This window comes from Sphingomonas sp. PP-F2F-G114-C0414 (assembly GCF_003688595.1).
Lineage (GTDB): Bacteria > Pseudomonadota > Alphaproteobacteria > Sphingomonadales > Sphingomonadaceae > Sphingomonas.
The window spans coordinates 402338-514589 of sequence record NZ_RCWT01000011.1 but is presented as its reverse complement, the minus strand read 5'-3'; the positions used below and the strand labels follow the sequence as shown (position 1 = coordinate 514589).

Sequence of the window (112252 nt, the reverse complement as noted above, 5' to 3'; positions counted from 1 at the left end):
TGGCGTGGCCAGCCTCGACCGCGATCGCCTGGACCGGCGTGCGGGTGTCGTCGACCTTCACCATGAACCGACCGCCAGGCGCGGCATCGCCCATCGCGACGCCCTCGCGGCTGATCGAAAAGCCGTCGGTGCCGGCCTCGATCACGATCGGATCGCCGCGCTTGATCACCGGCGGAAGCTTGGCGACGGGGACGAACGACGCGGCGATCGCGGCGGGCGCGCTCGCCGGCCGGATCACTGGCACGAAGATCCGCCACGCCGGCCCGGCGCACGAGACGACGACCGCGTCATGCTGTTCGGAGCGCCACGACAGCGACACCGTCGGGCAGGTCGCAAGCCGCAATCGCGCGTCGACCGGCGTGCGCGCGCCGCCCTCGGCGCCGGTCGGGCGGCCAGTGAAGGCCGCGACCGAGGCGTCGAGGGTGGTGGTGTCCTGGAAGCTCGCGGCGACCAGCAGGAGGGGAAGAATCATGGCATGGTCCTCATCGGGGCGATCTTCTGCATGGGAGCGGTCTTCTGCGGCTCGCCGACGAAGGCGAGCGAGACGATGGCGGCCCGGCGGCCGGGTTTGGTCGTGGTGACGATCGTCACGCGCGACGGCGCGACCGCCGACAGCGCGGCGGCGACGGTGCGGGCGCGGTCGGCGGCGAGGATCGCGGCGCTGCCGGTGGTGGGGTCGACATCGGCGGGGGTGCCGTCGGTCGAGCCGGTGACGGTCAGCATCATGCGCGGATCGCGCCCGGCCTCGCGCGCCCAGGCGACGAGCGCGCCGGGGCTGGTCGGCATGATCGCCGAGCCGGGCGCGAAATCGAGCATGCCCGCGGCGGCGACCGGCATCGGCGTCGGTTCGGCGACGGGCGCGCCGAAACCCTTGCGGATGCCCTTGGCCAGATCGCGCGCGCCGAGATGCTGGCTCGCCTGGACGAGCACGAGGAAACCGACGAGCAGGAGCGCGAGATCGGCGAGCGTCATCAGCCACAGCGGTTTGCCGGGCGGCGTCTCGGGATAGTCGCTCGTGGTCATGCTGCCGAAACCGCCGGGACCAAGGTCGGCAGCGGGGTCGATGCGACATAGCCGCGCGGCGTCTCGCGCTCGGCGAGCGCCACCAGCGGCGCTTCGATCCGCGCACGTTCGAATGCTTCGGTACGGCCTTGCGCGCGGAGGCGGTTGGCGATCGGCATGAACACCAGATTGGCGAGCAGCGCCCCATAGAGCGTCGCGAGCAGCGCGACCGCCATCGCGCCGCCGATCGCGTCGGGGTTGTTCATCGTCGCGAACATCTGCGCGAGGCCGATCAGCGTGCCGACCATGCCCATCGCCGGCGCGGCCTCGGCAGCGCCCGCCCAGGCATCGGCGGCGGCGACGTGGCGCTCGATCCGCGCGCGACGACGATGCTGGACGAGAGTCGCGACGCTGTTGGCCGTCCCGCCGTCGACGATCGCGGCGATCCCGGCGGCGACGTCAGTGTCGGTGATGACCGAGCGATCGAGCGCCATCACGCCGTGGCGCTTGGCGATCCGCGACAGCGCGGTGATCTGCTGCAGCAACGGATCGGCGTCGAACCGGGCGCGACCGAGGATGGTGACCGCGGCGAGCGCGCGGCCGAGGTCGCGGGCGGGCGTGCGCAGGACGACGGCGAGCGCGGTGCCGCCACCGACGATGGCGAGCGCGACGGGATCGAACAGGAGGTCGGGGGTGATCATACGCGCGATCTCTGCAAGGTGTGGGCCAGTTTTGGGGGCGTTGTGGGAGGGCGTGGTGGCTGCGCTCCTTGTGAACGGGGAGCTGGGCGCGTTGGTCGCGAGCTGCGGTGCTCGCCAAGCGGCCCACCCACCCCCGGCCCCTCCCTTCATGAGGGAGGGGGGAAGTAAGCTGTGGGTTGTTGGGTGAGGCCCGATCCTTCCCCTAGGCCACCACCCCGGCGAAGGCGGGGCCCAATTGGGAAACGTCGCTAACTCAAGGGGGGGGCTTCGTTGCTGCGACCTTGCCAATTGGGCCCCGGCCTTCGCCGGGGTGGTGAAACTGACTGGCTGGCGTATCCGCTAGGGATGGGGAGGGGGGCGTGGTGGCTCCTCCTTGTTCTCCCGCGAAGGCGGGAGTCCAGTCTGGGTCCCCGCCTTCGCGGGGAAACATTGGGTGTAGCGGGATATTCGCCGAAGCCTTCTCCCCTCCCTCGTGAAGGGAGGGGCTGGGGGTGGGTGGGCTGCTTGGCTGCCGTGCCCGCCGAACATTCTCTAACCCCTTCACAAACTGGGTGAGCTGCGAACCGGCAACCGCGTTGCCGCCAATCACTGCCGCACCGGCAAGCCGTTGCCGTTCGCCCTGCTGCTTGCTTGCCGCCCGCCTGCCGTCGACCGGCAAAGCCACATCCTCCACCCACATCGCGAAAACTGGCACGGGCATTGCTTATGTCCGGTTGCGCAACGGTTGCGCCGGGAGACAGGCCTGTGTCAGGCGACACGCTTTTCGGAGTTCATGGGGCGGCACTCGAGGTGCGCTCGCAGCGCATGGGCGTGCTGGCGTCGAACATCGCCAACGCGTCGACGCCGGGCTTCAAGGCGCGCGACATCGATTTCAACGCGGCGCTCGCGTCGGTCGAGAACGATGGCGGCACGAGTGCCGCGACCAAATACCGCGTCGCGACGCAGACCTCGCTCGATGGCAACACCGTCGAGCTGAGCCACGAGCAGACCGCGTTCGCCGAGAACGCCGTCCAGTATCAGACGACGCTGTCGTTCCTGAACGGGCGGATCAGCACGATCACCCGCGCGCTGAAGGGGGAATAAGACGTGTCCAACCAGCCCATGACGATCTTCCAGGTGGCCGGCCGCGCGATGTCCGCGCAGCTTGTCCGGATGAACACGACCGCGTCCAACCTCGCCAACGCCGGCGGCACGACCGGATCGGCCGAGACCGCGTACAAGTCGATGCGGCCGGTGTTCCGCACCAGCTTCGACGCGGCGAGCGGCATGTCGACGGTCGACGTCGAGCGCGTCGTCAGCGCCGGCGAAGCGCCGACCAAGCGCTACGATCCCGACAATCCGATGGCGGACAAGGATGGCAACATCTTCGAGGCGTCGGTCGATGAAACCCGCGAGATGGTCGACATGATGGAGACCGCGCGGAGCTACCAGAACAACGTCGAAGTGATGAACACGGCCAAGTCGCTCATCATCGATACCCTCAAGCTAGGCCGCTGATCATGGCGACATCTTTCGATTCCACGCTGAACAGTCTCGGTATCGCGCGCACCTCGACGGCGGCGGCCAAGACGGCGACCCCATCGGGCTCGTCGAACCTCGGCCAGTCCGATTTCCTGAAGCTGATGACCGCGCAGATGCAGAACCAGGACCCGTTCAACCCGGTCGACAACACCCAGATGGTCGCGCAGATGGCGCAGATCTCGACCACCTCGGGCATATCCGAGATGAATTCGACGATGAAGGCGATCGCCGACAAGCTCGGCGTCACCAGCACCAGCGAAGCGATGGGCTATGTCGGCAAGACCGTGCTGACCGCCGGCACGACCGCGTACGGCCGGACCGGCGGCGGGATCGCCGGATCGGTCGAGCTGGCCGCCGCGGCGTCGGGCGTCAACGTGACGATCAGCGACGCGAGCGGCGCCGCGCTCAAGACGATGGCGCTCGGGCCGCAGGCCAAGGGCACGATCGGCTACGACTGGGACGGCAAGAACGCCGCCGGGGTCGATGCCGGCAATGGCCCCTTCACGATCAGCGTCGCGGCACAGAGCGGCGGCGCCGCGGTCGGCGCGACCAATCTGGTCTGGGCGCCGGTCCAGTCGGTCTCGACCACCACCGGTTCCGCCGTCCTTACTCTCCCCGGCATCGGCGAAGTGCCGGCCAGCGCCATCCGCCAGATCGGCTGATCGCACCCCCTAATTTCAAGGAGTTCACCGCATGTCTTTCTATACCTCGCTTTCCGGTCTCCAGGCTTCGCAGGCCGAAATGGCGACGATCTCGCACAATCTGGCGAACGTCTCGACCAACGGCTTCAAGAAGAGCCGCACCGATTTTGCCGACGTGATCGCCTCGAGCGTGTCGGTCGCGCCGTCGCAGCAGGTTGGCTCGGGCGTCATGGTCAAGGGCAACCGCCAGCAGTTCGGGCAGGGCAATCTGCTCCAGTCGGCGAGCGCGCTCGACCTCGCCGTGTCGGGCGACGGTTTCTTCGCGGTCAAGCCCGATCCGAGCTCGGCGACGGTCAACTACACGCGCAACGGCTCGTTCCTGGTCGACGCCAACAACAACGTCACCGACGCGAACGGCAACTTCCTCCAGGTCTATCCGGTCGACGGTTCGGGCAACGTCATCCAGGCGAGCATGAACACGCTGCAGAACCTGACGCTGCCCGCGACCAGCGGCGCGCTGAAGGCGACGCAGGACGTCAAGCTGGGTGTCAACCTGAACGCCAACACCGCGCAGCCGGCGAACGCGACGTTCAACCGCCTCGACGTGTCGTCGTACAACCAGGCGACGACCACCTCGGTCTATGACTCGCAGGGCAATCCGATGGCGATGACGAGCTATTACGTCCGCGATACGGCGCCGATCGCAACGCCCCAGGGCGGCACCGCCGACCTGTCGTCGACCTGGTCGGTCTACAGCTTCGTCGGCGACAAGCCGATGACGGCAGGCGGCAGCGACAGCGTGAAATTGCAGTTCGGCAGCACCGGGCAGCTGATAGCTCCGGCGGCCAAGACCACGTTCGACGCGTTCACCCCGGCCAGCGGGTCGGCGCAGGCGATCAGCCTCGACCTGACCGCGAGCACGCAGAGCGCGGCGTCGTTCAAGGTTGCCACGCAGACGCAGGACGGCCTTGCGGTCGGCCAGTTGCAGGGCGTGACCGTCGACGATGCCGGGATCGTCAAGGCGAGCTTCTCGAACGGCGACGTCAAGGCTCTGGGCCAGGTGGCACTCGTCAACTTCTCGAACCCGTCGGGTCTGCGCCAGCTCGGTGACAGCGGCTGGGCATCGACCGGCGTCTCGGGCAGCCCGATCGCCGGCACGGCTGGTCAGCGTGGCCTCGGCAACCTGATGTCGGGGACGATCGAACGATCGAACGTCGACATCACCGAGGAGCTGGTCAATTTGATCGCGGCACAGCGCAATTTCCAGGCGAATTCGAAGGCGCTGGATACCGCCAGCCAGATTTCGCAGACCATCTTCAACATCCGCAGCTGACCGAAAAAGCGCGCAGGGGACCCTGAATGGACAAGCTGGTCTACACCGCGGCGTCGGGCCTGCGTGCGCACATGGCGGCGCAGGCGGCGATCGCCAACAACATGGCGAACGCGTCGACGACCGGATTCCGCGCCGATCGCGTGGTGTTCGACCGGATGAACCTGAAGGGCGACGGCACCACGCTGGAGGCACGCGCGCCGACCTCCGAGGAGGTCACCGACGCGGACCGGTCGCCGGGCGCCATCCAGCAGACCGGGCGGCCGCTCGATGTCGCGATCACCGGCACCACCGCGTGGCTGGCGGTGCAGGCATCGGACGGCTCGGAGGCATACACGCGGCGGGGGGACCTGGAGGTCGCGCCATCGGGCGTGCTGCAGACCGGCGACGGGCATCCGGTGATCGGCTCGGGGGGGCCGATCACGCTGCCGCCCTACCAGTCGCTGTCGATCGCCGGCGACGGGACGATTTCGATCGTGCCGCAGGGTGGCGACGCGAAGAACCCGCAGGTCATCGACAAGCTCAAGCTCGCCGACACCAAGGGGTCGGAGACGGTCAAGGGCCTCGACAACCTGCTGCGCGTCAAGGGCGGGGGGACGCTGCCCGAGGATCTCGATGCGAAGGTGCAGGGCGGGGCCATCGAGGGATCGAACGTCAACATGACGCAGGCGCTGGTCGACATGATCGAGAACCAGCGCAGTTACGAAGTCCAGGCCAATATGTTGAAGTCCGCCAAGGACATGGATGAAAGCGGCGCATCCGTGATGCGCCTGCCGAGCTAGAAGGAACCGACGAATGTCATCCGCAGCCATGCATATCGCGCGTACCGGGCTCGACGCCCAGGATATGCGCATGCGCGTCATCTCGAACAATCTCGCCAACGTGAACACGACGGGCTTCAAGAAGGACCGCGCCGCGTTCGAGACGCTCGCCTACCAAGTCGTGACGACACCGGGCGCGCAGAGCACGTCCGAGACCAAATACGCGACCGGGCTCAATCTCGGCACCGGCGTCAAGATCCAGGGCACCGCGCGCGTCGATACGCAGGGCGCGATGCAGACGACCGGCAACAGCCTCGATCTCGCGCTCGACGGCGACGGCTATTTCCAGGTGCAGATGCCCGGCGGGACGCTCGGCTATACGCGCTCGGGCAATTTCTCGCGCTCGGCAGAAGGTCTGCTGGTCACCAGCGAAGGCTATCAGGTGCAACCCGGTATCACCGTGCCGCAGGGCACGACCGCGATCACGATCGGGTCGGACGGCACCGTGTCGGCGACCGTCCCCGGCCAGACCGAAGCGACCCAGCTCGGCCAGATCCAGGTGGCGAACTTTCCGAACGGCGCAGGGCTCCAGGCGACCGGCGACAATTACCTCGTCGAGACCGCGGCGAGCGGCGCGGCCAATGTCGGCGTCGCGGGCCAGGACGGTCGCGGCAACATCAAGCAGGGCATGCTCGAAGCGTCGAACGTCAACGTCGTCGAGGAACTCGTCGACATGATCGAGACGCAGCGTGCGTACGAGGTGAATTCGAAGATGATCTCGGCGACCGACGACATGCTCAAATACGTCAACCAGAACATCTGATCATGACCCGCACCGCTTCCCATTCCGTCGTGCTGATGACCGCGATCGCGCTCGCCGGGTTCGCGTCGTCCGCAGCCGATGCCGGCATCTTCGGCAAGAAGCTGCCGCCCGAGGATTTCTCGGTCGCGCGGCCTCTTCCGGTCGTGCCGGTGCCGGTCGTCGCGACGGGCTCGATCTTCCAAGCGCAGGATGGTTACGCAGCGCTCTACGAAGGCTGGCGCGCGCGGAAAGTCGGCGATCCGCTAACGATCGTGCTCGTCGAGCGGACCGCCGCGTCGAAGACGTCGGGCTCGAAGCTCGACAGCAATGGCGGCGCGAGCATCACGCCGCCGACCACCGGCGCGCTCAACCTGTTCAACAAGACCGATGCGGCGATTAGCGGTGGGCGCAATTTCAACGGCACCGGCGCCGCCGACCAGACGAACTCGCTGTCGGGCGAAGTCAGCGTGACGGTTGCGCAGGTTTATCCCAACGGGACGATGCTGGTGCAGGGCCAGAAGCGCGTGACGCTCAACCGCGGCGACGAGTTCCTGAAGATCAAGGGTCTGGTCCGTACCGCCGACGTCGACGCCAACAACCGCGTGCTGTCGACCCGGGTCGCCGACGCGCAGATCTCGTACACCGGCAAGGGCGACGTCGCCCGCGCCGGCCGCCAGGGGTGGCTCGGCCGCTTCTTCTCCGTCGTCAGCCCGTTCTAAGGCCGTGACCATGCGCTTCCTGCTCGCCCTTTTCGCATCGCTCCTGATCGCAGGTCCGGCCTCGGCCGACCGGATCAAGGATCTGGGCGGGTTCCAGGGGATCCGATCGAACCAGCTGACCGGCTACGGCATCGTCGTGGGGCTCCCCGGCACCGGTGACGACAATCTCGAATACACCGTGCAATCGCTGAAGGCGGTTGCTTCGCGCTTCGGCCTCCAGCTGCCGCCGACCGCCAACCCGGGGATGAAGAACGCGGCGGTGGTGATGATCACCGCCGAACTGCCGCCGTTCGCGAAACCCGGCCAGCGGCTCGACATCACCGTGGCGTCGATGGGCAAGGCCAAGTCGCTCCGCGGCGGTAGTCTGATCATGACGCCGCTGCTCGGTGCGGATAACCAGATCTATGCGATGGCGCAGGGTAACCTCGCCGTGGGTGGCCTCGGGGCCGAAGGTGCGGACGGGTCGAAGATCGTCGTCAACGTGCCCTCGACCGGGCGTATTCCCGAGGGGGCGACGGTCGAACGTGCGGTCGCGACCGGGTTCGACAGCGCGCCGATGCTCACGTTCAACCTCGCGCGTGCGGATTTCACGACCGCGCAGAATGTCGCGGGCGCGATCAATTCCAAGCTCGGGTTCGGCAGCGCGCAAGCGATCGACGCGGTCTCCGTTTCGGTGCGCGCGCCGATCGGGGCGGACGTCCGGGCCACGCTGATGTCGACGATCGAGAATCTCGACGTCGTGTCCGCCGAACCCTCGGCCAAGGTGATCGTCAACGCGCGCACCGGCACCGTCGTGATCAACTCGGCGGTTCGGGTCGGCCCGGCGGCGATCACGCACGGCAAGATGACGGTGCGGATCGACGAGAAGCCGCAGGTCAGTCAGCCCGCCCCGTTCAGCCAGGGCCAGACCGCGATCACCCCGAACAGCCGCGTCGCGGTCGAGGAGGAGCGTCGCCCGATGTTCCTGCTCGCACCCGGCCCCAAGCTCGCCGACATCGTTAAGGCGGTCAACGCGATCGGCGCATCGCCGGCCGATCTGGTCGCGATCCTCGAGGCGCTGAAGGAAGCCGGCGCACTCAAGGCCGAGTTGATCGTCCTGTGAGCGCGATCACGACACCCACGCTCGCGACGACCGCGACCACCGGGATCTCGACCGACACGAGCCGGCTGAAGTCGAAGGACAATCTCGACAAGGCCGGGCAGAAGTTCGAGGCGGTGTTCACCGGCATGATGCTGAAGAGCATGAGGCAGGCGAAACTGGCCGATCCAATCTTCGATTCGAAGGCGATCGACACCTTCACCGACATGCAGGACGGGCTGATCGCGAAGTCGATGGCCGAGCACACGCCGCTCGGCATCGGCAAGGCGATGACCGATTTTCTCAGCAAATCTCAATCGGATATTAACCCGGCGGCGACAGACTCACCGCCATGAGCGATCTCCTTTCGATCGGCGCGTCGGGCGTCCGCGCGTACCAGACCGCGTTGTCCACGGTGTCGGAGAACATCGCGAACACCGGCACCGCGGGCTATACCCGGCGGACGACGACGCTTGGCGAAGTCGCGTCGATCGGAGGCGGGATCGCTGCGCGGACGTCGTCGAACGGCAGCGGAGTGGTCGTCGTCGGCATCGGTCGCAGCGCCAATGCCTATCGCTCGCAGGCGGTGCGCAGCGCCGGCACCGATCTGGCCAAGACCGAAACCAGCATTGCCTGGATGAGCCGGATCGAGACGTCGCTGGGCGACAACAAGCTCGGCGACCGGCTCACCAGCTTCTTCGGCGCGGCGCAGACGTTGTCGGCCGATCCGACCTCGATTCCGGCACGCGCGGCGATGCTCGAGTCGGCAGGCAGTGCTGCTGCCGCCTTCGCGACCACCGGCAAGGCGCTCGATACCGCGACCGCCGAACTCGATGCGACGACCTCGCAGGCGGTCGATTCGCTCAATTCGCTCGGCACCGCGCTCGCCAAGATCAACGACGGTATCGCCCGGTCGCAGCCGGGTTCGTCGAGCGCGGCGCAGCTTGCCGACCAGCGCGACCAGGTGCTCGACCAGATGAGCACGCTGACCGACGTGAACACGTCGTTCGACGGTCTTGGTCGCGCGACGGTGCGGCTCGGCGGTGCGGCAGGACCGGCGTTCGTCGTCGGCTCCGACAGTGGCCAGGCAGCGTACGCCCGCAACGACGAAGGCGCGGTGCAGTTCACGGTCACGCAAGGCGGCGCCACCTCGACGCTGTCGCCGTCGGGCGGCGCGCTCGCCGGGTTTGCCGACGGAGCGCAGCGGCTTGTCGCGGCCCGCGACGGGCTGAACGCGATCGCCAAGGATTTCACCGCGCAGGTCAATGCGGTCCAGGCACAGGGGCGCGATCTCGACGGCAAGGCCGGTACCGCGATGTTCGCGACCGGCGATACGCCGACCGATATCTCGGTGGCACTGACCGACCCGCGCGGGATCGCCGCCGCGGGTGCGAACGGCAGCATGCGCGACGCGTCGAACCTGGCCGCGTTGCAGACGATCCGGTCGAGCGGCGGGTTCGAGACGCGCACGGTCAACCTGATCGCCGGCAATGCCGCCGCACTCCAGCAGCGCACGACCGTGGCCGATGCGCAGAGCGCGATCCGCGACGGCGCGGTCAGCGCGCTCGCGTCGGCGTCGGGGGTCGATCTCGATAGCGAGGCGGTCGATCTGCTGCGCTTCCAGCAGGCCTATCAGGCGTCGAGCCGGGTGATCCAGACCGCGCGCGACACCTTCCAGTCCATCCTCGAGATTCGGTAACGCCCATGCAGATCCCGACGAGCCTTTTCTACGACCGGTCGTCGGCGGCCATGACGTCTCTGTCCAGCAAGGCGGATGCACTGAATGCGCAGATCTCGACCGGCAAGCGGTTCACCGCGCCGTCGCAGGACAGTGTTGCGTATCAGCGGCTGGCCGGGCTCGCGCGCGATACCGCCAACGACAAGGCCTATGCCGCCAACCTCGGCACCGCCGAATCGGTGTTGAAGCAGGGCGATACCAGTCTCAGCGCGATGTCCGATCAGTTGCAGAACGCGACTGTGCTGGTGACGCAGGCGAAGAACGGCACGCTGAGTGCGCTGGACCGCAAGGCGATCGGCGAGCAGATCGCCGGGATCGTCGCCTCGCTGACGAATATCGCCAACGCGAAGGACGCGCGCGGCCAGCCGTTGTTCGGCGGGTCGGACGGGGCCGCGGCAGTCGCGACCGATGGCAGCTACGCGCTGGCGTCGAAGCCGGTTACCGGAATCCCGATCGGCGACGGTCAGAGCGTGCAGGCCAACGAAACCGCCGCACGGATCTTCACCGTCGGCGGAAAGACCAACGCGGATGGCAGCGTCGGCGGGGGCACCAACACGCTGGCGATGCTGTCGGCGATCGCGACCGCGCTGCAATCGGATGATTTCAAGGCGAGTTCGCTCGATACGTCGCTGGCCGATATCAGTGCGGCCTCCGATCAGGTGTCGACCGTCCAGGCCTCGCTCGGCGCACGCGCGGCGCGGGTCGATCTGGAGAGTTCGCGGCTGACCGATGTCGCCGCGGACCGCGAGGAGACCCGCTCGGGTCTCGAGGACACCGATGCCACGACCACGTTCATCGAGCTGCAAAAGACGATGACGATCCTGTCGGCGACGCAGGCGAGCTTTACGAAGCTGTCGGCGTTGTCATTGTTCGATTATCTTCGCTGACGGCTGCGTTCGGTAACCGGATGGCTACGAAATCCGGTTAATTCCCTGGCTACGCACTTGCTATCGTCGGCCCAGAGGGAATTTCCAGCACCATGTTTCCGGTAATCGGCATCGTCGTCCTGCTCGTCATGGTGTTTGGCGGATTCGCCTTTACGGGCGGCGCGCTCGGCCCCGTCCTGGAGGCGATCCCGCATGAGATGCTGATCATCGGCGGCGCCGCGGCCGGCGCGCTGATCATCGGCAATTCCGGCAAGGAACTCAAAGCGCTCGGCGCCGGGCTGGGCAAGGTCTTCAAGGGGCCGAAATACAAGAAGCAGGATTATCTCGACGTCATCTTCCTCGTCAGCAAGCTGATGAAGATGCTGCGGATGGACGGGCCGATCGCGCTTGAGCCGCATGTCGAGGATCCGCAGTCGTCCGCCGTGTTCGCCGAATATCCCAAGCTCCTGAAGAACCACGCGCTCGTCAACCTGATCGCCGATACGCTGCGCCTCGTCGTGGTGTCGTCGGGCACGCTCGACGTCCACGCGGTCGAGGAGGTGATGGACCAGTCGATCAAGACGCATCATCACGAGGAGGAAAGCGCGCATGGTACGCTGACCAGCCTTGCCGACGCGCTGCCCGCGCTGGGCATCGTCGCCGCGGTGCTCGGCGTGGTGAAGACGATGGGGTCGATCGACAAGCCGCCGTCGATCCTCGGCTCGATGATCGGCTCGGCGCTGGTCGGCACGTTCATGGGCGTGCTGCTCGCGTACGGGATGGTCGCGCCACTCGCCAACCGATTGCGCCAGGTGCTCGATGCCGACGCCGCGATCTACGGCGTGGTCAAGCAGATCATCATCGCCTCGCTCCACGGCCATCCGCAGCCGCTGGTGATCGAGGCCGCCCGCTCGGGGATCGCGCACAAGAACCAGCCGGGCTTCGCCGAAGTCTTCGACGGGCTTCGCGGTAAGTAGAGCGGGCGACAGATAGCATGGCCCGCGCCCCGCACGGCAACATCCAGCCGCCGAAAATCATCGTCAAGAAGATCTATATCGAAGGTCATGGCGGGCATCACGGCGGCGCCTGGAAGGTCGCCTATGCCGATTTCGTGACCGCGATGATGGCGTTCTTCCTGCTGCTGTGGATTCTCGGCGCGACCACCGAGAAGCAGCGCAAGGGGATCGCCGATTACTTTGCGCCGACGCTGCTCGATACGCGCTCGCTCGGGATCGGCGGCGGCGCGCTGTTCGGCGGCGAATCGATCCTCGACAAGAACAAGATCGGACCCAAGGCGGGCCAGACCAGCATGCCGCAGATCGCGGTACCCGATGCGGGCAAGGGGGGCGCCTCGACCGGTACCGGCGAGCAGGGCACGATCAAGAACCGGCAGGCGCTCGCGAGCGAAGATCGCAAGAACTTCGAAGCGATGCGCAAGCGGGTACTGAGCCAGATCGCCGCCTCGCCCAAGCTGTCGCGGCTCGCGAGCCATGTCCGTTTCGTCCCGACGCAGGACGGCATGCGGATCGATCTGGTCGACGATGCGGATTATTCGATGTTCGCGCTCGGCACGACCGCGCTCGATCCGCAGGCGGGCGACCTGATCGGGATGATCGCGAAGACGATCGAGGGGATGAAGAACCCGATCATGATCCGCGGCCATACCGACAGCGTGCCGTATGGCGACCCGCGCGCGATGAACAACTGGATGCTGTCGTCGGGCCGCGCCGAGGCGACGCGCCGCCGGCTGCTGATCGGCGGTACGCCTGAGGCGCGGTTCGAGCGGATCGAGGGCGTCGCTGACCGCGAACCGCTGATCGTCAAGGATCCGAGCGATCCGCGCAACCGCCGCGTCGCGATCACGTTGCTCTACCGGCGCGGCGTGTTCGGCAAGTAATCGCGGAATGCCGCTGAGTAACATGAAAAAGACCCGGCATCGCGTGATGCCGGGTCTTTTTCATGTCGGTCGGCGCTGTATGCCAGCGCCGATGATCGTGGCGATTACTCGGCGCCGACGGTGTCCGATTTGCGCTTGCGCGGGGCGGCAGGCGCGGCTTCGGGCTTGCGGGCGCCGGGCTTGCGACCCAGACCGATCTTCTTGGCCATCGCGCGGCGGCTTTCCGAATAGTTCTCGGCGACCATCGGATAATCGGGCTTCAGGCCGTAGCGCTCGCGATATTCGGCGGGCGTCATGCCGTGGGTGGCGAGATGGCGACGCAGCGTCTTGTAAGACTTGCCGTCGATCATCGAGATGATGTGATCCTTCGACGCGAGCGATTTGCGCGCGGTTACTGCCGGCGTGTATTCGGTCGCGGTTTCGACCGGAGTCGTATCGGTCGTACCACCAAGCAGCGTAGAGACGGTCTCGTGCATCTTTCCCAGAAATGCCGGAACGTCTTCGGCCGAGCTGCGCGTGTTCGGGTTGCCCAGCCACGCGATCGTCAGTTCGGTCGCGAGCTCTACAGCATTCAGGTCGGTGGTATCTTCGGCCATGCTACACTCCATTGTCTATTGCCCCCGTAACGAGCTTCGACAACGTATTCAACCACATGGGACGTAATTGGGCCGTTTTATCTAAGATAATCTAATAGGGAAGTGGTCGCATGGCAAGATAAGTCCATTTTGATTGCTTTAGATCAGGCTGGCGTTGCGCCGATTGGCCTATCGTAGCGCATAAGGGCATGATGTTTAGCCCGACGCATTACGGCTTCCGGCAATATTGGCGCAATCTGGACGCGCTCGAGCGGTTCACGCGCAGCGAGCCGCATGCCGACTGGTGGCGCCGCGTCCGCGAACTGTCTGCGGGGGCGGGCTTCTGGCACGAGACCTATCACGCCAGGGGCGGCGTCGAGGCGCTGTACGTCGCGATGCCCGATCCGGTCGGCCTCCAGCGGTTCGCGCCCGAGCGACGGCCGGTGGGACCCTTCATGTCCGCCAGAGCGCGCATCCAGGGCGCCCCGGCGGGTTGATCGCGCGCACCCACATTCAGGTCAGCGTGGCTCCGTGGTCATTCCTGGCGGGCGGGCGGCGCGAACGCGAGCACCTCGCGCGTGTAGGTTTCGACCACTTCGCTGATCGGCGTTCCTGCGGCGGTAACCAGTAGCGCGCGGTTCTCGATGACATGCGGGGGAATGTCCAACGCCGGCGCCCCGCGAGGGATCGGCGCGCCGGTATCCCAGCCGGCCGGCAGCGGCGACCACAGCAGCCGCGCCGACACGGTCTGGCGACGGAAATGGAGCGGCTGCACCACGCGACCGAACGGCGTGTCGCTGCCGTCGAGCGCGGCATTCATCTGCGGGGTCAGCCGCGACGGGACGTACCAGTTGTCCGCCTCCGACAGGACATGCGACCCGCACCGCAGCCGCACCCGCCGATAGCGGATCGGCTCGTCGTCGCTGACGCCGAGGCGGCGGCGTTGCTCGGCGGTCGGCGTCTTCGTGATCGTCGGATCGCGGTCGGCAACGATCTTGCTGCCCGGCGCGGCAAGGTGATGGTCGGCGCACCAGTCGTCGAGCACCAGCGTCGCACTGTCGCGGGTGAGCAGCATGATCTCGAGCGACTGGAGCGCGGCGAGGCTTTCCGCCCGGCCGATGATGTCCCCCGGCCAGATATGTGAGCGGGGTTGTTCTGACGGACTCCCGGCGGTCGAAACAACCGACGCGAGCGTCGGGGCAAACACTGGGGCGAATACGGGGGCGATCATGCAATCCTCCACGAAAAATACGATGTGTCGGGTAGGCCGGGGCGTCCGATCGGCTCGGCGAGAGGCGAGACGTCTTCAGGCAGCAATGTCTTCCAGGGCACGATTGGCCGTGGCGGGTCCGAACACGCCGATCGCGCCGATCACGACGATGTACGCGGCGGCGATGAAGCCGAACACGCCGGCGACGCCGCCCTGTCGCAGAACGAAGGCGATCAGGAACGCGTTGAGCATCGCCGAGATCCGGCTGAACGCATAGACGAAGCCGATCGCCCTGGCGCGGATCCGCGTCGGAAAGATCTCGGCCTGGTAGGCGTGATACGCGAACGAGATCGTGTTGCCGGCCACGGTCAGCACGATACCGAGCAGGATCAGCAGCGCCGGGCTGGCGGAGGCGGCGAACAGCCCGCCCGCCGACACGACCGTCGCCGCGCCGGCAACGATGATCCACTTGCGTTCGAACCGATCGCCGATCGCGAGGCCGAGCATCGGCCCGACCGGGGCGGCGAGCGCGATGATCGCGGTATACGCCATGCTCTTGGTGACCGGGATGCCGTGCTCGATCAGCAAGGTCGGAACCCAATTGGTGAACCCGAAATAGCCGATCGTCTGGAAGACGTTGAAGACGATCATCATGATCGTCCGGCGGCGATAGGGCGCACGAAACATCTCGCCGAACCGTCCGTCCCGCACCACCGGGCGCGCGGTGGAGGGCGGAGGAAGCGCTGCGCCGCTCTCCTGCTCGATGCGCCGTTCGAGCGCGGCGACGATCGCCTCGGCTTCGACCAGCCGCCCTTGCTGCACCAGCCAGCGCGGGCTCTCGGGCAGGCGCCGGCGGATATACCACACCGCGACCGCGCTGCTCGCGCCGATCAGCACGACCCAGCGCCATCCCTCCAGTCCGAACGGCGACAGCGGGACGAGTATCCAGGACAGCAGCGCGACGACCGGGACCGCGACGAAGCCGATCGTCTGGCTGAGCGCGATCGCCCGCCCCCGGACATGCCCGGGCACGAGCTCGCAGATGAAGGTGTCGATCGTGATCATCTCGACGCCGAGCCCGACCCCTGCGCAAAACCGTAGCGCGTTGATCGCCATTGCGCTCGACTGAAACGCCATCGCCACCGATGCGGCCGAATAGCCCAGCAACGCCCAGGTGAAGACCGCACGTCGCCCGAAGCGATCGTTGAACGCGCCGGCGATCATCGTACCGACCGTCAGTCCGGCGAACAGTGCCGCGATGAACGACGCGATCCCCTGGGTGCCGAAAAGGCCCGCGGTCGTCGTGGTGAAGAGGCCGCCGCTCACCAGGCCGGGTGCGATATAGCCCGACAGCAGCATGTCGTAGAGTTCGAAGAAGAACGCCAGGCCGAGCAGCGCGACGATCGTCCATACCGTCCGCGTGGCCGGCAGCCGGTCGAGTCGGGCGGACACATCGCCGCTGGTCGCAACGGTCATTGTTCGTAAGGGTGGCAGCACATCGCTCTCCGATCGCGAACGCGTGAAACGCTCGAACCGTGCCGGATACCGACCTCACATGTCGATAGAATGACGACGCGCAAACGCCACGACTGGCCGCGAATACAGGGCGGCGGCGCGCTGGCTCCGGTCTGGAGCAGGTGTTTGGGTCCGCGCTCGATGGGCGTTCTCAGGACGCTGATTACGTGGCGTGGGATTCGCTGATCGATACGTGCGCTGGCATTCCCAGCACTCAATCCCTCGCGTCGCGTAACGCCTCCAACTCCGCAAGTCTCACCGGATCGTCGGCGGCAAGCGCTTCCTCGAGATAGAAGCTATGCGCGATATTGCGCACCACCTCCTGCGCTTCACCACTATATTCGGCAGCGATGACCGTGAAGGCGTCGACTAGTTCGCGAAGAAATCCTTTTTCCAAAGCTTCAAGCTGGGCACCCAGAACTTCCATCATCTCGACAGAGACATCGGGATCCAGCAGGTCTTCGCCTGTCAAATCTGCAAACACTACAAAGCGAGCGATGATGCGGGCGACCGGTATGGCGATCATGGCTTGACCACCCTGACTTTGATGTTGGTGACCTTCATCTTCTTCAGCAGCTTTACTGCTTTGGCTTTCTGGACAGGGGTAGGAACCTCCCATGTTCCGATGAGCCGATGCTGCGCCAACACCTGCGATTGTCGTAATAGCTGGGCTCGTGCATGCGGCGCATCCCTTACGCCCCACTTTCGATCGATAACGTATTCGCCTTGTATGCCATCGAACTTGACCGGTCGCTTCGAGCCGTCCGGCATTGTTCGCATTAGCGTCGGCGCCTGCCCAGGGCGCGCGCCAGTCGCCGAATCATTATACGCTGTCCAAGGTTCGTCGGGTTTGAGAGTTTCCTTCACCCAGCCGATCTGCGGCGGATCATAAGTTGTGCGTGGCCTCGCAATACGTAGGCTACGCAGCGCCGAAACTTTGGAGAGCGCCGCCCCAGGCGCGGCCGCCAGCGCTACGTTCCCGGCGACCGATCCCGTTGCTCGACCGATATCCCGCGCCGAGGCATTGGCAACGGCGTCTGCCGCACGCGAAATCTGTACGCGAGCGGGCGTATCCTCGGCAGCGATCGCCGTGTCGATCATCCCCGCTATACCGCGGCCGGCCTCGCGAACGGTGGTGACCGGATTTGTCGTCAGCGCAGTATGGACCCCCGCCACCGTTTCTTCCCCGACGTCGTACAATCCCTGACCTACGCCAACGACAAACTCGGCGACGGCGTTCGGCTGGTCGCCGCGCCGCGATCCCGGAATGTGCGTGTATTGCGCCTTGGCCGACCTGCGCTCTACCGACTTTCGGTCGTCGCCCTCGATCGGTCGGGCGCGCGGCACTTCCGCTTTCGGCGGTGTCGAGGTCCGCGACGTATCACGATTCCCGACGCTTGGAGCGCGATCGTTCCTGGCGCTAGTGGTATGGGCCTCGCTAGATCCCTCACGGCGTCCCGCGCCTGCGAAGGTAAACCGGCCGTCCGCCGGATCATGCCATGGATTGAATTTGAGTTCGAGGCCGTCAGGACCCAGCGCCGATGGCACCTTACCCGTTCGCAGCCACCGTGAAAACGCGTTCCGCTCGCCGCTGCCCGATATCTGGACCATGCCATCCCCCGCTTGTCATTGCGGCGAGAACATCTGAGCAACATTATCCTACAAGTCAAGCGCGTCGCGAGCGGATGTTGAGATCCGCCTCGCCCGAACGCGCTTCCTGTGTAGTGTGGTGCCCGGAAGAGGACTCGAACCTCCACGACCTTGCGATCGCCAGCACCTGAAGCTGGTGCGTCTACCAATTCCGCCATCCGGGCACGGGGTAGGAGGGCGCCTCTAGGGGAGGGTCGCGATGCTTGTCAACACGCCTCTTGCTGGGGCAAGGGGTTATTCGTGATTGGCAGGCAAAACAAAGTGGACGGACGCGTGATGAACGACAAACTGGTGACGCTGATCGGGGGCGGCGGTTTCGTCGGCCGCTATGTCGCACAGGCGCTGCTGGCGACGGGCGCCCGCGTCCGCATCGCACAGCGCGATCCGCGGCAGGCGTTCTTCCTGAAACCGCTCGGCGGGCTCGGCCAGACGCAGTTCGTCGGTGCCGACGTCACCAAGCCCGAGACGATCGCGCATGCGGTTCACGGCTCGGACGTCGTGGTGAACCTGGTCGGCGTGCTCGCGGGCGATTTCCAGCGCGTCCAGGCTCTCGGCGCACAAACGGTGGCACAGGCTGCGGCGAAGGCCGGCGTGGGCGCGCTCGTGCACGTCTCGGCGATCGGCGCGGATCCGGAGTCCGCGTCGGCGTACGGCAAGTCGAAGGGGCAGGGCGAGGCAGCAGTGCTCGAGGCGTTCCCGAACGCGACGATCCTGCGACCGTCGATCGTGTTCGGCCAGGAAGACCAGTTCGTGAACCGCTTTGCCGGGATGATCGCCAAGGCGCCGGTCGTGCCGGTGCTGCGTGCGGGCGCGAAGTTTCAGCCCGTATTCGTCGGCAACGTGGCGGATGCGGTGGTCGCAGCGGCGTCCGATCCCGAGACGTTCGGCGGCAAGACCTTCGAGCTTGGCGGGCCGGACATCATCACGATGGGCAATCTCATCCGCTGGATCGCCAAGACGATCGGCCGCAATCCCTCGATCGTCGAGCTGCCGGACTTTGCCGGCGCGCTGATCGCCAAGGGCGGCTTCCTGCCGGGTGCGCCGATCACCAAGGACCAGTGGACGATGCTGCAGAGCGACAATATCGTCACCGGCACCGATGGCCTCGCCGCGTTCGGGATCGAGGCGACGCCACTGTCGACGGTCGCGCCGGGCTGGCTGGTGCGCTTTCGCAAGGCTGGACGGTTCGGTCGCCGCGCCGAAACGCGTGCGGAAGTTCACGCAGACTAATGCTGCACGTGCTAAGCGTGCCCTGAAACCCGCGCCTCTTTCTGAAACCCGCGACCCCGGAGCGCCTGCTTGACCGAACTTCTTACCGTCATCCTACTCGGCATCGTCGAGGGGATCACCGAATTCCTGCCCGTATCGTCGACCGGGCATCTGATCCTCGCAACGCGGCTGCTCGGCTATGACGCGGGGCGCTGGGAGGTGTTCAACGTCGTGATCCAGCTCGGTGCGATCCTCGCGATCGTCGTGCTGTACTGGCGAACGTTCTGGGCGGTCGGCATGGGTCTGATCCGCCGCGAGCCGAAATCGTGGCTGTTCCTGCGCAACCTGGTCGTCGCGTTCATCCCGGCGGCGGTCATCGGGCTGGCGCTGCACAAATATATCGAGGCCCTGCTCGGCAATGCCGAGGTCGTTGCGATCGCGCTCATCGTCGGCGGCTTCGCGATCCTCGCAGTCGAGCGGTTCGCACCGCGCAGCGACATCAGCGGCGTCGCGGACATTCCGCTGAAGACGGTGATCGGCATTGGCTTCCTCCAGTGCCTGGCGATGATCCCGGGCGTCAGCCGGTCGGGTGCGACGATCCTCGGCGCGCTGGCGTTGGGCGTCGAGCGGCGTACCGCGGCGGAGTTCAGCTTCTTTCTCGCGATCCCGACGATGCTGGGCGCGAGCGCGCTTGAGCTGCTGAAGAACCGCGACGCGATCGCGAGCGGCGGCGGTGTCGGGCTGGGCGCGATCGCGATCGGCGCCGCGGTGTCGTTCGTCGTCGCCTTGCTGGTGGTGAAGTGGTTCGTCGGGATCGTCACCAAGCACGGATTCGTGCCGTTCGCCCTGTACCGCGTCGTCGCCGGGTCGGCTACGCTGATCTGGCTGCTCAGCAAGTAAGACCGAATCGGACTCAATAAGCTTTGTTGAGAACGGCTCTCACGAAATCGAGCTTCAAGTCCACGTTAATACGGCAGTATTGCTGCCTTATATGTTGATTTGGTCGTGACAAGCCTTCGATCGCGCAATAACGCGGCTGTCGGAGGCTATCATGGCGAACGATTCGATGCTCAAATTTGTCGGCCGGGAGCAATCCTATCCCGACAAGCGCACCGCGGACGAGCGGGCCGACGATTTCCGCGAGATTGCGCAGCGATACGCGGTGGAGCCCGCCGAGGAGCAGGCCGGACGCTGTTCGCAGTGCGGCGTGCCGTATTGCTCGGTGCATTGCCCACTGCACAATCACATACCCGATTGGCTACGGCTAACTGCTGAGGGGCGGCTGCGCGAGGCGTATGAGTTGAGCAACGCGACCTCGACCATGCCCGAGATTTGCGGCCGCATCTGCCCGCAGGACCGGCTGTGCGAAGGCAATTGCGTCATCGAATTCACCGGGCACGGCGCGGTCACGATCGGCTCGGTCGAGAAGTTCATCACCGACACCGCCTGGGAGAATGGCTGGGTCGAACCGCTGGTGCCGGGCAAGTCGCGCGGCCAGTCGGTCGGCGTGATCGGCGCAGGCCCCGCCGGGCTGACCGCGGCGGAATATCTGCGCGGGCACGGCTATGACGTCCACGTCTATGATCGCTACGACCGCGCGGGGGGATTGCTCACTTACGGCATCCCCGGCTTCAAGCTCGAAAAGCCGATCGTCATGCGCCGCGTCGAGCGGCTGAAGGCGGCGGGCATCGTCTTCCACGAGGGCTTCGCAGTTGGCGACGATGCGAGCCTCGACGATCTGCGCCAGCGCCACGACGCGATCCTGATCGCGACCGGCGTCTACAAGGCACGTGCGATGGACCTGCCCGGCGGCGGATCGAACGGCGTGGTCCCAGCGCTCGACTTCCTCGTCGCATCGAACCGCAAGGGCTTCGGCGACGCGGTCCCGGCGTTCGACGACGGCAGCCTCAATGCCGAGGGCAAGGACGTCGTCGTGATCGGCGGCGGCGACACCGCGATGGATTGCGTCCGCACCGCGATCCGCCAGGGTGCCAAATCGGTGAAGTGCCTCTACCGCCGCGACCGCGCCAACATGCCCGGCTCGCAGCGCGAAGTCGCGAATGCCGAGGAGGAGGGCGTCGAGTTCGTCTGGCTCTCTGGTCCGCAGAGCTTCGACGGTGGCGACATCGTGTCGAGCGTCAAGGTGCGGAAGATGCGTCTCGGTGCGCCCGACGCGAGCGGCCGCCGTGCGCCCGAACCCGATCCCGCCGGTGACTATTCGGTGAACGCCGATCTCGTAATCAAGGCGCTCGGCTTCGACGCCGAGGACCTGCCGACGCTGTTCGCAACGCCGGAACTGGGCGTGAGCCGCTGGGGCACCGTGCTGGTCGACGGCAAGACGTTGATGACCTCGCTCGACGGCGTGTTCGCAGCAGGCGACATCGTCCGCGGCGCGAGCCTCGTCGTCTGGGCGATCCGCGACGGTCGCGACGTCGCGGCAACGATGCACAAATGGCTGAAGACCAAGGCGGCCAACGCGAAGGTCGCGGCATGAAACCTGGGTATGTCGCCGCGGCTGCACTCGCCTTGGCCGCGCCTGTGGCGATCTGCGCGCAAGGCGTGCCCGCGCCCACCGCACAAGCAGCCGCCCCCACCGATCCCGCTCGGCTCGCCGCGGCGCGTCGTGTTGCAGCCCGGCTTCTGCCCCCCGGTATCTACAAGCAGATCATGTCGAGTTCGATGGACGCGGTCATGGGGAACATGGGCAGCGCGCTGAAGGCCATGCCGCTGGGCTCGATCGCACAGATGGGCGGCATGACGGTCGACGATGCGAAAAAGCTCGACGCGATCGATCTTACGCAGATCATGGCGATCTACGACCCGCGTTGGGAGGAGCGCCAGCAACTCACCATGCACGGGATGTTCGGTGCGATGGGCGAGTTCTTCACGACGATGGAGCCCGAGCTTCGCGAGGGAATGGCGCACGCTTATGCTAGCCGCTTCTCACTCGCCGAATTGACCGATCTCGATCGGTATTTCGCGACACCCACCGGCGCCAAATATGCCGCAAGCGCCACGACGATCATGACCGATCCAGCAGTCATGACGACGATGAAGGACATGATGCCGAAGATGATGCAGCAGATGCCGCATTTCATGGATGCGGCGAAGAAGGCGGCCGCGGCACTGCCGCCACCGCGTCGGCTTGAAGATCTGAACCCCGCCGAGCGAGCCCGGCTCGCCAAGGCGATGGGCATCGACGAGAGCAAGCTCCAGGACCCCAAGGGCAAATTATGATCGACCAGCGCCAACATCTCGCCGAGCACGGCATGTACCGCCCCGAATTCGAGGGCGACGCGTGCGGCGTTGGCCTCGTCGCCGCCACCGATGGCCGCGCGTCGCGGCGCGTTGTGCAGTCCGCGGTCGATGCGCTCAAAGCCGTGTGGCACCGCGGTGCGGTCGATGCGGACGGCAAGACCGGTGATGGCGCGGGGCTGCATATCGACCTGCCGCTACGCTTCTTCGACGACGCGGTCGCCGCGTCGGGGCACAAGGTCCGGCCGAACCGGTTGGCCGTCGGCATGATCTTCCTCCCCCGCACCGATCTCGGCGCGCAGGAGGATTGCCGGACGATCGTCGAGAGCGCGATCATCGAGGCGGGCTACACCATCTATGGCTGGCGCCAGGTGCCCGTCGACGTGTCGGTGATCGGCCAGAAGGCGCAGGCGACGCGCCCCGAGATCGAGCAGATCATGATCGCCGGGCCCTTGCCCGAGGAGCAGGACGCCGCCGAGTTCGAGAAGACGCTGTATCTCGTCCGTCGCCGGATCGAGAAGCGCGTGATCGCGGCGCAGATCCAGGGTTTCTACATCTGCTCGCTGTCGTGCCGCTCGATCATCTACAAGGGGCTGTTCCTCGCCGAATCGCTGTCGGTCTTCTACCCGGACCTGTGCGACCAGCGCTTCGAGAGCCGCGTCGCGATCTTTCATCAGCGCTATTCGACCAACACCTTCCCGCAATGGTGGCTGGCGCAACCGTTCCGCTGCCTCGCGCATAACGGCGAGATCAACACGATCCGCGGCAACAAGAACTGGATGCTCAGCCACGAGATCCGGATGGCGAGCCTCGCGTTCGGCGACAATTCGGAGGACATCAAGCCGGTGATTCCCGCCGGCGCGTCCGACACCGCCGCGCTCGATGCCGTGTTCGAGGCGATCTGCCGCTCGGGCCGTGATGCGCCAACCGCCAAGCTGATGCTCGTCCCCGAAGCCGCCAGCCCGGACATGCCGCCCGAGCATACCGCGATGTACCAGTATCTCGCGAGCGTGATGGAGCCGTGGGACGGCCCCGCCGCGCTGGCGATGACCGATGGTCGCTGGGCGGTTGCGGGCATGGACCGCAACGCGCTGCGTCCGCTCCGCTACACGCTGACGTCGGACGGTCTGCTGATCGTCGGGTCGGAGAGCGGCATGGTCGTCGTCCCCGAATCGACGATCGTCGCCAAGGGCCGCCTTGGGCCGGGCGAGATGATCGCGGTCGACCTCGACGAGGGGCGTCTGCTCCAGGATCGCGAAGTGAAGGATCGCATCTCGGGCGAGGCGGATTACGCCGCGATGATCGGCGAATTCCACACGCTCGCCGACCTGCCCTCGGTCGAGGACGCGATCGTCCGCTATGATCGTGCCGAACTAGCCCGTCGCCAGGTCGCGGCGGGGCAGACGATGGAGGACATGGAGCTGATCCTGTCGCCGATGGTCGAATCCGCGAAGGAAGCGATCGGGTCGATGGGCGACGATACGCCGCTCGCAGTCATCTCAGACAAGCCGCGGCTGATCAGCCAGTTCTTCCGCCAGAACTTCTCGCAGGTGACCAACCCGCCGATCGATCCGTTGCGCGAGCGCCACGTGATGTCGCTCAAGACGCGGTTCGGCAATCTCGCCAACATCCTCGACGTCCGCGATCAGCGCGAGCGCGTGCTGGTGCTCGATTCGCCGGTACTAACGGGCGAGCATTGGTCGCGATTGAAGGCGCATTTCGGGAATGCGGTCGCCGAGATCGACTGCACGTTCGACGTCGGCGGCGGCCCCGAGAAGCTTCGCGCGGCGATCCAGCGGATCCGCAACGAGGCGGAGCAGGCCGTTCGCCAAGGCAAGAGCGAGATCTTCCTCACTGACGAGGCGATCAGCGAAGACCGCGTCGGCATCGCCGGCGTGCTCGCGGTCGCCGCGGTCCACACGCACCTCGTCCGCCGCGGCCTGCGCTCCTATGCGTCGATCAACGTGCGCTCGGCCGAGTGCCTCGACACGCATTACTACGCGGTGCTGATCGGCGTCGGCGCGACCACCGTGAACGCGTACCTCGCCGAAGCCGCGATCGTCGATCGCCAGTCGCGCGGGCTGTTCGGCGATCTCGACCTCGCCGAATGCCTCCGCCGCCACCGCGTCGCGGTCGAGGAGGGACTGCTCAAGATCATGTCGAAAATGGGCATCGCGGTCATCTCGTCCTACCGCGGCGGCTATAATTTCGAGGCGGTCGGCCTGTCGCGCAGCCTGGTCAACGACCTGTTCCCCGGCATGCCCGCCAAGATCAGCGGCGAGGGCTATGCCTCGCTCCACGTCAACGCCACGGACCGGCACGAAGCCGCGTTCGACCCGGCCGTCGCGACGCTGCCGATCGGCGGCTTCTATCGCCAGCGCCATACCGGCGAGACGCACGCCTATTCCGCGCAGCTGATGCATCTGCTCCAGACCGCCGTCGCGACCGACAGCTATACGAGCTATCTGCAATTCTCGCGCGGCGTGTCCGACCTGCCGCCGGTGTATCTGCGCGACCTGCTCCAGTTCAACTTCCCCGCGGAAGGCGTGCCGGTCGACCAGGTCGAGGCGATCACCGAGATCCGCAAGCGCTTCGTCACCCCCGGCATGTCGCTCGGCGCGCTGAGCCCAGAGGCGCACGAGACGCTGGCGATCGCGATGAACCGGATCGGCGCGAAGGCCGTGTCGGGCGAGGGCGGCGAGGACAAGTCGCGCTTCGTGCCGTACGCGAACGGGGACAACGCGAACTCGTCGATCAAGCAGGTCGCGTCCGGCCGGTTCGGCGTCACCGCGGAATATCTGAACGCGTGCGAGGAGATCGAGGTCAAGGTCGCACAGGGCGCCAAGCCCGGCGAGGGCGGGCAGCTGCCCGGCTTCAAGGTCACTGAATTCATCGCCAAGCTGCGCCATGCGACGCCCGGCGTGACGCTGATCTCGCCGCCGCCGCATCACGACATCTACTCGATCGAGGATCTCGCCCAGCTCATCTACGACCTGAAGCAGATCAACCCGCGCGCTCGGGTGTGCGTGAAGCTGGTCTCGTCGGCGGGCATCGGCACCGTGGCCGCAGGCGTGGCGAAGGCGCATGCCGACGTCATCCTGATCGCTGGCCATGTCGGTGGCACCGGCGCGTCGCCTCAGACCTCGATCAAATATGCCGGCACGCCTTGGGAAATGGGGCTGTCGGAGGTCAACCAGGTGCTGACGCTCAACGGCCTGCGCGGTCGCGTGCGGTTGCGCACCGATGGCGGGCTGAAGACCGGCCGCGACATCGTCATCGCCGCGATCCTGGGCGCGGAAGAGTTCGGGATCGGCACGCTGTCGCTGGTCGCGATGGGCTGCATCATGGTGCGGCAATGCCATTCGAACACGTGCCCGGTCGGGATCTGCACGCAGAACGACGCGCTCCGGCAGAAGTTCGTCGGCACGCCCGAGAAGGTGATCAACCTGATGACCTTCATCGCCGAGGAAGTCCGCGACATCCTCGCGCGGCTCGGCGTGAAGAGCCTCGACGACGTGATCGGCCGCACCGAGCTGCTGCGGCAGGTCAGCCGCGGCGCGGAGCATCTCGACGATCTCGATCTCAACCCGATCCTGGCCAAGGTCGATGCCGACGATTCGCAGCGCCGGTTCTCGCTCTCGACCTTCCGCAACGAAGTCCCCGACAGCCTCGATGCGCAGATCATCAAGGATGCGTCCGCGGTATTCTCGCGCGGCGAGAAGATGCAGCTGACCTATTCGGTGCGCAACACGCACCGCGCGGTCGGCACGCGACTGTCGAGCGAGATCACGCGGAAGTTCGGCATGTCGACGCTGGCGGACAACCACGTGACGATCCGTCTGCGTGGATCGGCAGGGCAGTCGCTCGGCGCGTTCCTCTGCAAGGGCATCACGCTCGAAGTGTTCGGCGATTCGAACGACTATGTCGGCAAGGGGCTCTCGGGTGGCACGATCATCGTTCGCCCGGCGGTGAGTTCGCCTCTGGCGTCGCAGGACAACACGATCATCGGCAACACCGTGCTCTACGGCGCGACCTCGGGTCGCCTGTTCGCGGCAGGGCAGGCGGGCGAACGCTTCGCGGTCCGCAACTCGGGCGCGACCGTGGTCGTCGAAGGCTGCGGTGCGAACGGGTGCGAGTACATGACCAACGGCATCGCCGTCGTGCTCGGCGCGGTCGGCGCGAACTTCGGCGCGGGGATGACTGGCGGGATGGCGTTCGTCTACGATCCCGACGGCGTCTTCGCGAAGCGCGCCAACCCGGAGAACATCACCTGGGACCGCGTGAAATCGCTCCACTGGGCCGACGTGTTGCTCGACCTGGTTCGCGATCATGCAGACCACACCGACAGCAAATGGTCGAAGGGCCTGCTGGAAGATTGGGACCGCGTGGCTCCGCATTTCTGGCAGATCGTGCCGAAGGAAATGCTGACGCGCCTGAGCCACCCGCTCGACGACAGCGCTGAACTGGTGGCGGCGGAGTAGACGCCACACAAACACCACCCCGGCGAAGGCCGGGGCCCAATTGGGGGACGTCCCTAACGAAGGACAGGGCTCCGTTACTGCGACCTTTCCAATTGGGCCCCGGCCTTCGCCGGGGTGGTGTAGTAAGTTGGTTTCGCGCAGAGGCGCGAGGGACGCGGAGCGGGTTTCGCCCGGAACGGGGTGCTTGCACTCCAACGCGCGTTGCAGAAACGCGGGCTTCGAGACAAGCGCAACACTTCTGCGCTCTCTGCGCCTCTGCGCGAAAAAATCTTATCGCCACAAACGCAGCCCCACCCAACCCGCGCTAGTGACACAGCCGCCCCCCACCGCCTAAACGGATGGCATGTGGCAGCTTTATCAATTCCCCCTGTGTCCCTTCTCGCGAAAGGTGCGCCTGCTGCTGGGCGAGAAGGGGGTCGGCTACGAACTGGTGCGCGAATCGCCCTGGGATCGCCGCGACGAGTTCATGGACATGAACCCCGCCGGCCAGACTCCGGTGATGGTCGACGCGTCGCGCGGCGTGGCGCCGCTGATCGATTCGATGGCGATCTGCGAATTCTTCGAGGAAACCGTCGAGAAGGCGGCGATGATCAACGGCACCGCGACCAACCGCGCCGAGATCCGCCGGCTGGTCACGTGGTTCGACACGCATTTCTACCGCGACGTCACCGGGCCGCTGCTCCACGAACGCATGGTCAAGCGCCTCGCGCACCGTACCGCGCCCGACGCGAAGGGCCTGCGCGAGGCGATGAAAGCCGCGGTCGGGCATCTCGATTATATGGATTACCTGCTCGATCACCGGAACTGGCTCGGCGGCGCGACGATGAGCCTCGCCGATCTGGCAGCGGCCGCGCAGATCTCCGTCACCGATTACCTCGGCGGAATCGACTGGAAGGGCCACGACCAGACCGCACGCTGGTATCGCGGGTTCAAGAGCCGCCCGAGCTTCCGCCCGCTGCTGTCCGAACGGATGGAACTGATCTCACCCCCGGCGCACTACGACAATGTCGATTTCTGAGGTGATCGCGTATCCGGACTTCGAGAAGGTCGACATCCGCGTTGGCACGATCGTCGAAGCGGAACCGTTTCCCGAAGCACGCAAACCCGCGATCAAGCTGCGGATCGATTTCGGCGACGAGATCGGCGTGAAGCGCTCGTCCGCGCAGATTACCGAGCATTATACGCCTGAGACTTTGGTCGGCCGCCAGGTCGCCGCGGTCGTCAACTTCCCGCCGCGCCAGATCGGCCCGATGATGTCCGAAGTCCTGACGCTCGGCTTCCCCGACGCGGACGGCAAGGTGGTGCTGATCTCGCCGACCGGACCGGTCCCGAACGGCGGGCGACTGTTCTGAACAATAATCCTCCCCCGCCGGGGGGAGGTGGCTGGCGCTTGCCAGTCGGGGGGGGGAGGAAAGCGAAACGGCTGTTCCGCGTCCTCCCCCTCCGTCACCTTCGGCGACACCTCCCCCTTGCAGGGGAGGATCAACCGAGGCCCAGCGCTTACTGGCGCAGGTCGTTCTGCGTGATCGGCACGATCTTCACCTCGACGCGACGGTTCGCTGCCCGTCCCGCATCGGTGTCGTTCGACGCGATCGGCTGCGTCTTGCCATAGCCGCGCGTACCGATGCGTGCCGCCTGCACGCCGTGACCCGACAGGTAATCCGCGACCGAGCGCGCACGACGCTCCGACAGCGTCTGGTTGTACGCGTCGCTGCCCGTCGAATCGGTATGCCCGTACACGTCGACATAGGTCTGGTTGTACTGCGACAGCGTGTCGGCAACCTGGTCGAGCGTCCGCTGGAACTGCGGCTGCACGTTGGCGCTGTCATACGCGAAGGTGATGCCCGACGGGATGTTGAGCACTAGGTCGTCACCCTGGCGGATCACCTGCACATCGGTGCCGGCAGTGCGCGCGCGCAGATCGCGCTCCTGCTTGTCCATGTACGCGCCGATGCCCGCACCCGCGAGACCACCGATGCCCGCGCCCAGCAGCTTCTCGGTCCGGTCATGCCGACCACCGACCACGTCGCCGAGCAGATAGCCGCCGAGCGCGCCGCCGATGCCGCCCAGCGCGGTCTTGGAAATCGTCTGGCGACCGGTCTCCGGATCGGTGGTGCAGCCGCTGGTGGCGATCAATGCTGCGATTGCAGCGCCTGCGAACATCTTGGTTTTCATAGATAATCTCCCTGAGACATGACGAATGACGGCTTCGTGCCCGATACGCCCGATAACCCGGTGTCGCGACGATTGTTCCGCCTGCGCACTGAACCGAGCCTGACCATCTTCGCGGTCCGATGTCGAGTATGCGCAAGCCAGTACGTAAGGACGGTTGTGCGACGGGCCGTTGTCCTGCAAAGAGCGCCTGAGCCAATGGCACCGCTTCCCCCCTTCCCCTGGATCGACGTCGCGATCATCCTCGCGCTCGTCGCGTTGAACGGCGTGTTCGCGATGAGCGAACTCGCGATCGTCTCCGCGCGGAAAGCGCGGCTCGAGGCAATGGCGCGCTCGGGCAAGAAGGGCGCGCGTGCCGCCCTCGTGCTCGCCGCCGACCCAGGCAAGTTCCTCTCGACCGTCCAGATCGGCATCACGCTGATCGGCATCCTCGCGGGTGCCTATTCGGGCTCGAGCCTGGGCATGCCGACCGCCGCGCGGTTGCAGGCCTGGGGGTTGTCCGCGTCGACCGCGGAGACCGCAGGGTTCGCGATCGTCATCGGCCTGACGACCTACGCGTCGCTGATCATCGGCGAGCTCGTGCCGAAACAGTTCGCGTTGCGCGCGCCCGAGGCGATCGCGTCGTTCATGGCACCCGTCATGCGCTGGCTCGCGATCGGCACCGCGCCGATCGTCTTGGTGCTCGATTCGACGAGTGCGCTGATCTTCCGCGCGCTTCGGCTCAACCGCGAATCGGAAGAGCACGTCACCGCCGAAGAACTCCACATGATCGTCGCCGAGGCGTCGAAGTCGGGGATCATCGAGGAGCATGAGCGCTCGATCATCTCGGGCGTCGTCCGCCTCGCGGATCGCCCGGTGCGCGAAGTGATGACGCCGCGCACCGAGATCGACTGGCTCGACTGCGATTGGGGCCCCGACGAGATCCGCGAGACGCTGCTCGCATCGCAGCACACCCGCCTGCCGGTCGGCGAAGGCTCGATCGACGCGGTCAAGGGCGTCGTCCAGGCGCGCGACATCGCCGCGGCGCTGTTCCGCGGCGAGCCGATCGACCTGCGCGCGCTGATGCGCAAAGCGCCCGTCGTGATCGACCAGATCGACGCGATGGACGCGCTGCTCGCGCTCCGTGAGGCCGAAGTGCCGATGGCGCTGATCCACGACGAATACGGCCATTTCGAAGGCATCGTCACGCCCGCCGACCTGCTCGCGGCGATCGCCGGCGAGTTCAAGTCGGACTCGGATCCCGACGACGCGCCTTCGGTTGTGGTCCGCGACGACGGTTCATTGCTGGTGGCAGGCACGATGGCGGCGGACTCGCTCGCCGACCGGCTCGGTATCGACCTGCCCGAGGACCGCGACTACGCGACCGTCGCCGGCCTCGCGCTGTCGGTGTTCCGTCACCTTCCCGGCGAGGGCGAAAGCTTCGTCGAACAGGGCTGGAAGTTCGAGATCGTCGACCTCGACGGTCGCCGCATCGACAAGTTGTTGGTGAGCCAGACCTGACCTGTTGGCGCGCCCGAACGCCGTCGGCGGGCCGCGGCGTCTGCGCGATCGAACCTTGAGCACCGGCATGGCAGGGCCGTCGGCAACCAAGCGGGCGCCAGTGATGGTGTACCGTCTCGCGATCCTCGTCGCGGTGGCGATCGCGACGCGGCTGATCACGCTCGGCAATCCGATCCTGTATACCGACGAGGAATTCTACTTCGCCGCGGGCCGCGCGATGATCGACGGCGCGCTGCCGTTCGTCGACATCTGGGACCGCAAGCCGATCGGCGTATTCCTGCTCTACGCGGTACCGGGCGCGCTGCCCTTTGCCGCGGGGATCTGGCTGTACCAGGCGATGGCGCTCGCCTGCGCCGCCGCCACCGCGGTGATCGTCGCGCGGCTCGCCGATGTCGCGGGCTGGACTCGCGGCGGGACGCTCGCGGGGATCGCCTATCTCGTCTGGATCACGATCGCCGGGGGGCAGGGCGGGCAGACCCCGGTCTTCTACAATCTGGCGATGGCGCTTGCCGTCTGGCTGATCGTCGATCGGCGCGGCGCCATGTTCTGGCGCGGGGCGGTCGCCATGCTGCTGGTCGGACTGGCGATCCAGATCAAATACACCGTTGCGCTCGAGGGGATGTATTTCGGGCTCTGGCTGATGTTCGACGATTGGCGGCGTACGCGAGAGACCCCCGTGCCGAAGATTGGGGCACGAAAGATCGGTGCCGTTCTCGGTCGCGGCGCAGTGCTCGCAGGTCTGGCGGTGCTGCCGACGATCGTCGCCGTCGCCGTCTATGCGCATCTCGGCGCGCTGGCCGCCTTCACCTTCGCGAACTTCGCATCGATCTTCGCCCGAAAGGCGGATCCGATCGCGGCCGAGCTGGCCAATCTCGCCAAAGCCGCCGCGATCCTGCTCCCGTTGCTGGCGATGGCGGCGGCAGGGCTGGCGACGGCGAAATCCCCGAAATCGCCTGCCGAGCGCCTCGCCGGATCGCGCGTTTTCCTGACCGGATGGCTGCTCGCCGCGCTGCTGGCGTTCGCGCTGCTGCCGCCGTGGACCGATCATTATACGTTGCCGGTGATGCTGCCCGCGTCGGTGATCGCGGCGGGGCTGCTCGCCCACCCGCGCGGGCGCGTCGTCGGGATCGTGCTCATCCTGCTCGCCGCGGTGGCGGGGCAGGCGTCCTTGGTGATCGATCGCCAGCGCCGCGGCACGCCCGCCCAGTTCGCCGCGCTCGTCCGCGCAGTCGGTCGCGGACCCGGCTGCCTCTACGTCTATTCGTCGTCGAGCATGATGTATCCCGCGACGGGGCGATGCGCGGTCTCGCGCTACGTCTTCCCCAGCCACCTGACGCGCACGCGCGAAACCGGCGCGATCGGCGTGGATCAGGGTGCGGAACTTGCCCGGATCTTCACCCGCGCGCCCGAGATCGTCGTGATGGGGCCGGCTTATGACGGCGAACGACCCGATATCCGCGCGGCCGCGGTTGCGCGTCTCGCGCGCGACTATCGATTGGCCGCGCAGATGCCGCTCGGGCGCAAGCGGGTCGCGGTCTATCGGCGTCGCATGCCGTCGACGCCCGGATACCGCCTACGCTTCGACTGAGGTGCGCGCGCCTGGTGTGGCGGCGCGATCAGAGCTTGCCGAACTTCGCCTCGAACCCGGCCTTGTCGCCCGCAGCCAGCAGGCGCGCCTGTTCGATCCACCGATCACGGCCCATGCGGCCGGTGAAGTTGCCGAGCTGGGCGTCGATCGACTGCGCCTCGCTCTCGGTCAACGCCGCCATCTGGTCGATCGTGGACACGCCGAGTTCGCCGAGCCGCGCCGCGACCTTGGGGCCGAGGCCCTTCAGCTGCGTCACCGGATCGCCGCCATAGGACTGGGCCGGGTCCGGTGCGCGCGTCTCGACCGGAGCGTCTTCGACCGGCAGCACCGCCGCGGGCACGGGTTCCACCGCCGGGTTCTCGTCCAACGGGGGCGGGGCGGGGATTGGGTCGGCGGCTGGACGGTCGGCCGTCTTCGGCAGCTCGTCGGCGCGCGCGACCGGGTTCGGCTCGGGGGCGCGACGTGCTGGCGACGCCGGTTCGGGCGGCGCGGCAACGCGAACGGGCTCAACCGGCTGCGCCTGCTTCTGCGTCTGCGTTTGGGAGGGTTCGGCGTCGCGCGCTTCGACCGTAGGTTTCGCCGAGACGGGCTCGGGGGGAACGCCCGCCTCTTCGGCGTTGGCGATCACGTCGTGTGCGGCCTTGGTGCGGCTGCGCTTGGCGCGGATGCCCCAGATCAGCCCGATCACCACGAGGATCGCCACCACGGCGATGATCGTGAAGTGGATCGCGGTCAGCGTGGCGATGCCATCGGGCAACAGGCTCAGGCCCGAGGCGGAGGTCGCGGAAGTTTCGTTCATTCCCATACCGTAGCGATGCGAGCGAAGGGCGGCGAGACCTAATTAGCTAGGCAGTCCTGTCGTCCGATCCTCCCCCGCAAGGGGGAGGTGTCGCCGAAGGTGACGGAGGGGGAGGATACGGAACCTTGGTTTCGCCTTCCTCCCCCTCCGTCTGGCAATTGCCAGCCACCTCCCCCTGGCGGGGGAGGATCAGGCGCGCATTACCCGCGCGCGATCTCGCGCCAGCCGATGTCGCGGCGGTAGAAGCCTTCCGCGAAATCGATCGCCTCGACCGCGCGGTAGGCGTTGGCCTGCGCCGTCGCGACGTCGTCGCCGGTCGCGGTTACCGCCAGTACGCGCCCGCCCGATGCGACCAGCCCGCCATCTTCCAGCCGGGTGCCTGCATGGAACACCGTACCGCCTGCGGCCCGCGCGGAATCCAGCCCTACGATCGCGCCGCCAGCCTTGGGAGTCCCCGGATACCCTTCTGCCGCCATCACCACCGTCAGGGCGGTCTCGTCGCTGAACTGCGCCGCCGGCATCTCGCCGAGCCGTCCTTCTGCGGTCGCCAGCATCGTCGCGAGCAGGTCGCCCTGGAAGCGCATCATCAGCACCTGCGTCTCGGGATCGCCGAACCGCGCGTTATATTCGATAAGCTTCGGCCCCTGCGGCGTCAGCATCAGCCCTGCGTACAGCACGCCGGAGAACGGCATGCCTTCCGCGGCCATCGCCGCCACCGTCGGCGCGACGATCTCGTCGATCGCGCGCTTCTCCAGCGCGGGTGTCAGCACGAGCGCCGGGCTGTACGCGCCCATTCCACCGGTGTTCGGGCCGGTATCGCCCTCGCCGACGCGCTTGTGATCCTGCGCGGAGCCGAACGGCATCAGCGACTCGCCGTCGGTCAGCACGAAGAGGCTCGCCTCCTCGCCTTCGAGGAATTCCTCGATCACCGCCTCGGCTTCCCCGTCGGCGAACAGCGCATCCAGCGCGGCATCGGCTTCGGCCGTGCTGAACGCGATGACCACGCCCTTCCCCGCAGCCAAGCCGTCCGCCTTGATGACGACCGGCAGCGAGAAAGTGCGGGCGAGCGCGATATCCGCCTCTTCGCGGGTCTTCACGCGGACATAGCCCGCGGTTGGAATGCCGGCGCGAAGGCACAGATCCTTGGTAAAGCCCTTCGACCCCTCCAGCTGCGCCGCCGCCTTCGAAGGCCCGAACACCGGAACGTCCGCCGCGCGCAGCGTGTCCGCGAGGCCGTCGACCAGCGGCGCCTCCGGCCCGATCACGACCAGCCCGACCTCATGCTCGCGCACGAACGCGACGACTGCGCTATGATCCGTCGCATCGAGCGGCACGAGCGTCGCAACGCGCGCGATCCCGGGGTTGCCCGGCGCGGCATACAGCGTATCGAGGCCGCGAGATTGCACCAGCTTCCACGCGAGCGCATGTTCGCGCCCCCCCGAGCCCAGCAGCAGGACGTTCATGCCCGATCCCTTTTCCGATGAATTGTCCAGCGACATGGGGCGGCTGGTAGCCGAGCCAGTCGCCGGCGACAACGCACTCGCCATGTCGGTCGGCGAACTCGCGTTCAAGCTGAAGCGGATGGTCGAAGGCGAATTCGGCCATGTCCGCCTGCGCGGCGAAATCTCGGGCTGGAAACGCGTCGCCTCCGGGCATTGCTACATGTCGTTGAAGGACGACCAGGCGGTGATCGACGGCGTCATCTGGAAGGGCAATGCGTCGAGCCTTGCCTTCGTGCCGCAGGACGGCATCGAGGTGATCGCCACCGGCAAGCTCACCACCTATCCCGGCCGCTCGAAATACCAGATCGTGATCGAGCGGATGGAACTGGCGGGTGCCGGCGCGCTGATGGCGCTGCTTGATAAGCTGAAGGCGAAGCTCGCGGGCGAGGGGCTGTTCGACGGCACGCGGAAGAAGCGCCTGCCGTTCATGCCGAAGGTGATCGGCGTCGTCACTTCGGGCACCGGCGCGGTGATCCGCGACATCCTTCACCGCCTCGAGGATCGCTGCCCGACGCACGTCATCGTCTGGCCGGTGAAGGTGCAGGGCGAGGGCTCCGCCGCCGAGATCGCCGCCGCGGTCCGCGGGTTCGACGCGATTCAGCCCGGCGGCCCGGTGCCGCGCCCCGACCTCGTGATCGTCGCGCGCGGCGGTGGCTCGGTCGAGGATCTGTGGTCGTTCAATGAGGAGGTCGTCGTCCGCGCGGTCGCGGCCTGCACGATCCCGATCATCTCCGCGGTGGGGCATGAGACCGACACCACCTTGTGCGATTTCGCCGCCGATCTGCGCGCGCCGACGCCGACCGCCGCGGCCGAGATCGCCGTGCCGGTGCTCGCCGACCTGCGGCTGACGATCGACAGTCACCGCAACCGCACCGAGCGCTGTGCGCGCCGTCATGTCGAGCGTGGGCGCGAGCGGCTCGACGCACTGGCGCGGTTGCTGCCGAAGCGCGACCAGTTGCTCGGGCCGCAACGCCAGCGCGCGGACGACTTCGGCCAGCGGCTCGACCGCGGCCTCGAACGTCGCCTGACCCTCGCGCGCGGCAGTCTCGATCGTTCGGGGGCGGCACTCCGTCCCGCCACGCTGGAGCGCAAACTCGAAGCGAAACGCGCACAGCTCGACGCAACCTGGCGCCTCGTCCAGTCGCTCAACCCCGACGCGATCCTCGACCGCGGCTATGCGCGCGTCACCGCCCGCCCCGGCGGTGAGACGCTCGCGTCCGCCACGTCGGCGCGCGACGCGGGGACGCTCACGCTCCATTTCCGCGACGGCGTGGTGGACGCGGTGACGGACACTGGCCTTGAGCGTCCCGCCGCCAAAACCTATGCTGCCCCCAAGGCAAAGCCCGCGCCCGACGCGGCGCCGCGCCAGCCGACCCTGCTGTAAAAGAAGACCCGCCATGCTGATGTCCAACTCCGACCGCGCCGCGCGCCTGCACTATATGGCCAACGGTTTCCGCGTGCTCAGCCCCGGCGACCACGTCGCCTGCGCCGCGACCGGTCACCGCATCGCGCTCGAGGATCTGCGCTACTGGAGCGTCGCGCGCCAGGAAGCCTACGCCACCGCCGCCGCCGCCAGCGAAGCGATGGCGCCACGATGATCCGCGCGGCGGCGCTCGTCTTGCTGGCAGCAACGACCGCGACCGCGCAGCAAGCGCCGCCCCCAAGTGCCGCGAACCCGTCCACATTCCGCTGGACCGGCACGCTCAGCCAGGGCGGGCTGATCCTCGGCACCGCCCCCGCCGGCGCGCGCACCGTCACGCTGAACGGCAAGCCGATCACGTTGGCCCCAGACGGCCGCTTCGTCGCCGGCTTCGATCGCGATGCGGGGCCACAAGCGTCACTCACGGCAACCTTGGCCGACGGTCGCATCGTTACGCAAAGTCTCACGATCGCGCCCAGAGCCTGGCGGATCGAGCGGCTCGACACGCTCCCCAAATTCCCTGCACCGGACCCCGTGTTCGCCAAGCTCCGCCCACCCGAACTCGCCCAGATCGTCGCCGCCCGCGCCCGCACTACCGACGCCCAGGGCTGGCGGCAGTCCTTCGTCTGGCCAGCGACCGGCCGCATCTCGGGCCTGTTCGGATCGCAGCGCGTCTACAAGGGCGAACCCGGCAGCTATCATTCAGGCACCGACGTCGCGATCCCGACCGGCACGATCGTCACCGCGCCCGCCGACGGCGTCGTGATCCTCGCCGCCGATCACCCCTTCACGCTGGAGGGCAATCTGCTGATGCTCGACCACGGCATGGGCCTCAACAGCGCGTTCCTGCACCTGTCGCGGATCAACGTGAAGCCCGGTGACCATGTCCGCCAGGGCCAGCCGATCGGCGCCTCCGGCATGACCGGCCGCGCCACCGGTGCGCACCTCCACTGGGCGCTACGCTGGAACGACGCCAAGCTCGACCCGATGCTGGTAACGGGGCCGATGCTGGTGACAGGTCCGATGCGCCCTTAGTTCTGGCGTTTGGCCTTCACGCCGGGTTGCGCGCCGACGCTCAAGCGGAAGCTGCCGAGCGCGGCGCGCTTGATGATCACCTTGTCGTTCGCGCGTGGGCGGCGGGCGATGATATTGTCGTCGGTCTGCGTCCAGCGCGCGCCATCCGCCATGACGAAGCTCCAATGCCCCGCGCCATCGACCGCAGCGCTCGTCAGCGTCGTTTCGATCTGCGGCAAATCGTCGCTGCCGAACAGGCCGAGGTTCGGAAGGCTGATCCCGAACAGGTTTCGTTTCGTCTCGCGGACCTGTTGCTGGTCGACCACGACGACCGCCTGGCTGCGCTCGGCGACGTCCAGCGCGGCGACCGATGCGTCGAAGCATTTCAGTCGCGCGGCGGATTCTGCAATCGCGCGACACTGCGTTACCGCCACCAACAGCGGCGCGCGCTCGGTCTTGCGCGGCTTTGCCCCCGCCGTTGCCGGTCCAGCCGACGTGACCAACAGTCCCGATGCCACCACAATCGCCGCGATCCGCATATCTACTCATCCCCTTGCCTGCCCCGGAATAGGCCGGCGCGGGGAGGGCGGCAAGGACGCGCCGACGCTCCCGCTGTCGCACGCAAATGCAGCATCGGGGCGGGTTGTTGCTATTTGGTGACATCCGCCGCGCAATGCGACGCATCCAGGCCCATTTGTAACTTTCTTTTGGACAACAGGGTCCGGTCTTGCGACATCGCGCGCAGCGGCGACCACGCGGTCGCACAATGGATCGTATCGGGCGGAAACATTCGCCGATTCAAAAGGGATCAAGATAACCATGCGCAACCACATGTTCCGCGACTGCCTGATGGCGTCGACAATGATCGCAGGCGCGATCGTCGCTCTGCCAGCTTTCGCGCAGACCACGCCGGCACCGGCTCCCGCGCCGCAGGGCACGACCAGCGACGACGGTGCCGCCGCGACGACCCCGGCAGTCTCCAACACGCCGAGCCAGGACCCCGCCGCTGCGGGTACGGCCCAGGGTGGCGACATCGTCGTGACCGGTTCGCGCATCTCCAACCCGAACCTGACCTCGGCGAGCCCGATCACCGTCGTCAACGCAGCAGACATCAAGCTGCGCGGCGCGACGCGTATCGAAGACGTGCTGAACAGCCTGCCGTCGGCCTTCGCGTCGCAGACCTCGTCGGTGTCGAACGGTTCGACCGGCACCGCGACGATCAACCTTCGCAACCTCGGTGAATCGCGCACGCTGGTGCTGGTCAATGGCCGCCGCCTGATGCCGGGCAACCCGTCGTCGAGCAGCACGGCCAGCGCAGCGGCCGACGTCAACATGATCCCGACGTCGTTGCTCAAGCGCGTCGACGTGCTGACCGGCGGCGCTGGTACGGTCTATGGTTCGGACGCAATCGCCGGCGTCGTCAACTTCGTGCTCGATACCGATTACGAGGGTTTCAGCATCGATACCTCGGGCGGCATCTACAACCACAATAACGACAGCGCGCGTTTCAAGGCGCTGAACACCGCACGCGGCTATCCGGCGCCGACCGGCCAGTCGTTCGACGGTACGCAGTTCGATATCAACTTCAAGGTCGGCGCGGGTACCAGCGACGGTCGCGGCCATGTCGTCGGCTACGGCGGCTACCGCAAGATCGGTGCGATCCTGCAGGGTTCGCGCGACTACAGCTCGTGCGGTTTCAATACCCCGGGCGCCGGTGGCAACGACTATGTCTGCGGCGGTTCGACCACGGCAGCGCCAGCGAACTTCTCGCTCGGCGATTCAGTCGTCAACGGCGCAGCAAGCGGCCTGCAGCAGCAGTACACGCTGAACGGCGCAGGTGCGCTGACCCCCGGTCGTACGCTCTACAACGCCAACCCGCTGAACTATTACCAGCGTCCCGATACGCGTTACACCGCGGGCTTCCTGGCCAACTACGAAGTCAGCAGTGCGTTCAAGCCGTATGCCGAGTTCATGTTCATGGACGATCGCTCGGTTGCGCAGATCGCCCCGTCGGGTGACTTCAGCAACACTGACACCCTGAACAGCAACAACCCGTTCCTGTCGGCGGCGCAGCAGGCGACCTTCTTCCGCAACACGAACCTCAAGCGGGATGCCAACGGCAACGTCATCAACCTGACCAACCCCGACGGCACGCAGTATCAGCAGGCGAACGTCACGATCGGTCGTCGCAACGTCGAAGGCGGCGGTCGCCAGGCGGATCTCCGTCACACGCAGTACCGTTACGTCCTCGGCGCCCGCGGCGACATCGACAAGGGCATCTCGTACGAGGCGTACGGCCAGTTCGGCAGCACCGTGTTCAACCAGGTGTATCGCAACGAATTCTCGATCGCGCGGACCACGCGTGCGCTCGATGCGATCACCGACACGCGTCCCGGCTCGGCGACGCTCGGTCAGGCGGTCTGCCGCTCGGTCGTCGACGGTACCGATCCGAGCTGCGTCCCGCTGAACATCTTCGGCGCGGCAGGGATCACGCCGGCGGCACTGGGCTACGTCCAGACCCCTGGTTTCCAGTCGGGCGAGAACAAGGAAAAGGTCGTCAACGCGTCGATGACCTTCCGGGGTGGTGAGTACGGCGTCCAGTCGCCGTACGCGAGCGAGGGCATCGCGCTGAACGTCGGTGGCGAGTACCGCAAGGAGTCGCTGAGCCTCGAAGTCGACAACGGCTTCCTGAGCGGCGATCTCGCCGGCCAGGGCGGCGCGACGTTGCCGATCCGTGGCAGCTACGACGTCAAGGAAGCGTTCAGCGAACTCATCGTCCCGCTCGTCAGCGGTCGCCCGTTCTTCAACGAACTGACCGTCAGCGGCGGCTACCGCTATGCGAGCTACAGCACCGCAGGGTCGGCAAGCTCGTACAAGGGTGAACTGGTCTGGGCGCCGATCTCGGACATCCGCTTCCGTGGCGGCTACAATCGTGCGGTTCGTGCGCCGAACACGCAGGAATTGTTTGCCCAGCAGTCGGTCCAGATCGACGGTGCGACCGATCCTTGCGCAGGTCTGGCCGTCAACGGTCTGGTCAACGGCAACACGGCGGCACAGTGCGCCCGTGCAGGTGTCCCTGCAAACCGCTTCGGTCTGGTCCAGGACAACCCTTCGGAGCAGTATAACGGCCTGGTCGGTGGCAACCCGAACCTGAAGCCCGAAAAGGCCGACACGGTCACCATCGGCGCCATCCTGCGTCCGTCGTTCCTGCCGGGCTTCAACCTGTCGGTCGATGGCTTCCGGATCAAGCTGAACGATCGCATCGGTACCATCGGTGCCGACACGATCATCGCACAGTGCATCGCGACGGGTCAGCAGAGCTTCTGCGGGGCGATCAACCGCGACGCCAACGGCACGCTGTTCCAGGGCACGAACGGGTTCATCGTCGATACCAACGTCAACGCCGGTTCGCTGTTGACGCAGGGCATCGAGACGTCGGCTGGCTACACGTTCCGTTCGGACAGCATCGGCACGATCGGGCTCTCGTTCAACGGCACGTATGTCGACAAGTTCACCTCCGACAAGGCTGGGGCGAAGTTCGATTGCGCAGGTCTGTTCGGCGCACAGTGCGGCTATCCGATGTCCAAGTGGCGTCACCAGGCGCGCATCTCGCTGAACACCCCGAACGGCATCGGCTTCTCGGGTAACTGGCGTTACCTGTCGGCGACGAAGTTCGAGCGCACCAGCAGCGATTCCGATCTCAGCGGTCCGTTCTTCGTCCGTGATGCCCGCGTGAAGGCGCAGAGCTACTTCGATCTCGCCGCAACGGTGCGTGTCGAGGACAAGTTCACCTTCCGCATGGGTGCCAACAACGTGTTCGACAAGACGCCGCCGATCCTCAGCGCGACGGCATCGCCGATCGGTTCGTTCGGTAACGGCAACACCTATCCCGGCATCTACGACGCTGTCGGTCGCTACCTGTTCGTCGGTCTGACCATCGACATGTAAACGATCCTTCGGGACCAAGAAAAAAGGGCGGCAGATCATCGATCTGCCGCCCCTTTTTTTTGTCGTTCGAAGGCGGCTCAGGCGACCTGGAGCACGAGCTTGCCATCGCCCTCGTCGATCTTGACGGTCGCGCCGTCCTTCACCTCGCCGCGCAGGATCATGTCGGCGAGCGGGTCCTGCAGATAGCGCTGGACCGCACGCTTCAACGGCCGTGCGCCGTACACTGGATCATAGCCGACGCGGCCGAGCCACGCTCTCGCGGCGTCCGTCAGGTCGAGGACGATCTTGCGGTCGGCGAGCAGCTTGTCGACGCGGGATACCTGGATGTCGACGATCGGCGCCATGTGCGACTGGCCGAGGCGGTGGAACAGGATCACCTCGTCGAGCCGGTTGAGGAATTCGGGCCGGAAGTGCGACCGGACGATCTCCATCACCTGCGGCTCGACCGACGAGACGTCGTCGCCCTCCGCCATGTTCGCCAGATACTGGCTGCCGAGGTTCGACGTCAGGATGATCAGCGTGTTGCTGAAATCCACCGTGCGCCCCTGGCCATCGGTCAGCCGGCCGTCGTCGAGCACCTGCAACAGCACGTTGAACACGTCGCCGTGTGCCTTCTCGACCTCGTCGAACAGGATGACCTGGTACGGACGCCGCCGCACCGCCTCGGTCAGCACGCCGCCCTCCTCATAGCCGACATAGCCCGGAGGCGCGCCGATCAGCCGCGCGACCGCGTGCTTCTCCATGAACTCGCTCATGTCGATGCGGACCATCGCCGACGGATCGTCGAACAGGAACTCCGCCAGCGCCTTGGTCAGCTCGGTCTTGCCGACGCCGGTCGGTCCGAGGAACAGGAACGAGCCGAGTGGCCGGTTGGGATCCTGCAATCCGGCGCGAGCCCGCCGGACCGCGGTCGAGACGGCCTTCACCGCGTGCGCCTGGCCGATCACGCGCTTGCCGATCGTCGCTTCCATGGCCAGCAGCTTGTCGCGCTCGCCCTGCAGCATCCGCTCGACAGGGATGCCGGTCCAGCGACTGACCACGCCGGCGATGTCGTCGGCGGTGACCTCCTCGCGCAGCATTGCGCCCTTGGTCGCCCCTGCCGCCTCGTCGAGCTGGCGCTGCAACCCCGGAATCGTCCCGTAGGAAAGCTCGCCTGCCTTCGCCAAGTCACCTGAGCGCTGCGCCTGTTCCAGCTCCAGCCGGGCGGCATCGAGCTGTTCCTTGACCCGCGCCTCGGCATTAATTTTGTCCTTCTCGCCCTTCCAGCGCGCCGTCAGCTCAGCGGATTGCTCCTCCAGGTTGACGAGTTCGCCCTCCAGCGTGTCGAGCCGGTCGACCGAGGCGTCGTCGGTCTCGCGTTTCAACGCCTCGCGTTCGATCTTGAGCTGGATGATCCGCCGGTCGAGATTCTCGATTGCCTCGGGCTTCGACTCGACCTCCATGCGGATTCGAGACGCCGCCTCGTCCATCAGGTCGATCGCCTTGTCGGGGAGGAAGCGATCGGTGATGTAGCGGTTCGACAGCGTCGAGGCGGCGACGATCGCGCCGTCGGTGATCCGCACGCCGTGATGAAGTTCGTACTTCTCCTTCAGCCCGCGCAGGATCGAGATCGTGTCCTCGACGGTCGGTTCGCCGACCATGACGGGCTGGAACCGCCGCTGCAACGCCGGGTCCTTCTCGATGTATTTCCGATATTCGTCGAGCGTGGTCGCGCCGACGCAGTGCAGTTCGCCACGGGCCAGCGCCGGCTTGAGCAGATTGCCGGCATCCATCGCGCCCTCGGATTTCCCCGCGCCGATCAGCTGGTGCATCTCGTCGATGAACAGGATGATGTCGCCCTCGGCGGCCTTCACCTCGTCGAGCACGCCCTTCAGCCGCTCCTCGAACTCGCCGCGATATTTGGCACCCGCGATCAGCGAGCCGAGGTCGAGCGACATCAGCCGGCGGTCCTTCAGCGTATCGGGTACGTCGCCATTGGCGATGCGCAGCGCCAGCCCTTCTGCGATTGCAGTCTTGCCGACGCCGGGTTCGCCGATCAGCGCGGGATTGTTCTTGGTCCGGCGCGCGAGGATTTGGATCGTGCGACGGATCTCCTCGTCGCGGCCGATGACCGGGTCGAGCTTGCCGTCGCGTGCTGCCTGCGTCAGGTCGCGCGCAAACTTCTTGAGTGCATCATAGCGATCCTCGGCGCCCGCGGTGTCGGCGGTGCGGCCCTGACGCAGACCGTTGATCGCGGTGTTCAGCCCCTCGGGCGTCACGCCGCCGGCCTTCAAGGCCTTGCCCGCCGCGGTGTTGAGCGACAGCGCGAGTGCGACCAGCAGCCGCTCGACGGTGACGAAGCTGTCGCCTACCTTGCTCGCGATCTGCTCGGCTTGGTCGAGCACGCGCACCGCGTCATTGTCGATTCCGGGCGTGGTCTGCGCGCCCGAGCCCGACACGACCGGGATCTTCGCCAGCGCGAGATCGGTTTCCGACGTCGCGCGCTTGGCGTCGCCGCCCGCTGCCGCGATCAGCCCGGCGGCCATGCCCTGCTCGTCTTCCAGCAGCGCCTTCAACAGATGCTCGGGGGCGATCCGCTGGTGGTTCATGCGGATCGCGACGGTCTGCGCGGATTGCAGGAAGCCCTTCGCGCGGTCGGTGAATTTGTCGATGTTCATGACGAATTCCTGTGGGAAGTTTCGGTGTTCGCCGAAAGATGGTGTTGTATTTGGGCAACACAAGAGGCGGGCGCAGGTCGGATGCTAGGGCTCGCGCGGCACGACTGGAATAGCGTTTATTGTCGGTATCGAAGCGCCGCCGTCATCGCTATGTTCAGGTTCGCATGCTATATATCGCGCGTGACAACAGCGATTCCCCATACCTACGCCATCGGCATCGAGCCGGCCGACATCGACTTCATGGGTCACGTCAACAACGCGAACTATCTGAAGTGGGTACAGGCCGCGGTGATCGACCATTGGCAGCGCCTCGCGCCCGCCGAGGCGGTGGCGGGGCACCTCTGGGTCGCGCTCAAGCACGAGATCACGTACCGCAAACCCGCGTTTCTCGACGACGACGTGATCGCGACCGTGCTGCTGGAGAAGGTCCAAGGCGCGCGCGCGTTCTACGAGACGATCATCAAACGCGGCGAGGACGTGCTCGCCGAGGTGAAGTCGAGCTGGTGCTGCCTGGATGCGGAGACGCTCCGGCCGTCGCGGCTAGCGAACAGCGTCGTCGAGCATTTCTTTCCGAAGGACCCGGCGGCCGCCTAGTTCGTCATTCCCGCGGAGGCGGGAACCCATATTGGCTGACATTTGCGATCGTCAGGACAGTCCGAGGGTATGGATCCCCGCCTGCGCGGGGATGACGGATTTAGGGATGCGGAGGTTAAACCACCTCGTACGGCACCGCGCCGCGCCGGTCTGGATCTACCCGTATCCTACTCGCCGCCGGCGGAAACGCCCTTTGGTCGCAGTCCGTCCGCAAGCAAACGCGACACGAAGACCCGATCGGCGTCGCGATCCCTCCGGTCCCCAGCGCATCCGCATAAATGAACTCCGACGCATTCGCCTCCTCGCACCCCAGCGCCACCGCATAGCGCCGCGCCGGTCGCGTGTACGTTTCGGACGGCTTCACCAGCCCCTTCGCCATCGAGACATAGCGGATGCCGTCGGTCGTCTCGATCAGCTGCGTCAGGATGCGGTCGGGGATCGCCACTGCTTCGTGGACGATCCACAACGGACACGCCCCTCCGAACCGCGCGAACTGCAATCGCGTGGCGGAGTGACGTTTCGTGATGTTCCCCGCCATGTCGACCCGGCAGAAGAAGAACGGAATGCCGAGCGCCCCCGGTCGCTGCAACGTCGAGAGCCGGTGACACGTCTGCTCGAAACTCGTCCCGAAGATCCGCCGCAACCGATCGATGTCGTGGCGGACGCTCCGAGCCTCGGTGCGGAAGCGCGTATAGGGCATGACGATCGCCCCGGCCGCGTAATTGGTCAGCCCCGCGGTCAGCAGCGCGCGCGCCGTCTCGGACGCCATTTCCGACGCCGCGACGATGCCACCGATGACGTCGCCGAACTCGTGCCGCGCGACCTGGTGCGCGAGCGAGAACAGGGTCGTCTCGCCGGGCTGCGATCCATCGAGCCGCAGAGTCGCGCCGTCATAGTCGCGCAACGGTGCGGCGAGCGCGCCCGAGATCGCGACCGACACGCCGCGCGCGGCAAGCCGAGCCTCTAGCGCCGCGATCCGATCCGCGCCCAGCGTCTCGCCGATCTCCTCCGCCCGCCGATCGAGCGCATCGACATAATTGCCCGCCGCATGAAACCAGTCGCGCACGTCCTCCCACGGCAGCAACCCAGGCGCACCCGACCCCGCCACCAGCCGGTCGTCCAGCGCCCGCAACTGCTCCTGCGCGCGCCGATAGGCGTCGTGCATCGCGACGAGGCGCTGCGCCAGCAACGGCTGGTGCTTCACTGCGCGGCGCACCGCGGTCTCGTCGAGCGCAGGTGCCTCCACACTCGTATCCGACACCGCCTCCAGCGTCGCGATCAGCAACGCGGTATCGTCCGCCGCATCGATGCTCCCCCAATCCGCCGGAAACTCACGCGCGAGCGTGATCAGCACGCCCTCGGTCACCGGGCGGTCGCCATTCTCGATCTGCGAGAGATAGCTCACCGACAGCCCGATCCGCGCCGCCATCGCCGCTTGGCTGATGCCGAGGACGCGGCGCAGGTCGCGCAGGCGGTGTCCGACGAAGAGGCGACGTGCGGGAAGGGTCATGCCTCCACCTAGTTTGCAAACATGGTCCGTACAACTTTGCAACATTGCATTTGCGCGAAGCCTCCCGCTCTGTGAAGGCCAGCAACAGGACGGAGAGACGATGTCATCGACGATCGAAGAGCTTGAACGCCGCCGCGAAGCCGCCAGAGTCGGCGGGGGCCTCAAGCGGATCGCAGCGCAGCACGCCAAGGGTAAGCTCACCGCGAGGGAGCGCCTTGACGTGCTGCTGGACGAGGGATCGTTCGAGGAGCTCGACATGTATGTCGAGCATAACTGCGTCGATTTCGGCATGCAGGACCAGATGATCCCCGGCGACGGCGTGGTCACCGGCTCGGGCACGATCAACGGCCGCCTCGTCTTCGTCTTCAGCCAGGACTTCACCGTGTTCGGCGGGTCGCTCAGCGAACGTCACGCGCAGAAGATCTGCAAGGTGATGGACAGTGCGATGAAGGTCGGCGCGCCGATCATCGGCCTGAACGACAGCGGCGGCGCGCGTATCCAAGAGGGCGTCGCCTCGCTCGGCGGCTATGCCGAGGTATTCCAGCGCAACGCGCTCGCATCCGGTGTCGTGCCGCAGCTCTCGCTGATCATGGGCCCGTGCGCGGGTGGCGCGGTCTACAGCCCCGCGATGACCGACTTCATCTTCATGGTGAAGGATTCGAGCTACATGTTCGTCACCGGCCCCGACGTGGTCAAGACGGTGACCAACGAGGTCGTGACGCAGGAGACGCTCGGCGGCGCGGTGACTCACACCACCAAGACGTCGGTCGCCGACAACGCGTTCGAGAATGATATCGAGGCCTTGTTGGCCGCGCGCGATTTCTTCGATTTCCTGCCCGCGTCGAACCGTGACGGCGTACCCGAGCGCCCGACCGCGGACGAATGGGACCGGATCGAGGACAGCCTCGACACGCTGATCCCGGCGTCGGCGAACCAGCCCTACGACATGCACGAGCTGATCCGGAAGACCGTCGACGAAGGCGATTTCTTCGAGACGCAGCCGGCGCATGCGGCGAACATCATCACCGGCTTCGGCCGCATCGAGGGCCGCACGGTCGGCTTCGTAGCAAACCAGCCGATGGTGCTCGCGGGCGTACTCGACATCAATTCGTCGAAGAAGGCCGCGCGGTTCGTGCGGTTCTGCGATGCATTCGAGATCCCGATCGTGACCTTCGTCGACGTTCCCGGCTTCCTGCCCGGTACCGCGCAGGAGCATAACGGCATCATCAAGCACGGCGCGAAACTCCTGTTCGCCTATGCCGAGGCGACCGTGCCGAAGATCACCGTCATCACGCGGAAAGCGTATGGCGGCGCGTACGACGTGATGGCGTCGAAGCACCTGCGCGGCGACCTCAACTATGCATGGCCGACCGCCGAGATCGCGGTGATGGGCGCGAAGGGCGCGGTCGAGATCATCTTCCGCGGCAAGACGCCGGAAGAGATCGCCGAGCGCACCGCGGAATACGAGGCGCGGTTCGCCAACCCGTTCGTCGCCGCGTCGAAGGGCTTCATCGACGAGGTGATCCAACCCCACTCGACGCGCCGCCGCATCGCGCTAGGCCTCCGGAAACTCCGCGGCAAGGCGCTGGAGAATCCGTGGAAGAAGCATGATAACATCCCGCTGTGAGCCATGCTTGTTCGGTGATGACAAGCGCATTATCATGTCATGCGAAGGAGTCGTGACATGCAGACCGAACGCGTGACGTTTCTGACTACCCCCGATCACAAGGCCGCGCTCGATGCGTTTGCCGCGAGCAACGGCATGTCCGTCGGCCATGTCGTGCGCGAGGCGACGACGCGCTATGTCATCGAGGGCGACATGAGCGAGGACGACCGCTTCAAGCTGCTGATCCACGAACTCGACGATGCGCTGCCGGCGATGCACGCCGCGCTCGATCAGGCGATCGAGGGGCAGCAGCGCTTGCGTGCTGACATCGATGCCAAGTTGCGCGACGCCGGCTTGTCCGAAGCGGAGTGTGTCGCATGAGCATGATCGGCGACGCGATGCGGACGATCGAGTCCGTTATCCTGCTCCGCAGCAAGGTGGAGCGATTGAACGAAGAACTGGCCGCGACGAATGCACAGGTGCGACGCGTGGTCGATTCAGTCATCCAGATCAACGGACGCTTGATCCGCCTGGAAGCGTTTGAAGAAGTGCGGTCAGGGGTACGACCTTTGCCAAGGATCGAACGATGATCGCTCTGCTGCTTGCACAGGCCGCGATTCCCGCCGTGGCGCCCGTCTGGAACCTCGCCGATCGCACCAACGCGGCGGGCGTGCGCAGCATCTCCGCATCGGTCACCGGCAATGATGGTCTCTCGCGGTTCGTGGTTAAATGCGACGTTGGCTCCGAGCCGATCGTGTCGATCCAGTTCATCCAGCCGCAGCCGCTCGGGTCGGGCGCGGACAAACCCGTCGCGGTGCGCTTCGATGGCGGGCCGGCGTTCACCTATAACTGGCAGTTTCCGGGAACGGGGACCTATGTCACTGATCCCGAAGCGATCACCAGACTGACGACGTTTCTCGTGAAGTCGAAGACGGTGCGCGTCGAGACGACCAACGGCGCGAACTTCGCGGTGCAGGCGAACTTCGTCGCGCCGACCAGCGATGCGATGATCCGGCAGGTGCTCGGCGTGTGCGGATACACGCTTGGCGTGGTTCCAACGCCACCGCCGCCACCGAAAGATGCGCAATGACATTGGGTCGCCTCAACCATGTCGGGGTCGCGACGCCGTCGATCGCGAAGTCGGTCGAGACGTATCGCCTGCTGCTCGGTGCGGCTGCGATCGGCGAGCCGTTCGACCTGCCCGCGCAGGGGGTGAAGGTGTGCTTCATCGATGCGCCGAACACGCAGATCGAGCTGATCGAGCCGTATGACGAGAGTTCGCCGATCGCGGGGTTCCTGCGCAAGAACCCGGCCGGGGGGCAGCATCATGTCTGTTTCGAAGTCGCCGACATCTCCGCGGCCGTCGCCGACTTGAAGGCGAAGGGTGCGACCGTGTTGGGCGAGCCGCGGATCGGCGCGCACGGCACGCCGATCGTGTTCGTGCACCCGAGGGACTTCGGCGGCATGCTGGTCGAGTTGATGGAGACGCCGGGCGATACCGGCGCGCACTAGGAGAGATCTGATGGCCGCGTACGAGCATATCCTGAGCGAACGGCGCGGCGACGTGCTGGTGCTGACGCTCAACCGGCCCGACCGGCTGAACGCCGCACCGCCGGCGATGTTCGAGGAACTGCGCGCGGCGCTGGGCGACCTGGATGGTGCGCGGGCGGTGCTGATTGCGGGCACGGGGCGTGCGTTCTGTTCGGGCGCGGACGTCGGCGGCGGGGCGCTCGGGTCGGACGATCCGGGCGAGGCGACGTTCGCGGCGCTGACGGGCAGCTATAATCCGACGATGGCGGCGATCGCCGATCTGTCGGTGCCGGTGGTGAGCGCAGTACGCGGGCCCGCGGCTGGGATCGGCTGCAGCCTCGCGCTCGCCGCCGATTTCTGCGTCGCGAGTGAGACCGCGTATTTCCTCCAGGCGTTCGTGAACATCGGACTGGTGCCCGACGGCGGCGCGTCGTGGATGCTGCCGCGGCTGATTGGCAAAGCTCGTGCGACCGAGATGATGATGCTCGGCGAGCGGGTGCCGGCGGCGAAGGCGCTTGACTGGGGGATGGTCCACAAGGTCGTCGCTGATGATGCGCTGGACGCGGAGGCGTTCGCGCTGGCCGAGCGGCTGGCGGCGATGCCGACGGTGGCGCTGGGGTTGATGCGCCGGGCGATCACCGCGGGGTACGAGACGGATTACGCGACCGCGATGCAGGCCGAGGCGGCGAACCAGCGTGAGGCGCGCGGGTCTACGGATTCGATGGAGGGCGGCCTCGCGTTCCTGACGAAGCGCAAGCCGGTGTTCACGGGCAAGTGATGCCTTCTGCTACTCGTTCCCCGGCGAAGGCCGGGGCCCAGGCTCGATGCGCAGCATCGAACGCGCTCCCGCGCGCGGTGTGTTTGAGGGGCTGGGCCCCGGCCTTCGCCGGGGAACCAGGTGCTAGGTAATGACTGACAAACCGAACCCAACCCTCGCCGATTGGCAGGCGCTCGCCGCCAAGGAAGTAAAGGGCGCCGACCTCACCTGGCCGACCCCCGAAGGCATCGACGTCAAACCGCTCTACACCGCGGAAGACGTCTCCACCGACCCCGGCCTCCCCGGTTTCGCCCCCTTCACCCGCGGCGTCCGCGCGTCGATGTACGCCGGTCGCCCGTGGACGATCCGCCAATATGCCGGCTTCTCCACCGCCGAAGCCTCGAACGCGTTCTACCGCCGCAACCTCGCCGCCGGCCAGAAAGGCCTGTCGGTAGCGTTCGATCTCGCCACGCACCGCGGCTATGATTCCGACCACCCCCGCGTCACCGGCGACGTCGGCAAAGCGGGCGTCGCGATCGATTCGGTCGAGGACATGAAGATCCTCTTCGACGGCATCCCGCTCGACAAGATGTCGGTCAGCATGACGATGAACGGCGCGGTGATTCCAATCCTCGCCTTCTTCATCGTCGCCGGCGAGGAGCAGGGCGTCGACCGCAAACTGCTCGACGGGACCATCCAGAACGACATCCTCAAGGAGTTCATGGTCCGCAACACCTACATCTACCCACCCGAGCCGAGCATGCGGATCATCTCGGACATCTTCGGCTACACGTCGCGCGAGATGCCCAAGTTCAACAGCATCTCGATCAGCGGCTATCACATGCAGGAAGCCGGGGCGACGCAGCTTCACGAACTCGCTTTCACGATCGCCGACGGCATGGAATACGTGAAATACGGCGTCGCGAGCGGACTCGACATCGACAAGTTCGCCGGGCGGCTATCGTTCTTCTTCGCGATCGGCATGAACTTCTTCATGGAGATCGCCAAACTCCGCGCCGCCCGCGTCCTCTGGCACCGCGCGATGACGCAATTGGGCGCGCAGGACGAGCGTTCGAAGATGCTCCGCACGCATTGCCAGACCAGCGGCGTCTCGCTCACCGAGCAGGACCCGTACAACAACGTCATGCGGACGACGATCGAGGCGATGGCGGCGATGCTCGGTGGCACGCAGTCGCTCCACACCAACGCGCTCGATGAGGCGATCGCGCTGCCGACCGACTTCTCCGCGCGGATCGCGCGCAACACGCAGATCGTGATCCAGGAAGAGACGGGGATGACCAAGGTCGTCGATCCGCTCGGCGGTAGCTATTATATCGAGAGCCTGACGCAGTCGCTGGTCGACGGGGCGTGGAGCCTGATCGAGCGGATCCAGTCCGAGGGCGGCATGGCGAAGGCGGTCGCGGCGGGCTGGCCAAAGGCGATGATCGAGGAAGCCGCCGCCGGCCGCCAGGCGCGCGTCGATCGCGGCGAGGACGTCATCGTCGGCGTGAACAAGTACAAACTCGCCGAACAGGACGCGATCGAGATCCTCGACGTGGACAACGTCGCGGTGCGGGCCGGCCAGATCGAACGCATCAACCGCGTAAAGGCAACGCGCGACGAAGCGGCATGCCGCGCCGCGCTCGACGCCCTCCGCGAAGGTGCGCGCATTCCTCCCCGGAACGGGGAGGGGGACCATCCGCAGGCTGGTGGAGGGGGCGTGCCACAAGCGGGTACGCCTGAGGAAGCCCCCCTCCGTCAGCCTTCGGCCGACACCTCCCCGAATCGGGGAGGATTTGAGAACAACCTCCTCGCGCTCGCGGTCGAATGCGCCCGAGCCCGCGCCACGCTCGGCGAAATATCCTCCGCGATGGAGGACGTGTTCGGCCGCTACGGCACGCAACCCACCCCCGTGTCCGGCATCTACGGCGGCGCCTACGAGGACGACGCGCGCTGGACCCGCCTCACCGACGGCGTCGAGGCCACCGAGCGCCGCATGGGGCGCAAACCCCGCATGCTGGTCGCCAAGATGGGCCAGGACGGCCACGACCGCGGCGCCAACCTCGTCTCGTCGATGTTTGGCGACCTGGGCTTCGAGATCGTCCCCGGCCCACTCTTTCAGACCCCCGCCGAAGCCGCCGCGCTCGCGCTCGAAAACGACGTCGACATCGTCGGTGCCTCGTCACTCGCCGCCGGCCATAAGACGCTGATCCCCGAGCTGATCGGCTATCTCCGCGAGGCAGGCCGCGCCGACATCAAGGTGATCGCGGGGGGCGTTATCCCCGCACAGGACTATCAGGCGCTGCGCGATGCCGGGGTCCAGGCGATCTTCGGACCCGGCACCAACCTGATCCAGGCCGCCGAGGACGTGTTGAAACTGCTCGGCCACAACATGGCACCTGAGGAGGAACGGGTATGAACATGCGCACCACGGTGTTGGCGGTGGCGCTGACCGCTTTCAGTATCGCGCCGGCCGTGGCGCAGGAAACCGCGCCGACCACGGGTCGCTCGATCACTACGATCGCGCAAGTCATGGTGAAGACGCGCGAAGGCAAGGCGATCCCGCTCGGATCGCGCATCACGCCAGGCAAACCCACCCTCGTGTCGATCTGGGCGAGCTGGTGCCCGCCGTGCATCGCCGAAGCCCCGTATCTGAACAAGATCCGCAAGGACTTGGGCAGCGGCTACAACTTCCTCTACATCAACCGTAGCGAGGGTAGTCCCGATCGGACCCAACCGCCGGCCGCGATCGCGCAGTTCCTGCAGCGTGCGGGCATGAGCGACATCGACTACGTCGTCGCGGACGTCGATGCGTACCGCCAGATCATCGGCAAGGACATCAAGGACATCCCCGACGGCAAGGTCGGCATTCCGCGCGTCTATCTGTTCGACGCCAAGGGGCGGCAGATCCACACCGCCTACGGCTTCGGCGACGGCGGCGGGCCCGAACTCGAAGCGCGCGTGAAGCGTGCGATGGCGGCCAAGTGACACCGCCCGCCAGTTACGCTGCCGCGCGCACGCGCTATGCGATGACGCGAAACGACCAGAGACCAAAGGCCGCATGATGATCGAAACCCTCCTCCGTCCCCCAGTCGCGACTGGCGCGCCAAAGTCCGTGTCGAGCCGCACTGACTGGACCCGCCCGGAAATCGCCGCGCTGTTCGACCTGCCGTTCGACGAACTCATGTTCCGCGCGCAGACCGTCCACCGCGCGCATCATGCGATCGGCGAAGTCCAGCTCTGCACGTTGTTGTCGATCAAGACCGGCGGCTGTCCCGAGGACTGCGGCTATTGCTCGCAGTCCGCGTCGTCCGACTCCGGCCTGAAGGCGGAAAAGCTGATGGACGTCGACGCCGTCCTAGCGGACGCCGCGCAGGCGAAAGCCGCCGGCTCGCAGCGTTTCTGCATGGGCGCCGCGTGGCGCAACCCGAAGCCGCGCGACATGCCGAAGGTCGTCGCGATGGTCGAGGGCGTCCGCGCGATGGGGCTCGAGACGTGCATGACGCTCGGCATGCTCGACGCGGACCAGGCCAGGCAGCTTGCCGACGCGGGCCTCGATTACTACAACCACAACATCGACACCTCGCCCGAGAATTACGGCAACGTCATCACCACGCGGACCTTCGGCGACCGGCTGGAGACTCTGGCGAACGTCCGTGACGCGGGGATCTCGGTCTGCTGCGGCGGGATCGTCGGGATGGGCGAGACGCGCAGCGACCGCGTCGGCTTCGTCCACGCGCTCGCCACGCTGCCGCGCCACCCCGAGAGCGTCCCCGTCAACGCGCTGGTCCCGGTCAAGGGCACGCCGCTCGGCGACATGCTCGCCGGCACGCCGATGGCGCAGATCGACGATATCGAGTTCGTCCGGACGGTCGCCGTCGCGCGGATCACGATGCCGCTCAGCATGGTGCGCCTGTCGGCCGGGCGCGAGAGCATGTCCGAGGCGACCCAGGCGCTCTGCTTCATGGCCGGTGCGAACTCGATCTTCACTGGCGACAAGCTGCTGACCACCGGCAACGCCGGCGATAGCGCCGACGCGACGCTGCTGGCCAAGCTCGGGATGAAACCGATGGTCGGCCCCGAGCCGATGCGAGAGGCCAAGACATGCTGTTGATCGCACTTTTGATGGCCGCCGCGCCGATGCAGTCACAGGCGACGATGAACCGTTCCGCCGGCACGAGTTATGCCCAGGCCGATGCCACGATGACCGCGCAGTGGAACCGGACGTACGCCCATATGAAGCGGCGCGACGCGCAGGACGGGTCGCGTGGCGGCGGCTTCGGCTATGCTGCGGCGCTGTTGGAGAGTCAGCGTGCTTGGCTCAAGTTCCGCGATACGCAGTGCGTGATCGAAGGCGGGCAATATGCCGGCGGTTCGGCGCAGGGCATGACGATTGTCGGATGTCGGACCGGCCTGACGCAGGCCCGCACGAAGCAGCTCAAGACGATGATTTGGTACCAATAACCAGTCCGCACCCGGACCGCGTCCGGCAAGACGGCACAGATTAGGGCGAGTGATGTTCAAGAAAATCCTGGTCGCCAATCGGGGCGAGATCGCGTGTCGGGTCATGCGGACCGCCAAGGCGATGGGCATCAAGACCGTCGCGGTCTATTCCGACGCCGACGCGCGCGCGCCGCATGTGCTGATGGCCGACGAGTCCGTCCGGCTCGGGCCGGCACCTGCCGCGGAGAGCTATCTCAAGGCCGAACTGATCCTGCTCGCGGCCAAGGAAACCGGCACGGACTGCATCCATCCCGGCTATGGCTTCCTCTCCGAACGCGAGAGTTTCGCGCTCGCCTGCGCCGAGGCTGGGATCGCGTTCGTCGGGCCGCCCGCGAACGCGATCGCCGCGATGGGTGACAAGATCGAATCGAAGAAGCTCGCCAAGGCCGCGGGCGTCAACGTCGTGCCGGGCTATCTCGGCGAGATCGACAGCACCGATCACGCGGTCGAGATCGCCGGCGGCATCGGCTATCCGGTGATGATGAAGGCGTCGGCCGGCGGCGGCGGCAAGGGCATGCGCCTCGCCTACAGCGAACAGGACGTCCGCGAAGGCTTCGAGGCGACCAAGCGCGAGGGGCTGGCGAGCTTCGGCGACGACCGCGTGTTCATCGAGAAATTCATCGAATCGCCGCGTCACATCGAGATCCAGCTGATCGGCGACCAGCACGGCAACATCGTCTACCTCAACGAGCGCGAATGCTCGATCCAGCGGCGGCATCAGAAGGTCGTCGAGGAGGCGCCGTCGCCGTTCGTCACGCCCAAGATGCGTAAAGCGATGGGCGAGCAGGCGGTCGCACTGGCACAGGCGGTGGGGTATTTTTCGGCCGGGACGGTCGAGCTGATCGTGTCGGGCGCGGACACGACGGGGGAGGGGTTCTACTTCCTCGAGATGAACACCCGGCTCCAGGTCGAGCATCCTGTGACGGAGGAGGTAACCGGGCTGGATCTCGTCGAACTGATGATCCGGGTGGCTGCGGGGGAGCCGCTCGGGTTTACGCAGGACGAGGTGAAGCTCAACGGCTGGTCGATCGAGAACCGGGTGTATGCCGAAGACCCGTATCGTGGGTTCCTGCCGTCTATCGGGCGTCTGGTGCGCTACAATCCGCCCCTCCCGTTCGCCCTGAGCGAAGTCGAAGGGCATGGCTCAAGCGGAGGTGCTTCGACTTCGCTCAGCACGAACGGGGAAGGGGGTGCGGAGTTCGCGGAACCCCGAGTCCGTGTCGACGACGGCGTGCGCGAGGGCGGCGAGGTCAGCATGTTCTACGACCCGATGATCGCCAAGCTCATCACCTGGGCGCCTACCCGCGACGGCGCCATCGCCGCGCAGATCGCCGCGCTCGACGCGTTCGAGCTGGAGGGGCCGGGGAACAATATCGATTTCCTCTCGGCGATCATGCAGCATCCGCGGTTCCAATCGGGTGCGCTCACCACCGGCTTCATCGCAGAGGAATATCCCGAAGGCTTCCACGGCGCCCCCGCCGACGCTGAGCTGCTGAAGACGCTCGCCGCGGTCGCCGCCTTCGCTGCAACGGCAGAAGCCGACCGCGCGCGCCGCATCGACGGCCAGCTTGGCAAGCGTCTCCGTCCGCCCGCCGACTGGTCGGTGACGATCGACCAAGTCGATCACGCGGTGACGGTGTCGACCGATGGCATCGCGGTCGACGGCGAAGACCTCGACCTGGCGCTCGAATACACGCCGGGCGACCGGATGGTGGTCGCGGACGGCCATGGGCCTGATGCCGACGAGCATCTCACGATCCGTATTGCCAAGGCCCGCGCCCGTTTCAAGCTGACGACGCGCGGCGCGAGCCATGTCGCCCGCGTGCTGCCCGCCCGCGTCGCGCCCTACACCGCGCACCTGATCGAGAAGGTCGCGCCCGATCTGTCGAAATTCCTGATCTGCCCGATGCCGGGATTGCTGGTGCGGCTCGACGTCGCGGCAGGGGACCGGGTCGAGGCGGGCCAGGCGCTGGCGGTGGTCGAGGCGATGAAGATGGAGAACATCCTGCGCGCCGAGAAGACGGGGACGGTGAAGTCGGTGGCAGCGAAGACGGGGGATAGCCTCGCGGTGGATCAGGTTATTCTTGAGCTGGACTGAGCTAGCGCGCCACCCGGTTTGCATCACCAGCGCGCGTCTCGCCCCGTCATGCCGGACTCGTTCCGGCATCTACCGTTCCGCAGGGTCGAGAACGTCGAGTGTGCGGGACGGTGGGTCCCGGCCTCCGCCGGGATGACGGACTAGGGTGGAGGGCGCGTTCCTGATCGTGACTCCGTGGCCATGGACGGCGCCGTGGTTTCCCCGCGAAGGCGGGGACCCAGTCTGGGCTCCCGCCTTCGCGGGAGAACAAGTGTGTACGGGTGACGGCTGTGCTCTCGGGACGTGTCCCCACAAAAACACCACCCCGGCGAAGGCCGGGGCCCAATTGGGGGACGGTAGTGATGTAGGTCGGTGTGCCGTTACGCCCGCTTTTCCAATTGGGCCCCGGCCTTCGCCGGGGTGGTGCAAATGAGGCTGGTGGAGTGATGCAAATCGGGTGCGAAAGCTTTACCCCAACGGCTTTCCGATACCGGTGACGGTTGCCAGTAAACCGCACCCCTCCCGTTTCCGGCCCCACCGCTGTACAGCACCGCGGATGACTCTCCTCCGTTACCTCGCCGCGCTCCTTATGGCCGTCACCGCGCTCCCCGCGATCGCGCAGGACGAGCCCAAGGTCGCGACCGTCGCTGCCAGCCTCACCCAGGCCTCCGCCGAGCTCCAGGCGATCGACGACGCCACCCCCGCGGCACGTGACGACAAGGCGCGGCAGGCGTTGCGGGATCGCGCGCAGGCGGTGCAGGCGACCGCCGCCGACGCGGTCCGCACGCTCACCCCGGAGATGGCGCTGGTCCAGGCGCGCGTGACCGAACTCGGCGCCGCTACCCCCGGCGTCGTCGAAGCGCCCGAGATCCGCCAGCAACGCAAGCTCCTCGCGCAGAGCCAGTCGGCGATCGACTCGGCGATCAAGCGCGCGCGCCTCATCGGGATCGAAGCCAAGCAGCAGATCGACGATATCGGCGCGGCGGAGGCGGAGGAACTCGGCCAGCACTTGTCCGAAAACACCGGCTCGCCGCTGTCGCCGACCTTGTGGGCGGCGATCGTCGATCACCTGCCGCGTGATTCCGCGCGGCTGATGCGGTTCGTCAATACCGGGGTGCGTCAGTTCTCCTCGCGGTTCGGCATGCACGCCGGGACCGGCCTGCTGATCGGGATCCTCACCGCTTTGGTGCTGGTCGTGCCGCTGCGGGGCTGGCTGCACCGTGTCGGTCGCCGCTACGCGACCAACCATGCGCCCGGCGGTCGCCTGCGACGCTCGGCCTATGCGCTTTGGCTGGTGGTGATCGGCACCGCGCTGCCCGGTCTCGCCGCCTGGGCGATCGTCGCGTCGTTACGCTGGGGCGGATTGGTGTCGCCCGCCTGGAGCCGGTTCGGTGCGATCTTCGTCGGCCTGGCGTGGTTCTGCGCGTTCGTGTCGTCGCTTGGCGGCGCGCTGCTGTTGCGCGGTCAGTCGACGTGGCGGTTGCTGCCGATCGGCGACGCCGCGGCGCAGGCGCTTCGGCCGTATAGCTGGATGGCGGCGGCGCTGATCTTCTTCGGGCAGTTGCTGATCGCGACCAACCTGCTGATCGGTATCAGCGCGCCCGCGTCGAGCGCGGCCAACGCGGTCGTCGCGCTGTTCCATATCATGGTGCTCGGCGCGATCCTGGTGACGCTCGGCCGGTTGCGCGCCGCGGCGTTGCCCGACCCGACCAAACCCGCGCGCAACACGCTGCTCGCGATCGTCGCGACGCTGGTGTGGCTGGTGCTGCTCGTGACGCTGATCGCCGGCCTGATCGGCTATGTGAATTTCGCGTTCAAGGTCGCGACGTGGCTGCTGTGGGGGGCTATCGTCGGTGCGACGCTGTACCTGATGATGACCTTCACCGACGACGCGTGCCGCACGTTGCTGTCGAGCGGCAACCGTCTCGGGCGCTCGGCGAACAGCGGGTTTGGGGTCGATAACAAGACCGTCGACCAGATCGGCGTGCTGCTGTCGGCGGTGCTGCGGCTGTTGCTGATTCTGCTTGCGGTCGGCGCGGTGATGGCGCCGTTCGGGGCGGGCGTCGGCTCGGCGTTCGAGCTGTTCGGGACGGTCGCGAACGGTATCACGGTCGGGCAGGTCACGATCTCGCCGGGCGCGGTGCTGCGCTCGCTGGTCGTGCTGTTCGTCGCGCTGGCGATCATGCGCGGGCTCCAGCACTGGCTGGTGAACAGCTACCTGCCGACCACCGCGATGGACGCCGGTGCGCAGAATTCGGTGACGATGGTCGCGCGCTATGCCGGGATCATCGCCGCGGTGCTGTGGTCGCTCGGCGCGCTCGGGATCGGCATGGAGAAGCTGGCCGTGGTGCTCGGTGCGCTGTCGGTCGGGATCGGCTTCGGTCTCCAGGCGATCACGCAGAACTTCGTCTCGGGGCTTATCCTGCTCGCCGAGCGCCCGGTCAAGATTGGCGATCTCGTCCGGATCGGCAATATGGAGGGCGACGTGAAGCGGATCAACGTGCGCTCGACCGAGATCCAGGTCGCGGACCGCTCGACGCTGATCGTGCCGAATTCGGAACTGATCACCAAGACGATCCAGAACATGACGCTGGCCGCGCCGATCGGCCGGATCCAGCTGCAATTCTCGGTACCGCTCGAGGAGAATCTCGATGCGGTGCGGGCGATGCTGTTCGCCGCATTCGCTGAGAAGCACGAGGTGCTCGACGATCCCGAAGCCAAGGTCTTCATCGATTCGATCGATGCGGGGCGCGCCAAGTTCAACTGCTTCGCGTACGTGGCGAGCCCGCGCGATGCCTATCCGATCCGTAGCGAGTTGTTGTTCACGCTGCTCCGCCAGTTCCGCGAGGCGGGGATCGAGGTCGGGACGACCGCGACCAAGATGGAACTGGTCGGGTCGCTGCCGTCGATCGTCGGGACGGATCCGGCGGCGCCGCAACCCGATCAGACGGCGGATCAGGCAGGCGTTCAGAACAGGACGTAGGGCAACGACACGCTGAAGCTCGATCCCGCCGCCATCGTACCGCGCGGGCGAACGCGGACGTTGGTGACTGCCTTTGGCGTCGTGGTCGGATCGTAGGTCCAGCTGGTGCCGCCGTTCTCCGAGAAATCGACATCGTCGCTGGTGCTCGCAGGCGTGCTATAGGTGACGGCGAGCGACGAGGCGGGCGATCCCTCGGCAGTCTTGACGAAGGTGGGTGACGCGGTGCCGTCGCCGTCGAGCGCCACGGCGCCGCGGTTCGGCGTCGGCAGGACGATATTGAGCGAATTGGCGTCGATCGCGATGATATCGGGGTTGGTAAGCGTGATCGTCGTACGCTGTTTGCTGCCTGGGATCGCGCGCGGGTTGCCGGTCGTGGATTGGGGATCCCATGTCGTGTGCGTGACGATCGACACGGTGAACGGCTTGGCTGTGACGATCATCGTCACCGCGACGTTGGCAACGGGAATCGTCGTGGGATTGGCGTCGAGGGTGCCGACACAGAGACCCAGCGCGCCGAGCAGATCGCAGAATCGCCATTCCCAGGCGATCTTGAAATTGCCCTTGTAGGTGCCCGGCGCGACCGCGGCGGCGGACGATGGACGGACATAGACCTTCACGTTGCGCGCCGATCCGCCGAGCAGCCCGAGCAGATTGACGAGCGTACCGTTCATGTAGACGAACGGGGTTCCCGCGGTGAACGGGTTCGCGCCCGCGCCGTCCGCGGCGATGACGTATTTCGCGGTGACCGTATTCAGGGGGTTGGTCGAGGTCAGCTTGAAGCCGTCCGCGCTCGTGACCGTCGCGCGCAGGAAGTTACCGGACAGCACCGAGATCGTCGTGGCGGGGCAGTCGAACCCTGCCAGCACCGGTACATAGGGTGGCGCGCCGCCGAGCAGCGCATTGGGCGAAAAGGTGCCGAGCGCGGTCGAGGCGGGATCGGCGACCGCGCAGGCTGCCCATGCCGATGACGGCATCGCGAACGCCGCCGTGGCGATCAGCAATCTGGTGAACCCGGTCCTCAATGTCGCGCCCTTTCCGCTAGTTACGCGACGGGGCTAGGCCGGCATTCGTTAATGCGTTTTGAAGAACCTGAATCGGGTGTTTTCGCGTGCCGAAACGGCATGCATCGGCCTTGCCGCGATCGTCGAAGTGTTCGACACGGGGATCATGACGCCAACGACCCGACCGCCGCGCACGAGCGCCTCCACCCCATCCTCGCCGCATACCGTCCTGATCGCCAGCGTCGCCACCGCCGCGCTCGCCGGGCTGCTGTTCGGGTTCGACACCGCGGTCATTGCTGGCGTCACCGGGGCGTTGAAGGCCAAGTTCGCGCTCAGCGAAGCATGGCTGGGCTTTACGGTGTCGTCGGCGCTGTGGGGAACGCTGATCGGGGCGATGTTCGTCGGCACGCTCGGCGATCGCTACGGCAGTCGCAACGTGCTGCGGATGCTGGCCTTCCTCTACATCGTCACCGCGCTCGGGTGTGCGCTGGCGTGGAACTGGTACAGCTTCATCGGCTTCCGCTTCATCATCGGCATCGCGATCGGCGGGTCGTCGGTGTTGGCGCCCGCGTATATCGCCGAGCTCGCCCCGCCTGCGCAGCGTGGTAAGATGGTCGGCGGGTTCCAGTTCGCGGTGATCCTCGGCATCCTGCTCGCCTATGTCTCGAACGCGGTGATCGGCGCGCTCGATCTCGGCGATAGCGAATGGCGGTGGAAGCTCGGGATCGTCGCGCTCCCGTCGCTCGTGTTCCTCGCGTTGCTGTTCCGCATCCCCAACTCGCCGCGCTGGCTGCTCACCAAGGGGCGCGATGCGGAGGCGAGGAACGTGCTCGCGACGATCGGCATGAGCCCCGACGTCGCGCGTGCCGAACTCGATGCACCCAAGGGCGATGGGCGCCTGTCGTGGACGCGTCACCGCAAGCCGATCACGCTCGCCTTCCTAGTGGCGATGTTCAACCAGTTCAGCGGCATCAACGCGTTCCTCTATTACCTCAACGACATCTTCAAGGCGTCGGGCGGCAGCCTCTCGCCCGACCTCCAGGCGGTGATGATCGGGGTCGCCAACATGGTGTTCACGCTGCTCGGGATGCTGCTGATCGACCGGATCGGCCGGCGAACCCTGCTGCTCTGGGGCTCGGCCGGCATGACCGCGGCGTTGACGGTCGGCGGGCTGGCGCTGCTCGGCGTGCTGCCGAGCTTGCTGCTGTTGCCCTCGCTGATCGTGTTCATCATGTTCTTCGCGCCCGGCTCCGGTGCGGTGATCTGGGTCTATATCTCGGAGGTCTTCCCGCAGAACGTCCGTGCGCGCGGGTCGAGCATCGGGTCGTCGAGCCATTGGGGATGGAACGCGGTGATCGCGCAGGCCTTCCCGATCGCCGCGGCATGGTCGGCGGGCGTGCCGTTCTTGGTGTTCGCGGCGATGATGGCGGTGCAGTTCGTCACGGTGCTGCTGTATTTTCCCGAAACCAAGGGCGTCGCGCTCGAAGACATGGACGCGCACATGGCGCGCTGACCCGGCACAATCCTGCGACAATTGGCGGCTAGGCACGGCACGCGGCCAGTTGGTGGTCGAAGGGGTGTGACGGGTATGCGTATTCTGGGTCTGATGCTGGCGACGAGCATGCCCACGCTGGCGATTGCGCAACAGGCGCCTGCGCCTGACGCGCCCGCATCGACGCCAGCGGCTGCGGCGCCGACCACCGCACAGTCTGCTCCGTCACAATCTGTTGCGCCCGCGCCAGCGCCTGCTGCTGCTGCCGAGGCGCAGGCGGCGGAACAGGACGAGGCGGCCGATTCGGAAGAGATCGTCGTCACCGGGTCGCGCAAGCCACGCGGGTCGGTGATCGGCGATATCCCGCCCGACCAGACGATCGGCCAGTCAGAAATCCGCTCCTACGGCGTCAGTTCGATCTCCGACCTGTTGAGCGAACTCAGCCCGCAGACGACCAGCGGGCGCGGCAGCGGCGGCGCACCGGTGGTCCTGCTCAACGGCCGCCGCATCTCGAGCTTCTCCGAGATCCGCGACATCCCGACCGAGGCAATCCAGCGAGTCGACATCCTGCCCGAGGAGGTCGCGCTCAAATACGGCTATCGCGCCGATCAGAAGGTCGTGAACTTCGTCCTGCGCCGCCGCTTCCGCGCGGTGACCGTCGAGGGCGTCGACACGATGCCGACCGGGGGGGGCAGCAATTCACCCGACGGCAAGCTCGACCTGCTCAGCATCGCGCGCGATCGCCGGGTCAACCTGCACGCCGAATACACCTCGTCCTCGGCCCTGACCGAAGCCGAGCGCGACATCGTCCCGACCTCGACCGGCACCGGCAGCAGCGCGGTGGGCGCCAATGGTGCGGTCGTCGACCCGACCCCGTACCGCACGCTGCAAGCCGCGACGAACACCTTCACCGCGAACAGCGTCTATGCGCGCAACATCTTCGGCAACGTCGGCGCGACGATCAACGCCCGGCTCGAATCGACCGACAGCCGCGGCCTCAACGGGCTGCCCATCGCCAGGCTCACGCTCGCCGACGGCACGACCGTCAACCGCGCGCTCGACGACGCGGGTTTCCTGCCGCTGGCGCAACGCGTCTCGTCGATCTCGGCGCATCTCGGCACCACGCTGAACGGTGATCTCGGCACGTGGCGCTGGAACGTCACGGGCAATTACGATCGCAGCGATACGCAGACCTTCACCGATACCGGCGTCGATTCGAGCGCATTCCAGGCGCGGCTGAACGCGGGCGATCCTACCGCCAACCCGTTCGCACGGCTGTCGGCGAGCGATATCGGTGCCGCGCCCGGCAATCGTGCCTATGCGACGCAGAACACCGGCGAGATCGACGCGGTGCTCAACGGCACGGTGTTCAACCTGCCCGCGGGGGCCGTCTCGACGACGATCAAGCTCGGCGGCCAGACCGCGGACTTCGACAGCCGCTCCTACCGCGCCGGCCTCGCGCAGCGCGGGCAGGTATCGCGCGATACCGTCGACGGCCAGGTCAACATCGACGTGCCGATCTCGAGCCGCGGCAAGGATGTGCTGCCGTTCCTCGGGACGTTGTCGGCGAACTTCAATCTGGCGGAGGACCATCTGTCGGACCTTGGGACGCTGACGACGCTCGGCTATGGCGCGAACTGGTCGCCGATCGATGGCGTGCGGCTGATCGCCTCGGTCACCGATACCGACGAGGCACCGACGGCGCAGCAACTCGGCAATCCGTCGATCACGACGCCCAACGTCCGCATCTTCGATTACGTCCGCGGCACCACCGCGACGGTCACGACGATCAGCGGCGGCAATCCGGCGCTGGTCTCGGACAACAACCACGTCCGCAAGCTTGGCCTGACGCTGAAGCCGTGGAGCAAGAAGGACCTCAGCTTCACCGCGAACTATGTCTCGAGCCGCGTCGACAATCCGATCGCCGCGTTCCCGAGCGCGACCGCATCGATCGAGGCGGCGTTCCCCGATCGCTTTACCCGCGATGCGAGCGGCAATCTGCTCCAGGTCGATAGTCGTCCGATCAATTTCGCGCGCAGCGAACGCTCCGAATTGCGCTGGGGGATCAATTTCTCCGCGCCGCTCAAATCGAAGATCCAGAAGGAGCTAGAGGCGTATCGCGCCGGCACCGGCCCCAATCCGTTCGAGGGTCTGCAGCCCCCCGGCGGCTTTCGTCGACCCGATGGCGCGGGCGGCGATGGCCCGCGCGGCGATGGTCCCCGTGGCGCAGGGGCTCGCGAAGGTGGCCCTGGCGGTGGCGGTCCTGGTGGTGGTGGTGGCCGTTTCGGCGGCGGCGGGCGCGGGCAGGCGGGCGGGCGACTGCAATTCGCGTTCTACCACACCTGGCATTTCACCGACCGGGTGCTGGTCGCCGATGGTGGCCCGAGCCTGAACCTGCTCAACGGTGATGCGATCGGCAGCAGCGGCGGCCAGTCGCGCCACGAACTCGAGGCGCAGGCGGGCTACAGCAACAACGGCGTCGGCGTCCGGCTGTCGGCGCAATATGCGAGCGGCACGCGCGTCAACGGCGGCACGCTGGCCGCACCCGAGACGCTCAATTTCGGCGGGCTCGCGACCGCCAACGCACGGCTGTTCGCGGATCTCGGCCAGCGTCTCGAATGGGTCAAGGCGCACCCGTGGCTGCGCGGCATGCGCGTGAGCCTCGCGGTCACCAATATCCTCAACACCCGCCAGCGCGTCACCGATGCGACCGGCGCGACGCCGAACAGCTATCAGCCGGATTACCTCGATCCGCTAGGCCGCACGGTGAGGCTCAGCATCCGCAAGCTGTTCTTCTAAGCTTCCCTCGCCCCTACGGGGAGAGGGAGGGGCCCGCGCGCGCTTGCGCGTGGGAGGGAGAGGGGAGTGAGGCTCACGACGCGAGTCCCAATCGCCCCTCACCCTCCCGTCGCAAACGCTCCTCCTTCCCTCTCCCCGGAGGGGCGAGGGAGATCAGAGTCCGACCTTCGCCGCCAGCCACCGCGCCGCGGCCTCGGGCGTCTGCTTGTCCGCATCGCGGTCGACCTGATAATTCGCCGTCCGCATCGCTTCGACCGGAATCCGCCCGACCAGCGGCGTCAGCGCGGCGAGGAACTTCGCATCCCCAGCCCGCTTCGGCGCCACCATCAGGATCGCGTCGTAGCCGGGAATAGCGTGCCGCGGATCGCTCAGCACGGTCAGCCGATCCGCCGCGATCCGCCCATCGGACGAGAACGCCGAAATCACGTCGACATTCCCGCTTTCGAGTGCGCGGTACATGAAGGTCGGGCTGTACGGCGTCGTCTTGGCAAACCGCAGCGGATAGGCGCGCTTCACCGCCGCCCATTCGGGCCGCTCGAGAAATTCCAGGTCGCTGCCCAGTGTCATCGTCGGCGCCGCCCTGACCAGATCGTCGAGGCTGGCGACGCCCTTCGCCTTGGCCGCATCCGACTTCATTGCGAACGCATAGGCATTCTCGAACCCGAGCGAGCCGACCAGGCCGACCCCATGCTCGCGCTTGGCCCAGGCCCCGATCGCCGCGACCATCGGCGCGCGTTCCGGCACGTCGTGCCGCTTCATCTCGTTCGCCCAGATCGTCCCGGCGTAATCGACATACACATCGATATCGCCGGTCGAGAGCGCCCCGAACACCACCGCCGAGCCCAGCCCGTCGCGATACTCGACGGTGTATCCCGCATGCTTGAGCCGATCGCCGATCAGCCGCGCGAGGATATATTGCTCGGAGAAGTTCTTCGCCCCGACCACCACCGTCCGGTCGCCGCCGCTCCTCGGCCATAGTGGCAAGGTCGCCACCGCAGTCCCGACGACCAGCACCACCGCCCCCGCGATCCAAAGCCAGCGCCGTCGCGTCCGGATGCCGTATTCGATCCCGCCGATCAGCGCATCGACCGCCAGCGCCAGCGCCGCCGCCGACACGCAGCCGGCCAGCACCAGCGCCCAGTTCTGCGTCTGCAACCCCGCGAAGATCATGTCGCCCAGACTAGGCTGACCCACGGTGGTCGACAGCGTCGCGGCGCCGATCGTCCACACCGCCGCAGTGCGGATGCCCGCGATCAGCACCGGCGCAACAAGCGGCGCCTCGACCAGCCGCAGTTTCTGCGCGGGCGTCATGCCGACCGCATCCGCCGCCTGGATCACCGCCGGATCGAGCCCGTGCAGCCCCGCCACCGCGTTACGCAGGATCGGCAGCAACGCATACAGCGTCAGCGCGATCAGCGACGGCAGGAAGCCGAGCGCGGGAATGCCGCCGCCGACCAGCGCGGACAGGCTCAGCAACAGCGGGTAGAACAGCGCGAGCAGGGCGAGGCTCGGGATCGTCTGGACGAGGCTCGCAAACCCGAGCGACACGCGCGCGACAGTGGCATTGCGCGCCGACCAGATCCCCAACGGCAGGCTGATCGCGATCCCCAGAAGCAGCGCCGACGCCGACAGCAGGACATGCGCGGCGAGCAGTGGCGGCACGCGGCCGAGTGCTTCGAGAAACGCGCTCATGCTACCAACGCCTGCAAGCGTTCGGCCTGCGCGCGCGGCACCTGCACCAGCGCCTGCGCGTCGTCGCCACCCTTGCCCGACACCAGCTCGCGCGGTGTCGCGTCGGCGACGATCCGCCCGGACTTCATCACCAATACGCGGTCCGCGAGCAACAGCGCCTCCGCCATGTCGTGAGTCACCAGGATCGTCGTCAGCCCGAGCCGGTCGTGCAGTTCGCGGATCCGCGTCCCCAAAGCGTCACGCGTCACCGGATCGAGCGCACCGAACGCCTCGTCGAGCAACAGCAGTTTGGCCCCCGGCGCGAGCGCGCGCGCGATCCCGACGCGCTGGCGCTGCCCGCCCGACAGCGCGTCGGGCATCCGCCCGGCGATATCGCGCGGCAGGTCGACGAGGTCGAGCAGCTCGCCGACCTTGGCCTCGTCGCGCCGTCCCGCGATCCGCAGCCCGATCGCGATATTCTCGGCGATCGTCATGTGCGGGAACAGGCCGATATTCTGGAACACATAGCCGATCCGCCGACGCAGCTCCGGCGCAGGCTCGCCCGCAACGTCGGCACTGTCGATCGTCACGCGGCCTTCGCTTGGCTCGACCAGCCGGTTGATCGTCTTGAGCAACGTCGATTTGCCCGATCCCGACGTCCCGACCAGCGCGACGAAGGCGCGGGGAGTGATCTCGAGCGAGACATGATCGACGGCGACCGTCGACCCGTACCGCTTGGTGACGTGTTCGAAAGCGAGCGCTGGCAAATTGTCTGGCATCTGCGCGCAGGATGCGGGAAACATACCGTAAAATCAAATGACCAAAAACAATAAGGGGAGCGATGTCATGACGCAGCAGAGCATTTTCATCACCGGCGGCGGATCGGGGATCGGTCGTGCGACCGCGATGCTGTTCGCGCGGAAGGGCTGGCGGGTCGGGCTCGCCGACGTCAACGTCGCGGGGCTTGCCGAGACCGCGGCATCGCTGCCCGACGGCATGGTGAGCACCTACCGCATGGACGTGCGCGACCGCGATGCGTGGACCGCCTCGCTCGTCGCGTTCGTCGCGACCACCGGCGGCCGGCTCGACGTGCTGTTCAACAATGCCGGGGTGGGCTCGGGCGGACCGCTGGCGGAGACCGATTTCGCCGAGATCGACCGGGTGATCGCGATCAACCTGGTCGGCGCGTTGAACGGCGCGCGGATCGGCTATGCGTATCTCAAGCGGACGCCGGGCTCGTGCCTGCTCAACACCGCGTCGGCGTCGGCGATCTACGGCTCGTCGGGGCTCGCGCCGTATTCCGCGACCAAGTTCGGCATCCGCGCGATCACCGAGGCGCTCGACGGCGAATGGGCGGCGGACGGCATCAAGGTTCGGTCGATCGTGCCGAGCTTCATCGACACGCCGTTGCTCGATTCTGCCGCGGGGAACAGCAATCACTCGATCCGCGAGACGGTTACGGGCGCCGGGCTCGAACTGACCGGTGTCGACCAGGTCGCCGAAGCCGCGTGGGAGGCGGTCCACGGCGACAAGGTCCACACCTATGTCGGCAAGACCGCGCACCGCATGGCGTTCGCGGCACGGTGGATGCCGGGCGCACTCCGCAAGCGGATGCGCCGCAGCATGACACGAGGCTGACGGTCCCCCCTCCCTTCCAGGGAGGGGCGCAGAAGAAGCTCGATCGTCGCACCGCCCCGGAACCGCCCCGGGTTTGTGCGCTAAGGGGCAATGTAGAAAATCAGGCGTCGCCGACGATCGCGTCGATCGCCTCGGCCATCTCGATATCCCGCGGGCTCAAGCCCCCCGCGTCATGCGTGGTCAGCAGGATTTCGACCCGGTTCCACACGTTCTTCCATTCCGGATGATGGTTCGCGCGCTCGGCGATCAGCGCGACCTGCGTCATGAACCCGAACGCCTCCACGAAATCGGCGAACACGATCGTCCGCGTGATCGCATCGCGCGCATCGTCGTAATCCCACTCGTCCAGCCCATCGAGCGCTTCCGCGCGTTCGGTTTCGTTCAGCGCTTCGACCATCCGCGTATCCCTTGCCGCTATCGTTGCCCTCCGCGTATGGCTGCTCGCATGAGCGGGCAAGCGACATTCTCCGGCCAGGCACCAGATGCCGACGGGATCGAGGCGATCGGCCGCGCGACGATCGCCAGGCTGCCCGCGCAGTTCGCCGTGCATCTCGGCGATATCGTCTTCGTGGTGGAGGAGTTCGCCGACGACGAGACGCTGGCCGCGCTCGGGCTCGAGCATCCGCTCGAGCTGTCCGGGCTCTATCACGGCCGCCCGCTCGGCGAGAAATCGTCGATGGACTCAGGCACCATGCCCGACCGCATCGTTTTGTACCGCCGCGCGATCCTCGAGGAATGGATCGAGACCGGCGTCCGCCTCGACGATCTCGTCGCGCATGTTACGATCCACGAGATCGGCCATCATTTCGGTCTCAGCGACGACGACATGCACGCGCTGGAAGATTCCGTGCCCGACGATCGCGGTTCATGAGCGCGACCGGGCGGGCGGCATGACGCTCGTCTTCGACGCGGTGGCGTGCGTGCGCGGCGGGCGACCGCTGTTCGCCGACGTATCGTTCGCGCTCGCGCCGGGCGATGCGGCGGTCGTCACCGGGCCCAACGGGATCGGCAAGTCTAGCTTGATCCGCATCGCCGCCGGCCTGCTCGCGCCGTCCGAGGGACGCATGTCGTGCGACGCGGGGATCGCGCTGCTGACCGAGGCGAACGCGCTCGACGTCGACCAGACATTGAGCGCGGCGCTGCGGTTCTGGGCGATTCTCGACCGGGCGCCCGATCCCGCCGGCCGCGTCGCGCGTGCGATCGCCGCGCTCGACCTGACCGCGCTGTCGGACATTCCGGTACGCCTCCTGTCGACGGGCCAGCGCCGTCGTGCCGGGCTGGCACGCGTCGCGGCGAGCGGCGCGCCGGTGTGGTTGCTCGACGAACCCGCCAACGGGCTCGATGCCGAGTCGATCGCACGGCTGCGGGCGTTGCTCGCCGAGCACCGCGCGCAAGGCGGCATCGCGCTGATCGCCACGCACGTCGCGCTCGACCTGCCGCATGCCACCGAGGTGGCATTGTGATCGCGCTGATCCGCCGCGATCTGCGCCGCAGCGTGGCGAGCGGCGGCGCCGTCCTGGTGGTCGCATTCTTCCTGCTGGTGGCGATCCTGTTCCCGCTCGCGATCGGCCCGGACGGTGCGCTGCTCGCGCGGATCGGTGGCGGCGTGATATGGACCGCGGCGCTGCTGGCGGCGTTGCTGCCGGTCGAGCGGCTGATCGCGCCCGATCTCGACGCGGGCATGTTCGATCAGCTCGCGGTACGCGGGCTGTCGATGGCGGCGGTTGCGACCGCCAAGACGATCGCGCACTGGCTGAGCTTCGGTCCGCCGCTGATGCTCGCGGCGGTGATCGCCACGGGTCTGTTCGACCTGTCGCTCGATACGCTGATCCGCGTCGAGCTCGGGTTGCTGATCGGGACGCCCGGCCTCGCCGCCCTCGCCGTCGCGACGAGCGCGCTGGTCGCAGGGGTGCGCGGCGGCGGCGCGGTGGTCGGGTTGGCGATGCTGCCGCTTGCCGTCCCGCTGTTGATCTTCGGGGCCGGCGCGCTCGATCCCGCGGGTGGGGCCGGCGCGATGAAACTGCTCGCCGCGGTCAGCCTCGTGCTGGTCGCAGGCGCGCCGTTCATCGCTGCCGCCGCCATTCGTGCCGCGCTGGACTAGTGCCGCACGCCGCAGGTTAGTTGAGCGTGGTCATTTCCACGGCCTTGCCCTTGCTGGTCGGGTTCGACGCATTGGCTTTCGGCGCCTTTTCCGCCTTGGGCTTGCGGACTTCCTTGTTCGACTTCTTCTGGCTCTTCGCCATGACGACACCTCAGGGAGCGGAACGCCCCGCCGCCATGGTACACGGTTACTGCGTCATGCGCCCGTCTTATCGCGCCCGTCTTATCGCGCCTGGTCCTGGTCGAGCAACGCGATCGTCGCGGGATCCTCGGCCCCGCCGAAGAACCGGTCGAGCGCGGCGCGAAACGGCGTCGGATCGTCGGCGACGCGCGCGAACAGCGTCATCGACGAGCGCAGCTTCACGGCATCGATGCCGCCGAGGATCGTCTGGGCCGAACCGTGCGCGAGCGTCACCGTTTCGGTCGCTTCGATCAGGCGAGGCCCGAGCACGGGATGCGCAAGATAGCCGCGTGCCTCGGCCGCCGAGGCGATCGCATAGGTCCGCGCCATTGCGCTGTGGCCGAGCCCGGCGATCTGGGGAAAGACGAACCACATCCAGTGGCTGCGTTTCGCACCCGCGCGCAGTTCGGCGAGCGCCTGCGGGTAGACGCCGGCTTGCGCCACGACGAACCGTTCGAGATCCTGTACCATGTGGAGCATGGTGGTCGTCGGAGGCTCCGACCGCAACCGGTTTGCCCGCAAGCGCGTTGGATGCGTAACGAATGAGGACAATGCCATGACGATGCCCATCAAGACGGTGATCGCGGTCGCACTTTTCGCGACGCCGCTCCTGCTGGGGGCGTGCGGCAAGAACGACGATGCGGCGAACGCGCCCGCGCCGAGTGGCTTCACACCACCCGAGACGCGCGCACCGACGCCGATCCCGGGGCAGGCGCAGACCACGCCGATCACCGCCTATGTCGGCAAATATCCGCACGACGCGGTCGACGGCGTCGGGTTCTTCGACCGTACCGAGGTCGCGACCGGGCTGGTCGAAGCCGTCGGCGATGCCAAGCTGCGCGAGACGATCCGCGGCCGGACGGGTCCCGAGACGCCGATCTTCACGATCAAGCGCGCCGGCACCACCGGCGACGGGACACGGATCGCCGCCTGGGGATGCGAGGAGCATAACTGCAGCGATCGCAACTGGACGGTGCTGGTCGACCCCAAGGGCGGCAAGACCCAGGTCTGCTATCACGACGCCGACAAGATGGGCGCGAAAAGCGAATGGTACGCAGGCGGCGCCCCCGAGCGGCGCGACGACACCTGTCCTTCGGAGGGCTGAACCGATGCTCGAACATATCCCTGCATGGCTGGGTCAGGCGATGAGCGGTCTGCGCGCCGGCGAGGAGAAGCTGGCCGTCTCGCAGGTCTGCGGCGATCCCGGCGACACGCCGACGTCGATCGACCTTTCCAGCCCGGCGTTCGCGCATGAAGGCCGCCTGCCGCCGCGCTTCACGCTCGACGGCGAGGGCGTGTCGCCGCCGCTCGTCTGGAGCGACCCGCCGGCCGGAACGGCAACGATGGTGCTGATCGTCGAGGATCCCGACGCGCCGGCACCACAACCCTTGGTCCACGCTATCGTAAGGGGTCTCGATGCGGATGCTGGCCGTCTCGCGGAAGGCGCGATCGTCGCCGATGGCGCGGGCGACCCAGCGGGACGCGATGTGGGCCGCAATTCCTATCTCCGCGAAGGCTGGTTGCCGCCCGATCCGCCGAGCGGGCACGGTGAGCATCGCTATGTCTTCCAGCTGTTCGCGGTCGGCGCAGGCGCGGGCGATCCCGGTGCGACTCCAGGACGGTCTGCGGTGATCGAGGCCATCACCGGCCATGTACTGGCGGCGGGGGTGTTGATCGGGACTTATTCGCGCGATCAGGCGGCGCCGGTCGGGCCGATCGGGGAGGGTGCGGTGGAGTGAACGACGTCTCGTTCTGCGCACGCGTCTCGCGGTCGAGGAATAGACGTAATCGCGATCAGGCGATCGGGATGATCGGTGCAGCGGTGGTGATCGCGACGGCGGCGAAGAACAGGGCGCCGACGAACGAGATGGCGATACGCTGAGCGGTTTCGAAACGGAGCGACATGGGGATTTCCTTCGGTTTTTCGGGGAGCCGGACTATCCGGCCTCCGATACCGAAAGCTTTGCACGCAGCGTGCCAGTTTCTTAAGTCATTGCGCTGGCTAGGGTTTCTATCCAGCGGTCCGCGGCATTGGGAAATCGCACCAGATCGCGTGCGCAAAACACGCCATTTTACGGGATCAGGCGGCGCAGATCCGATCGCGGCCTTGTTCCTTGGCCGTGTAGAGCAGGCGGTCGGCCCGCGAGAACGCAATTCCCGACGTTTCTTCGATATGGATCGCGGTGATGCCCGCCGAAAAGGTGATGCTCCCGAGCGGGGCGTCGGTCTCACGGTTGCGGTATCGCTTCGCCGCCACCGTCGCGCGAACACGATCGAGCAACTTGGCCGCATCCGACAGGGTTTTGCCCTTGATCAGCAGCGCGAACTCCTCGCCGCCGTGGCGGACCACCAGATGCGGTGCGCATTCGCTCGACAACGCCTGTCCGATCGCGATGAGAACGCGGTCGCCGACGCCGTGCCCGTGGAGGTCGTTGACACCCTTGAACCGGTCGATGTCGCACACCGCCAGGCAATAGGGGCCCGCATCGAGGTCGCGCTCGGCGAACGCCTCCTCGAACGCGCGACGGTTGGGCAGGCCGGTCAGCATATCGCGCCGGGCGATGTCGTGCGCCTCGACCAGCTTGGTGCGCAGGATATCGGCTTCGGCGGTGGCGGCGGCGAGTCGTACTTCGCTGTCGTGGATCCGACCGATCATCATGGTGGTGATCTGCGTGATCTCGTCGATCTCGGCGATCTGCTTGATCGCAGCGGCGCTCTTGGCGAGATCGCGGCCGAAGCCCCGCGTTTCGTCCTGCATCGTCCGCATGATCTGCGTGAAGTCTTCGACGTGGTGCTGCGTTTCGACGACCAGCGAAATCGCGCTGTCGACGCCGGTTTCCGCGGCGACTTCCGACGCCTGGCCGGAGGCGGGACGGTGCGCCGCCGGGTCGCCGGCGACGACCTGGCCGCCGAGTCGCTCGATATCGTTGCGGCTCAGGCGAACGCCGCCATCGGTCAGCCGCGCGACCGCGATCGCCAGCGGCTGGTCGGGGGCCGACAGAACGGCATGCGCGAAGTGGTAATGCGCGGGATCGGGGCTCAGGCGATGCTCGTCAAGGAACCTGCCGATACGCTCGTACAGCGAGTTTCTTGGGTCTGCCCCCGATACCGGCTTGGCCGCTTGCGCGTCCCCCATGACTTCCTCCGCATCCCCACCAAAGGCATAGACCCGAAAGCGTTAGCATATTGTCACCAGAACGGCAGCTATTTGCCGGTCAGCTTTTCCACTGCCGCCAACGTCGTCGCGACGTGCTCGGCGGGGTTCATGTCGTCATGCACGAACGCAACCCGACCGTCCTTGGCGATGACGTAGCTGGTGCGCTTGGTCACCGTGCGACCCATCACCGGCTTGCCGAGTGCGACGTCATAGCCCTTGACCACGTTAGGCCCTGCGCTCGCGACCGCGAACTTGCCGGCGCACTTCTCGGCCGAGAACTTGCTGAGCGTCTCGACGTTGTCGGCCGACATGCCGATCACCGTCGCGCCGGCTTTGGTGAACGCGGGGATCGCCTCGGCGAACGCATGCGCCTCGGCGTTGCAGCCGCCGGTATAGGCGGCGGGGAAGAAGTACAGCACGACCGGGCCCTTCTTCAGCTGCTCGGCGAGATGCACCGTGAACACCTTGCCCGCGATCGCCCCGCGAGTCGTGAAGTCGGGCGCCTTGGCACCCGGCGCGAGCGCGGCGAACGCCGGCGTTGCGACGAGCAGGGCGGCGGCGAGAGTCGAGACGAGGCGCATGGACGATACTCCGATTGGATTGCAACGACCTACGCGCACGCGGATGATCCGTCCATTGCTCGCGACGGCTGCGGCCGATAGGCAGGGGCCATGCCAGTCACCCAAGCCGATATCGATCTCGCGCACCGCCTCGCGGATGCTGCGGGCAACGTCATCCGACCGTATTTCCGCCACGAGCACGGCGTCGAGATCAAGGACGACCAATCCCCCGTCACGCGCGCCGACCGCGAGGCCGAATCGGCGATGCGCCGGCTGCTCGACGCCGAACGTTCGGGCGACGGCATCGTCGGCGAGGAGTATGGCGAGAAGCCGGGCGTCACCAATCGCAAATGGGTGCTCGACCCGATCGACGGCACGCGCAGCTTCACCGTCGGCCGCGCGATCTTCGGGACGTTGATCGCGCTGGTCGAGGATGGCTGGCCGGTGCTCGGGATCATCGACCAGCCGGTCCAGCGCGAACGCTGGGTTGGTGTCGCAGGGCGTCCGACCACTTTGAACGGCGTACCCGTTCGCACGCGTACCTGCCGCGAACTGGCGGGCTCTACGATCGCCACTACTAGCCCGCATCTCTTTGACGAGGTCGACGTGCCGCACTATCTCGCGCTGGTTGCGGCGATCTCGGGCGGCAACCCGCGGCAGGGGCCCGTCTATGGCGGCGACTGCTACAATTACGGCCTGCTCGCGAGTGGGCATCTCGATGTCGTGTGCGAGTCGGGGCTCAAGATCTACGACTTCGCCGCGCTGGTGCCGGTGGTCGAAGGGGCCGGCGGCATGATGTGCGACTGGAACGGCGACCCCCTGACCGCGGCGAGCGAAGGCCATGTTCTCGCGATCGGCGACCCGGCGCGGATGGACGACGTGCTGGAAGCGATGCACCGGGTGCGCGATGACGGGCACGACCACACCGGTCACGACCACGGATAAGGATTCCCCTCCCGCCTGCGGGAGGGGCTAGGGGAGGGCCCACCGGCACCGATCACCCCGCCCCGCCCCCACCCCTCTCGCTAACGGGACGGGAACAGCAGGGCGGCATCGCAAGCACAACGCCCCCACATCACCACCCCCCATCCGTCATCCCGGCGCACGCCGGGACCCACGGACACGGCACGTTAGCCGTCTGAGCTAACCCAACCATGGGGCCCGGCGTCCGCCGGGGTGACGGGGTTGGTGTGGTGAGGAGTAAGTGCTTAGCGACGGCAGCGTAGTGGCCAAGCCGCTATTCAAACCGCACGCCGCGATCCAGCCCTAACAGCGCCTGTACTTCACACCTCCGTGCGACACCGGCCACGGGCAACGACCAACCCGCACGTCCACCATCAAGCCCGCTTACACCCCATCTGTCATCCCGGCGAACGCCGGGATCCATGGACGCGGAACGCTAGCCACATACGCGCCAAACCATCGGCAACGGTGACCGGCTGACGCCAGGATGAGCAAGCTAGGGAGGCGACCGTACAGTTCGCCCCCACCCCCTCAGAAAATCCCCAGAAACTTCTTCCGCTGCCCCTTCTTCTCCGCCGCAGACGTCTTTCCGTCCTCGGCCTTCGCCGTCGTCCCATGCCCCACGTCATCGCGCGGCTGGCCCTTCGTCGTCCGCTGCGCCGCCGCCGTCGCCCCGGCCAGCACGGGACCGCACGCCGTCGACTTCGCATCGCCGACATCGACGAACGCCAGGATCCCCGCGACCGGCGTCGCGACCAGTGCCAGCCCAAGCCCACTCCCGACCCGCGCGAGCAGATCCTTCGAGATCACGTTCATTTTCGGCGCGGCGAACATGCCGCCTACCCCGATCGGGGACTGCCCCGCGAACAGGCTGAACTTCTTCGAGTCCGCACGAAACGCCAGATCGACCGCCTCGTTGCGGAAGCTGAACCCGCCCCGCCCGACGATCACGTTCTTGCGCGTGTCGATCAGGATCGGGTCCGCCGCCGCCACGCCGCCGCGCACGGTGAAGCCGATCAGCCCGCAATTCATCTGCACCGGCTCGTTCAGCTGACCCTGGAACATCCGCTGCGCGAACGTGCCGATGTCGAGCTCGGCGAGCTGCACGTTGCGGACCGACAGCGCGCCCGACGGCAGCACGAACGCGATCCGGCCGCGTGACGAGGCAAGCGAGTCATGGATCGAATCGCCGCGTCCCTCGAGCTTGATCCGACCCTTGACCGTGCCGGTCGTTCCCGCCTCGGTCAGGCCATACCCCTTGAGCAGACGCCCCAACGGCGTCGGCGCGAGGCGGATATCGTACGAGACCGCGCTCGGCCGCACCCGCGTATCGAAGATGACGTCCGAGGCCACGTTGCCGCGCGCCATCGAGAAGGTCAGCGGCGACAGCGCCAGCCGACCGCGCTCCAGATCGAGCGTAAGGTCGACGTTAGAGATCGGCAGGTTGCGCGACTTCACCGTGCCGATCGTCCATTTCAGGTCGGCATCGAAGATCTGCATCGTCGCGACGGGCAGGTTTCCATCGGGCAACAGGCGTTGCGGTGCGGCGCCCGTCGCGGCTGCCGCCGCGACAGCCCCCTTCGATTCGACGATGTCGGGATTGAAGCCGATGAACGGGGCCGCATCGATGATGTCGAGGCTCTTGGTCGTGAGGACCGAATCGAGATGGATACGCGCGCCGTTGACGATCGTCAGCTTGCCCCCGAGATCGGTTCGGCCTGCAAAACCGCGCAGATGCGTGAAGGCGTATTCGTCGCCCTGCTTGATCAGCTGCGCGCGCAGTTTGTAGGTCCGCGTGTTCGGGATCGCGACGTCGATTACGCCCAGCAGCGTCGACAGGTTTGCGCCGCGTGCGGTGACGGCGAGCGGCACGTTCTCGACATCGGCGATGCTCGGCAGCGTGCCCGCGACGTCGATGATGTTGCCCGCCGCCCGCGCCCGCGCGACCAGCTTGTTCTGTCCGCGGTTGGCGGTCGCATCCGGCGACAGCAGTTGCGCGGTCACGGTGAACGGCGTCTCGCGCAACCGCCCCTTGCCGGTCAGCCCGACCGCGCGGCCGATCGTCGCGTCGACCGAGCGGATGTCGGCGACCTTGAGGTCCGCCAGCACACGCATCCGCGGATCGAGATAGCGCACCGTCGTGCCCGTCACCGTGGCCACGTCGATCCGCGGGAATTCGAGCGGCTTGCCACCCTTCTTGTTCGAGAACGTCCAGGTGTTGGCCGAATGCGCCGCGTTCCACTCCAGATCGACCGCGCCGTTGACGAGATCGAGCCAGTACAGCCGCCGCTTGCCGAACAGCAGCGACAGCGGCGCGATCCGCGTGTCGAGCTTGTCCGCCTGGAACAGGTTCGGCCTGCTCGCCCAATCGGGGTTCGAGAGCGTGAAGTTCTCCGCGTACAGCTTGATGCGGAACGGCGCGAAATAGAGCTGGAAGTCGCCGCGCACGGTCAGCGTCCGGTGCGTGAGCGAGCCGACGACACGCTCGAACGGATGCTTCAGGAAGCGCCCCTTGGTGATGTACAGCACCAGCCAGATCGCGACGATGACCGCGACGATCCCGAGCAGGATGTTGCGCAGTATCCGCCGCTTGCGACGTTTTTGCGCGGCTGCTGCTCCCGGGGCCGCGGAAGGGGTCTCGATCGGCTGCGTCGGGCTGTCGTCCATGATTCGCCTATCGCACGACAGCCGCGTCAGTTCCACAACGGTTGATATGCCGAATTAATGCGTCTATGCGGCCCGCTTCCTCGAAGGGAACGCGTTCGACGAATCGCCCGGCCAGTGTGGGCTGCCGCGGCGATTTCAGCGTCCTCCTTCGTAACCGAAAGGATAAAAATGCCCAAGCTGAAGACCAAGAGCGGCGTCAAGAAACGCTTCAAGCTCACCGCCACTGGCCTGCTCAAGCACGGCGTCGCCGGCAAGCGTCACCGTCTGGCGCATCACAACGGCAAGTACATCCGTCAGAACCGCGGCACCAAGCTGCTGTCGAAGGCCGATACCGCAGCAGTGAAGGCCTGGGCGCCTTACGGCCTGCGTTGAGCTGAGAAGGAATTAGACAATGGCACGCGTAAAACGGGGTGTTACCACCCGCGCCAAGCACAAGCGTATTTTGGTTCAGGCGAAGGGCTATTATGGCCGTCGCAAGAACACCATCCGCATCGCCCGTCAGGCCGTCGAGAAGGCCGGACAGTACGCTTATCGCGACCGCAAGGTTAAGAAGCGCACGTTCCGCGGCCTCTGGATCCAGCGCATCAACGCCGGCGTCCGCGCCGAGGGTCTGACGTATTCGCAGTTCATGCACGGCGTGAAGCTGGCAGGGATCGAACTCGACCGGAAGGTCCTGGCCGACATCGCCATGCACGAAGGCGCTGCATTCAGCGCGATCGTCGCTCAGGTGAAGGCGGCTCTTCCCCAGGCCGCGTAATTCGCGACTGAGGTGAGTTTCGGGGAGGGCGTCGGTGGGAGACCACCGGCGCCCTTTCTGCGTTTGGGGTATGTTCTGAGCGTTGGTGGAACGCGAGGTTTCGCCATGCAAACCGCAACCGCAACCGCAACCGCAACCGCAACCGCAACCGCAACCGCAACCTCAATCCTCGATCCCTAACCTCCGTTCCGCCTAAACCCCCATCCGTCATCCCGGCGAACGCCGGGACCCACGGTTACGGCGGACCCGGCGATAACGTGCTACCATCACCCGGCCCGCTACCGTGGGCCCCGGCGTCCGCCGGGATGACGGGGGTGTTGATGATGGATCAAACGATCCGGCACACGGGCACAAGGGGAGCACGAAATGCGCGAGACCTTTCAGCCGTGCGTCTACATCCTCCACTCCCGCCGCCACGGCACGCTCTACATCGGCGTCACGTCGAATCTCCTCGCAAGGCTGGTTCAGCACCGAGAGGGGTTGATCCCCGGCTTCACTCGCCGGTACGGCATCAAGCGTCTCGCCTATTACGAGATGTTCGACACGATGGAGGCCGCGATCGTTCGCGAGAAGCGGCTGAAGGAGTGGCGAAGAGCGTGGAAGATCGACCTGATCGAAGCGCGCAACGAAAATTGGGACGATCTGGGTATCGGCCTCGGGCTGCCCCGCCTAACCGAACCCGCCCTGGGAGTATGACGTGACGCAAGACCTGAACCAGATGCGCGACCACATGCTGACGGCGATCGCCGCCGCATCCGGGCTCGACGCGCTCGATGCGTGCCGGGTCGAGGCGCTCGGCAAGCAGGGCACGATCACCGCGCTGCTCAAGACGCTCGGCAAGATGACCCCCGACGAGCGCCTCGTCCAAGGCCCGCAGATTCAGGGCCTCCGCGAAGCCGTCGCCAACGGCATCGCCGAGCGCAAGGCCACGCTCGAACGCGCCGCGCTCGACGCGCGCCTCGCCAGCGAAACGCTCGACATGACGCTCCCCGCCGACGCCACGCCCGCCGGCACGATCCACCCCGTCAGCCAGGTTATGGATGAACTCGCCGAGATCTTCGCCGACTTGGGCTTCGCGGTCGCGACCGGTCCCGAGATCGAGACCGACTGGCATAATTTCACCGCACTCAACATCCCCGAGACGCACCCCGCGCGCGCGATGCACGATACCTTTTACCTCCAGCAGGGGATCGACGCGAAGACCGCCGGCACCGCCGACGAAAAGACGACCTTCTCGCTCCTCCGCACGCACACGTCGCCGGTGCAGATCCGCACGATGTTGAGCCAGAAACCCCCGATCCGCATCATCGCCCCCGGCCGCACCTACCGTTCGGATTCCGACGCCACGCACACGCCGATGTTCCACCAGGTCGAGGGCCTCGTGATCGACAAGGGCATCACGCTCGGCCACCTGAAATGGACGCTCGAGACGTTCGTGAAGGCGTTCTTCGAGCGCGACGACATCGTGCTCCGGATGCGCCCCAGCTATTTCCCGTTCACCGAGCCGTCGGTCGAGATCGACGTCGGCTACACGCTCGTGAAGGGCAAGCGCGTCGTCGGCGGCGCCGAGCCCGATGGCTGGCTCGAGATCCTTGGCTCGGGTATGGTCCACCGCAAGGTCATCGAAGCCTGCGGGCTCGACCCCGACGAATGGCAGGGCTTCGCGTTCGGCTGCGGCATCGACCGCCTCGCCATGCTCAAATACGGCATGGACGACCTCCGACCGTTCTTCGACGGCGATATCCGCTGGCTCAAGCATTACGGCTTTTCGAGCCTCGACGTCCCCACCTTGTCCGGCGGAGTCGGCGCATGAAGTTCACGCTCAGCTGGCTCAAGCAGCACCTCGAAACCACCGCCACGCTCGACCAGATCGTCGAGGCGCTGACCCGCATCGGCCTCGAAGTCGAAGGCGTCGAGAACCCCGGCGAGAAGCTCGCCGCGTTCAAGATCGCCAAGGTGCTCAGCGCCGAACGCCATCCGCAAGCCGACAAGCTCCAGATCCTGTCGGTCGATGCCGGTAACGGCCCGCTGCAGGTCGTCTGCGGCGCCCCCAACGCGCGCGCCGGGCTGGTCGGCGTTTTCGGCGCACCCGGCGCGTATGTCCCCGGCCTCGAGGTGACGCTGAAGCTGGCCAGCATCCGCGGTGTCGAGTCCAACGGCATGATGTGCTCGACGCGTGAGCTGGAACTCGGCGAGGATCACGACGGCATCATCGAACTGCCCGAAGACGCGCCGATCGGCACGCCGTACCCCGACTATGCCGGCCTGACCGACCCGGTCATCGACGTCGCGATCACACCCAACCGCCAGGACTGCATGGGCGTCCGCGGCATCGCGCGAGACCTCGCCGCCGCCGGCCTCGGCACGCTCACGCCGCTGACGTTTGACGCGTTCACGAGCGAGGGCGCGGGCCCCGACGTCCGCACCGACGACACCGCCGGCTGCCCCGCCTTCTTCGCCCAAACCGTCACCGGCGTGACCAACGGCGAGTCCCCCGAGTGGATGCGCCGCAGCCTCATCGCGATCGGCCAGAAGCCCATCTCCGCGCTCGTCGACATTACCAACTACCTGATGATCGATCTCGGCCGCCCGCTGCACGTCTACGACCGCGCAAAGCTCTCCGGCGGCCTCGTCGCGCGCAAGGCGAAGCACGGCGAGCAGGTCGTCGCGCTCAACGGCAAGACCTACACGCTCGACGCGACCATGACCGTCATCGCCGACGACGCGGCCGTGCACGACATCGGCGGCATCATGGGCGGCGAGCATTCGGGCGTCTCGGCGGACACCACCGACGTGCTGATCGAATGCGCGTATTTCGATCCCGACCACATCGCGCGCACCGGCCAGAAGCTGACCCTTACCTCCGACGCGCGCAGCCGCTTCGAACGCGGCGTCGATCCGGCGTTCCTCGACGACGGCCTCGCGATCGCCACCGCGCTCGTGCTCCACATCTGCGGCGGCACGGCGAGCGACGTCACGCGCTCGGGCGAACCCCCGCTCGAACCCCGCGTGATCCACTACGATCCGCGCTTGAGCGCAGACCTCGGTGGCCTTCACGTCGCCCCCGAACGCCAGGCGCGGACATTGTTGTCGCTCGGCTTCACGATCGGCGCGATCCAGTCCGCCGACGCGTTCAGCGACGCGCTGTTCTCGACGATCGAGGGCAAGTGGCCGGTCACGATCCCGAGCTGGCGGCGTGATGTCGACGGTCCTGCCGACCTCGTCGAGGAAGTCGTCCGGATCGAGGGCATCGACAATATCCCCTCGACGCCGCTCCCGCGCATGCCCGGCGTCGCCAAGCCGACCGCCACGCCCGAGCAGAAGCTCGAACGTCGCGCGCGTCGCGCGGCGGCGGCCCGAGGGCTCGACGAGGCGGTAACGTGGAGCTTCCTCTCCGAAACCGAAGCAGCCCCCTTCGGCGGCGGTGCCTGGACGCTCGCCAACCCGATCAGCGAAGACCTGAAAGTCATGCGCCCGTCGCTGCTCCCCGGCCTGCTCGCAGCGACCGGCCGCAACCTCAAGCGTGGCCAGCAGAGCGTCCGCCTGTTCGAGATCGGCCGCCGCTACCTCGCGGATGCCGAACGCGCGACCTTGGGCGTGGTCCTAGCAGGCGACCGCCGCCCCCGCGGCTGGCGCGATGGGAAAGCGGCGACCTTCGACGCTTATGACGCGAAGGCCGAAGCTCTGGCGCTTCTCGCCGCCTCGGGCGCGCCCGTCGACAACCTGCAAGTCATGCCTGTCCTGAGTGCAGCCGAAGGGGGTGAAGCGGGCGACGCATGGCACCCCGGCCAGTCCGGCACGCTCCGCCTCGGACCGAAGACGGTGCTGGCAAGCTTCGGCATGCTCCACCCGTCGGTGCTAAAGGCGTTCGACCTCGACGGCGCGGTCGCCGCAGTAGAAGTCTACCTCGACGCGATCCCGCCAAAGCGCGCCACTGGCTTCGCGCGTCCGGCCTATACCCCGCCAGCACTCCAAGCCGTCCGCCGCGACTTCGCATTCCTCGTGCCGGCGGCGCTCGCCACCGACACGCTGGTCCGCGCGGTCAAGGGCGCCGACAAGGTCGCGATCGTCTCGGCCCGCGTGTTCGACGTGTTCACCGGGCAGGGCGTCGAAGAGGGCCACAAGTCGGTCGCGGTCGAGATCGTCCTGCAACCGACCGCCAAGAGCTTCACCGACGAAGAGATCAAGGCGATCGCCGACAAGGTGGTCGCCGCGGCTGCCAAGCAAGGCGCAACCCTCCGCGTCTGAGCGTGCCCTCACCCTTCCCACGGCCAAGCAGCCGCGGGCCCCTTCCCTCTCCCCCGAGGGGAGAGGGAGAGACGCCAAAGGCGGCGAGGGTGAGGGCACGCGCTGGCGTCCTCCTCAAAGGATCACCCTTCTTTCGTCATCCCCGCAGAGGCGGGGATCCAGACGGGCTAACCAAGCGATTCCATCGACAGCGTCGCCACTCTGGATCCCCGCCTCTGCGGGGATGACATGAAGGGCATAGACCGTTCGACCGTCACGGAGACAGAGATGACCGACCTGATCACGATCGCCAACGACCACCTCACCGCGCAGATCAACCCGCACGGTGCCGAACTCACCCATCTCCACGACGCCGACGGCGGCGAACTGATGACCAACGCCGACCCGGCCTTCTGGACCGGCCACGCGCCGATCCTCTTCCCCGTCGTCGGCGTCGTCAACGAAGGCGTCATCCGCCTCGACGGCCAGGCCTACCCGATGCAGAAGCACGGCTTCGCGCGCCATTCGACGTTCGACGTCGTCGCGCAGTCGGAAAGCTCCGCCACCTTCCGCCTCACCGACAGCGAGGAAACCCAGAAGGCCTACCCGTTCGCGTTCGCCCTCGACATCGTCTTCACGTTAGACGGCGCGACGCTGACGCTCGAAGCGCACATCCACAACCGCACCGACGCTGCAATGCCGGCGAGCTTCGGCTTCCACCCCGCCTTCGCCTGGCCGCTCCCCTACGGTGAACCCCGCGCAGACCACCGCATCACGTTCGACGCCGACGAACCCGGCAAGCTGAAGGCGATCAGCCCCGACGGCCAGATCGCCGTCGACGAGCGCCCCTCGCCGGTCGAGGACCGCGTCATCGCCTTGCGCGACGAACTGTTCGCCAAGGATGCGCTGGTGTGGGACCCGATCCATTCCGACGCCGTCACCTATGGCGCCACGACCGGCCCGCAGTTGCGGATCGCCTTTCCCGATACGCCGAAGCTCGGCATCTGGACCAAGCCCGGCGCGGCCTATGTCTGCGTCGAGCCCTGGCACGGGATCGCCGACCCCGAAGGCTATACCGGCGATTATCGCGACAAACCCGGTGTGTTCGAGATCGCTGCGAGGGGTACGAAGCGCATCGAAATGAGCGTGACGCTGGTCCAGGAGCACTGACGAACTCCCCTCCCTGAAAGGGAGGGGCAGGGGGTGGGTCGGTTTCCGCATCACGGCACGGGTGCGACCAAAGCTGACCTACCCAACCCCTCCCTTCCAGGGAGGGGAGAGCGTTGCGTTTGGGGAGCAAAGTCGCTCCTGCCACCGGTCCTCATCAAGGCCCCCTCTGTCCTACACGCCCCGCATCTGCCAATAGCACGCGATGATCGCTGCATGCCTCCTCCTCCCGATCCCGCCGCGTCCCGCGCGGGAAGGGGATTGCGAGCGGCACGTAGCCTGAACTTCCTTACCTTCCGAGCCCAGACTCGGCGCACCGGACCCACGCCATGACCCAATTTCCCCGCCGCACCTTCGCGATCATCTCGCATCCCGATGCCGGCAAGACCACGCTGACCGAGAAGCTCTTGTATTTCGGCGGCGCGATCCATCTCGCCGGCGAAGTGAAGGCGCGCGGCCAGACCCGTCGCGCCCGCTCCGACTGGATGAAGATCGAGCAGCAGCGCGGCATCTCGGTCACCTCGTCGGTGATGACGTTCGAGCGCCAGGGGATCACCTTCAACCTGCTCGACACGCCGGGCCACGAAGACTTCTCCGAGGACACGTATCGCACGCTGACCGCGGTCGACTCGGCGGTCATGGTGATCGACGCCGCCAAGGGCATCGAGCCGCAGACGCGGAAACTGTTCGAGGTCTGCCGCCTGCGCAACGTGCCGATCATCACCTTCGTCAACAAGGTCGACCGCGAGGGCCGCGATCCGTTCTCGCTGCTCGACGAGGTGGCGGAGATGCTCCAGCTCGACGTCTGCCCGATGAGCTGGCCGGTCGGCATGGGCGGCGAGTTCGAGGGCGTCTACGATCTCTACGCCAACACGCTGAGCCGCCCCGAAGGCGACAGCCGCGAATTCATGGGCAAGGCGATCCCGTTCACCGGCATCGACGATCCCGAACTCGCCAAGATCCTCAGCCCCGAAGCCATGATCCGCCTGAACGACGAGGCCGAACTCGCACAGGGTGGCTATTCGAGCTTCGACCCCGAGGCCTATCGCGCGGGCAATTTGACGCCGGTCTATTTCGGGTCGGCGCTGAAGGACTTCGGAGTCGCCGAACTGATCGCCGCGCTCGCCGACTATGCCCCGCCACCGCGCGCGCAGCCCGCCGAGCCCGCCCCCGTCTCCCCGGACGAGCCCGAAGTCACCGGCTTCGTGTTCAAGGTGCAGGCGAACATGGACCCCAACCACCGCGACCGCATCGCGTTCATGCGGCTTTGCTCGGGCGTGTTCAAGCGCGGCATGAAGCTCACCCCGACCGGCCACGGCAAGCCGATCGCCGTCCATTCCCCCATCCTGTTCTTCGCGCAGAATCGTGAGCTGGCGGACGAGGCGTTCCCCGGCGACATCATCGGCATCCCCAACCACGGCACGCTCCGGGTCGGCGACACGCTCAGCGAGAAGGCCACGATCCGCTTCACCGGCCTGCCGAACTTCGCGCCCGAAATCCTGCGCCGCGTCGTGCTGAAGGACTTCACCAAGACCAAGCAGTTGCGCAAAGCCTTGGACGACATGGCCGAGGAGGGGGTGACGCAGGTGTTCTACCCCGACATCGGGTCGAACTGGATCATCGGCGTGGTCGGGCAGCTCCAGCTCGAGGTGCTGCTCTCGCGCCTCGACGCGGAGTACAAGGTCGCGGCCGGGCTCGAACCCGCCCCCTACGAGACCGCGCGCTGGATCACGGCGGAAGACCCGCTGGAACTGAAGACCTTCGCCGAGATCAATCGCGGCGCAATGGCCAAGGACCGCGACGGCAACCCCGTCTTCCTCGCCAAGAGCGCCTGGGAAGTGAACTACATCGCCGAGCGCTACGCCAAGATCCGCTTCGCCGCCACGCGGGAACGTTAGGACCCCTTCTTGCCCCCCTCCCTGAAAGGGAGGGGCTGGGGGTGGGTAGGCCGGCTCGTGCCACTGCCGTGCGAGCTTGTGGAAACCGACCCACCCCCGACCCCTCCCTTCCAGGGAGGGGAGAATGTCAGTCCGCCGCGAGCGCCTCGGCAAGCATGTCCCGGATCGCGCGCAACGCGGTCATCGGCGACTCCGCCCGCGCGACGATCTCGCCCGGTCCGGGAATGGCGGGTGCGCGCTTCTCCGCTCCCAGCAACTGCTGGACGCCGCGGACGGTATAGCCCTCGCGGTTCAGATACTGGTCGATCCGCCGCACCAGCGCGACATCCTCGGCACGGTAGTACCGCCGGTTGCCCGCGCGTTGCAGCGGCTTCAGCTGGGGAAAGCGCGTTTCCCAATAGCGCAGGATATGCTGCGGTAGGCCGGTGTCGCGCGACAGTTCGCCGATCGTCCGAAACGCCGCACCGGCCTTTTGCCCCCCGGCATCGGGTAGTACGTCGTCGGTATCAGGCATGTCGGGCGTCAGTCCGCCTCGACGATGCGTTCCCGCATCATCTGGCTAGCGCGGAACGTCAGCACGCGGCGCGGTGCGATCGGCACCTCGATGCCGGTCTTCGGATTACGACCGACGCGCTCACCCTTGTCGCGCAGCACGAACGTCCCGAACCCCGAAATCTTGACGTTCTCGCCCTGCGACAGCGCCCCACACATCTCGGTCAGGATCTGCTCGACGATCTTGGAGGAATCCGAGCGCGACAGCCCGACCTCCTTGTGGAGCGATTCGGCCAGATCGGCCCGCGTCAAAGTACCCGTCGTCATGTTCATCAAGCTCCCACACTCGGCGAACCTCCTACACAAGCGCGGGAGCGACCGGAAGAACTTTTGTTCTACAAGCGAATCGAGATGATTCGAAAGGATTAGAAGCGGATAACCGCGGCACCCCAGGTGAACCCGCCGCCCATCGCCTCTAGTACGACGATCTGTCCTTGTCGGACACGTCCGTCGCGCACGGCGACGTCCAAAGCGAGTGGAACCGAGGCTGCCGAGGTGTTCGCGTGCTGGTCGACGGTGACCACGACCTTCTCCGGCGCGAGGCCGAGTTTGCGCGCGGTGGCATCGAGAATCCGTGCATTCGCCTGGTGCGGCACCACCCAGTCGACCTGGTCCGACGACAGCCCGGCCATCGCCAGCGACTCCGTCATCACCGACGCCAGATTGGTCACCGCGTGGCGGAACACTTCGCGGCCCTTCATGCGGAGCTTGCCGACGGTGCCGGTCGTCGAGACGCCGCCGTCGACATAGAGAAGGTCGTTGTGACGGCCGTCCGCGTGCAGCTTGGTCGTCAGGATGCCGCGACCCCCTTCGTCCGCGGTATCCTGCGCCTCCAGCACGATCGCGCCGGCGCCGTCGCCGAACAGCACGCAGGTCGTCCGGTCTTCCCAGTCGAGGATGCGGCTGAACGTCTCGGCGCCGATCACCAGCGCGCGCTTGGCGACGCCGCTGCGGATCATGCTGTCAACGACCTGAACCGCGTAGAGGAACCCTGAGCAGACCGCCGCGACGTCGAACGCGACGCAGTCGTTGATGCCGAGCATCGCCTGCACCTTGGTGGCGCTGGCGGGGAAGGTCTGGTCGGGCGTCGCGGTGGCGAGCACGATCAGGTCGATGCTCTGCGCCTCGATACCGGCGGCGGCGAGCGCGCGGCGGCAAGCATCGGCGGCGAGCGTCGCGGTCGTCTCGCCTTCGCCGGCGATGTGACGAAAGCGGATGCCGGTGCGCTCGACGATCCACTCGTCACTGGTGTCGACCTGCTCCGCGAGTTCTGCGTTGGATACGCGACGGGCGGGCAGGGCGGAGCCGGTGCCGATGACCACAGACCGGATCATGCCGCCTTCTCCACGCTGCCGAGATCGTCGGCGATGCGCCGCACCAGATCGTTGCGCACCATCTTGGCGGCATTGCCGATCGCGGTCGCGACGCCGCGCTCGGTGGCGCCGCCGTGGCTCTTCACGACGATGCCGTTGAGCCCGAGAAACACAGCGCCGTTGTGATTGTTGGGATCGAGGTGATCGCGCAGCAATTCGGTCGCCGGGCGCGAGATCAGGAAGCCGAGCTTCGACCGCACCGAACTGCGGAACGCGCGCTTGAGCAGGTCGGCGACGAATCGCGCGGTGCCCTCGGCGGTCTTCAGCGCGATGTTGCCTGAAAACCCGTCGCACACGACGACGTCTACCTCACCGCGCGACAGACGGTCGCCCTCGATGAAGCCGTTGAACTGCATGTCGACCGCCGGCGTCGCGCGCAGCTGAGCCGCCGCATCGCGAATCTCGTCCGTACCCTTCATGTCCTCGCTGCCGATATTCAGCAGCGCCACGCGGGGATGCGGAATGTCGAGCGCGGTACGCGCATAGGCTGCACCCATGATCGCGAACTGGACGAGGTTGCGCGCATCGCACTCGGTATTCGCACCGAGATCGAGCATGACCATGTCGGTGTCGCCGAGCGTCGGCAGACGCGCCGCGAGCGCCGGCCGGTCGATCCCGGGCAGCATCCGCAACGACAGCTTTGCCATCGCCATCAGCGCGCCGGTATTCCCCGACGACACCGCGGCGGCGGCGCGACCCTGTTTCACCAGGTCGATCGCGATGCCCATCGAGGTCTTCTTGGCGCGACGAATCGCCTGGGTCGGCTTGTCGCTCGATCCGACGACTTCCGGCGCATGGACGATCTCCGAATGCTGCGACAGGTTCGGATGGGCCTTGAGCCCCTCGCGAATCGCAGCTTCGTCGCCGACCAGCAGGAAGCGCATGCCCTCGAATTGATGACGCGCGCGGGCGACACCGGCGAGCATCACTGCCAGCCCGTCATCGCCACCCATCGCATCGACCGCGATCCAGCCGCTGTCGGGCATCGCTTATCCTTCGTTCAAGTTAGAGGTTCCGGACGGAAGCCTCAGCCCTCGATCGAGAGGATTTCACGACCGTTATAGTGACCGCACGAACCGCACAGGTTGTGGGGACGCTTCAGTTCGCCACAGTTGGGGCATTCCTGGAACGACGCGATCGTGAGCGAGTCGTGGCCACGGCGCATGCCGCGCTTGGAGGGCGAGGTTTTTCTTTTGGGGACGGCCATTTCGGCACCTTGTTCAATCTAAAGGTCGGGGCTCCGAGTACGTCCGGACACAGGACACAGGCAACCGACAAGAATGCCGGCCGCCTGAAGCAACCCATGCGGCCTGACGCTCGCGAAGCGTGGCGCTATAGCGATTTCACCCCGCGTTGCAAGCTTCCGCCCGGAGTGGCAGGGCGGGGGCCTGACAAAAGACCTGATATTCGAGGGGCAACGCCGTGATATTACCCGTAACGCTGACGATCGCCGCGGCCGCCGCCGTCGTCAACCTGTGGCTCGCCTTCCGAATCGTGCCGATGCGCGTGAAGGAGAGCGTGCTGATCGGCGACGACGGCAACCAGCGCCTGCAGGCGCGGATGCGCGCGCATGCCAACTTCACCGAATACGCGCCGTTCATCCTGATCCTGATCAGCCTGATCGAACTCGCCGGCGGATCGACGCTGTGGCTGTGGATTGCCGGCGCGGTGTTCGTGATCGCGCGAATCGCCCACGCGTTCGGTATGGACCGGACGACGTCGAGCGTGCCGCGGGCCGGGGGCGCGCTCGCGACCTGGGCGCTGATCGCGGTGCTGGCCGGGTGGGCGCTGACGATCGCGTATCAGGCGAACAGCGTACCCGCTGCGAAGACCTTCCAGGTCGTGCCGTCGGGTGGCCGGGCATGAGCGCGTTTCGTTTATGGGGTGCCGCCACGCTGCTGGCTGCTTCACCGGCCGCCGCGCAGGTATCGCCAGAGCGGTTGTCCGCCGACGTGAAGACGCTCGCCTCCGACTCGTTCGAAGGCCGTGCGCCCGGCACCCCTGGTGAGACCAAGACGATCGCCTGGCTGATCGCGCAGTTCAAGGCGATGAAGGCACAACCCGGCGGCCCGAACGGCAGCTGGACGCAACCCGTGCCGCTCGTCCACACCCGGATGGGCTCGGGCACCGTCCGCGCCGGCGACACCGCGCTGGTGCAGGGGCGTGATGTCTATCTGAGCACGGTCCGCGGGGTCGACCGCGTCGCGATCGCTAAGGCGCCGATGGTGTTCGTCGGCTACGGCGTCAGCGCGCCCGAGCGCGGCTGGGACGACTTCAAGGGCCTCGACCTCAAGGGCAAGGTGGCCGTGTTCCTCGTCAACGATCCCGATTTCGAGGCGGTCCCAGGCGACGATGCGAAGGGCAAGTTCGGCGACCGCCGGATGACCTATTACGGTCGCTGGACGTATAAATACGAGGAAGCCGCGCGACGTGGCGCGGTTGGCGCGCTGATCGTCCATGACACGGCGGGCGCGGGGTACGGCTGGAACACCGTCACCGCCCCCGCCGGCGAGAATTACGACATCGTCCGGAAGAATCCAGAGTCGCGGGTGATGCTCCAGGGCTGGCTCGAAGGTGGCGCTGCGACCCGGTTGTTTGCTGCCTCGGGCCTCGACTTGGCGGCGTTACGGAAAGCGGCGCGGCGGAGCGACTTCCGCCCGGTCGCGCTGAAGCAGGCGTTCACCACCGACCTGCCGGTCAAGCACGACACTGCCGTAAGCCAGAACGTGCTCGCCAAGCTGCCGGGCACCAGGCACGCGGACGAAGTCGTGATGTTCGGCGCGCACTGGGACGCCTACGGCATCGGTGCGCCCGATGCGCAGGGGCGCACCATCCGCCCTGGCGCCAACGACGACGGCCTCGGCGTGGCGGGCGTGCTCGAACTCGCGCGCAATTTCGCCAAGGCGCCACGGACCGACCGCAGCCTCGTCTTCGCGCTGTGGAGCGGCGAGGAGCGCGGGTTGCTCGGCTCGGAGACCTATGCGGTGAACCCGGTCTATCCGGCCGCCAAGACGGTCGCCAATTTGACGCTCGACATCCTCCAGACGGCAGGCCCTGCGAAGGACGTCATGTTGGTCGGGGCGGGTCAGAACAGCCTCGAGGACATGCTGGGCGATGCCGCCAAGGCGCAAGGTCGCGTCGTGACGCCGGAAGCGCTCCCCGAACGCGGGCTGTTCTACCGCGCCGACCATTTCTCGGTCGCCCGCCGGGGTGTGCCGACGTTGTTGCTGATGGCGATCAGCGGGGCGCCGGATCTGGTCAAGGGTGGCCGGACTGCGGGGCAGGCTTGGCTCGACGGCTATATGAAATGCTACCACCAGACGTGTGACGCATGGGGCGCCGACTGGGACCTGCGCGGTGCGGCGCAGGATGTGGACCTGTTCAAGACGATCGGCACGAAGCTAGCGAACAGCCGGTCGTGGCCCGAGTGGCGCGATGGGTCGGAGTTCAAGTCGGTGCGGGCTGAAACGGCAGGGGAGCGGAAGTAGACGACCCGTTCCTTACGCTGGCAACCACCCCGGCGAAGGCCGGGGCCCAATTGGAAAGGTCGCTGTAACGGAGCGCCCCGTCCGCCCTAATCTTGTTCCCCCGCGAAGGCGGGGGCCCAGGGGCCAAGCGTACCACCCTTGGTTGAATCTGGGCCCCCGCCTCCGCGGGGGAACAGCTAGGGTTGCAAGCCGACGCTACTCCGCCAGCGCCCGATCGCTAACGAACATATTCGTCGCCCGCTCATGCGCGAACGTGCTCGCCGGCCCGTGTCCCGGAATGAAGCTCGTATCGCTCCCCAGCGGCCAGAGCTTCTCGACGATCGACTTCACCAACACCTGATGATTGCCCCCAGGCATGTCCGATCGCCCGACCGACCCCTGGAACAGCACATCCCCCACCTGCGCGAACTTCGACGGCGCGTGGTGGAAAATCACATGCCCTTCGGTGTGCCCCGGCGTCTCGTACACATCGAGCGTAAGGTCGCCGACCGAAACCGTGTCGCCCTCGACCAGCCACCGGTCCGGCTCGAAATTCACCCCCGAAATCCCGTATTTCGGCCCATCCTGATCGAGCCGCTGCAACCAGAAACGATCCGCCTCGTGCGGCCCCTCGATCGGCACGCCGAGATCGTTCGACAACCGCTTGGCGCCTCCCGCATGATCGATATGCCCATGTGTCAGCAGGATCTTCTCGACCGTCACCCCCGCCTGTTCGACCGCAGCCATGATCCGCGGCAGGTCGCCACCCGGATCGATCACCGCCGCCTTCATCGTCTCGGTGCACCAGATGATCGTGCAGTTCTGCTGGATCGGCGTGACGGGCACGATCGCGGCGCGGAGTGGTGGATTTGTCATGCCCTCGAAATAGGATGACGCGGCGGTTGGAGCAATCGCCGCTTGCGGTTTACCCCATCGCCCGTGCAACAGTGAAGGCGATGTGGACCGCGCCCTACGTGTTGCTCGATGACGCCCGCGCGGCAGGCGCCCCGGCGAGAGTGTACCGCGACCCCGTCCGGATCGTCCGCGCCGATACGCTCGCCGAAATTCGCCCCGCATTCGACGCCCTCCGCGACGCCCGCAAGGAAGGACTGCACGCCGCCGGTTACCTGACCTACGAAGCCGGCGCCGCACTCGCCTCGAGGCCGGTCGACGTCCGCACCGAAGGCCCGCTGCTCTGGTTCGGCCTGTTCGCCGAGTACCGGACGATCGCACCCGAAGACGTTGCCGCCCTCCTCCCCGACCCCGCCGGCGCCTGGACCGGTGCGCCGCAGCCGCTGATCGACCGCGAGACCTACGACGCCAGCCTGTCGCGCGTACTCGACCTGATCGCGGCGGGCGACATCTACCAGGCCAACCTCACCTTCGCCGCCAGCGTGCCGTTCGTCGGCGACCCGCTCGCGCTCTACGCCCGGCTGCGGCGCCAGGCGAAGGCGGGATACGGCGCGCTCATCGACACCGGCGAGACGCGCTTCCTGTCGCTATCCCCCGAACTCTTCTTCGCACTCGACGGCGACACGCTCACCTGCCGCCCGATGAAGGGCACCGCACCGCGAGGCGAGACGCCCGACTCCGATCGCGCGCTCGCCGAGACGCTCGCCGCCGACCCCAAGCAGCGCGCCGAGAACCTCATGATCGTCGACCTGATGCGCAACGACCTGTCGCGCGTCGCCACCCACGTCGCGGTCCCCGATCTGTTCACCGTGGAGACCTATCCGACCGTCCACCAGATGACCTCGACCGTCACTGCGACGCTGAAACCAGACTGCGACGCGGTCGACGTCCTGACCGCGCTATTCCCGTGCGGCTCGATCACCGGCGCGCCGAAGCAACGCGCGATGGAGGTCATCGCCGAGGTCGAGCACGCGCGCGTCCGCGGCATCTACACCGGTGCGATCGGGCGGTTCGATCCGAACGGCGACGCCATATTCAATGTCGCCATCCGCACGATCGCGATCCAGGACGGCGCGGCGACGATGAGTCTCGGCTCCGGCATCGTCGCCGACAGCGTGGGCGACGCCGAATGGGACGAATGCCATGCAAAAGGCGCGTTCGTCACCGCCGGCCAGCGCCGCTTCGACCTGATCGAGACGATGGCGTTCGATCCCGACGACGGTCTGACCCGCCTCGAAGCGCATCTCGCGCGGATGAAGGCGAGTGCCCAGGCCTTGGGCTTCACCTTCGACCGCCACACCGCGCGCAACGAACTTCAGGCCGCGACCTTCCGGTTGCGCGGACCTCGCCGCATCCGTCTGTTGCTCAGCCCGTCCGGCGCGATCGCGATCGAGGCGGCGCCGCTCCCGCACTCGCCTGCTCAAGCTACGGTTGCGATCGTGCCTCTGCCGGTCGCCGCGACCGACTTCCGGCTCAGCCACAAGACGAGCGCCCGCGCCTTCTACGACGACGCCCGGAAAGCCGCGGGAACGTTCGAGGTGCTGTTCGAGGATGCCGACGGCTTCCTCACCGAAGGCAGCTTCACCTCCTTGTTTGTCCAGCGCGGCGAAGCACTCGTCACGCCGCCGCTACGGCATGGCCTGCTTCCCGGGATATTGCGAGCTGACCTCCTCGAATCGGGCCGTGCAACCGAAGCCCCGCTAACCCGAGCCGACCTGACCGCCGGATTCTTCATCGGAAATGCAGTCCGCGGGCTCATTCCCGCCATCGTTACGGTTGCGAATTCGACCGATCGGCGCGTATAGCGCCCGCGAATTCCGCGGCAACGTTCGCGGACAACCGCAAAGGTTACACCATGCACGCATCCGCCGCGCTCGGCCGCATCAGCCCCTCGCCGACGCTCGCGATAACTTCGCGCGTTCTCGAACTGAAGCGCGCAGGCGTCGACGTGATCGGGCTTGGCGCGGGTGAACCCGATTTCGACACGCCGGACTTCGTGAAGGAAGCCGCGATCCAGGCGATCCGTGACGGCAAGACCAAATACACTAACGTCGACGGCACGATCGAGCTGAAGCAGGCGATCGTCGCGAAGTTCGCGCGCGACAACAACCTCACCTACACCACCGACCAGATCAGCGTGAACGTCGGCGGCAAGCACACCCTGTTCAACGCGATGGTCGCGACGATCGATCCGGGCGACGAGGTCGTCATCCCCGCGCCGTACTGGGTCAGCTATCCCGACGTCGTGCAGTTCGCCGGCGGCGTGCCGGTGATCGTCAAGGCGGGCCCCGAGGTCGGCTACAAGCTCGATCCCGCCGCGCTTGATGCGGCGATCACGCCGAAGACCAAGTGGGTGATCCTCAACTCGCCGTCGAACCCGACCGGTGCCGGCTACACGATCGACGAGTTGAAGGCGCTCGGTGCGGTGCTGGCGAAACATCCGCACGTGTGGATCTTCGCCGACGATATGTACGAGCACATCGTCTATGACGGCTTCAAGTTCGCGACGATTGCGGAAGCCTGCCCTGAGCTGTTCGAGCGTACGCTGACCGTCAACGGCTGCTCGAAGGCCTATGCGATGACCGGCTGGCGGATCGGCTATGGCGCAGGCGCGTCGTGGCTGATCAAGGCGATGGCCAAGCTCCAGTCGCAGTCGACCTCGAACCCGTGCTCGATCGCCCAGGCCGCCGCTGTCGCCGCCCTCAACGGCGACCAATCCTTCCTCGCCGAGCGCAATACCGCGTTCCAGGGCCGTCGCGACCTCGTCGTGTCGATGCTCAACGCAATCGACGGCATGCACTGCCCGACGCCGGAAGGTGCGTTCTACGTGTACCCGTCGTTCGCCGAGCTGATCGGCAAGACGACGCCGAACGGCCGCCTGATCGACACCGACGAGGCGATGGTCGGCTATCTGCTCGACGACGCCAAGGTGGCCGTGGTGCAGGGCGCCGCGTTCGGTCTCTCGCCGGCTTTCCGGATCAGCTACGCCACGTCGGACGCGCTGCTCCGCGAGGCCTGCACGCGCATTCAGGCGGCGTGCGCCGCGCTGAAATAACGCCGGCAACAATCGAGACACGCGGCGACATCTTCCGGCAACGCTGTCGGGCGATGCCTGCTGCACGATGAACGCATCGGCCACGGCGCGTTAATCGAGAGTTTCTAAAAACGACATTGTGGTTGGCCGGCATCTCTACGACATGCCGGTCCGTAACTGACGCTGACCTATCCGGCCGGCGCCATCACTGGGTTTCATTGGGATCGCATCATGCGCAGCATCGTAAAGTCGAGTTTCTTCTGGCAGTTCAGCGGCGGTTTCGTCCTCGGCGCCATCGGCTTGCTCGCGCTGCAGCCCGCCGAAGCCCGCCAGACCTTCGCCAGCCATTTCGAGCACAGCGTTTCCGCCACCGCGCGATAACCGCCACCTGATAACTGCGGCGGCGGCCTAGCGAAGCGCAAGCGCAACCCCATGTATCAAAACATGAAAAAGCCGCTTCTCGCCACGCTCTCCGCCATCGGTATCGCTGGTACGTTTATTGCCACCGGCACCGCGCAAGGCGCTCGCGCCGTCGTCATCCCCGCCGTCAAGACCGACCTTCCCGCAACGCCCCGTACCCAGACCGCGGTGCTTGCGGGCGGCTGTTTCTGGACGATGGAAGCGGTGTTCGAGCATGTGAAGGGCGTGAAGGCCGTCACGACCGGCTATGCCGGCGGCACCAAGGCGACCGCGACCTACGACCAGGTTTCCGCCGAGACGACCAAGCACGCCGAAGCGATCAAGATCGCCTACGACCCCCGCGTCGTGAGCTACGGCACGTTGCTCCGCGTATATTTCTCGATTGCGCATGATCCGACGACATTGAACCGTCAGGGACCGGACAGCGGCACCAGCTATCGTTCGGCGATCTTCCCGCAGTCGCCCGCGCAGGCACAGGTTGCGCGGGCGTACATTGCGCAACTCGGGGCGACGCATGCGTTCTCCGGGCCGATCGTGACCAAGCTGGAGACCGGGACGTTCTATCCGGCCGAGGCGTATCACCAGAATTTCTACGACCGGAACCCGACTCATCCATATGTCGTGATGTGGGACAAGCCGAAGGTCGCGGCGTTTCGCGCGGCGTTCCCGACGATTTCTAGCTGACGGCGCCACTACCACGCGTCCACCCCGGCGAAGGCCGGGGCCCAATTGGAAAGGTTGCAGTAACGACGGACGAACCTTCGTTATAAGCCGCCCGTAATTGGACCCCGGCCTTCGCCGGGGTGGTGAAATACTCTAGGTTACGATCTAGGCTGCAACCGGAAACCGCAGCATCCGGTCGGCCACCGGCACCATCGCCTCGGCGCCGACGCCCACAGCCCGAACGATCTCCGGATGGTCCACGTCCAGCCCGCCAGTCAGCGACCCGAACGCTGGCAGGATCAGCTTCGTCGCCGTCGCCACGAAACACCGCCGCGCCACCTGCTTCCCCCGCACGCGCAACCGAAGCTTCGGATGGAAATGCCCCGACAACTCCGGCCGCGTTTCCGCCCGGTCCGCTTCATGCCGCAGTACCAGCCCGTCGACGACCACCTCGTCGACGACCTCTCCGCCACACCGATCGAGGATCGCCGGATCGTGATTGCCCGTGATCCACGTCCAGCGCGTGCCGTCGGTCATCGTCCGCAGCATGTCCTGCGCGCGCCGCGGCAGCCTCTCGCACCCTTCGCTATCGTGGAAACTGTCGCCCAGGCACCAGACTTCGCGCGCGCCGGTCACGGCGACCAGCGCGGTGAGATCGGCCAGCGTCGCGATCGAATCATACGGCGGCAGCATCTGGCCGCGTTTCGCGAACCAGCTCGCCTTCTCGAAATGCAGGTCGGCGACCAGCAGCGCATGCCGCTCTGGCCAGAACAGCGCGCCTTGCGCCAACGCCAGAAGCGTATGCTCGCCGAACGAAAAGGGAACCATTTCCTCGCCATGCCGGTGCACGCCCTGTGAATCAACCCGCCATCGCCCCAAACCAGCAGGACTTGCGCATGCCCCCAATCGGCGTAAAGCGCGCCGTCCCCTCAGGAGGAGCGCTCTTCGCGCCATGACGTCCGTCGCCGGAACACCCCAAACTGCAGTCGTGACCGAACCGTCCGCCGATAGCTCGGCTGGACAGGGGGGGGCGCAGGCGTGCGCGCCGTCGGATCTGTCCGCGGCGCATCTCCACCCGCATCCGGCGCTTGCCGCGCTGACCGTCGGCGCGATCGGCGTGGTGTTCGGCGATATCGGCACCAGCCCGCTCTATGCGTTCCGCGAGGCGCTTGGCCAGACGTCCGCGGGCGGCATCGACCCCACCGAGATCCTTGGCGTGCTCAGTCTCGCGCTCTGGTCGCTGTTCCTCGTTGTCACCGTCAAATACGTCATCTTCCTGATGCGCGCCGACAACCAGGGCGAGGGCGGCGTGCTGGCGCTCGCGGCACTCGCCCGTCGCGCGCTCGGCGTACGGTCGCGGATCGCGATCGTGCTTGGCGCGGCGGGCGCGTCGTTGTTCTACGGCGATGCGATCATCACGCCCGCCTTGTCGGTGCTGTCGGCGATGGAGGGCCTGCGGACGATTCCGAGCGCGGCGCACATCTTCAACGAAGGTGTCGTCCGTGCGCTGACGATCGGCATCCTGATCGCGCTGTTCCTGATCCAGTCGCGGGGCACGGCACAGGTGTCGAAGCTGTTCGGCCCGGTCTGCATCCTCTGGTTCGTCGCGATCGGTGCGCTCGGCATCTGGCACATTGCCGACGAGCCCTCGATCGTCCGCGTGTTCCTGCCGACATACGGCATCTCGTTCCTTGCGACGCACGGCGTCACCGGGCTGTTCGTGCTCGGCGCGGTGTTCCTGACCGTCACCGGCGCCGAAGCGCTGACCGCCGACATGGGCCATTTCGGCAGGCTGCCGATTCGAATCGGCTGGTTCTTCCTCGTCTTCCCGGCACTCGCGCTCAACTATCTCGGGCAGGGCGCGTTCGCCTTGTCGCGGCTCGAGGATGCGGCGGCGCGCGGCGTACCATTCGTTAATCAGGACTGGTTCTTCCTGATGGCGCCCGAATCGCTGCGAGCGCCGCTGATCATCCTCGCCGGCTTCGCGACCGTCATCGCCAGCCAGGCGGTCATAACGGGCGCGTTCTCGCTGACACAGCAGGCGATTCAGCTCGGCCTGCTCCCGCGCCTGCGGATCCGCCAGACCTCGGCGGTGTTCGCCGGCCAGATCTACCTGCCCGCGATCAACTGGCTGCTGCTGATCGGCGTGCTGGTGCTGGTGATCCAGTTCAAGACGTCGTCGGCGATGGCGGCGGCGTACGGCATCGCGGTGACCGGCACGATGGTCGTCACGACCTTGCTCGCGTACATCGTCGTCCGGCATCGCTGGAACTGGTCGCGCCCGCTCGCACTGACGGCGATCCTGCCGTTCCTGACGCTCGACCTGATCTTCTTCGGCGCGAACATCCTGCGCGTGATCGAGGGTGGCTGGGTCCCACTCGTCATCGCCGCGGCGATCGGGCTGATCATCTTCACCTGGGTGCGCGGCAAGAAGATCGTCAGCGCGTTCGAGAAGCGCCAGAGCATTCCGCTCAGCGATCTCGCGTCGGCGCTGGAGAAGCGTCCGCCCGAGCGCGTGTCGGGGACGGCCGTGTTCCTGACCGGCAACCCGCACGCGACGCCGGGCGCGCTGCTGCATAATCTGAAGCACAACAAGGTGCTCCACGAGCGCAACCTGATCGTTAGCATCCGCACCGCCGACCGGCCGTTCGTCGACGAAGCGTCGCGCGCGAAGGTAGAACGCGTCGACGACAATTTCTCGATCGTCGTGCTGACCTACGGCTTCATGGAATCGCCCGATGTGCCGCGCGACCTGGGGATCGGGACCAAGACCGAACAGCTCGGACTGGACCCGATGCGAACCTCGTTCTTCATCGGCCGCAACACGCTGAAGCCCGATGCGGAAAAGGGCATGCCGCCCTGGCAGGACCGGATCTTCATGTTCCTGCAACGCAACGCCAGCGACCCCACCGACTTCCTGAAGATCCCGCCGGGCAAGGTGCTCGAACTGGGCGAACAGGTCACCGTCTAAACTCCCTCGCCCCTCCGGGGAGAGGGAAGGGGCCCACGGCGCTTGCCGTGGGAAGGGCGAGGGGAGTGGGGCTAGGGAGCTCGTCCCAACTACCCCTCTCCCTTCCGTCGCCTAAGGCTCCTCCCTCCCTCTCCCCGAAGGGGCGAGGGACAGTGCACTCACCCCGCAAACGCCTTCACCAGGTCGAAGAGGTAGTCGCGGCCGTCATACAACGACGCCACCCGGATCCGCTCGTTGAGGCCGTGGATGCCGCCCATGTCCTTGTCGATGAAGACGCCGGGCGCGCCATAGACCGGGATCCCGATCGCTTCGAAGAAGATGCCGTCCGTCGCCCCGGTCGACATCAGCGGCAGGATCGGCAGGCCGGGGAAGTGCTTCGCCGCCACCTTGGTCACGGGCCCCATGATCTTCGGGTCGAGCGTCGGGGGGATCGCGGTCGGGCGCACCGGCTGGTTCGCCGTCACCGTCACCTTGGCCCCCGCCAGCTCCTTCAGCTTGGCGAGCGTGCCCTCCACCGTCTCGCCCGGAAAGATCCGGCAGTTGATGTTCGCGGTTGCGCGCTGCGGCAGCGCGTTCTCCGCGTGACCCGCGTTCAGCAACGTCGCCACGCAGGTCGTGCGCAACGTCGAATGCATCGCCTTGTCACGACTGACGATCGCATCCGCCGTCTTGTCCTCCGGATTCGCAAGCAACCGCGTGATCGCATCCCCCATCTCGCCCGGCATCGCCTTCGCACTCGCCGCGAAGAACGCCTTGGTCGTATCAGTGAATTTTACGGGAAACTCGTAGCCCTGGACTGCCTTCACCGCATCGGCGAGCTCGTAGATCGCGTTCTCGGGGATCGGCTGCGAGCTGTGCCCGCCCGGGTTGGTGGCGAGGAACGTGTAGTTCTGCGCAGCCTTCTCGCCGACCTGGATCGCCAGCAACTGGCGCTTGCCGTTGTCGTCGAGCCGCCCACCGCCGCCCTCGTTCAGCGCGAACTCGGCCGCGATCAGGTCGGGCTTCGACTTCGCCAGATATTGCGCGCCGTTCCACGCGAACGTCGTCTCCTCGCCGCAGGTCAGCGCCAGCTTGATCGTCCGCTTGGGTTTGTACCCGGACGTCTTGAAGCGGATCATCGCATCCGACCAGATCGCCGCCTGCGCCTTGTCGTCGACGGTGCCACGCGCGTAATAATAGCCGCCTTCCTCGATCAGCTTGAACGGATCGCGCACCCAATCCTCGCGCTTGGCCTCGACCACGTCGAGATGCGCGAGCAGCAGCATCGGCTTGATCGACGCGTCCGATCCCTTCAGCACCGCGACCAGCCCGCCGTCCTTCGGGTGCTCGGGCACCGAGAAATAGGTGATGTCGGCATCGGCATAGCCCGCCGTCTTCAGTCGCGCGCCGATCTGCGCCGCCGCCTGCGTGCAGCTGCCGGCGGACAGCGTCGTGTTGGTCTCGACCAGTTCCTTGTAAAGCCCGAGAAACGCCTTCTGATCGGGCCGCGACTGCGCCTGTGCTCCAACCGCCGTCGTCACGGGTGTCGTCAGAATTGCCGCCGTGAGTAACCAACCAGTCGCGCGCATCGTCGTCCCCTTTTTCGTTTGCGGACGAAGAGTTGCAGCGAACACGCGCGGACGCAACCTCAGCGGCGCTGCTCTCCGCGACGGCGCGTATCGCGCGGTAGCGTGAGCCGCACCTCGCGGTTGGCGAAGTCGATGTCGACGCGCCGAAACAATTGCAGCACGTCCATCCCCAGCAGCATCGCGGGCCGCTCGGCGAGGCCGAACAGCCGGAACGGCGGCGCGTCGACTGCGGTGAACGCCACGGGCAGGTCGCCGAGTGTGAGGCTGCCGATCGTCACGCGGTCGATCGTCGTGTACTCCGCCATCACCGTCTCGCCGGTGACGCCGGTCAGCGATACCGGTTGCGACGCCCCCGCGCTGCCCAGACCTTTACGCGTCACCCGCCGACGGAGCGCGCCGTTGGCCATGCTGATCGACGTACCGGTGTCGAGGATCACGCGGATGCGGATACCGTTGCAATAGGCGTCGGTGACGACGAGCTGCCCGAACAGGCTGCGCGCCCGGATGACGATCTCGTCGGAGGCTGCGTGGTCGCGATCACGGCGTTTGCGCGAGGGCGTGACGGTCATCGTCTTGGTGTCGAAGTCGATCGTCACGGCGTGATCCTGCAGCGTGTCGATCCCGAGCAGCCCGCGTGCGCCGAGGTTGATCGCGCTGATCGCCGGCGCTTCGATCGCCTTGCTGCCGATCACGCTCACCTTCAACGAGGGGATCATGACGGTGCCGATGCTGTCCGATCCGGTCATGCCGGTCACCCGGACGATTCGTCCGGGCGCGAGGCCGAGGGTGGCGGCGAGTTCGCGTGCGATCACGGTACGCTGCGCGCCGGTATCGACGATGAAGGGGAAGGGGCCTGCGCCGGCGATCGTTACGGGCACCGTCATGCGCGTTTCGTCGTCGCCGAACAGGAGCGTGGCGGGGTCGGGTTCTGCTGCGGATGCTGCACTGGTCGTGGGTGCAGCATTTGGCTGCGGGGGCGCTGCGTCCTGGGCGCTGGCCTGGGCGGCGATGCCTAGCAATAGAGGGGCCAGCCACCTGTGCATGCTGCAAATGCTGCGCTCATTCTATGGAGCGCGCAACTGTGGTTGTTAGGGAAGAATGCCCCGCTGAAACGCCACCACCCCGGCGAAGGCCGGGGCCCAACTGGGGGACGTTGCTAATGGGGGCGGCGCTTCGTTATGACCACCTTTCCAATTGGGCCCCGGCCTTCGCCGGGGTGGTGTGTTTGGGTGGGGAGAGGCGACTTTTAATCCGGCCGCATCGCGTCCGCGATCATCGCCTCCGCCTCGATCAGCAGCGCGTCGTCCGAGCTGTTCGTCGAGATCTTCTCGCGCCCGATCAGCGTCAGCACCGGCACCGCCAGCGGCGTCACCCGCTCCAGATCGACATGCACCATCGTCGCCGCCGCGCGATCGAGCAGCGACGCCAGCCGCCCGACATCGGTCATCCGCGCGCGCGCATCCGCCCACGCCGCCTCCAGCAACAGATGCGTCGGCTCGTATTTCCGCAGTACGTCGTAGATCAAGTCGGTCGAGAACGTCACCTGCTTGCCGGTCTTGCGCTTGCCCGGATGCTGGCGTTCGACAAGCCCGCCGATCACCGCGACCTCGCGAAACGCGCGCTTCAACAGGTGCGATTGCTGCACCCATTCGACGAACTCGTGTTCGAGGATATCGGCCGAGAATAGCGCTGCCGGATCGGTGATCTTTTCCAGCCCGTACACCGCCAGCGCGTAATCATTCGCGACGAAGCCGAGCGGCTTCAGCCCCTGCGTTTCCATCCGCCGGGTGATCAGCATGCCGAGCGACTGATGCGCGTTCCACCCCTCGAAGCTGTACGCGACCATGTAATGCCGGCCCTCGCGCGGGAACGTCTCGACCAGCAGCTGGCCGGGCTCGGGCATGACCGATCGATACGCCTGCATCTCCAGCCATTCACGCACGTCGTCGGGGAAGCGCGCCCACTCGCCGGGGTGCGCGAGAAACCCGCGGACGCGGTCGGCGAGGTTGGTCGACAGCGGCATGCGGCTGCCGCCATAGGTCGGGATGCGCGCGGGTTTCGATGTCGCGCGCACGACTAGGTCCTCGAGGTCGATCTTCATCACCTCGAGGCTGAGGCCAGCGAAGAAGAACGTGTCGCCGTGGCTCAACTGCGCCGCGAACGCCTCCTCGACGCGGCCGAGCACGCGGCCATTGCCGAACCGCACGTTGAGCATCGTCGCCTCGACGATTATGCCTGCGTTCAGCCGGTGCTGGCCGATGAATTTGGGGTGGCTGACGCGCCACGTCCCGTCCGCGTCTTTTGTCAGCCGCTTGAACCGGTCATAGGCCTTCAGCGAATAGCCGCCGTCGCTGATGAAATGGAGCACGCGTTCGAACGTCTCGGTCGGCAGCGCGGAATAGGGGAGCGCGGAGCGAATCTCGTCGAGCAACGCAGCTTCGTGGAACGGGGCCGCGCAGGCGCACGCCATCACGTGCTGCGCCAGCACATCGAGCGCACCGACGCGGAAGATATCCGCATCGAGTTCGCCCGCCTCGACCGCGTCGAGCGCCGCGCGCGCCTCGAGATACTCGAACCGGTTGCCGGGCACGACGATCGCCTGCGATGATTCGTCGAGCCGGTGGTTGGCACGGCCGATCCGCTGCAACAGCCGCGACGATCCCTTCGGCGCGCCCATCTGGATCACGCAATCGACATTGCCCCAGTCGACCCCGAGGTCGAGGCTCGACGTCGCGACCAGCGCACGCAGTTTCCCCTCGGCCATCGCGTTCTCGACTTTTCGACGCGCTTCCTTGGCGAGGCTGCCGTGGTGAACGCCGATCGGCAGGTTGCCCGAATTCACCTTCCACAGATCCTGGAAGATGAGTTCCGCCAGGCTGCGCGTGTTGCAGAACACGATCGAGGTCTCGTGCGCCTCGATCTCGGCCATCACCTGCGCGGCGGCATAGCGGCCCGAATGCCCGGACCATGGCACGCGGCCTTCGGGCAGCAGGATCGCGATGTTGGGATCCGCGCCGGGCTCGCCGCGGACCATCGCGACCTGGTCGATGTCGCCATCGGGGGCGAGCCACGCGCGATAGCCGTCGGCATCCGCGACCGTCGCCGACAGCGCGACGCGGCGCATCCTTGGCGAGATCGTCTGCAACCGCGCCATGCACAGCGACAACAGGTCGCCGCGCTTACCGGTCGCGAACGCGTGGACCTCGTCGACGACGATCGTGCGGAGGTTCTCGAACATCGTGATGCTGTCCGGATAGCTGAGCAGCAGCGACAGCGATTCGGGCGTGGTGAGCAGGATCTGCGGCGGCTTGATCCGTTGCCGCGCCTTGCGGTCCGACGGCGTGTCGCCGGTGCGTGTCTCGACGCGGATATCGACGCCCATCTCGTCGATCGGAGTCAGCAGGTTGCGCTGGACATCGACCGCGAGTGCCTTCAACGGCGATACGTAGAGCGTGTGAAGCCCATTCGTCGGCGCCTCGATCAGTTCGGCAAGCGTCGGCAGGAACCCGGCGAGCGTCTTCCCCGCGCCGGTCGCCGCGACCAGCAGGGCATGATGCCCCGCGCGGCCTTCCGCCAGCATCTCCAGCTGATGCCGCCGCGGCCGCCAACCCCTCGCGACAAACCAGTTTTCCAAGGGGGAGGGAAGGTCGCTCACGGCCTGTTCACGCATTACCGCCATATGGGGGCGTCGCGCCGCACCGCTATGGACCGCGTGCGCGATGGCCGGCATTTCGGCCAAAGCTCTGTTGTGAAAGACGATCGGTGTCGCTTCTTCGTTATCTTCTGCCCCTGCCGTTGCTCGCACTTCTGCCGTTCGCCAATGCCACCGCCGCCGACAAGTCGTTCGTCGGGGGCGGCGGGATCGTCCGATTGTCCTACGCCTCCAGCCTGACGCCGACGCGCAATTTCGCCGGCCGCGCGCTGATGAACCGCGGCTGGCGCCAGATGTGGGACGGCGCGCCGGTCGGTCGCGGCGTCGGCATCGTCCGCTTCTGGGAGGTCGCCCGGCCGACCAACGGCCAGGGGCAAGTAACCGAGCTGATCCAGGTCGGCTTCAGCCGGAGTGCCGACGTGGTCGCGACGTGCGGCACCGCGGGACTGGTCTCGGGGAGCGCCAGGCGCCTGCCGAACCGGATGCTCGGCGGCCATCGCTGGACGGTCTATACCAATGGGGATGCCGGCATGAGCCAGCAGGTGAACGCGACCAATTTCCGCAGCGTCATCAACGGCGCCTGCTACGCGATCGACCGCGTGACATACGCCGTGAAGGCGGCAGCCCCGGCCAGCCGCAACGCACCGACCCAGGTGGTCGCGGCGGCGCGGATGGATGCGATCCTGGCGACGATCAAGGTTGGCGGGCGGCGGTAAGTGATCCTCCCCCGCCAGGGGGAGGATTGTTTGGGCTTGGGATTTGCACCTGAAAGTCTGATCCACCCTTCACTCCGTCATTCCCGCGGAGGCGGGAACCCATAATGGCTGGCCAAGCGGAAAGACTGCAGGCGCGCGTCTGGATCCCCGCCTGCGCGGGGATGACGGCTTGGGAGGTGCGGCAAATTAAGGCCGTTCGGTGGCCGTACGCTATCGACGGCACCGCATCCCAGCATCACGCGTTACCTGATCATGGCAAAACTCGGCGACTGGCTCGAACCGCATCCACACGGCATCCTCGTCAAGCCGATTGACGCCTGGATCGACCCCTCGATCCCGACCGCCAAGGCCCTCGTGACGCACGGCCACGCCGATCACGCACGCGGCGGTCACGAGGCCGTTTGGGCCACGCCGGAAACGCTCGCAATCATGGACGCGCGCTACGGCCGGCAAGCCGGCAACCCGGTCGCGTACGGCGAGACGATCCGCATGGGAGAGGTCGACATCGGCTTCGTCCCCGCCGGCCACGTCCTCGGCTCCGCGCAGATCGTGCTCGATTACCGAGGCGAGCGGATCGTCGTCTCGGGCGATTACAAGCGCCGCGCGGACCCGACCTGCACGCCGTTCGAACCCGTCAAATGCGACGTCTTCATCACCGAAGCGACGTTCGGCCTGCCGGTGTTCCGCCACCCCGACACCGGCGACGAGATCGACAAGCTGATCGCCGCGCTGCACGCCAACCCGGACCGCTGCGTCGTCGTCGGCGCCTATGCGCTCGGCAAGGCGCAACGCGTGATCGCCGAACTGCGTGAGCGCGGTCACGAGGCACCGATCTACATTCACGGCGCGCTGCAACGCCTGTGCGACCTGTATGCGGAACACGGCGTCAGGCTCGGCGAACTGCTCCCGGTGGCAGACGCGAAGAAGGCGGACATGGCGGGGCATGTCGTGATGTGCCCGCCCGGTGCGCTCAACGATCGCTGGTCGCGGCGGCTGCCCGACCCGATAACCGCGATGGCGAGCGGCTGGATGCGCGTTCGGGGCCGTGCGCGACAGAAGAACGTCGAACTCCCGCTGATCCTCAGCGATCACGCCGATTGGGACGAACTGATCGCGACGCTGACCGAGATCGCGCCGCGGGAAGTCTGGGTCACGCACGGCCGCGAGGACGCGCTGGTCCACTGGTGCATGACCCGCCAGATCAAGGCGCGCGCGCTGGCGCTGGTGGGGTTCGAGGACGAGGACGACTGATGCGGGCGAGGGCGTAGAGATGATTCACGCGAAGGCGCTAAGGCGCCAAGAGAAGAAGGGTTTTGCGCGCAGAGGCGCAGAGGGGTGGCGTTCTGCTCTATCGCCTCGCGTCAGCGAGACTTGCATCCCTTTGGCTGATCGAAGTGTGAGGCCTGCTGGCGCGGGAAACCGTCGCCAGGTTCGCACCTGCTCCGCGCGTCTGCGAGAACCCATTATTCTCTTCGCGCCTTCGCGCCTTCGCGCCTTCGCGTGAATCACCCTCCTTCGAGCGCTCGCGCACGCCGCCGCTGTACCGAACTCCCGATCCCCAGCGCCTCGCGGTATTTCGCGACGGTCCGCCGCGCGATGTCGAAGCCCTTGGCGTTGAGCAACTCGACCAGCGTGTCGTCGGACAGGATCTTCGCCCCCTCGGTGTCGATCAGCGCCTTGATGGCCGATTTCACCGCCTGCGCCGACACCGCCTCGCCGCCATCCGCCGACTGGATCGCGCTCGTGAAGAAGTATTTCAGCTCGTACAGCCCGCGCGCGCACGACACGTATTTGTTGCTCGTCACGCGGCTGACGGTCGATTCGTGCATCTCGATCGCGTCCGCCACCTGACGCAGCGTCAGCGGGCGGAGATGTGCGACGCCCTTCAGGAAGAATGCCTCCTGCTGCTTCACGATCTCGGTCGCGACCTTGATGATCGTCCGCTGGCGCTGATCGAGCGCCTTCACCAGCCAGTTCGCGCTCGCGAGACAATCCGACAGCCATGCCTTCGACGCCTTGTCCTGCTGCCCGCGCGACAGCTCGGTATAGTAACTCCGGTTGACCAGCACGCGCGGCAGCGTGGTGGCGTTGATCTCGATCGCCCAGCCAGCCTTGGTCCGCGCTACGAACAGATCGGGCGTGACCGACTGGGCAGGCTCGCCGCCATAGCGACACCCGGGCTTCGGGTCATACCCGCGCAGTTCGCGGATCATGTCCGCCATGTCCTCGTCGTCGACGTCGCACATCCGCTTCAACCGCGTCAGTTCGCCGCGCGCGAGCAGGTCGAGATTGTCGATCAGCCGCGCGATGCATGGATCGTAGCGATCGGCCTCGCGCGCCTGCAACGCGAGGCATTCGGCCAGATCGCGCGCGCCGACGCCGGTTGGATCGAACGTCTGGATCGTCGCGAGCACCCCCTCGACCCGGACTAGCGGTACGCCGAGCCGGTTGGCGATGTCGAGCAGCGACACGGTCAGATAGCCCGCCTCGTCGATCTGGTCGATCAGGTGCGCGGCGATGAACGCATCCTCGCGGTGGATTGCGGGGCCGGCTTGCGCGAGCAGGTGATCCGCGAGGCTGAGGCTGGTATCCGCGAACGCGTCGAGATCGGGTCCGTCCTCGCCACCCGCACCCCCCGCGCCCGCGCCCGCGCCGGTCATCGACAGCGCGCCGTCCATGCCGCTGCCGCCGTCGGCGATGCTGTCCTGCTGGTGGCTTTCGGTGGCGTAGTCGACGTCGAGTGTCGGTTCGTCACCTGCGCCCGTACCCGCGACCAGTTCGTCGGCGGCGACGCGTTCGTCGCGGACTTCAGCGACCGGTTCGCGGTCGGGGGCGTCGCTATCTTCCACCGCGCTGGCTTCGAGCAGCGGGTTGCGTTCGACTTCCTCGGCGATGAACCCCTCGATCTCCAGGTTCGACAGCGCCAGCAGCTTGATCGCCTGCTGGAGCTGCGGGGTCATCACCAGCGATTGCGACTGGCGAATGTCCAGGCGAGGGGCGAGGCTCACTAACTCCTCCCCTGCAAGGAGAAGTGGCGGCGCGAAGCGTCGACGGAGGGGGCTCGCGTCAGACGCTGCGTTTGCGGAAAGCCCCCTCCACCAGCTTTGCTGGTCCCCCTCCCCGTGCCGGGAAGGAATGGATGCGCGAGCTTGCTCATAGCTCTAAAGCGAGAAGCCTTCGCCGAGATACAGGCGGCGCACATTGGCGTCGGCGACCAGTTCCGCAGGCGATCCCGAGAACAGCACCCGGCCGTCGTAAATGATATACGCGCGGTCGACGATCTCGAGCGTCTCGCGGACGTTGTGGTCGGTGATCAGCACGCCGATATCGCGGCGCTTCAGGTCCTTCACCAGATCGCGAATGTCGGCGATCGAGATCGGATCGATGCCCGCAAATGGCTCGTCGAGCAGCATGATCGACGGATCCGCCGCCAGCGCGCGGGCGATTTCCGCACGCCGCCGCTCGCCACCCGACAACGCCATCGCCGGTGCCGCGCGGAGCCGGGTCAGCCCGAACTCCTCAAGCAGCGTGTCGAGTTTGCGCTGCCGTGCCGCCTTGTCAGGCTCGGACAGCTCCAGCACGGTCAGGATGTTCTTCTCGATCGTAAGCCCGCGGAAGATCGATGTTTCCTGCGGCAGGTAGCCGAGGCCGAGGATCGCGCGCCGGTACATCGGCAGCTTCGTGATGTCCTCGCCGTCGAGCATGATCCGGCCGGAGTCGGGCTTCACCAGACCCATCACCGAATAGAAGCAGGTCGTCTTCCCCGCGCCGTTGGGCCCGAGCAGTCCGACGACCTCACCGCGGCCGACCGATACCGACACGTCCGTCAGCACGACCCGCTTGTCATAGGACTTGGCGATCGAGACGACCTGCAAGCCGTTGCTGACGGGCGGCTCGGCGATCGGCTCTACGACCTCGATCGGGGGCAGCGTGGTGGCATCCATGGGATCAGGCCTCGCAATAATAGATTGCCGAACGCTTTACGCAGTCGCGGGTTGGCAGGAAACATGCATGAGCGCGCCGCCGGAGGGAAGCCCCCTCGGCACGCCTGCGCGTCAGTTGCGCTTGGGAACCGAGAAGGTGCCGCTGACCCGCCCGCCCGACTGAGTCACGGTGCCGCCACCGTTGGTCGCACCGCTGCTGCCGCCAACCGAGGACCCGTCGATCACCGCGCGTCCGGTGTCGAGGTTCATCGTCAACCGTCCGCCATTGACGACGTTGCCGCCCTGGTTGAGCGTCACCGCGCCCAGCATCGTGATCACGCGCTTGTTGAGATCATAGATCGCATATTGGCTCTTGGCGGTCTGGTCGGGACGTTTCACCGTCACGCCGCCCGACGCGTCGAGCCGCGAGACCTGCGGGTTTCCGCCGATCACCTGGCCCGTATACGCCACCGTCATCCGCGCCGAGTTCAGCGTCATCTCCGCCTGCTTGACCGCGACGTTGCCGGACAGCACGGCGCGGTTCGCCTTGTCCTGCAATTCGATATGATCCGCGCTGAAATTGATCGGCGCATTCGAATCGTGCGGCTGCTGCGCGACCGCGGTCGTCGAAAGCAGTAGGAGGGACAGTCCGAAACCGGCTGCTCCGAGCAAAGATGATGTGGCGCGCATGGCGGCTATTTCGGCCCTCTGGGTACGATCCGCAAGCGGGCATTGCCATCGAGCGTCACGGTGCGCTCTTCCAGGTTCGCGCGCAGCTTGTTCGCGCTGAACGTCCCCTGCTGGACGGTGCCGGTCGCAGCACCCCCGCTTTCGAGCGTGCGTGCCTTCATGTCGATCGTCGCATTGGTCGTCTTCAGGTCGTAGCCGCCCGCCGCGGTGGCGTTGAGCGGACCGAACAACTGCACCTTCTCGGTATCCATGTCGTAGCGGCCGGTGTTCGCCTTGATGTTGGCGGGGCCGTCGGTCAACTGGATCTGTGCGGCGAGCTGGTTGAGCTGGACGATCGGCTCGGCCGAACTCTTCTGGATCGCAGACTTGGCATCCAGCGTGAACGCCTGGCCCTTGGCATCCTCGCCGCGATATTGCGCCGATTGGATCTTCATCCGCTCCTGCGCGACGTCGACCTTGTTCTTGTCGAGCAGGAACGACACATCGCCCCCCGCGGTCAGCGGCGCCATGACCATCAAGGCCGCCAGCACGCCGATCGCGGTCGGCAGCGCGACGCGGGCAATCGCGACGAAGCGATCGTGGCTGCCACCGGGCGCGGCCCAGTCCTGCCGCGCGCTACGCACGCGACGGGCGACGGGGGAGGGCGGCAGTCCCGTGGCGGAGGGCGCTTCCATCAAGCGTGCGCGAAAATGTCGATTTCGGGCCAGCCGGCGAGATCGAGCGCGGCGCGGGTCGGCAGGAAGTCGAAGCACGCCTGCGCGAGCTCCATCCGGCCTTCGCGAATCAGCCGCTTGTCGAGTTCGGTGCGCAATCGGTGAAGGAAGCGTACGTCGGACGCCGCATAATCCTTCTGCGCCTCCGACAGCTCGGGGCTGCCCCAGTCCGACGATTGCTGCTGCTTCGAAATATCTTGGCCGAGCAGCTCGCGCACCAGTTCCTTCAGGCCATGGCGATCGGTGTAGGTGCGTATCAGGCGCGAGGCGATCTTGGTGCAATATACCGGTGCCGCGACGACGCCGAGGTAATGCTGGACCGCGGCGATATCGAATCGCCCGAAATGATAGAGTTTCACGCGCGCCGGATCGGCCAGCAAAGCCTTCAGGTTGGGCGCATCATAGCCGGCACCCGCGGCAAACCGGACGAGATGCTCGTCAGGCCCGCCATCGGAAAGCTGGACCAGGCACAACCGGTCGCGAGGCGTTATCAGCCCCATCGTCTCGGTATCGACGGCGATCGCGGCACCGGCCGCGAACAGGTCGGCGGGGATATCGCCTTCGTGAAGATGAACTGTCATGCCGTGGCCGTAGCGGTCCGCGACTGAACGCTCAATGGCCCAGTCACAGGCAGTGATGTCGAATCGGGCGATAACATGGCCCGCGTGCTCCGTGTGCGACGAGCCGTGGCTTACAAGCGACACCTGCGTCAGTATCGATCCAAATCGCGCACCTAAAGATCAGAATCTATTCGCGACGGCTTGTATTTTGCGCTACGGGTGTCCTCAAGGCGCAAAAGGTTTCGCGCTGGAAAACCTGCGTTCGTCGTCCGGCACAAGGGTTTTGAGAAATTTGCGGGCGAACCGGGAAGACGAACAGAGCTTATGGGTTTCGATAAAGGTGGCCGCGGGAACCGTGGCGGGCGTGGCCGCGACAAGCGCGACAGCTTCGGCGGCGGCGATAACGAGTTCGGCGGCGGCAGCAGCTTCGGCGGCGGTGGCGATCGGTTCGGCGGCGGCAGCAGCTATGGCGGCGGCGGTGGCTCGAGCTACGGTGGCGGCGGTGGCAGCAGCTACGGCGGCGGCAGCAGCTTCGGTGGCGGCAGCGGCGGCGGCGGTGGTTACCGCGGCGGCGGCGGTGGCGGCGGCTTCTCGGGCGGTGGCGGCGGCGGCGGTGGTCGCGGCATGCCTCCCCAGGTCGTCGGCGAAGGCACGGGCGTCGTAAAGTTCTTCAACGCGCAGAAGGGCTTCGGCTTCGTCGTTCGCGATGACGGCGGCGAGGACGTGTTCGTCCACATCAGCGCCGTCGAGCAGGCCGGCATGGTCGCGCTCGCCGAGGGTCAGCCGCTCGGCTTCACGCTCGTCGATCGCGGCGGCCGTATCTCGGCAACCGACCTAAAGATCGACGGCGAGCCGATGGCCGTCACCGATCGCGGCCCGCCGCGTGACCGTGATGCCGGCCCGGGCGCGCCCCGTGGTGGCGATCGCGACCGTGACGGCGGTGCAGGTGGCGCACAGCGTCAGCTCACCGGCGAGAAGGCGACCGGTACGGTCAAGTTTTTCAACGCGATGAAGGGCTTCGGCTTTATCCAGCGCGACGACGGACAGCCTGACGCATTCGTCCACATCTCGGCCGTGGAACGCGCCGGCATGGCGACGCTGAACGAGGGCGACAAGCTCGAGTTCGAGCTCGAGGTCGATCGTCGCGGCAAGTACGCTGCGGTGAACCTGAGCGCAGGCGGCTTATCCAGCTGACTGACTCAGAACGCTGATCGTACCGTGTTCGGTAGGATAAGGATTGCGGCCGGTCTTGCTTTGGCGGGATCGGCCGTTCTCGTTTCATCATCTTTGGTGTCGTCCGCAGCGCCCGCGCAAACGCAGCCGCCGCCCGAAACCCGCGTGCCGGTTCTGTCGGCGACGATCGTCGCGCGCTATCCGCACGACCGCACCGCGTTCACCGAGGGGCTGCTGTTTCACGACGGCGCGCTGTACGAGAGCACCGGGCAGGAGCGGCAATCCGACGTCCGCCGGGTCTCGCTCGCGGATGGCAAGATTCTCGCCAAGGCACGAATCGACCCTGCGCAGTTTGGCGAAGGCCTCGCGCTGTGGAAGGATCAGCTCGTCAGCCTGACCTGGCACGATGGCATCGCGCATCGCTGGGACGTCCGCACACTGAAGCCCAAGGGGCAGAACCGCTATACCGGAGAAGG

Annotated in this window: 105 protein-coding genes and 1 tRNA gene (2 of these 106 cut by a window edge); 67 read left to right on the top strand and 39 right to left on the bottom strand. The window is 66.6% G+C overall.

From position 1 onward, the window contains the following. The 3 genes in view from C8J47_RS11475 to C8J47_RS11465 are tightly spaced (each overlapping or abutting the next) and all read right to left on the bottom strand, a layout consistent with a single transcriptional unit that may run on beyond the window. Positions 1-472, bottom strand: the 5' portion of a protein-coding gene (locus C8J47_RS11475; protein ID WP_121885742.1) for a flagella basal body P-ring formation protein FlgA. It extends 23 nt beyond the left edge of the window; only the first 472 of its 495 coding nucleotides appear in the window; it begins with the start codon at positions 470-472; its stop codon lies off the left edge, out of view. Further along, positions 469-1023: a hypothetical protein gene (locus C8J47_RS11470; protein WP_259467496.1), complete on the bottom strand. Its 555-nt coding sequence runs from the start codon at positions 1021-1023 to the stop codon at positions 469-471. The genes C8J47_RS11475 and C8J47_RS11470 overlap by 4 nt, the downstream gene beginning before the upstream one ends. Further along, on the bottom strand, positions 1020-1703 hold the full coding sequence (locus C8J47_RS11465) for a motility protein A (RefSeq protein ID WP_121885741.1): 684 nt from the start codon (positions 1701-1703) through the stop codon (positions 1020-1022). Before C8J47_RS11465 ends, C8J47_RS11470 begins: the two co-directional genes overlap by 4 nt. 744 nt (positions 1704-2447) lie before the next feature. On the opposite strand from C8J47_RS11465, the gene C8J47_RS11460 reads away from it, so the two are divergent. From C8J47_RS11460 to C8J47_RS11400, 13 genes are all read left to right on the top strand, one after another. Continuing rightward, a complete protein-coding gene (locus tag C8J47_RS11460) occupies positions 2448-2786 on the top strand; it encodes a flagellar basal body protein (protein ID WP_231420572.1) in 339 nt (112 codons plus the stop codon). An 18-nt stretch (positions 2787-2804) separates the two neighbouring features. Then, the gene (flgC, locus tag C8J47_RS11455; RefSeq protein WP_056054208.1) at positions 2805-3200 is read left to right on the top strand and encodes a flagellar basal body rod protein FlgC; all 396 of its coding nucleotides are present in this window, start codon (positions 2805-2807) and stop codon (positions 3198-3200) included. Between the two features lie 2 nt (positions 3201-3202). After that, positions 3203-3886 carry a flagellar hook assembly protein FlgD gene (locus C8J47_RS11450; protein ID WP_121885739.1) on the top strand — a complete coding sequence of 228 codons (684 nt, stop codon included), beginning with the start codon at positions 3203-3205 and terminating at the stop codon, positions 3884-3886. 31 nt (positions 3887-3917) lie between these two features. After that, entirely contained in the window at positions 3918-5198 is a 1281-nt protein-coding gene (locus tag C8J47_RS11445) for a flagellar hook protein FlgE (RefSeq protein WP_056054214.1), read from the top strand. A gap of 26 nt (positions 5199-5224) precedes the next feature. Then, positions 5225-5977, top strand: coding sequence for a flagellar basal-body rod protein FlgF (flgF, locus tag C8J47_RS11440; protein WP_056054217.1), 753 nt, complete (start codon positions 5225-5227; stop codon positions 5975-5977). 13 nt (positions 5978-5990) lie between these two features. Then, positions 5991-6779: a flagellar basal-body rod protein FlgG gene (flgG, locus tag C8J47_RS11435; RefSeq protein ID WP_056054219.1), complete on the top strand. Its 789-nt coding sequence runs from the start codon at positions 5991-5993 to the stop codon at positions 6777-6779. Positions 6780-6781: 2 nt separating this feature from the next. Further along, positions 6782-7477 carry a flagellar basal body L-ring protein FlgH gene (locus C8J47_RS11430; protein ID WP_404969273.1) on the top strand — a complete coding sequence of 232 codons (696 nt, stop codon included), beginning with the start codon at positions 6782-6784 and terminating at the stop codon, positions 7475-7477. A gap of 10 nt (positions 7478-7487) precedes the next feature. Then, positions 7488-8579 (top strand): flagellar basal body P-ring protein FlgI, encoded by a 1092-nt coding sequence (locus C8J47_RS11425; RefSeq protein WP_056054822.1) that lies wholly within the window; start codon positions 7488-7490, stop codon positions 8577-8579. Continuing rightward, positions 8576-8911, top strand: a complete 336-nt coding sequence (locus tag C8J47_RS11420; protein ID WP_235529792.1) for a rod-binding protein — start codon at positions 8576-8578, stop codon at positions 8909-8911. The genes C8J47_RS11425 and C8J47_RS11420 overlap by 4 nt, the downstream gene beginning before the upstream one ends. Continuing rightward, the gene (gene flgK / locus C8J47_RS11415; protein ID WP_121885737.1) at positions 8908-10254 is read left to right on the top strand and encodes a flagellar hook-associated protein FlgK; all 1347 of its coding nucleotides are present in this window, start codon (positions 8908-8910) and stop codon (positions 10252-10254) included. The genes C8J47_RS11420 and flgK overlap by 4 nt, the downstream gene beginning before the upstream one ends. A 5-nt stretch (positions 10255-10259) precedes the next feature. Then, positions 10260-11180: a flagellin gene (locus C8J47_RS11410; protein ID WP_121885736.1), complete on the top strand. Its 921-nt coding sequence runs from the start codon at positions 10260-10262 to the stop codon at positions 11178-11180. 92 nt (positions 11181-11272) lie between these two features. Then, positions 11273-12136: a flagellar motor stator protein MotA gene (gene motA, locus C8J47_RS11405; RefSeq protein ID WP_056054231.1), complete on the top strand. Its 864-nt coding sequence runs from the start codon at positions 11273-11275 to the stop codon at positions 12134-12136. A gap of 17 nt (positions 12137-12153) precedes the next feature. Further along, the gene (locus C8J47_RS11400; RefSeq protein WP_056054233.1) at positions 12154-13056 is read left to right on the top strand and encodes a flagellar motor protein MotB; all 903 of its coding nucleotides are present in this window, start codon (positions 12154-12156) and stop codon (positions 13054-13056) included. Positions 13057-13160: 104 nt separating this feature from the next. On the opposite strand, the gene C8J47_RS11395 is transcribed toward C8J47_RS11400, so the two are convergent. Continuing rightward, positions 13161-13652: a MucR family transcriptional regulator gene (locus C8J47_RS11395; protein ID WP_121885735.1), complete on the bottom strand. Its 492-nt coding sequence runs from the start codon at positions 13650-13652 to the stop codon at positions 13161-13163. Positions 13653-13840: 188 nt separating this feature from the next. Between C8J47_RS11395 and C8J47_RS11390 the strand changes: the two genes are divergently transcribed. Further along, positions 13841-14128: a monooxygenase family protein gene (locus C8J47_RS11390; RefSeq protein ID WP_121885734.1), complete on the top strand. Its 288-nt coding sequence runs from the start codon at positions 13841-13843 to the stop codon at positions 14126-14128. Between the two features lie 38 nt (positions 14129-14166). On the opposite strand, the gene C8J47_RS11385 is transcribed toward C8J47_RS11390, so the two are convergent. From C8J47_RS11385 to C8J47_RS11365, 5 genes are all read right to left on the bottom strand, one after another. After that, positions 14167-14862 carry a hypothetical protein gene (locus tag C8J47_RS11385; RefSeq protein ID WP_121885733.1) on the bottom strand — a complete coding sequence of 232 codons (696 nt, stop codon included), beginning with the start codon at positions 14860-14862 and terminating at the stop codon, positions 14167-14169. Between the two features lie 75 nt (positions 14863-14937). Next, complete coding sequence (locus C8J47_RS11380) at positions 14938-16317, bottom strand: MFS transporter (protein ID WP_121885732.1); 1380 nt, start codon at positions 16315-16317, stop codon at positions 14938-14940. 253 nt (positions 16318-16570) lie between these two features. Beyond that, positions 16571-16882, bottom strand: coding sequence for a hypothetical protein (locus tag C8J47_RS11375; RefSeq protein WP_121885731.1), 312 nt, complete (start codon positions 16880-16882; stop codon positions 16571-16573). Continuing rightward, entirely contained in the window at positions 16879-17967 is a 1089-nt protein-coding gene (locus C8J47_RS11370) for a hypothetical protein (protein ID WP_147454317.1), read from the bottom strand. Before C8J47_RS11370 ends, C8J47_RS11375 begins: the two co-directional genes overlap by 4 nt. Before the next feature lie 116 nt (positions 17968-18083). After that, positions 18084-18170: transfer RNA gene (locus C8J47_RS11365), tRNA-Leu, on the bottom strand. 112 nt (positions 18171-18282) lie between these two features. Between C8J47_RS11365 and C8J47_RS11360 the strand changes: the two genes are divergently transcribed. The 7 genes from C8J47_RS11360 to C8J47_RS11330 all read left to right on the top strand — a co-directional run bounded on the left by C8J47_RS11360 (position 18283) and on the right by C8J47_RS11330 (position 28303). Then, complete coding sequence (locus tag C8J47_RS11360; protein WP_121885729.1) at positions 18283-19236, top strand: complex I NDUFA9 subunit family protein; 954 nt, start codon at positions 18283-18285, stop codon at positions 19234-19236. A 69-nt stretch (positions 19237-19305) separates the two neighbouring features. Next, positions 19306-20115, top strand: a complete 810-nt coding sequence (locus C8J47_RS11355) for an undecaprenyl-diphosphate phosphatase (RefSeq protein WP_121885728.1) — start codon at positions 19306-19308, stop codon at positions 20113-20115. A 151-nt stretch (positions 20116-20266) separates the two neighbouring features. Continuing rightward, a complete protein-coding gene (locus tag C8J47_RS11350) occupies positions 20267-21709 on the top strand; it encodes an NAD(P)-dependent oxidoreductase (protein WP_121885727.1) in 1443 nt (480 codons plus the stop codon). Further along, positions 21667-22452, top strand: coding sequence for a hypothetical protein (locus C8J47_RS11345; protein WP_121885726.1), 786 nt, complete (start codon positions 21667-21669; stop codon positions 22450-22452). The genes C8J47_RS11350 and C8J47_RS11345 overlap by 43 nt, the downstream gene beginning before the upstream one ends. Beyond that, the gene (gene gltB / locus C8J47_RS11340) at positions 22449-26951 is read left to right on the top strand and encodes a glutamate synthase large subunit (RefSeq protein ID WP_121885725.1); all 4503 of its coding nucleotides are present in this window, start codon (positions 22449-22451) and stop codon (positions 26949-26951) included. Before C8J47_RS11345 ends, gltB begins: the two co-directional genes overlap by 4 nt. A 343-nt stretch (positions 26952-27294) precedes the next feature. Continuing rightward, positions 27295-27969, top strand: coding sequence for a glutathione S-transferase family protein (locus C8J47_RS11335; RefSeq protein WP_056054264.1), 675 nt, complete (start codon positions 27295-27297; stop codon positions 27967-27969). Next, complete coding sequence (locus C8J47_RS11330; protein WP_121885724.1) at positions 27956-28303, top strand: tRNA-binding protein; 348 nt, start codon at positions 27956-27958, stop codon at positions 28301-28303. Before C8J47_RS11335 ends, C8J47_RS11330 begins: the two co-directional genes overlap by 14 nt. Positions 28304-28451: 148 nt before the next feature. Here the strand turns inward: C8J47_RS11330 and C8J47_RS11325 are convergent, their stop codons facing one another. Continuing rightward, positions 28452-29126 carry an OmpA family protein gene (locus C8J47_RS11325; RefSeq protein ID WP_056063994.1) on the bottom strand — a complete coding sequence of 225 codons (675 nt, stop codon included), beginning with the start codon at positions 29124-29126 and terminating at the stop codon, positions 28452-28454. A 195-nt stretch (positions 29127-29321) separates the two neighbouring features. Between C8J47_RS11325 and C8J47_RS11320 the strand changes: the two genes are divergently transcribed. After that, positions 29322-30623, top strand: coding sequence for a hemolysin family protein (locus C8J47_RS11320; protein ID WP_060526238.1), 1302 nt, complete (start codon positions 29322-29324; stop codon positions 30621-30623). Between the two features lie 55 nt (positions 30624-30678). Continuing rightward, on the top strand, positions 30679-32211 hold the full coding sequence (locus C8J47_RS11315) for a hypothetical protein (protein WP_259467495.1): 1533 nt from the start codon (positions 30679-30681) through the stop codon (positions 32209-32211). Between the two features lie 28 nt (positions 32212-32239). On the opposite strand, the gene C8J47_RS11310 is transcribed toward C8J47_RS11315, so the two are convergent. Together C8J47_RS11310 and purD are read right to left on the bottom strand one after the other, a co-directional pair. Continuing rightward, positions 32240-33010, bottom strand: coding sequence for a hypothetical protein (locus C8J47_RS11310; RefSeq protein WP_121885723.1), 771 nt, complete (start codon positions 33008-33010; stop codon positions 32240-32242). Between the two features lie 200 nt (positions 33011-33210). Further along, positions 33211-34473: a phosphoribosylamine--glycine ligase gene (gene purD / locus C8J47_RS11305; protein WP_121885722.1), complete on the bottom strand. Its 1263-nt coding sequence runs from the start codon at positions 34471-34473 to the stop codon at positions 33211-33213. Between purD and xseA the strand changes: the two genes are divergently transcribed. The 3 genes from xseA to C8J47_RS11290 are packed head-to-tail and all read left to right on the top strand — an operon-like array spanning position 34472 to position 36967. After that, a complete protein-coding gene (gene xseA / locus C8J47_RS11300) occupies positions 34472-35896 on the top strand; it encodes an exodeoxyribonuclease VII large subunit (RefSeq protein WP_121885721.1) in 1425 nt (474 codons plus the stop codon). The genes purD and xseA overlap by 2 nt on opposite strands. Positions 35897-35909: 13 nt before the next feature. Beyond that, positions 35910-36110 (top strand): DUF2093 domain-containing protein, encoded by a 201-nt coding sequence (locus C8J47_RS11295; protein WP_055881745.1) that lies wholly within the window; start codon positions 35910-35912, stop codon positions 36108-36110. Then, the gene (locus C8J47_RS11290) at positions 36107-36967 is read left to right on the top strand and encodes a M23 family metallopeptidase (protein ID WP_121885720.1); all 861 of its coding nucleotides are present in this window, start codon (positions 36107-36109) and stop codon (positions 36965-36967) included. The genes C8J47_RS11295 and C8J47_RS11290 overlap by 4 nt, the downstream gene beginning before the upstream one ends. Here C8J47_RS11290 and C8J47_RS11285 read toward each other — a convergent pair. After that, positions 36964-37485, bottom strand: coding sequence for a hypothetical protein (locus C8J47_RS11285; protein ID WP_121885719.1), 522 nt, complete (start codon positions 37483-37485; stop codon positions 36964-36966). The genes C8J47_RS11290 and C8J47_RS11285 overlap by 4 nt on opposite strands. Positions 37486-37765: 280 nt before the next feature. On the opposite strand from C8J47_RS11285, the gene C8J47_RS11280 reads away from it, so the two are divergent. After that, positions 37766-40894 carry a TonB-dependent receptor domain-containing protein gene (locus tag C8J47_RS11280; RefSeq protein WP_121885718.1) on the top strand — a complete coding sequence of 1043 codons (3129 nt, stop codon included), beginning with the start codon at positions 37766-37768 and terminating at the stop codon, positions 40892-40894. Positions 40895-40971: 77 nt separating this feature from the next. Here the strand turns inward: C8J47_RS11280 and clpB are convergent, their stop codons facing one another. Next, positions 40972-43551 carry an ATP-dependent chaperone ClpB gene (gene clpB, locus C8J47_RS11275; RefSeq protein WP_121885717.1) on the bottom strand — a complete coding sequence of 860 codons (2580 nt, stop codon included), beginning with the start codon at positions 43549-43551 and terminating at the stop codon, positions 40972-40974. Positions 43552-43731: 180 nt separating this feature from the next. On the opposite strand from clpB, the gene C8J47_RS19190 reads away from it, so the two are divergent. Further along, entirely contained in the window at positions 43732-44145 is a 414-nt protein-coding gene (locus C8J47_RS19190) for a thioesterase family protein (RefSeq protein WP_056054832.1), read from the top strand. Positions 44146-44260: 115 nt separating this feature from the next. Here the strand turns inward: C8J47_RS19190 and C8J47_RS11265 are convergent, their stop codons facing one another. Then, complete coding sequence (locus C8J47_RS11265) at positions 44261-45655, bottom strand: short-chain fatty acyl-CoA regulator family protein (RefSeq protein ID WP_121885716.1); 1395 nt, start codon at positions 45653-45655, stop codon at positions 44261-44263. Between the two features lie 100 nt (positions 45656-45755). Here C8J47_RS11265 and C8J47_RS11260 point away from each other — a divergent pair, with 100 nt between their 5' ends. The 12 genes from C8J47_RS11260 (at position 45756) to C8J47_RS11205 (ending at position 59111) form a co-directional block, all read left to right on the top strand. Next, on the top strand, positions 45756-47282 hold the full coding sequence (locus C8J47_RS11260) for an acyl-CoA carboxylase subunit beta (RefSeq protein ID WP_121885715.1): 1527 nt from the start codon (positions 45756-45758) through the stop codon (positions 47280-47282). A gap of 57 nt (positions 47283-47339) precedes the next feature. Then, positions 47340-47642, top strand: coding sequence for a hypothetical protein (locus C8J47_RS11255; protein ID WP_183129076.1), 303 nt, complete (start codon positions 47340-47342; stop codon positions 47640-47642). Beyond that, positions 47639-47851 (top strand): hypothetical protein, encoded by a 213-nt coding sequence (locus C8J47_RS11250; protein ID WP_146168618.1) that lies wholly within the window; start codon positions 47639-47641, stop codon positions 47849-47851. The genes C8J47_RS11255 and C8J47_RS11250 overlap by 4 nt, the downstream gene beginning before the upstream one ends. Continuing rightward, positions 47848-48351 carry a hypothetical protein gene (locus C8J47_RS11245; RefSeq protein ID WP_121885714.1) on the top strand — a complete coding sequence of 168 codons (504 nt, stop codon included), beginning with the start codon at positions 47848-47850 and terminating at the stop codon, positions 48349-48351. The genes C8J47_RS11250 and C8J47_RS11245 overlap by 4 nt, the downstream gene beginning before the upstream one ends. After that, positions 48348-48773 carry a methylmalonyl-CoA epimerase gene (mce, locus tag C8J47_RS11240; RefSeq protein ID WP_121885713.1) on the top strand — a complete coding sequence of 142 codons (426 nt, stop codon included), beginning with the start codon at positions 48348-48350 and terminating at the stop codon, positions 48771-48773. Before C8J47_RS11245 ends, mce begins: the two co-directional genes overlap by 4 nt. A gap of 10 nt (positions 48774-48783) precedes the next feature. Next, positions 48784-49569, top strand: coding sequence for an enoyl-CoA hydratase-related protein (locus C8J47_RS11235; RefSeq protein WP_121885712.1), 786 nt, complete (start codon positions 48784-48786; stop codon positions 49567-49569). A gap of 130 nt (positions 49570-49699) precedes the next feature. Then, positions 49700-51967 carry a methylmalonyl-CoA mutase gene (scpA, locus tag C8J47_RS11230; protein ID WP_121885711.1) on the top strand — a complete coding sequence of 756 codons (2268 nt, stop codon included), beginning with the start codon at positions 49700-49702 and terminating at the stop codon, positions 51965-51967. Further along, positions 51964-52536, top strand: coding sequence for a TlpA disulfide reductase family protein (locus C8J47_RS11225; protein ID WP_259467494.1), 573 nt, complete (start codon positions 51964-51966; stop codon positions 52534-52536). The genes scpA and C8J47_RS11225 overlap by 4 nt, the downstream gene beginning before the upstream one ends. 76 nt (positions 52537-52612) lie before the next feature. Continuing rightward, positions 52613-53662 (top strand): biotin synthase BioB, encoded by a 1050-nt coding sequence (gene bioB, locus C8J47_RS11220; protein WP_259467511.1) that lies wholly within the window; start codon positions 52613-52615, stop codon positions 53660-53662. Beyond that, a complete protein-coding gene (locus tag C8J47_RS11215; RefSeq protein ID WP_121885709.1) occupies positions 53653-54012 on the top strand; it encodes a lysozyme inhibitor LprI family protein in 360 nt (119 codons plus the stop codon). The genes bioB and C8J47_RS11215 overlap by 10 nt, the downstream gene beginning before the upstream one ends. A 52-nt stretch (positions 54013-54064) precedes the next feature. Beyond that, positions 54065-56149, top strand: a complete 2085-nt coding sequence (locus tag C8J47_RS11210) for an acetyl/propionyl/methylcrotonyl-CoA carboxylase subunit alpha (RefSeq protein WP_121885708.1) — start codon at positions 54065-54067, stop codon at positions 56147-56149. Positions 56150-56684: 535 nt separating this feature from the next. Next, complete coding sequence (locus C8J47_RS11205; RefSeq protein WP_121885707.1) at positions 56685-59111, top strand: DUF3772 domain-containing protein; 2427 nt, start codon at positions 56685-56687, stop codon at positions 59109-59111. Here the strand turns inward: C8J47_RS11205 and C8J47_RS11200 are convergent. Beyond that, positions 59096-60133, bottom strand: coding sequence for a protein CsuE (locus C8J47_RS11200; protein WP_147454316.1), 1038 nt, complete (start codon positions 60131-60133; stop codon positions 59096-59098). The genes C8J47_RS11205 and C8J47_RS11200 overlap by 16 nt on opposite strands. 76 nt (positions 60134-60209) lie before the next feature. Here C8J47_RS11200 and C8J47_RS11195 point away from each other — a divergent pair, with 76 nt between their 5' ends. Both C8J47_RS11195 and C8J47_RS11190 read left to right on the top strand, forming a co-directional pair. After that, a complete protein-coding gene (locus tag C8J47_RS11195) occupies positions 60210-61625 on the top strand; it encodes a sugar porter family MFS transporter (protein WP_259467493.1) in 1416 nt (471 codons plus the stop codon). A gap of 75 nt (positions 61626-61700) precedes the next feature. Beyond that, complete coding sequence (locus C8J47_RS11190) at positions 61701-64403, top strand: TonB-dependent receptor plug domain-containing protein (RefSeq protein ID WP_121885705.1); 2703 nt, start codon at positions 61701-61703, stop codon at positions 64401-64403. Positions 64404-64556: 153 nt separating this feature from the next. Here the strand turns inward: C8J47_RS11190 and C8J47_RS11185 are convergent, their stop codons facing one another. Then, entirely contained in the window at positions 64557-66095 is a 1539-nt protein-coding gene (locus C8J47_RS11185) for an ABC transporter permease/substrate-binding protein (RefSeq protein WP_121885704.1), read from the bottom strand. After that, entirely contained in the window at positions 66092-66853 is a 762-nt protein-coding gene (locus C8J47_RS11180) for an ABC transporter ATP-binding protein (RefSeq protein WP_121885876.1), read from the bottom strand. Before C8J47_RS11180 ends, C8J47_RS11185 begins: the two co-directional genes overlap by 4 nt. Before the next feature lie 67 nt (positions 66854-66920). Here C8J47_RS11180 and C8J47_RS11175 point away from each other — a divergent pair, with 67 nt between their 5' ends. Then, on the top strand, positions 66921-67712 hold the full coding sequence (locus tag C8J47_RS11175; protein WP_121885875.1) for an SDR family oxidoreductase: 792 nt from the start codon (positions 66921-66923) through the stop codon (positions 67710-67712). A 100-nt stretch (positions 67713-67812) separates the two neighbouring features. On the opposite strand, the gene C8J47_RS11170 is transcribed toward C8J47_RS11175, so the two are convergent. Beyond that, on the bottom strand, positions 67813-68109 hold the full coding sequence (locus C8J47_RS11170) for a 4a-hydroxytetrahydrobiopterin dehydratase (RefSeq protein ID WP_056054351.1): 297 nt from the start codon (positions 68107-68109) through the stop codon (positions 67813-67815). A gap of 48 nt (positions 68110-68157) precedes the next feature. On the opposite strand from C8J47_RS11170, the gene C8J47_RS11165 reads away from it, so the two are divergent. From C8J47_RS11165 to C8J47_RS11155, 3 genes are read left to right on the top strand one after another with little or no spacing between them, the layout of a single operon-like run. Further along, on the top strand, positions 68158-68583 hold the full coding sequence (locus C8J47_RS11165; protein WP_404969272.1) for a metallopeptidase family protein: 426 nt from the start codon (positions 68158-68160) through the stop codon (positions 68581-68583). 19 nt (positions 68584-68602) lie between these two features. Continuing rightward, positions 68603-69175 (top strand): heme ABC exporter ATP-binding protein CcmA, encoded by a 573-nt coding sequence (gene ccmA / locus C8J47_RS11160; protein ID WP_121885702.1) that lies wholly within the window; start codon positions 68603-68605, stop codon positions 69173-69175. After that, positions 69172-69813 carry a heme exporter protein CcmB gene (locus C8J47_RS11155; RefSeq protein WP_121885701.1) on the top strand — a complete coding sequence of 214 codons (642 nt, stop codon included), beginning with the start codon at positions 69172-69174 and terminating at the stop codon, positions 69811-69813. Before ccmA ends, C8J47_RS11155 begins: the two co-directional genes overlap by 4 nt. 16 nt (positions 69814-69829) lie before the next feature. On the opposite strand, the gene C8J47_RS19530 is transcribed toward C8J47_RS11155, so the two are convergent. After that, a complete protein-coding gene (locus C8J47_RS19530) occupies positions 69830-69955 on the bottom strand; it encodes a hypothetical protein (RefSeq protein WP_259466878.1) in 126 nt (41 codons plus the stop codon). A gap of 80 nt (positions 69956-70035) precedes the next feature. Next, positions 70036-70473, bottom strand: coding sequence for a DUF1810 domain-containing protein (locus C8J47_RS11150; protein ID WP_404969271.1), 438 nt, complete (start codon positions 70471-70473; stop codon positions 70036-70038). A 76-nt stretch (positions 70474-70549) separates the two neighbouring features. On the opposite strand from C8J47_RS11150, the gene C8J47_RS11145 reads away from it, so the two are divergent. Further along, positions 70550-71098: a hypothetical protein gene (locus C8J47_RS11145; RefSeq protein WP_259466879.1), complete on the top strand. Its 549-nt coding sequence runs from the start codon at positions 70550-70552 to the stop codon at positions 71096-71098. 4 nt (positions 71099-71102) lie between these two features. Beyond that, positions 71103-71732 (top strand): YbhB/YbcL family Raf kinase inhibitor-like protein, encoded by a 630-nt coding sequence (locus tag C8J47_RS11140; protein WP_121885700.1) that lies wholly within the window; start codon positions 71103-71105, stop codon positions 71730-71732. Positions 71733-72073: 341 nt separating this feature from the next. Here C8J47_RS11140 and C8J47_RS11135 read toward each other — a convergent pair whose 3' ends face one another. Both C8J47_RS11135 and C8J47_RS11130 read right to left on the bottom strand, forming a co-directional pair. Further along, positions 72074-73129 carry a diguanylate cyclase gene (locus C8J47_RS11135; RefSeq protein WP_121885699.1) on the bottom strand — a complete coding sequence of 352 codons (1056 nt, stop codon included), beginning with the start codon at positions 73127-73129 and terminating at the stop codon, positions 72074-72076. 68 nt (positions 73130-73197) lie between these two features. Then, entirely contained in the window at positions 73198-73731 is a 534-nt protein-coding gene (locus C8J47_RS11130) for a peroxiredoxin (protein WP_121885698.1), read from the bottom strand. 90 nt (positions 73732-73821) lie between these two features. Here C8J47_RS11130 and C8J47_RS11125 point away from each other — a divergent pair, with 90 nt between their 5' ends. Then, complete coding sequence (locus C8J47_RS11125) at positions 73822-74655, top strand: inositol monophosphatase family protein (protein WP_121885697.1); 834 nt, start codon at positions 73822-73824, stop codon at positions 74653-74655. 549 nt (positions 74656-75204) lie between these two features. Here C8J47_RS11125 and C8J47_RS11120 read toward each other — a convergent pair. Beyond that, a complete protein-coding gene (locus C8J47_RS11120; protein WP_183129075.1) occupies positions 75205-77340 on the bottom strand; it encodes an AsmA family protein in 2136 nt (711 codons plus the stop codon). A 168-nt stretch (positions 77341-77508) separates the two neighbouring features. Here C8J47_RS11120 and rpmI point away from each other — a divergent pair, with 168 nt between their 5' ends. The 7 genes from rpmI (at position 77509) to C8J47_RS11085 (ending at position 85389) form a co-directional block, all read left to right on the top strand. Then, positions 77509-77712: a 50S ribosomal protein L35 gene (gene rpmI / locus C8J47_RS11115; RefSeq protein ID WP_031395289.1), complete on the top strand. Its 204-nt coding sequence runs from the start codon at positions 77509-77511 to the stop codon at positions 77710-77712. Between the two features lie 19 nt (positions 77713-77731). Further along, on the top strand, positions 77732-78097 hold the full coding sequence (gene rplT / locus C8J47_RS11110; protein ID WP_056054375.1) for a 50S ribosomal protein L20: 366 nt from the start codon (positions 77732-77734) through the stop codon (positions 78095-78097). 366 nt (positions 78098-78463) lie between these two features. Continuing rightward, positions 78464-78793, top strand: coding sequence for a GIY-YIG nuclease family protein (locus C8J47_RS11105; protein WP_121885696.1), 330 nt, complete (start codon positions 78464-78466; stop codon positions 78791-78793). Between the two features lie 22 nt (positions 78794-78815). Beyond that, positions 78816-79910 carry a phenylalanine--tRNA ligase subunit alpha gene (gene pheS, locus C8J47_RS11100; RefSeq protein ID WP_183129092.1) on the top strand — a complete coding sequence of 365 codons (1095 nt, stop codon included), beginning with the start codon at positions 78816-78818 and terminating at the stop codon, positions 79908-79910. After that, entirely contained in the window at positions 79907-82345 is a 2439-nt protein-coding gene (pheT, locus tag C8J47_RS11095; protein WP_121885694.1) for a phenylalanine--tRNA ligase subunit beta, read from the top strand. The genes pheS and pheT overlap by 4 nt, the downstream gene beginning before the upstream one ends. 267 nt (positions 82346-82612) lie before the next feature. Next, complete coding sequence (locus tag C8J47_RS11090; protein WP_121885871.1) at positions 82613-83494, top strand: aldose 1-epimerase family protein; 882 nt, start codon at positions 82613-82615, stop codon at positions 83492-83494. Positions 83495-83820: 326 nt separating this feature from the next. Continuing rightward, a complete protein-coding gene (locus C8J47_RS11085; protein WP_056054389.1) occupies positions 83821-85389 on the top strand; it encodes a peptide chain release factor 3 in 1569 nt (522 codons plus the stop codon). A gap of 127 nt (positions 85390-85516) precedes the next feature. On the opposite strand, the gene C8J47_RS11080 is transcribed toward C8J47_RS11085, so the two are convergent. The 5 genes from C8J47_RS11080 to rpmF all read right to left on the bottom strand — a co-directional run bounded on the left by C8J47_RS11080 (position 85517) and on the right by rpmF (position 88521). Further along, positions 85517-85903, bottom strand: a complete 387-nt coding sequence (locus tag C8J47_RS11080; protein ID WP_121885693.1) for a MerR family transcriptional regulator — start codon at positions 85901-85903, stop codon at positions 85517-85519. Between the two features lie 8 nt (positions 85904-85911). Continuing rightward, positions 85912-86214: an integration host factor subunit alpha gene (locus C8J47_RS11075; protein WP_404969217.1), complete on the bottom strand. Its 303-nt coding sequence runs from the start codon at positions 86212-86214 to the stop codon at positions 85912-85914. Between the two features lie 92 nt (positions 86215-86306). After that, positions 86307-87275, bottom strand: coding sequence for a beta-ketoacyl-ACP synthase III (locus tag C8J47_RS11070; RefSeq protein WP_121885692.1), 969 nt, complete (start codon positions 87273-87275; stop codon positions 86307-86309). Then, positions 87272-88300, bottom strand: a complete 1029-nt coding sequence (plsX, locus tag C8J47_RS11065; protein ID WP_056054397.1) for a phosphate acyltransferase PlsX — start codon at positions 88298-88300, stop codon at positions 87272-87274. Before plsX ends, C8J47_RS11070 begins: the two co-directional genes overlap by 4 nt. 41 nt (positions 88301-88341) lie before the next feature. Beyond that, positions 88342-88521, bottom strand: a complete 180-nt coding sequence (gene rpmF / locus C8J47_RS11060) for a 50S ribosomal protein L32 (protein ID WP_056054400.1) — start codon at positions 88519-88521, stop codon at positions 88342-88344. A gap of 215 nt (positions 88522-88736) precedes the next feature. Between rpmF and C8J47_RS11055 the strand changes: the two genes are divergently transcribed. Continuing rightward, positions 88737-89180 (top strand): MAPEG family protein, encoded by a 444-nt coding sequence (locus C8J47_RS11055; RefSeq protein WP_121885691.1) that lies wholly within the window; start codon positions 88737-88739, stop codon positions 89178-89180. Continuing rightward, complete coding sequence (locus C8J47_RS11050) at positions 89177-90802, top strand: M28 family metallopeptidase (protein WP_121885690.1); 1626 nt, start codon at positions 89177-89179, stop codon at positions 90800-90802. Before C8J47_RS11055 ends, C8J47_RS11050 begins: the two co-directional genes overlap by 4 nt. Positions 90803-90997: 195 nt before the next feature. Here the strand turns inward: C8J47_RS11050 and C8J47_RS11045 are convergent, their stop codons facing one another. Further along, entirely contained in the window at positions 90998-91657 is a 660-nt protein-coding gene (locus C8J47_RS11045) for an MBL fold metallo-hydrolase (protein WP_121885689.1), read from the bottom strand. A gap of 80 nt (positions 91658-91737) precedes the next feature. On the opposite strand from C8J47_RS11045, the gene pabB reads away from it, so the two are divergent. The 4 genes from pabB (at position 91738) to msrA (ending at position 95831) form a co-directional block, all read left to right on the top strand. After that, positions 91738-93498: an aminodeoxychorismate synthase component I gene (pabB, locus tag C8J47_RS11040; RefSeq protein WP_183129091.1), complete on the top strand. Its 1761-nt coding sequence runs from the start codon at positions 91738-91740 to the stop codon at positions 93496-93498. A gap of 50 nt (positions 93499-93548) precedes the next feature. Then, entirely contained in the window at positions 93549-94748 is a 1200-nt protein-coding gene (locus C8J47_RS11035) for a pyridoxal phosphate-dependent aminotransferase (protein ID WP_121885688.1), read from the top strand. A gap of 210 nt (positions 94749-94958) precedes the next feature. Then, positions 94959-95108: a hypothetical protein gene (locus C8J47_RS19185; RefSeq protein ID WP_165895481.1), complete on the top strand. Its 150-nt coding sequence runs from the start codon at positions 94959-94961 to the stop codon at positions 95106-95108. A gap of 63 nt (positions 95109-95171) precedes the next feature. After that, complete coding sequence (gene msrA, locus C8J47_RS11030) at positions 95172-95831, top strand: peptide-methionine (S)-S-oxide reductase MsrA (protein WP_121885687.1); 660 nt, start codon at positions 95172-95174, stop codon at positions 95829-95831. Positions 95832-95975: 144 nt separating this feature from the next. Here the strand turns inward: msrA and pdeM are convergent, their stop codons facing one another. Further along, a complete protein-coding gene (gene pdeM / locus C8J47_RS11025) occupies positions 95976-96638 on the bottom strand; it encodes a ligase-associated DNA damage response endonuclease PdeM (RefSeq protein ID WP_121885686.1) in 663 nt (220 codons plus the stop codon). Positions 96639-96864: 226 nt separating this feature from the next. Here pdeM and C8J47_RS11020 point away from each other — a divergent pair, with 226 nt between their 5' ends. Then, complete coding sequence (locus C8J47_RS11020; protein WP_259467510.1) at positions 96865-98781, top strand: potassium transporter Kup; 1917 nt, start codon at positions 96865-96867, stop codon at positions 98779-98781. 158 nt (positions 98782-98939) lie between these two features. On the opposite strand, the gene C8J47_RS11015 is transcribed toward C8J47_RS11020, so the two are convergent. From C8J47_RS11015 to C8J47_RS11005, 3 genes are all read right to left on the bottom strand, one after another. Beyond that, entirely contained in the window at positions 98940-100349 is a 1410-nt protein-coding gene (locus C8J47_RS11015; protein ID WP_121885869.1) for a M20/M25/M40 family metallo-hydrolase, read from the bottom strand. A gap of 59 nt (positions 100350-100408) precedes the next feature. Continuing rightward, positions 100409-101233, bottom strand: a complete 825-nt coding sequence (locus tag C8J47_RS11010) for a retroviral-like aspartic protease family protein (protein WP_259467492.1) — start codon at positions 101231-101233, stop codon at positions 100409-100411. 362 nt (positions 101234-101595) lie between these two features. Further along, on the bottom strand, positions 101596-104019 hold the full coding sequence (locus tag C8J47_RS11005) for a ligase-associated DNA damage response DEXH box helicase (RefSeq protein ID WP_121885868.1): 2424 nt from the start codon (positions 104017-104019) through the stop codon (positions 101596-101598). Between the two features lie 92 nt (positions 104020-104111). Between C8J47_RS11005 and C8J47_RS11000 the strand changes: the two genes are divergently transcribed. Both C8J47_RS11000 and C8J47_RS10995 read left to right on the top strand, forming a co-directional pair. Beyond that, complete coding sequence (locus C8J47_RS11000; RefSeq protein WP_121885683.1) at positions 104112-104717, top strand: hypothetical protein; 606 nt, start codon at positions 104112-104114, stop codon at positions 104715-104717. Positions 104718-104969: 252 nt separating this feature from the next. After that, on the top strand, positions 104970-105968 hold the full coding sequence (locus C8J47_RS10995) for a ligase-associated DNA damage response exonuclease (RefSeq protein WP_121885682.1): 999 nt from the start codon (positions 104970-104972) through the stop codon (positions 105966-105968). A 254-nt stretch (positions 105969-106222) separates the two neighbouring features. Here C8J47_RS10995 and rpoN read toward each other — a convergent pair whose 3' ends face one another. The 5 genes from rpoN to C8J47_RS10970 all read right to left on the bottom strand — a co-directional run bounded on the left by rpoN (position 106223) and on the right by C8J47_RS10970 (position 110624). After that, entirely contained in the window at positions 106223-107725 is a 1503-nt protein-coding gene (rpoN, locus tag C8J47_RS10990; protein WP_121885681.1) for an RNA polymerase factor sigma-54, read from the bottom strand. Between the two features lie 153 nt (positions 107726-107878). After that, entirely contained in the window at positions 107879-108661 is a 783-nt protein-coding gene (gene lptB / locus C8J47_RS10985; RefSeq protein ID WP_056054439.1) for an LPS export ABC transporter ATP-binding protein, read from the bottom strand. Between the two features lie 111 nt (positions 108662-108772). Then, on the bottom strand, positions 108773-109330 hold the full coding sequence (locus tag C8J47_RS10980; RefSeq protein ID WP_056054443.1) for an LptA/OstA family protein: 558 nt from the start codon (positions 109328-109330) through the stop codon (positions 108773-108775). 5 nt (positions 109331-109335) lie between these two features. After that, positions 109336-110004 carry an LPS export ABC transporter periplasmic protein LptC gene (lptC, locus tag C8J47_RS10975; RefSeq protein WP_121885680.1) on the bottom strand — a complete coding sequence of 223 codons (669 nt, stop codon included), beginning with the start codon at positions 110002-110004 and terminating at the stop codon, positions 109336-109338. Next, positions 110004-110624 (bottom strand): ribonuclease D, encoded by a 621-nt coding sequence (locus C8J47_RS10970; RefSeq protein ID WP_056054449.1) that lies wholly within the window; start codon positions 110622-110624, stop codon positions 110004-110006. The genes lptC and C8J47_RS10970 overlap by 1 nt, the downstream gene beginning before the upstream one ends. A 303-nt stretch (positions 110625-110927) precedes the next feature. Between C8J47_RS10970 and C8J47_RS19730 the strand changes: the two genes are divergently transcribed. Both C8J47_RS19730 and C8J47_RS10960 read left to right on the top strand, forming a co-directional pair. Next, the gene (locus C8J47_RS19730) at positions 110928-111797 is read left to right on the top strand and encodes a cold-shock protein (RefSeq protein ID WP_121885679.1); all 870 of its coding nucleotides are present in this window, start codon (positions 110928-110930) and stop codon (positions 111795-111797) included. 24 nt (positions 111798-111821) lie between these two features. Next, on the top strand, positions 111822-112252 hold the 5' portion of the coding sequence (locus tag C8J47_RS10960) for a glutaminyl-peptide cyclotransferase (protein ID WP_310886128.1). The gene runs 391 nt beyond the window's last position; the window shows 431 of its 822 coding nt (coding positions 1-431); its start codon is at positions 111822-111824; its stop codon lies beyond the right edge, outside the window.

What these genes read in the sequence shown, in the direction of transcription:
- C8J47_RS11470 (WP_259467496.1), bottom strand. Translation starts at nt 1,023, where the DNA reads ATGACCACGAGCGACTATCCCGAGACGCCGCCCGGCAAACCGCTGTGG.
- C8J47_RS11465 (WP_121885741.1), bottom strand. Translation starts at nt 1,703, where the DNA reads ATGATCACCCCCGACCTCCTGTTCGATCCCGTCGCGCTCGCCATCGTC.
- flgC (WP_056054208.1), top strand. Translation starts at nt 2,805, where the DNA reads ATGACGATCTTCCAGGTGGCCGGCCGCGCGATGTCCGCGCAGCTTGTC.
- C8J47_RS11450 (WP_121885739.1), top strand. Translation starts at nt 3,203, where the DNA reads ATGGCGACATCTTTCGATTCCACGCTGAACAGTCTCGGTATCGCGCGC.
- C8J47_RS11445 (WP_056054214.1), top strand. Translation starts at nt 3,918, where the DNA reads ATGTCTTTCTATACCTCGCTTTCCGGTCTCCAGGCTTCGCAGGCCGAA.
- flgF (WP_056054217.1), top strand. Translation starts at nt 5,225, where the DNA reads ATGGACAAGCTGGTCTACACCGCGGCGTCGGGCCTGCGTGCGCACATG.
- flgG (WP_056054219.1), top strand. Translation starts at nt 5,991, where the DNA reads ATGTCATCCGCAGCCATGCATATCGCGCGTACCGGGCTCGACGCCCAG.
- C8J47_RS11430 (WP_404969273.1), top strand. Translation starts at nt 6,782, where the DNA reads ATGACCCGCACCGCTTCCCATTCCGTCGTGCTGATGACCGCGATCGCG.
- C8J47_RS11425 (WP_056054822.1), top strand. Translation starts at nt 7,488, where the DNA reads ATGCGCTTCCTGCTCGCCCTTTTCGCATCGCTCCTGATCGCAGGTCCG.
- flgK (WP_121885737.1), top strand. Translation starts at nt 8,908, where the DNA reads ATGAGCGATCTCCTTTCGATCGGCGCGTCGGGCGTCCGCGCGTACCAG.
- C8J47_RS11410 (WP_121885736.1), top strand. Translation starts at nt 10,260, where the DNA reads ATGCAGATCCCGACGAGCCTTTTCTACGACCGGTCGTCGGCGGCCATG.
- motA (WP_056054231.1), top strand. Translation starts at nt 11,273, where the DNA reads ATGTTTCCGGTAATCGGCATCGTCGTCCTGCTCGTCATGGTGTTTGGC.
- C8J47_RS11400 (WP_056054233.1), top strand. Translation starts at nt 12,154, where the DNA reads ATGGCCCGCGCCCCGCACGGCAACATCCAGCCGCCGAAAATCATCGTC.
- C8J47_RS11395 (WP_121885735.1), bottom strand. Translation starts at nt 13,652, where the DNA reads ATGGCCGAAGATACCACCGACCTGAATGCTGTAGAGCTCGCGACCGAA.
- C8J47_RS11390 (WP_121885734.1), top strand. Translation starts at nt 13,841, where the DNA reads ATGATGTTTAGCCCGACGCATTACGGCTTCCGGCAATATTGGCGCAAT.
- C8J47_RS11385 (WP_121885733.1), bottom strand. Translation starts at nt 14,862, where the DNA reads ATGATCGCCCCCGTATTCGCCCCAGTGTTTGCCCCGACGCTCGCGTCG.
- C8J47_RS11380 (WP_121885732.1), bottom strand. Translation starts at nt 16,317, where the DNA reads ATGACCGTTGCGACCAGCGGCGATGTGTCCGCCCGACTCGACCGGCTG.
- C8J47_RS11375 (WP_121885731.1), bottom strand. Translation starts at nt 16,882, where the DNA reads ATGATCGCCATACCGGTCGCCCGCATCATCGCTCGCTTTGTAGTGTTT.
- C8J47_RS11370 (WP_147454317.1), bottom strand. Translation starts at nt 17,967, where the DNA reads ATGGTCCAGATATCGGGCAGCGGCGAGCGGAACGCGTTTTCACGGTGG.
- C8J47_RS11360 (WP_121885729.1), top strand. Translation starts at nt 18,283, where the DNA reads ATGAACGACAAACTGGTGACGCTGATCGGGGGCGGCGGTTTCGTCGGC.
- C8J47_RS11350 (WP_121885727.1), top strand. Translation starts at nt 20,267, where the DNA reads ATGGCGAACGATTCGATGCTCAAATTTGTCGGCCGGGAGCAATCCTAT.
- C8J47_RS11345 (WP_121885726.1), top strand. Translation starts at nt 21,667, where the DNA reads ATGGCTGAAGACCAAGGCGGCCAACGCGAAGGTCGCGGCATGAAACCT.
- gltB (WP_121885725.1), top strand. Translation starts at nt 22,449, where the DNA reads ATGATCGACCAGCGCCAACATCTCGCCGAGCACGGCATGTACCGCCCC.
- C8J47_RS11335 (WP_056054264.1), top strand. Translation starts at nt 27,295, where the DNA reads ATGTGGCAGCTTTATCAATTCCCCCTGTGTCCCTTCTCGCGAAAGGTG.
- C8J47_RS11330 (WP_121885724.1), top strand. Translation starts at nt 27,956, where the DNA reads ATGTCGATTTCTGAGGTGATCGCGTATCCGGACTTCGAGAAGGTCGAC.
- C8J47_RS11325 (WP_056063994.1), bottom strand. Translation starts at nt 29,126, where the DNA reads ATGAAAACCAAGATGTTCGCAGGCGCTGCAATCGCAGCATTGATCGCC.
- C8J47_RS11320 (WP_060526238.1), top strand. Translation starts at nt 29,322, where the DNA reads ATGGCACCGCTTCCCCCCTTCCCCTGGATCGACGTCGCGATCATCCTC.
- C8J47_RS11310 (WP_121885723.1), bottom strand. Translation starts at nt 33,010, where the DNA reads ATGAACGAAACTTCCGCGACCTCCGCCTCGGGCCTGAGCCTGTTGCCC.
- xseA (WP_121885721.1), top strand. Translation starts at nt 34,472, where the DNA reads ATGCCCGATCCCTTTTCCGATGAATTGTCCAGCGACATGGGGCGGCTG.
- purD (WP_121885722.1), bottom strand. Translation starts at nt 34,473, where the DNA reads ATGAACGTCCTGCTGCTGGGCTCGGGGGGGCGCGAACATGCGCTCGCG.
- C8J47_RS11295 (WP_055881745.1), top strand. Translation starts at nt 35,910, where the DNA reads ATGCTGATGTCCAACTCCGACCGCGCCGCGCGCCTGCACTATATGGCC.
- C8J47_RS11290 (WP_121885720.1), top strand. Translation starts at nt 36,107, where the DNA reads ATGATCCGCGCGGCGGCGCTCGTCTTGCTGGCAGCAACGACCGCGACC.
- C8J47_RS11285 (WP_121885719.1), bottom strand. Translation starts at nt 37,485, where the DNA reads ATGCGGATCGCGGCGATTGTGGTGGCATCGGGACTGTTGGTCACGTCG.
- C8J47_RS11280 (WP_121885718.1), top strand. Translation starts at nt 37,766, where the DNA reads ATGCGCAACCACATGTTCCGCGACTGCCTGATGGCGTCGACAATGATC.
- clpB (WP_121885717.1), bottom strand. Translation starts at nt 43,551, where the DNA reads ATGAACATCGACAAATTCACCGACCGCGCGAAGGGCTTCCTGCAATCC.
- C8J47_RS11265 (WP_121885716.1), bottom strand. Translation starts at nt 45,655, where the DNA reads ATGACCCTTCCCGCACGTCGCCTCTTCGTCGGACACCGCCTGCGCGAC.
- C8J47_RS11260 (WP_121885715.1), top strand. Translation starts at nt 45,756, where the DNA reads ATGTCATCGACGATCGAAGAGCTTGAACGCCGCCGCGAAGCCGCCAGA.
- C8J47_RS11255 (WP_183129076.1), top strand. Translation starts at nt 47,340, where the DNA reads ATGCAGACCGAACGCGTGACGTTTCTGACTACCCCCGATCACAAGGCC.
- C8J47_RS11250 (WP_146168618.1), top strand. Translation starts at nt 47,639, where the DNA reads ATGAGCATGATCGGCGACGCGATGCGGACGATCGAGTCCGTTATCCTG.
- C8J47_RS11245 (WP_121885714.1), top strand. Translation starts at nt 47,848, where the DNA reads ATGATCGCTCTGCTGCTTGCACAGGCCGCGATTCCCGCCGTGGCGCCC.
- mce (WP_121885713.1), top strand. Translation starts at nt 48,348, where the DNA reads ATGACATTGGGTCGCCTCAACCATGTCGGGGTCGCGACGCCGTCGATC.
- C8J47_RS11235 (WP_121885712.1), top strand. Translation starts at nt 48,784, where the DNA reads ATGGCCGCGTACGAGCATATCCTGAGCGAACGGCGCGGCGACGTGCTG.
- scpA (WP_121885711.1), top strand. Translation starts at nt 49,700, where the DNA reads ATGACTGACAAACCGAACCCAACCCTCGCCGATTGGCAGGCGCTCGCC.
- C8J47_RS11225 (WP_259467494.1), top strand. Translation starts at nt 51,964, where the DNA reads ATGAACATGCGCACCACGGTGTTGGCGGTGGCGCTGACCGCTTTCAGT.
- bioB (WP_259467511.1), top strand. Translation starts at nt 52,613, where the DNA reads ATGATCGAAACCCTCCTCCGTCCCCCAGTCGCGACTGGCGCGCCAAAG.
- C8J47_RS11215 (WP_121885709.1), top strand. Translation starts at nt 53,653, where the DNA reads ATGCTGTTGATCGCACTTTTGATGGCCGCCGCGCCGATGCAGTCACAG.
- C8J47_RS11210 (WP_121885708.1), top strand. Translation starts at nt 54,065, where the DNA reads ATGTTCAAGAAAATCCTGGTCGCCAATCGGGGCGAGATCGCGTGTCGG.
- C8J47_RS11205 (WP_121885707.1), top strand. Translation starts at nt 56,685, where the DNA reads ATGACTCTCCTCCGTTACCTCGCCGCGCTCCTTATGGCCGTCACCGCG.
- C8J47_RS11190 (WP_121885705.1), top strand. Translation starts at nt 61,701, where the DNA reads ATGCGTATTCTGGGTCTGATGCTGGCGACGAGCATGCCCACGCTGGCG.
- C8J47_RS11185 (WP_121885704.1), bottom strand. Translation starts at nt 66,095, where the DNA reads ATGAGCGCGTTTCTCGAAGCACTCGGCCGCGTGCCGCCACTGCTCGCC.
- C8J47_RS11180 (WP_121885876.1), bottom strand. Translation starts at nt 66,853, where the DNA reads ATGCCAGACAATTTGCCAGCGCTCGCTTTCGAACACGTCACCAAGCGG.
- C8J47_RS11175 (WP_121885875.1), top strand. Translation starts at nt 66,921, where the DNA reads ATGACGCAGCAGAGCATTTTCATCACCGGCGGCGGATCGGGGATCGGT.
- C8J47_RS11170 (WP_056054351.1), bottom strand. Translation starts at nt 68,109, where the DNA reads ATGGTCGAAGCGCTGAACGAAACCGAACGCGCGGAAGCGCTCGATGGG.
- C8J47_RS11165 (WP_404969272.1), top strand. Translation starts at nt 68,158, where the DNA reads ATGAGCGGGCAAGCGACATTCTCCGGCCAGGCACCAGATGCCGACGGG.
- ccmA (WP_121885702.1), top strand. Translation starts at nt 68,603, where the DNA reads ATGACGCTCGTCTTCGACGCGGTGGCGTGCGTGCGCGGCGGGCGACCG.
- C8J47_RS19530 (WP_259466878.1), bottom strand. Translation starts at nt 69,955, where the DNA reads ATGGCGAAGAGCCAGAAGAAGTCGAACAAGGAAGTCCGCAAGCCCAAG.
- C8J47_RS11150 (WP_404969271.1), bottom strand. Translation starts at nt 70,473, where the DNA reads ATGCTCCACATGGTACAGGATCTCGAACGGTTCGTCGTGGCGCAAGCC.
- C8J47_RS11145 (WP_259466879.1), top strand. Translation starts at nt 70,550, where the DNA reads ATGACGATGCCCATCAAGACGGTGATCGCGGTCGCACTTTTCGCGACG.
- C8J47_RS11140 (WP_121885700.1), top strand. Translation starts at nt 71,103, where the DNA reads ATGCTCGAACATATCCCTGCATGGCTGGGTCAGGCGATGAGCGGTCTG.
- C8J47_RS11135 (WP_121885699.1), bottom strand. Translation starts at nt 73,129, where the DNA reads ATGGGGGACGCGCAAGCGGCCAAGCCGGTATCGGGGGCAGACCCAAGA.
- C8J47_RS11130 (WP_121885698.1), bottom strand. Translation starts at nt 73,731, where the DNA reads ATGCGCCTCGTCTCGACTCTCGCCGCCGCCCTGCTCGTCGCAACGCCG.
- C8J47_RS11125 (WP_121885697.1), top strand. Translation starts at nt 73,822, where the DNA reads ATGCCAGTCACCCAAGCCGATATCGATCTCGCGCACCGCCTCGCGGAT.
- C8J47_RS11120 (WP_183129075.1), bottom strand. Translation starts at nt 77,340, where the DNA reads ATGGACGACAGCCCGACGCAGCCGATCGAGACCCCTTCCGCGGCCCCG.
- rpmI (WP_031395289.1), top strand. Translation starts at nt 77,509, where the DNA reads ATGCCCAAGCTGAAGACCAAGAGCGGCGTCAAGAAACGCTTCAAGCTC.
- rplT (WP_056054375.1), top strand. Translation starts at nt 77,732, where the DNA reads ATGGCACGCGTAAAACGGGGTGTTACCACCCGCGCCAAGCACAAGCGT.
- C8J47_RS11105 (WP_121885696.1), top strand. Translation starts at nt 78,464, where the DNA reads ATGCGCGAGACCTTTCAGCCGTGCGTCTACATCCTCCACTCCCGCCGC.
- pheS (WP_183129092.1), top strand. Translation starts at nt 78,816, where the DNA reads ATGCGCGACCACATGCTGACGGCGATCGCCGCCGCATCCGGGCTCGAC.
- pheT (WP_121885694.1), top strand. Translation starts at nt 79,907, where the DNA reads ATGAAGTTCACGCTCAGCTGGCTCAAGCAGCACCTCGAAACCACCGCC.
- C8J47_RS11090 (WP_121885871.1), top strand. Translation starts at nt 82,613, where the DNA reads ATGACCGACCTGATCACGATCGCCAACGACCACCTCACCGCGCAGATC.
- C8J47_RS11085 (WP_056054389.1), top strand. Translation starts at nt 83,821, where the DNA reads ATGACCCAATTTCCCCGCCGCACCTTCGCGATCATCTCGCATCCCGAT.
- C8J47_RS11080 (WP_121885693.1), bottom strand. Translation starts at nt 85,903, where the DNA reads ATGCCTGATACCGACGACGTACTACCCGATGCCGGGGGGCAAAAGGCC.
- C8J47_RS11075 (WP_404969217.1), bottom strand. Translation starts at nt 86,214, where the DNA reads ATGAACATGACGACGGGTACTTTGACGCGGGCCGATCTGGCCGAATCG.
- C8J47_RS11070 (WP_121885692.1), bottom strand. Translation starts at nt 87,275, where the DNA reads ATGATCCGGTCTGTGGTCATCGGCACCGGCTCCGCCCTGCCCGCCCGT.
- plsX (WP_056054397.1), bottom strand. Translation starts at nt 88,300, where the DNA reads ATGCCCGACAGCGGCTGGATCGCGGTCGATGCGATGGGTGGCGATGAC.
- rpmF (WP_056054400.1), bottom strand. Translation starts at nt 88,521, where the DNA reads ATGGCCGTCCCCAAAAGAAAAACCTCGCCCTCCAAGCGCGGCATGCGC.
- C8J47_RS11050 (WP_121885690.1), top strand. Translation starts at nt 89,177, where the DNA reads ATGAGCGCGTTTCGTTTATGGGGTGCCGCCACGCTGCTGGCTGCTTCA.
- C8J47_RS11045 (WP_121885689.1), bottom strand. Translation starts at nt 91,657, where the DNA reads ATGACAAATCCACCACTCCGCGCCGCGATCGTGCCCGTCACGCCGATC.
- pabB (WP_183129091.1), top strand. Translation starts at nt 91,738, where the DNA reads ATGTGGACCGCGCCCTACGTGTTGCTCGATGACGCCCGCGCGGCAGGC.
- C8J47_RS11035 (WP_121885688.1), top strand. Translation starts at nt 93,549, where the DNA reads ATGCACGCATCCGCCGCGCTCGGCCGCATCAGCCCCTCGCCGACGCTC.
- C8J47_RS19185 (WP_165895481.1), top strand. Translation starts at nt 94,959, where the DNA reads ATGCGCAGCATCGTAAAGTCGAGTTTCTTCTGGCAGTTCAGCGGCGGT.
- msrA (WP_121885687.1), top strand. Translation starts at nt 95,172, where the DNA reads ATGAAAAAGCCGCTTCTCGCCACGCTCTCCGCCATCGGTATCGCTGGT.
- pdeM (WP_121885686.1), bottom strand. Translation starts at nt 96,638, where the DNA reads ATGGTTCCCTTTTCGTTCGGCGAGCATACGCTTCTGGCGTTGGCGCAA.
- C8J47_RS11015 (WP_121885869.1), bottom strand. Translation starts at nt 100,349, where the DNA reads ATGCGCGCGACTGGTTGGTTACTCACGGCGGCAATTCTGACGACACCC.
- C8J47_RS11010 (WP_259467492.1), bottom strand. Translation starts at nt 101,233, where the DNA reads ATGACGGTGCCCGTAACGATCGCCGGCGCAGGCCCCTTCCCCTTCATC.
- C8J47_RS11005 (WP_121885868.1), bottom strand. Translation starts at nt 104,019, where the DNA reads ATGCGTGAACAGGCCGTGAGCGACCTTCCCTCCCCCTTGGAAAACTGG.
- C8J47_RS10995 (WP_121885682.1), top strand. Translation starts at nt 104,970, where the DNA reads ATGGCAAAACTCGGCGACTGGCTCGAACCGCATCCACACGGCATCCTC.
- lptB (WP_056054439.1), bottom strand. Translation starts at nt 108,661, where the DNA reads ATGGATGCCACCACGCTGCCCCCGATCGAGGTCGTAGAGCCGATCGCC.
- C8J47_RS10980 (WP_056054443.1), bottom strand. Translation starts at nt 109,330, where the DNA reads ATGCGCGCCACATCATCTTTGCTCGGAGCAGCCGGTTTCGGACTGTCC.
- lptC (WP_121885680.1), bottom strand. Translation starts at nt 110,004, where the DNA reads ATGGAAGCGCCCTCCGCCACGGGACTGCCGCCCTCCCCCGTCGCCCGT.
- C8J47_RS10970 (WP_056054449.1), bottom strand. Translation starts at nt 110,624, where the DNA reads ATGACAGTTCATCTTCACGAAGGCGATATCCCCGCCGACCTGTTCGCG.
- C8J47_RS19730 (WP_121885679.1), top strand. Translation starts at nt 110,928, where the DNA reads ATGGGTTTCGATAAAGGTGGCCGCGGGAACCGTGGCGGGCGTGGCCGC.